We start from the raw sequence: 112,063 nt of genomic DNA on the forward strand, positions 1-112,063 counted from the left end.
GTACACGTCGTTCAGTGGCGCGACATTCCGCAGCGAATACACCACATTTGATAGGCGACGTTCAGCGGCGATTACACCTCGTTCACTGAATCGACGTTCGACGGCGAGATCATCTCGTTCGATGAGGCGACGTTTAGCAGTCGGCTTGGCACGACGTTTCGTCACGCAACCTTCAGCGCGACCAAAACCTCGTTCGAGAATCCTCGAGTATGGATAAAGGTTGAGATGGATTGGGACCGTCTCCCCGGTAGTGTGGCCGGACCACTTCCCACGCAACCAGCGTCTGTACATCCCCACGAGTGGCCGCCCGTACCGAAGCCCCTGACAGGGTAGGTGCTGCCGCGACACAGAGCGCCGTCACCATCCGTCGCTCCCGCACAATCGCCCGTCGAAGCTCAATGACCGGGAGGTGGTCACCGCCTGGTGTCGACGGGCCGGCATGCATTCCCGCCTGCTGGCGGTGCCGGCCACCCTGCGGGCGTCCACCGAATGGAGCTCCGCTGCGCTCCGCACTCAAAAGAGCGAAGGACGTTTTCTCACTCGGTTCTGGCTACCGGCGAGCATTCATCACCCGTGACCTCCGCATCAACCGCCGGCGTCCGCTGCGCTCCCGGCCCAAGGGCTCCGAAAACTTTTCAAAACGCCTCGGCTGAAAACTTTTCGGCCCGACCCTTGACACTCCGGCCCGTGCGCTGACTTCTCTCCTCACGCCAGAAACGGCGAAAAAACGGCAGGGCAAAGGGCCAGGCCACCAGTTGAGAAGGGACGTCACGACATGCACGACATCACCACTCGACCGAGGACGGTGGGACTGCGCACGGCGATCATGGTCGCGATCGGTCAGGTACCGGCGCAGGTCAAGACCCACGCACTCGGACAGCTGACCGAAGCGTACGAAGCGGCCTCACGGTACGTCGGGGCCACCGACTACGACCACGACCGGATGGAAGACCTGCACGAGCAGGTGTGCAGTTGGGAAGCCACCGCACGTCGGAGCGGTGCCACGACCAGCGAGATTCGGGCAGCCAAGACTGCGGGCGGCGTCCGCGCCGCCGCCGAGCAGTAACCACCAAGGCAGGAAACAAGAAAACCGGACAGCTTCTATCTGCCGGTGTCTCCAACCGAAGAATCTACCAGGAGAGAGACACCACCATGACCGGCAAGCATCGAAACCACCACCGCCGCAACGAAGCCCCCACGACCGGCACCACGCCGGTCGTGGGGCGGGCGAGGAGTTCGCCCGCCTGCACCCAACGCCCTCGAAGTCGGCCCAACGTCCGCGACAAGGTCGACACCGATTCGGACGAGTTCCGCGCCGTCGTCGCCTCCATCACCGACCACGGTGTGCTCTTGCCGATCCTCGCGCGCCGCGATGGCGACCGAGTCGTCGTCATCGACGGCCAGGTTCGCACCTCGCCGCTCGCGAAGCCGCGGTCGACAGTGTGCGGTGCTGATCCGTCCGACTGCGAGCAAGGCCAAGGACCGCGAAATCGAACGCCTCACTCAGCAGGTGAACACCAACGACCGACGCATCGCGCTCACGCAGGTCAGCGGGCGAAGGCAGTGACCGAGATGCTCGATCTCGGTGTCTCGGTGGACGAAGATCGCCAAAAACCTTGCAGTACGACAAGCGTGACACTGTGAAAACAGCAGGCACAGCGGGCCGCTCGGAAACTGCGCTCGGAGCCTCGATTCCGGACAGCTCGACCTCGAGCAGGCCGCAGTCGTGGCCGTCTTCGACGCGACGGCGACACCGCCGCCGTCGAGAAACTACTGAGAGTTACGCGGTACGACTTCCGGTGGGATGGCGCAGCGGCTCCTCGCAGACCGTGCCGTCCGCAAGGGCCGTACCGCAGCAGGCATCCCCTACGCGAGCGAGGGCTGACCGTCCTCGAGGAAGAACCGGCTACGGCGACCGGTACCTACGCGCAGACGACCTGGTGACCGCCGACGGTGACCCGGTGACCGAGGCCGTGATCGACGGTGCAGCTGGGCACTGGGCGGTGTGGCTGTCGAAGGAAGACCAGTTCACCCTCACCGCGACAGGCGAAGTGATCGAGGAGGACAGCATCGACTGGGACACCGAGGACGACCCCGAAGCCATACCCGACGAGGGGGTTGCACCACCACAAGGACATCACCGCCGCCGAGGTATGGGTGCCGGAAGTACTACACGCCGACCCGACGACGCCGGTGTGAAGCCGGGACCGATCTCGCGGCCGCGTTGGCCGAACCCGCAGAGAATGTCGATCCCGCCGATGCCGAGGCCGTCGCCCAGGTAGCCGAGCAGAAGCGGCTCGCGCCGAAGCGGCAGCGAAGGAAACGAACGGGCAGCGCGCCGCCGCACCAAGGCGCTCAACGTCGCATCGCTCGCCTCGACCGTGGTCCGCAAGGATTCGTGTCGAAGTTCCTCACCCGCAAGACCCTGCGAAGGGTGCTTCGAAGTGGATCACCGACACCCTCGTCGACGAGCCAGGACTGCTCACCAGAACAAAGCCTCGCAGTACTCGCTGAGCTGCTCGAAGTCGCGGGTGGCCGAGCCGACGACCACCGTCTACGGCGACTGGAAGGAGCGGGCCGCACGTGACGCGCTGGCACCGGTGATCGACAAGGCCAACGACACCGTGCTCAGGTGATTCTGCTGGCGCAGATCCTCGCCGCCTACGAAGCACGGATGAGCGGGACCGGCAAGGACTGGTGGAAGCGAGTCGGAGGCTCCAACCAGGACAACTATCTAGGACTGTTTGGCCGAGAACGGCTACGAGCTGACGCCGGTCGAGCAGGTCGCAGCCGGGACGATGACCCGAGCAGGCGTACGACGCACTCAACGAGGAAACCGTCACCGACTAGGACCGACATCGATGGCGGGTACCTGTACGGTGCCCGCCACCGATGGCTCGGCGTCCCCGGCTCGGGTCGAGGGGCCTGCGGCAGCCCCTCGAGCTCCCCCGCTCGGCGCATCACCGGTGTCCGTTGACGTCGACGCGGGCGGCTCACGCTCGTCAGTGTGCGGCGTTGTACGCCTCTTCTATATCGGCCGGGATGCGGCGCGTTCGCTGATCTTGTAGCCCTGATCGGAACGCCACTGCCGGATCGCGCGCGTCTGCTCCGGATCACGCTTGACCGATCCGCCGGCCGCTGTCGCAGTCGACGCGGCAGCGGGGGAAGTCTTACGCTTGCGGCCACCGACTCGCGTCGCATGCCCGACGTAATAGTCGAGCTTCTTGTGGAACTCGTTCGCGTTCTTCGCTTTTCAGGTCGATCGAGTACTCGACACCGGTTGATCGCGAATTCGATTGTTTCGCCGGATTCGCCGTCGATGACCGACCCGTCGATATCGTCGACCAACTGAACTGTCACTTGTTTGGCCACAGCCGCAGAACCTTTCCATTACACGTTACGAAGCGTCCTTGCATTCGTCTCCATGCAGGGTAAACCAGCGTCGATATCCGCATTCTTCATCGACACGAAAGTTTCTACTCGACCTATTCGAAACCGTAACTACCTACGACGAAAATACCGCTACGGCAAAGCAATAGCGTTCCAACGCGCTGGGTGCGAACGCATCTCATACGTGTTGCAGTGCAACAGAATCGACCGCGTGGACGCGCTCGCACGTCCCCGTTCGGGGCCGCCCATATGGGTCACCAATTTGGTCGTACGAGTCGTCCCAGCCTGACATGCCGGGGACCCCGTCCAATCAAACCGCGGTCGCACGCTCCAAGACGCGGTTTGACAGTCCACCCTCGTCATGTCGATCGGGGACGTCTCATCCGAACCTTTGGAAGGTGTCCCTGCCATGAACAACAACCTGCTCAACGATCACCAGATCATCACCGATCTCATCGGCAATGCCGCTCAGCTCCCCGCCGAAGATCCGCGCGCGGCCCGGTGGGCCACCGAAGCGCTCGCGCTCGCCAGCGCAGCAGAGCTACCCATCCTCATCGAGGAGGCCGAAGGGGTGCTCGGACGGATCGAGCACGACACCACCTGCCGGTGGTGCGCCGGGCAGCCGGGAGCAGCCATCCCGGTCGGGTCCTTCTGGTGCACCCACTAAGCCCAGGCCCTCCGGGTCCCGGTCCCACCACGGGGCCGGGACCCCCCTTTTTTGTCTCCCGCACGGTCTGGAATACCACCGACAGCACTGTCGTTGTCGAACTCGACGGCGTTCGATCCCAATGCCCCGGGTACCAACCATCAGCCGCTACGAGCGGCCACCTGCCGAGAGGCGCACTGGCGAACACCGTCACCCAGCATCGAAACAGGGGCCACGCATCACAGATGAGTGGCCCCTGTTTCGTTTGAAACGACCCGTCGACGCGGCCACTGCCGCGTCTCCGAAACTTCTCGTCCAGTCATTCGAGTAAATGACTGTTGCCGGAACCGCCGCACCACCCGTGCGTCCAACCGGACATGGACGACGACGAGCGCGCAGCCATCCGATCGGAAGGCCACGACCCCGACCACCCGGCCGTCTCTCACGCCCTCGACCAGGTCAAACACACCCTCCGCCGGTACCGGCACCTCGCCTGGACCTTCACCAAGGACGACCTCGACGGCGTCTCCATTCCTCGCCGAACGAGCTGACCAGCACATTCGACAGTCGAACACCCGTTCGATACGCTGGCGGTAGTTCCTACCGGCACGGCGAAAGGTCGATCCACATGGCCACCGTCGACGCCATCCCCGACCTCACCGGACTCGACAAAGCCACCCAACTCGACGTCCTACGCCGACGGATGGCCACCGTCCCCGGCGGCCGCCGCGACCACGCACCCACCGACCTCCCCACCATCACCGCACCCGAACCAGCGGCACCCACCGCAGGCAGCACGGACTTCGCGGGCGAGGCCGACGGCTCGGAGCCGCTCAACGCGGCTGTACGCGGCAAAACCCTTCGCACCATGCCAGTACCACCACCGCTCGCCGCGCTGCTCCCACGCCGAGCTCTGGCCCGCGGAACCGCCGTCACCGTCACCGGTGCCGGGTCCATGCTCATCGCCCTCGTCGCCGAAGCATCCGCAGCCGGCCACCACGTCGCCCTCATCGGCCAACCACGCCTGAGCCTGCTCGCCGTCCACGAACACGGCGGGGATCTCGCAAAAGTCCACCTCGTCGATCCAGGGGCAGGGGACCCGCTCGACGCTGCCTCGATCTGTCTCGACGGGCTGGATCTGGTCGTCACCACCGTGCACGGCCGAGACGTACCACCCACGCGCGCAAGGGCTTTGCTCGCAAGGAATCGTCGACATGCCAGCATCCTGGTCCTCACGGATGGACACATGCCCGGTACCGATCTCACGATCGCCTCCACCGTCACCGGCTACGGCGGAATCGAGCAGGGGAGAGGGCGCATCAAATCCATCACCCTCGACACCACCGTCCACGGCCGCGGAACACCACACCGCACCGGCCGCTACACACTCACCACCCCCAGCTTCGGCGAGACAGGGCTGCGCTGGACACCCGCACCCGCCGCCGACCTCACCGTCCACCGGCCCGTCGCCGTCGCGCAATGACCACCGACAACGAGGCCGGCATCTTCGATGCCTGGCCCACCACCTTCGAGCCACCCACCCGGCGCATCGTGGACCCGCCAAAATCGGTGAACGTGAATATCGCGCTGGCGATCGGACGATCCGGAGGCGGGCGATTCCGCGACACCACGGCGTTGAAAGTGAGGGCCGAAGGTCTCTAGCCAGTGAAGTGTTGTTGTTGCAAAGCTGTTGCTGGCCATGACGTTACTGACGGCGTCGCTCCGACTACGGACCCTTCGGAGCCAGGCCCTTGTAGGCGGCGTCGCCTACGAACGCTCGCCGAAGTGTGCCGGCATCTCCGCGGAGTTCACCTGCATCGAGCGCTTGGTCGACGGTGAGGGTACCGGCGACGAGGCCGACGACGGTATCGGCCTCGGCCGCCAGAACGGTCTCCGGTCGATGGTCGTCACCGATGCGCGCGCTCGGTCCATCCTCGTCGATACGGAGAACGATGAGCAGGCCCTCCACCTCGAAGCCAACCTCTACGGACGGCGCTGCCGTTCTCCCATTGAGGATGGCAGGCAGGGCAAGAGTCAGCCATCGTGGCCGGAACTCGTCATCGCCCCGCCCGGTAGTCAACAGAGGGATGCCCCACCGCCCCAGAGCCTCCATCGGCTCCTTGAGCTCCCTGCCCCATCGCGTCAGTCCATAGAGGACGCCTGCGTCTCCCAGCACTCGCTCCACAACGCCGGTCTCCTCCATCGTCCGCAGCCGTTCGGCCAGGAGGTTGCTCGCCACGCCCGGCAGGGAGGCTTTCAAGTCGCTGTATCGCAGGGGGCCTGGCAGCAGCTCGCGCACGATCAGGAGGTTCCAACGGTCTCCGACGATGTCGAGCGCGCGTGCCAGCCCGCAGAACTGGCCATAAGATCGACGTGACGCAAGATTGACATTTTCAACCATGATTGATTATATCAAGCGCGGATCACCGTCGCTAGGGGCTGGCCGTGCCCTGGCTATCAGGGAGGTACAGGCATGGAGATCAGCTGGATTGGTGTGCTCCTCGCGTTCGTCGCGGGGATGGTTGTCGCGATGGCCTGGTACTCAAAGGGTGCCATCGCGGACGCCTGGGAGGGGCTCACAGGCATCACGCCGGAGAAGAACAAACCTGTCAGAACGCGGAACCTGATCCTGCTCGCCGTGTCTAACGTCGCGACCACCGTCGGGCTCGCGCTCGCCGTCGGGCTCACATCGGCTGCGACCGGTAACGACTCCGTGTGGATGGCACTGGTGGTTGGGGTCGTCGCCTGGCTGGCACTGTCCGCATCGACCCTTCTTCAGCACAACTCGTTCGAGCAGAAGCCACTGAAGCTGACGACCATCAACACCGGCTATCAGCTGGCACTGTTCCTGGCGATCACGCTGGTGCTGGGACTGTTCTAGTCGTATCGATCCATGACGGGATTGTCACGTCCTAGCGCTGGGGCCGCCCTCGGTCGGAGGTCGGTCGGTTGGATGACGACTTCATCCTGAACGGTCACGCTCCAGCAACAGTGACGGACAGGCGAGAGATCTGAGGGCTTGGCCATGGACACCATTGTCGAAGGGACCTTGTTCGCGTGGGCCCGGACCAGTGTGGGGGATTGGCTTGCGAGCGTGTCGTTTTCGATACCCACGGGCAACAAGAAGGGACGGCTCGACCTCGATCGGCAGTGGGTTCCCGCCGATGCGGTCACACCGATCGCTTAACCGGTCCGGTATTGCGGTACTAGCCGTGTACCGGCATGCTGGTCGCATGACAGCCACCAACGACGTCGACGCACTCACCGAACAACGGCAACGCTCCCGCTTCTTCGTTCAGCACCTCACCTACCTCGCCGACAACTACGTCGACCAGGCGCTGGTCAAAGCCGCACTCCTGAATGGCCTCAGTCAATCCGACACCGCGAAAGCGCTCGGCATGAGCAAGAAGACCGTCAACACACACGCCCGACGCCCCTGGGTGCCGACCGCAGCCGCAAGAGGAATCGACCTACCCGACAGCACGCCGCTGTTCCGCTACATCTTCGGATCCGACGACGCCGCAGCCGCAGCCATCACCACCTGCAAACGATACGATCGCGAACGTCTCCACATCGAATCATTCTGAGGCGCAGCGCCATCCGTATCGTTGACATCCCAATAAAGGGTCAGCCGTGACATCTGCACAGCGCTTCGCCACCGAGCGGCTCGCAAATGCCCAGTTCGCTCGTGCCTCCACCGAACGGGACGAACCCTGGCCCGCCTGATCGACCGGGGAAGTCCTCGCCGTCGCCGTCATCCTCCGCGACACCGCAATCCCTCCGCCGCATCGGCTACACCAAAGTCGAAGCGCTCGACCGACTCCGGTACGACATCGACAAATCCGACCTCGACACAGCCGCGCAATGGTTCGCCGACCTTCGAGCCCGGCTCTAGCCGCACCTGCTACCCGTCCGCATCTACGACAACGCCCAGATCGCCATAGATACCACCACACGCAAACAGCTCACCAGCTGACACGATTCGCCCCGATGGCGGTCGACACCCAGCAGTATGTCGGCCCCACCTGGCAAGATGACCCCACCAACGGCACACACAACCATTGACGACGACAGGTCGATCGACACAATGCGGGGGACCACACCACATGCTCTTCACCACCGGAATAGCGACCATCGTCGCCGCAGGTGTCGCGTTCTACGCCCTGCGCACCACTCAGAAGACCATGTTGGCGAACTGGGCCTGGCTCCTGATGATCGCCGGCAACATCGTCACCATCATCGGACTCTGGACCACATTCGACGACCGAAACACCCTCACCTGGATCCTCAACATCGGAGCCACCGTCGGACTCGCGGCCGTACTGCTGGCCAGCCTGTCCATCTTCCGTAGCGTCGGCGTTTCCGCACTGCTCGGCCCTCGCCGGACCAGCACCGCAGGGGAAGAACAATGAACGTCGTCAACACCACCGCCTTCATCGTGTTCGTCGCACTCGTCACCGGGGCCTACGCCATCAGCACCCGCTACATACGCACGCCGTCACGAACCGCACTGCACAGCAACGCGCTTGCTCTCATCAGCCTCGCCGTAGTCGCTGCCACTGTCTTCGCCCTCACCTACCCAGACCTCGCTTGGGGATGGAAAGCAACCCTTATTGCAGGCTTCATCGGCTTCGGCTACCAGTGCGCACGGATGTTCAACAGCACCCGTGACGAGTACGAAGCCAGCCAGCGGCGCAGCTTCGTCCAAGCCACCGTCGAAGACGACAGGAACAACCGATGAACATCCTCAACACCAAGAACACCAACGCCGCCAGAGCCGAGATGGAACAACTCAACCTCGACCTCCTCACCAAATACACCAGAGAGGGAGCGGGTCTGTACCTCAGTGCGGCCCGCGCCTACCGCACACAACGCGCCATTCAGCTCGAACGACTATTCCACTTCAACCTCGCCCTCTCGTTCATCGTCCTCACCACCAACACCGTCAACATGATCGCCGGCAATGAATCGTCGACAATTCTGTGGATCGCCTCCTGCGCAAGTGTTCTCGGTGTCCTCTACAGCGGCTACAACCTGAAGCGCTACGCAACCCGCGACAAGTTCGTGGACACCATTGCTGCCGAAGCAACCGTCGCCAACGCACACGAACTCCACCACAACCGCCAACGCAACACCTGACCCGCCCGCGACAACCTGGGACGCCCGATGAACCTGTTCAACCTCGCGAGCACAGCAACCGCCAAAACCGAAATGCAGCAACTACGAAGCCAACTCACCACCAACTACACCCGACAAGACGCGCAGCGGCTACTCCACGCGGCCCGCAAATTCCGAACACAACGCGCCATCACCCTCAGATACGTCCTCGCACTCAGCTGCGGTATCTGCGCTCTCGCAGCCATCGTCAACGTCAACGACCTACTGACCGGACGACACCCGTCGATCCTTCTCCTACTCGCCCTGGTCGTAGCCGCCCTCGCAGTCGCCGTCAGCATCCACACAATCTTGCGCAACCACGCCGCCGGACAATACGAAAACAGCCTCACCGCAACAGACACAACCCTCGAAACAACGCAGGATCACAACGGGCGATGAACCACACCTGACCCACAAGAGCTACCGCGACACCCAGCGTCGTCACCACCCGTCGCTCCCGCACAATCACCAACCAGCCGTACCCCACTCCCGCGCCGCCGTAGAGCACCAGCTCCGGCGGCGTTCCGCGTCCCACCACCCGAGGCCGGCCACGCTCACAGGCAGGCCCTGGCGGGCCACACGCACCCCTACGGGCTGCACCGAATCGAACTCCGCTTCGCTCCGCACTCAAAAGAGCGAAAAGAATCAATTTCTGTGTGACGTAGGTGGCTTCTCCGAGCATTCATCACCCGTGACCTCCGCATCAACCGCCGGCGTCCGCTGCGCTCCCGGCCCAAGGGCTCCGAAAACTTTTCAAAACGCCTCCGGCTGAAAACTTTTCGGCCCGACCCTTGACACTCCGGCCCCGTGCGCTGACTTCTCTCCCCAGCCACCACGGCACAAAGAAATTGGCAGGGCAGCAGGTCCGGCCACCAGTCGAGAAGGAAGAGACCCGTCATGCACGACGACCACACCACAGCAAGCGACGACAACACCACCGGGCTCTACGCAGGCGCGCTCTGCGACTGCCGCGACTACAACTGCCCCGCAGGTGCCATCCCCGACCTCCCGTGCATCAACGACGACACACGCGGCGCTCTTGACAGCTCGCCATGCGAAGACGAGGACTGCCCCACCTGCTACGAGCACTTTATGGGCTAGTTCGAAGAGGCCATGACCGGCCCGCCATCCATCACCGAACGAATCCGCCGCTTCCTGCGCAACCTCACCCGCACACGCTGAGACCTCCGCACCCGCCACCGATAACAGGAAAGGACCGTCATGCGAGCGCAGCACCCCACCTCCGACGAAATCGACATCATCGTTCACCGACGCGGCAGCCGGAAAGTTCGCCGCACCGTCAAACGCGCCAGCGCACGCCGCGACCGCCGCACCGCCCGCCGCGAACTCCGGAACTGAAAACTACTCCACCCCAACCCATCCCACACACACTCTCGAAAGGCTTTCGCCATGACCCAACACCGTATGTCCCTCACCACCGCCGCCGACACCCTCGCCGCCATCCCCGCCCTGCTCGGCTACACCCCCGACAACTCCGTCATCATCATCGCCCTGGCCGACACCGGCAACGGCGCACACGCCATCGCCGCCACCGGCCGCGTCTACGCCCACCGGGCCGAGGCAGCCGCCGAGCAGACAGTGGACAGTCTCGAGCACCAGAGCGTCGACGGTACGACCGTCACCGCCGTCATCCTCGCCGCCATCGCCGACACCACCCACGCAGGCGCAGCCCTGATCGGGCTCGACGCCATCCGCGACGCTTTCGCCGCACGCGGAATCCGCACCGTCCGCGCCCTGCACACCCACAGCCTCACCGCAGGAACGACGTTCACCGACCTCGACCGGTTCACCGACGGCACCATCCCGACCCCGCCACCACCGCGCTGGCGACCGCCCGCACCGCAGCCGGAGCCGTCATCGCCGCATCACGCGGCGACCTCACAGCCCGATACACCCCACCACCGAGATTCCCGAATCCCTGGCACTCGCCGCCGCCGCCACCATGGGTGCCGACTTCCTGCCCGTCACGTTCGACGAGCTCACAGCAGTCATCCACGCCCGCGAGATCCCCAGCGTCGACCTCACCGCCCGGATCGGACTCGCCTTGGCCACCGGCCACACCGAAGTCAGAGACGCCTTCCTGGCCATGTCCATCCACGGAGACGCCGACGCCGCTGACGCGTTCACCCGCATCGCCGCACCGCTGCGCGGCACAGCCCGCACCAACGCACTCACCATCGCCGCTTACTTCCTCTACCGCACCGGCGACGGTGCAGCCGCCCAAGAAGCACTCGAGGCAGCCCAGCGCACCGCTGAACGCGCGAACGTCACCCTCCCGATCCTGGCCGCTCTGCTCTCGGGCGCACTCTCTGTCGGAATGCCGCCGCAGACGATCAAGGGATTGTGCGAGGTCATCACCCCCGACTACGTCGCCGCCCACATCGGCAGGGTGCAGAGCTACACCTGACAACCGCAGCCGAGCGTGGCCACCGATTCGAGGTGGCCACGCCCGGCAATCCAGCTCGCGTGCGCGGAGCGGGCGGCCGTCAGATCAGGGGAGGGGAGGCCACGAGCGGAACTGCGCTCAGAGGAACGTCGGATCGGCCGGCCACACGATATCGACGCCGGCGGCGGTGGGTCGGGTGTCCTGGACCCGAACACCGGCCACGATCGCCTCGAGCGCCAAATCCGACGGAGGCGGTTCAGCGTTCACCACAGCTTTGGACAAGGCATGTTCGATCCGCGAGCGCTCCATACCCCAGAACCCTACCGACCAGCACGAACACCAGCCACCACACACAAAGGGGGAGGTTCTTGTCGATCCGTCTGGCTGCGCAACGAGAATGCGTCACCCGGAAGCGAAAAGAACGCAGTAGGAGAAGGGGTAGAAAGGCGAAATATGGCGGTATTGCAATCCCCCGTACGAATAGCAGAACACCGAATGTAGATGATGAAAGATGAAGCGCAACAACGGAACTAGTCGCTATTAATATCTGAATAGCCCTGGTCAAAATGCCGATATTGACCTAGAATGACAGGTAACAGCCGAAATTCTCGGAAGGAGAGAACTATGTCCACCATCACCGTCTACACCAAGCCGCAATGCGACCCCTGCAACGCAACCAAAATCTTCCTGGACAGAAAGAAGGTGAACTACCGAATCATCGACGTCACCGAAGATCCCGACGCCTACCGATTCATCACCGACGAACTCGGCTACCGGCAGACCCCCGTCGTCTACGCCGACGAGAACCACCACTTCAGCGGGTTCCAGATCGACGCCCTGAACAAGCTCGCCGCCGCCTGAAACCCACAAATACAGAAGAGGCCCCACCATGCGACTCGTACCCGCCTACACCCCCGACGCCGACTACATCGACCGACAGATCGACGCCGAACTCACCGCAGAACACCCCACAACACGCCATGCAGACAAGGCCGACAGTGAGTACCACGACATCGACAAAGCCGCATCCTGACCACTGACTCGACGCATCACAGCCGGTAGCAACGTCCCACCGGTACGACGTCCGACCCGACACGAACACGAGGCCCACGATGAACGCACTACGCGCAGTCCCCACACCCGGCGACGACGCAGCGCAGGCACGCGCGGACCTCGCACCCGTCGAGGACCTCGACACGTCGGTCGAGCCCGGTTACGACCCGGCCACCGATCCCGAAGCGATGCTCCTGTGCGCCCTGATGGACGTCCGCAACCAAAGCGCCGCCGGAACCGACATCGAACGGATCACCAGCACACTCACCGCAGCGGACTTCGAAGATCCAGCGCACGCACGCATGTACGGCCACATCGTCGACCTCATCGCCGCCGGACAACCCCACGACTTCGCCTCCGTCACCGGCGCTCTCATCCGATCCGGAGCAGACGGAGCCAAAGACGCCCCGCTACGCAAACGGCTGATGGGCATCGTCACCGCCGGGGCGCATTCCGTCGCGGCCGTCCACTACGCCGACAACGTCCTGTCCCAGAGCTACCGCCGCAGCTTCCATGTCGCAGGCCAACGACTGACTCAGGCCGCCGAAGAAGCACCCGAAGCCGACCTGTTCGACTACATGGTCGAACTCGGCACCCGGCAGCGGGCAGCGTTCAACCGGCTCACCGCTTTTCGGCAGCCCCGCCCATGACGCTCGCTCACCCGCCGCTACGGCCCCGATTGCCGGATGGTGCTCACCCAACCCGCCACCGGTCGACGTCGACGGTTCTGTGGGTCCGCCTGCCGCGTTCGTGCCCACCGAGCCGGTGCACCCCAAACCGTTTTGTAGTACACAAAGTGATCGTTTTGTAGTACAATACTGGTATGGCGATTGAATGGACCGACAGTGCAGACAAGCACGGTATCGACCACGCCGACGCACTCCATGCGATCGAGAACGCGTACTACGTCGAGCGGGAGTTCGACGAGCCGCGAGTGCCGGGACTTGCGAAACCGTGGCTGTTCATCGGTCCACCTCGCACACTGGGGGGAGCACTGTTGGAGGTGATGGTCGAGGTGATCCCACCACGAGGAATGGTCGTCTTCCACGTCATGGAAGCCCGACCCAAACACCTCGACCGCATGACCGACTGACACCACGCAGGCGACGTTCCAGCCGTACAACCGCACAACCCCACTACAGAGGTGAACATCATGACCGAACGCACCGACCACCAGGCCCTGTCCGACTGGGCCGAGAACGAGATGACCCTGCCCAAGAACTCGACCACCGCTCTGCGCGGCGGCGACGCCGCAGCAGCGGGGCGAGCCCTGCTCGAACGAGCCGGAGGCGGCCGACCGCCGTTGGACCCGAACGCCCAACCCGGCCAAGAGTCCCCCCGCCGACAGGTCCGGCTCCCGAAACCACTGAGCGACAGTGTCGACGCCATCGCAGCACGGCAGGGCCGCAGGCCCGCCGACGTGATGCGCGAGGCCATCGCCGCCTACGCCGCCAGTCACAGCACCCCCGCGTGAGCATGACCGCCGTGGACGCCGCTGTGCTCGGTGCCGGACTGCCAGCGCACGTACGGGAGCAGATCGCTGCTGTCGTCGACGCGGCCGGCGACCTCGAGCACGTGCCGCCCGGTAGCGGTGCGTTGGCGGTGCAGGTGTGTTCGGCGTCGGAAACCTCGTACGACGCCGCGACGTGGAGCACCCTGGGCACCTACCGCGCCGCTGACGCCGCAACCCTGGCCGAACGGCTGCTCGACGCTCTCGGGGACAGTGCGAACATCGGAACCGACCTCGGCGTCCTCATCGTCACCCACACCCACACCGACATCGTCACCGACACCCTGGAGGCACCGGCCATGACCGCACCCACCGCCGACGGAACCCGCGCGCCGGCCGCGCCGCTGCTCACCCTCGACCTCGCCAAAGCCGACGTGCTCGACGACGATTTCGGGTGGCCCGAACCCGGCACCGAATCGGTCCCCGCGACGCCGCACTGGTTGCTGCAGGCGGCCATCCAGTCCGGTGCCGTCACCTACGACCGGGGACTGTGGGGCGAGCTCGCACTGTCGGCCGAGTTCACCGCCGCGAACCGGCACGAGCTCCAATTCGTGATCACCTACGAGATCGACGGCGCACCGAACATCGTCGACGGCGACACCACCGACTACCCGAGCAACTTCAACGAACTCTCCGACGACGAACAGAACGCCGTCCCGTCCACACTGGTCCCGGTGCCCGAGACCGCCACGTTGTGGCTGACGTACCTCGTCGACGCCTTCAACGCCCTGCACGCGAGCACCGACAAGCTCGTACGCGGCTGGCCCCAGCACTAGAACCCCGCCCGGACAGCGAAATGCCCCGACCGTCATGCGTGGTCGGGGCTTTCTGCTGTCTCGCGGACCGATGCAGGTGGCGTAGGTCAGTCCTGGTGGATGGTGCGCAGCAGCTGTGCGAGTGCGAGCGCGGTGATCGGATCGTCGAGTGAGGCCGCGGCCGCGACGACCAACGCGAGGTCGCCCGAGTCCTGCACCGCATCGAGCAGATCGAGCGATGCGTCGACGGCGAAGTTCGGGCCCGAGATGTCGTTGATGATCGCCAGCAGCTCGACGAACCGCGACCCGGTCGCCACCGGAACCGTGCTGTGGAGCAACTCGAACGCGGCCACTGCTTCGGGGGAACACAGTTCAGTGAGGATTGCCAGTTCCAGACTGTCGATCTCGGACAGTGCGGCGGCAGAGGATTCGGTTGAACTCATGGGGCGTGCCCTTCGGTGAGGTGAACATGTCAGAGGGGTAATCCGGGGGTGAGAGGCAGGGAGGTGACGATGGCACCGACGAGGCATCCACACGCGATCGTCGCCAGGCGTCTGTTGGTGCGATCCTCCCAATAGGCCTCGGTCACGAACACCTTGCGTAGCAATCCAGCGGCGCACGCGAGAAACGCGGCGACAACCATTAGCAAGGACAACCAGCGCAGGGCTGTCATCAACAGGTCCATCATCGGTCAGCGTCCGAGATCGTGTGCAACGCGCGGTTGCGGGGATTGCACCGGTGGTGTCGCTTCGCGTGGGTGACTCGGCCGGCGGTTGAGAACCGCTCGCAGGGAGGGAGGAGTCGACGGTGTCGAGGTCCCGCCGGCAACTGACGCGCGTGACTGACCTTGCGCCGCAGGGTCGTCCATCGGCGCGATGTCCGGTCGTGGCTCGAACGACTGCGTTCGCTTCTGCAGATCGTCCAGTTCACCACTGAGTGCGGCGACTTGGTCGCGGTCACGCACGGTGTCGAGAGTGGCGATGTTCGCCCGGAGAGAGGCGATGCGATGACGCCGCTCGACTGTCGCGCGTTCGTGCGCTGTGATCGGTGCCGCGTGGTTCACGGTCAGTTTCTGGCTCTCGGGATCCGCGGTGACGGAACCTCCGACCCGATCGGCGATCGCGGAAGCAATGCGCGTCGCATCCGCTGTCGAATACACCCCGACCACGGTCCGGGAATCAGGAATCGGGTCCGGACGGGTCGACTGCACTCGGACCTCGCTCACGTCCGGCGCGGTAGTGGGAGCGTCGATCCGCGAGGGTGCGGAGTCGGCGAATTGAGCGATCACCTCTGCTACTGCGGGCGGGGCCGGCACCTGCGCCTTGCGGACACCCGCCGCGTACCCGGGTTCGCTACTGAGCACCACCGCCAATTCGTTGGGAGTCCCGGTGAACGGGAGCTCGGTGTGTGCGCCGTCGCTCGACCGAACACTGACCGTGGCGGCGATACGGTCGACTTCCCGGCCGGCGGAGAGCATCGCGGCTTGGCTGACGGCGAAGGACGCCGCCGCTGTCCGCGACTGAAACTCGGCGCGGGCGAACACGTGTCCGGGATCGTTGTGTTGATCGAGGGTCGCGACCTCGACGGTGATCGATTCGGAATGGGTGGGACGATTTCGTGCAGAAGTCATGAGGAGTGATCCTTTGGGCGTTGTGCGCGCGTGTTCTCCCGGAGACGGCACGCGCGGAGAAGTGCGGGAAGTGCGGGAAGTGCGGTGGATCAGCCAGCGTCGACATGCCGGCTGCCGCCGAGCGCGGCGGAACTTGTCGGTGGTGTGGTGTCTACTGGCCGCCACACGGGCGACCCCCAGAACGAGAAGCGAGGTGATGATCGTGGTGATCGCGATAGTTATCGGAATCGTCGTCGTCGTTGCGGTGTTGCGCGCCGGCGTCACCGACGACGGAGGTTGGCGATTCGCACCGGTACGCGCAACGGGCATGGTGTTCGGAATGGGGTTCCGAATCGTGGCCGTGGTGGCCGGCATCCTGTTCGCGATGGCCGTCGCCGTCGTGGCCAGTGCGTTCAGCAGCCCGCTGTGACTTCTCGCCCGGCCCCGGTGTCAGAACAGTGTGGGAGTGCCGCTCTCCAGTAGAGCTGCCTGCACCGCTGCGTCGTCCCAACCCGTACGCACCGCGGCACGCAACCGGCGCGAGCGCGCAGCACGTGCGGCTCGATCCGGCCCGTACCAAAGCCCGGGTTGGCGACGTCCACCGCCGCGTCCCTTCGCGGCCATGTCGCGCAGATTCTGCGACTGATTCCCATCGACCACGTGAAGAGGCTGTTGCTGCGCCTCGTCCAGCGTCACCCGTACACAGATCGGGTTGTCGCACATATGCAATGCGTTCACCGACTCGTCGATCGACCCACCGAGCGCGATCGCCAACGCGTAACGATGCGGGCGAACCACCCGCGGTTGTCCACCGCGGGAGACCCAGAATCTGCCGTATCCATCGTCGGCGATGGCCCCGATCCAGATCGCACACGAGGACCGACGCGGCCCGTGCACGACGTAGCTGCGGAACCGAGCTTGCTCGTCGTTGTCGCCCACTGCTAACGGTTTCGGCACCGACTCCCCACCCACCTAACGCTTCCCGGATAGTCGGCTCGTTGCGAGCGTGGCCCGCTGTCGAGGACCTCATCGACCCGTCTCCCGCGCTATCCGGTGTGCGCCAGTGACTGTACGTCGGGAGCGTTGCCGGTGTGCCCGTGTTCGTTCTGCGGCTGATGTTCCGGGGGAACGGTCGTCGCCGTCTCCGTGGGGCCTTGCTCGCCGGTGGTGGTCGAGGATGCATCCTCGCTCGCGTTCAGGCTGATCCGCGGACGCTTCGTCGCGGTGCTCGTACCGCGTTTGCGTGACTCCGTCGACTTACCGCCGGCGGCAGCTGCGATGACCGACGTCGGCACGGTGAGGCCGATGTCGCGGAGCTCGGCCGCCGTCCACCCGCCAGTCAGCGCTTCCTTCATGGCGGCATGGACGGCCTTCTTGCTGACCTCGACCGACTTCGTCGCTGCGCGTTTGGTGGCCTCGGCGGCTTTGATCGCGGCGTCGGCTTCGGCACGCCGCTTGGCGGCGTTCTCCTCGGCGGTGCCGACTGCTTGCTGTGCGGTCACGATGGCTTCGGCCAAGGCGACACGTCCACGAACAGCGGCCTCGGCTGCGGCGTAGATCGCTTCTGTGTTGATGGGGGTGACACTCATGAGTTGCGGGCCTTTCAAGTCGCCCGAACCGTCGGCAACAGCAGCGCGACGAGTTCGGTGGGTACACGAATCGGCGCTTGAAGGATCGACCCGCAACGGCATCCTCAGCGCCGCCGAGTCTACCTCCTCGACTCCCCCCGGGCAGCGTCTCGTACGAGAACGTCGACCCGTGAGCGGCTGCATCGGAACAGGGCGATCGAGGCTGGCAGCCACTGCCCGGGACCGGCATCGACGAACCCGGCGTCGAGATACAACTGTCGAACCTTCGGGGCCGATCGGCGTACCGAGACATACACCGCGAGCTCGGTGTCATCAGCGAACGCCAACGCCCGTTGCGCGATCACCGCAGCGCGCCGAGACCCAGAATGTTTGTGTCCGAAGTAGCCCCAGCCTTCGAGCACCAACCACCGCGAACCGAACCGCACCCGGAGTGCTTCGCCATCGCCACCCACTTCTGCGAACCGTGCAGGCCGGTACCGGGGATCACGCAGATACCCGGTCCACGCCGCCCCCGCCAACATCACGACCACAACCGCAAGTGCAGTCCCTACGGCCGGTAGGGCCCAAGCGTCGCTGCTTCCCGCCGCCCAGCCGAGCGCAGTACCGACCACCGCGATTCCGAACAGGCCCGGTATCCACACGACCTTCCCGCCGGGCAACGACGCGACTCCGCCGCGCACGGACGCGACTCCGCCGCGCACGGACGTGCCATCGTCCGTGCGAGGGGGAGGTTTGCGGGGCAATGTCGCCGCGACCTTCACAGCGGCCGGCCACCGCAGCAACCTCACCTCGCCCGCATCGTCGGATCGAGCGACCGAGGCAATGAACCTGTTCCGCAACGCGCGCACTTGCTCGTCGCGGCTGGGCACCGGCAACCTAACGTCTCTGGGCTTCGCGGCGACGTTGCCGCGCGACCCGCATCCGGTGCGATGGGTGGGTGTGCGACGGCCAGACGGTCGAACGAGGACCGTTCGCGGCGTACACGGCCAAGCACGCCGCAACACCGTCCCTGCCGAACAGACGCGCCGCGACACCATCCGCGTAGTACTCACGCGGCCAACTCATCACCATGAGCGCGCCCACGATGGCAGCACCCACCGACGGAATGAACAAGGGGAACCACACCGACCCGGCCAACCCGCCGTTGGCATCGCGCGTCGACGACACGAACGCTGCGGCGCAGCCACCGAGCAGGATCACCACCAGAACGACGTACGCCACGTAGTAGAGCCGGCGGGCGCGACGAAGCTTGGTCAAGTCCTCACGGTGCCCCAATTCGTGGGCCAACAATGCCGACGACGGCAACGACTGCGGATCCGGCTGCGCACTGATCCATCCGTCCGTGATACCCAACGTGTCGGTGCCGTGGTGATAGCGAGCACCCATGCCCAAGGGGCCGGGGAGAAACTCGACGGACGGGGGAGGGGACTGGCCGAGCAGCGCCGCGATTTCACCGACACGAGCCACCCATGCCTCGCGTTGTTCCTCACTCGTCGTGGACTGCGGCACCGGTCGACGCGCGGCCATCACCCGCCTCCGCGTCCACTGCCATGGGCAGCTACACGCGAGACCAGGGCGCGCGCCGACTCGGCATCCAGGCCCACCATCTCCGCCGCCACATCCAGGCCACCGACATGGGCCTGCAACTCGATCAACGCCGCCACCATCGCCTGCTCGGCTGCGACGACTTGAGATTGGGCTGCCAGAAACGATGCCACCGCCGGGCGAGCCGAGCCGGCCGCGCCGGCCACCTTTGCCGCCGCCGCCGCGCGGCGCTGCGCTCGTGTGGAGATCAGATCACCTGACCTGCTCACCGCAGTACCCACCTCCACACAGACACGTCAGTCAGCACTCGTCACGACCCACAGGCCCTCGCCTACAGCCCAGTTCTCGTCGCCCCACCATTTCACCTCACGAATCCAAGATCAAGCCCTACAGACCTCTTGCATTAAGGATAACGAAACGATAACAGCAGCTATGCTCTGTGTCGTGACCGCGACGATGCACAAGCTGACGGCCGGGGACGGGTACATGTACCTGATCCGGCAGGTCGCTGCGCACGACGCCACCGCACGTGGACGCGACACTCTCGCGGATTACTACTCCTCGAAAGGCGAGTCGCCCGGCCTCTGGATGGGCTCGGGGCTGCCCACGCTGCGCACCATCGGCGCAGGCGACGAGGTCACCGAAGCGCACATGCTCGCCCTGTTCGGCGAAGGCAAACACCCCGCCGCGACCGCCATCGAGGCTCAGCACGCCACCGCCCTCGTCGCCGACGGTGCCAGCAAGAAGGACGCCGCCGCGCTCGCGCTGCGAGAGAGCAAGCTGGGCAACCCCTTTCGGATTCACTCCGGCGTCACCGAGTTCCGCAAGGCGGTCGGCGAAGCGTTCACCGAACACAACGCCGCCCTCGGTCTGCCCGCCCACGCGCCGGTCGACGACGATGTCCGTGCACAGATCCGCACCCGAATCGCCCGCGAGATGTTCGAGACCGAACTCGGCCGCGCACCGCTCGACGACCGCGAACTCAGCGGCTGGGTCGCCAAGAACTCCCGCGCCAAGACCACCGCCGTCGCCGGATACGACGTCACCTTCTCCCCGGTGAAGTCGGTCAGCGCCCTCTGGGCGCTGGCCCCGCGAGAGATGTCCGAAGCGATCGAAGCCGCCCACCACGACGCGGTCAAAGACGCGCTCGACTGGTTCGAGAACAACGCCCTGCTCACTCGGCTCGGCACCGACGGTGTGCAGCAGGTCGACACCGAAGGAATGCTCGCCGCCGCCTTCACCCACCGCGACTCCCGCGCGGGAGAGCCCGACCTGCACACCCACGTCGCGATATCGAACAAGGTGAAAGTCAAAGGGCAGAACAAGTGGCTCGCCATCGACGGCCGGCCACTGCACAAAGCGATGGTCGCGATCTCCGAGACCTACAACACCCGCCTCGAGGGATACCTCCGAGACCGTCTCGGCGTCGACTTCGCCGAACGCGTCGGCACCGACCCCGGCAAACGCCCGATCCGCGAAATCGTCGGCGTCGACGCCGATCTGGCCGCTCGCTGGTCCTCCCGCGCCGGGATGATCGACCTGCGCCGCGGAGAGCTCGCCGCCGAGTTCCAGCGCGAACTCGGCCGCGAACCCACACCCGCCGAAGCCCGCAAACTCAACCAACGCGCCAACCTCGAAACCCGCGAAGCCAAACACGAACCACGCTCACTCGCAGAACAACGCGCCGCCTGGCGTGCCGAAGCGATCGAAGTCCTCGGAAACGAACGCACTCTCTCGGAAATGATCCGCCGCACCACCCACGATCACGGGCCCGTACGCGAACCCGTCACCGTGGACGCTCAGTGGATCGCCGACAGCGCCGACCACGCCCTGTCGGTGGTCGGTCAGAGCCGCGCCCGCTGGCAGCAATGGCATGTGCGCGCCGAAGCGGCCCGCATCGTGCGCGCACACTCTGTCCCGAGCGAGCAGATGGAATACGCCATCACCGCCATCACCGATGCTGCTCTGGACCCGCAGCGATCGGTCGCGTTGGGACCGGACGACGACCTGGACGAACCGGGGGTATTACGCCGCAGCAACGGGGCGAGCGTCTACACCACCGAAGGCACGCGCCTCTACACCTGCGAGTCCATCCTCGCCGCCGAAGATCGCCTCGTGCAGGGCGCGCAACTGGACGGGGGACGCAGCGTCGATCCGCTCACTGTCGACCTCGCCTTGCTCGAACACGCCGCCAACAAATTCGACCTCAACGCCTCCCAAGCACAGATGGTCCGCGAGCTCGCCACCTCCGGGAAACGCCTCCAGCTCGCCCTCGCACCCGCCGGCACCGGCAAGACCACCGCCATGGCCGTACTGCGGAGCAGCTGGGAAGCAGAAGGGGGCCACGTCCTCGGTCTGGCACCGACCGCCGCCGCAGCCTCCGCCCTCGAACAAGACCTCGACGCAACCACCGACACCCTCGGCAAACTCGTCCACACCCTGCGCGAACTCGACGACGCCGCACCCGGCGAGGTCGTGACAGTCCCCGACTGGTTCGACAGCATCGACCACCGTTCCCTCGTCGTCATCGACGAAGCCGGCATGGCCTCGACCGCCGACCTCGACCTGGCCGTGCAGTTCGTTCTCGACCGCGGTGGCAGTGTCCGTCTGGTCGGAGACGATCAACAGCTCGCCTCCGTCGCCGCCGGCGGAGTGCTCCGCGACATCGCCACCACCACCGGGGCGATCACCCTCACCGACGTCGTCCGGTTCGAGGACAACGCCGAAGGCCTCGCCTCCCTGGACCTGCGAGCCGGAAACGCCGAAGCCATCGGCTTCTACATCGACAACAACCGAGTCCACGTCGGAGATCTCGTCGCCGCCGAAGACCAGGCCTACTCGGCATGGCAACGCGACATCGACAACGGCCTCGACGCAGTCATGCTCGCCCCCACCCGTGAGACGGTCCGCACCCTCAACGAACGCGCCCGCATCGACCGCCTCGCAGCGACGGGCAAGACGGTCATCGGCCGCGAAATCACCGTGGCCGACGGACTGCACGCCTCGGTCGGTGACGTCATCACCACCCGCCGCAACGATCGACGACTCGTCGTCGGTGCCACCGACTTCGTCCGCAACGGCAACCGGTGGACCATCGAGGAAACGAACGCCGACGGCAGCCTGAAAGTCCGCCGCATCGGAGACAGCCGCGTGGTGACCCTGCCCGCCGACTACGTCAGCGAACAGGTCACCCTCGGCTACGCCCGCACCATCCACGGCGCACAGGGCATCACCGCCGACACCTGCCACACCGTTCTGAGCGGACACGAGACCCGCCAGCTCGCCTACGTCGCCGCCACCCGTGGCCGCCACGAGAACCACCTGTACTTCGGGTCCGCCCTCGACGGCGACGAACACTCGGTCATCACCCCCGAAGCCGTCACACCTCAGACGGCGGTGGACCTGTTCACCCGCATCCTCGGCCGAGACGGCGCGCAGGAATCGGCCACCACCGCCGCCCGCCGCCTCGCAGACCCCGCCGAGCGACTCCCGATCGCCGCAGCGGCCTACGACGATGCCGTCGGCACCGCCGCAGAACAGGTCCTCGGCGACGACGAGATGGAGCGCATCGACACCGAAGCGGACACGAGCGTCCCCGGCGTCACCGACGCCGCCGCATGGCCGGTGCTGCGCAAGCACCTGGCCATCCTCGCCGTCGACGGAACCGATCCGATCGCCGTCCTCACCGCCGCCGCGAACCACCGCGAACTCGACACCGCCGTCGACGTCGCCGCCGTGCTGGACTGGAGACTCGACCCGAGCGGGGAGCACTCCGCCGGCCACGGACCCCTGCCGTGGCTGCCCGCCATCCCCACCGCCCTCCGAAAAGACCCCACGTGGGGTAGCTACCTCACCGCCCGAGCAGACCTGGTCGACACCCTCTCGACAGCAGTCGACGAACGCGCCCACGACTGGACGAGCGAGACCGCGCCGGTCTGGGCTCGCCCCTTCCTCGACCACCCCGACCTGCTCGCAGACCTCGCCGTGTGGCGCGCAGCGCGCACTGTCGACGACATCGACCTCCGGCCCACCGGCCCTTGGCAGTTCGCGGCCGCACACAAGCGGCAGCAGAACAGGCTCGACAAGAGGGCAGCAAGGGTCATCGGCTCGCCCCACGCCGCCACCAACGCCTGGAGAGCGCTCGCGCAGAAGATCGAGCCGCGGATCCTCACCGACCCGTTCTGGCCGGTGCTCGCACTCCGGCTGACCACCGCCCGCCGCGCCGGACTCGACGTCCCCGCCTTGCTGCGCTCGGTCACCGGGGACCGCCCACTTCCCGACGAGATGCCCGCCGCAGCCCTGTGGTGGCGACTCTCGCGCACCCTGAGCCCGGCAGCACTGGACTCCACGACAACGTCCAAGCACCTCGCACCGCACTGGACGCCCGCGCTCGACGTCGTGTTCGGCGAGGAGACGGCCCGCACGATCCGCAGCGATCACGCATGGCCCTCCCTCGTCGCCGCGGTCGACAACGCACCCATCGACTGGGAGCCGGAGCAGATCCTCGCCTTCACCGATGCGCTGCTCACCCAGGCCCGCGACGCCGACGACGAACTACGCCCCGACGAACTCACCCAAGCGTTGGCGTGGCGAATCACCGCCCTGAGCCATCACGAGTTCACCCACGACGACTTCCCGGCCGTCGAGCACGCACTGGTCGACCCTGTCGAGGAGGAGGCAGCAGCAACGGTCGCCGGAAAGGCCGACCCGTACCGATCGACTCCCGCCGCCGCACAGACCCACGACCCCGAGACCACCACCGCAACCGTCATCGAGACCGGTCCGGTGTTCGACGTCGGCTTCGACGACTACTACCCCGAGCCCAGCGACGCGGACCTGCCTCCCGACCCGGAGTCCGACCTGCCCCCACCGGACTTCGAGTACGACACCGGAGCCGACTGGGACATGCTCGCGGAGTCGATGGACTCCCTGCGCATGGTCCGCCCCGAACACGAAGACATCGCACCCGCCGCACGCGTGGCCGCCCTGCACGCCGAGCTCGCCGACGCACGCACCCGCAGCAACGATCTCTGGCGCGCGTACCTCGACGAACGAGGCCCCGCGATGACCGCCGCGATCTCCATGATCGTCGATATCCGCACCCGCGCAGACGCCCTGCGCCCGCTGTACTTCGCCGCACAGGACGCACACGCCCGGTGGCTCGACACCACCCACGAACTCGAAACCACCGACGCCCGATGCCGAGACCTCGCCCGAGTCGCGGCAGCCGCGACCAAGGACGGCCGCGACGACGACGCACTCCACGCCCAAGCCGACCTCGCCCTGCTCGAGATACTGCGCGAGCACGCTCACGCCACCGAACGCGACGCACACCAACTCTGGCAGCGGGCCCAGACCGACCTCGAGACCGCCGCCGGGGGACCCGGCAACATCGTCACCACCGCCGACGCCGACGTCATCCGCGACACAGCCGCCAGCATCGACCAGATGTCCGTCGACGACGCCCGCGCCACCGTCCGCGCACTCGAAGGCGAAATCATGCGCGCGGAAATGCACGAAGCCCACCACGATGCCCCCACCGTCGCCGAACACACCCCCCTGCCGCCGGCACGCTCGCCCGAGCCGGACAGTCGCGGCCAGGTCGCCGTCCTCACCAAGCCCGACGTCGACCGTGCAAGCCCCACCGCCGCACCGAAAAAGCCTGCGCAGAATCGCAGTACACCGGCTCGATCCGACCGCACCACAGCGCGCCTTGCTCTGTCGGATCCAGCGTTCGCGGCGGTCGAGCCCTCCCGAGATCCCCGTGCACTCACCACCGAGTCCGTCGATTCGGAACTCCCGGCATCCGAAGCGTCGGCGATGCCCGACTCCGAGCCGGACCTGCACGGGACATCGCTTCCCGACGAGAGCGCCCCATCGGTGTCGAGCAGTGTCAGCACTGAGGCAACTGCTACTGCCGAACCGACAGAGACCACAGTCGATCCGGACCTGATCGAGGAACGCATCGCCGAAGGAACCAAGGCCATGAAGACCGCAACACCCGAGCTCAAAGCCAAGATCAAACAGACCACGCTCAGTCAACGGCTCAATCCCAGCGAGAGCGGGGCCGCGACGTTGGCTCGCTACCGCGCAGAACTCGACCGCCGCGCCGCCCTCACGCAGGACGAACGCGCCGCCGAAGACGCGGTACGCGAACGACTACGCAAACAGCAGGCAAAGGGAAGCAAGGGACCGCACCGAGAACCCGAGAGCGGCCCACGAAAGGACCGTGGACATGAACTGTGAGCACCGAACGAAGGACGGACCACGATGGACGAGCCCGACCAGCCGAACGGACGCACCGAGCCGGTGTGCCGCACGAGTAGATTTTTCGCTTTCACCACACACCGAGCGGGGGCGCAGCGACCATGGCGCGTGACGACCAGGACCAACCGTCCCTGTTTTCGATCGGAGAGGGGACCGACGATGTCGGAACCGGAGATGACCGTGGATCTGCGGATCCGCGACGAAGTGCGCAGGATCTGGGGGGAGTGGATCGGACTCGATCCGGACCTGCCCGAGACCGCACGCGAGGAACAGATCGAACGCGAAGCGGCACGACTGACCCAACTGGTGGAGGAAACGGTGGGGGACAGCGCCCACGGCTTCCTGATGGATCGGTGGCGGGCCGAGAACCCGGGCGTGACACCGGACTACCCCACGACCGTGGCGTTGATGACCACGGCCTGGCACTCGGCACGATCGAAGATCCTCGAGGAACACCTCTACCCGCAGGTGACCGAGGAGATCTACCAACGGGTGATCTCCACGGACGCAGTGATCGAGGAGGAGCGCCGAGCGCACCTGCAGAGCGCGCAGGACAAGGGCGACGAGATGCGTTGGACGACACTGTCGGTGGACATCTCGCCGCTGGCGAGCCGGATCGTGGACCGGGTGTGGATGGACCGCCCGGGTCGATTCCTGCTGCTCGCCCAGGCGCTGATCCAGCAACGACTCGACGACAACCAGCCGACGCCGACCACAGCGAGCGATCCGATCGCCGCGGACCTCGAAACGTTGATCCTCGACGAGATGGACCGGACGCCGGGCACGACTCCCTTCTGACCCTTCGGGCGCAGTGGGTCGACGCCCACACGGCCACCGCCGACATTCTGCACCGAGGAGGCCGGCTCAGGCAGCACCTCGACAACGCCGAGCGCGCGCTCGAACGCGCACGCCAGCAAGACAACCGCGACGGCATCGAGGCACTGACACAGCGGATCTCGGACCTGTCCTACCGCCGCACCCGACTGCTCGCCGACTACGAGCGCGCCCGCGCGGCCGAAGGGCAGCTCGGCAACGCCCTGCGCGCCGCCGGGATCGATCCCGCCTCGATCAACCACAGCGCCGCCGCCCGCGCCGACGCCGCGCAACGCCGCACGCCGCCGACCTGGGCCAACGACCCCGCCACCGGACGCCAACTCGACACCCTGCGCACGCTGCTCGCCCGATCCGGACTACCCGACGACACAGTCGACGCGCGCCTGACCAAAGCCGAGGCAGACCGCTCCATCAAGGCCATCCTCGCCGGCGAGCTGCCACTGCTGCGCAGCACCGACGAGACGACGCCGCCGGCACCCCCGCCCGCGTCGGCACACGAGGTACTCACCGAGCGCATCCGCGCCGCCGTCCTCGCCGACGCGGATCTGACCGTCTCGGCTCAGGCGTCATCGAACACCTTCGCCCAGTTCCAGTCGTGGGCACTGGCACGGACGAAAACGGTCATGCTCGACACCGTCGTCGGCATCGACGACACCGACACCGCGCTCACCGGCGCCGCACAATCGCTGCTGGCCGATCCTGCCCGCCTCGACGCACTTCCCCACGAGCTGGTCGACCTGCTCTGGCAGACCCACCACCGGGCACCCGAGGCCGACCCCACCCAGCCGGACCCCACAGGGTCAGAGACCACCGACGAAGCAGCACGTCAGCACCTCGCCCAGAACGAGCTCGACAATGCCGCCACCGCTGCGATCGTCGACTTCGACGATCGAGGCCGCCGCGCCTACGACCCGCGCGCGCCCTTCGCCGCGCCCGATCCCTCCGCCGACCCCGTCGTCGCCGCAGCACTCGAATCCCTGCCCTCCGACAGCGTCGACGCCACACAGATCCGCGCCGACTTCATCCACGGCTACACCACCGCCGCCAACACCGATGCTGCCAGGCACGCCGCTGCGACCACCGAAACATCGCTTCCCGCTGACGATTCCGCCGACACCGCGACACCCCGCGAGGTACACCACGCGCCGGTCGAGGTGCCCCAGTACGAGACCGGAGAACCCCTCACCAGCCCGTTGTGGCGCAGCAACAGCCTCATCGCCGCCCAACGCCCCGACGGCTCCACCGTCTACATCAGCGCCGACACCGCCCGCCGCTATGCCGACGTCTCCGACACCGTCACGCCAGAACCCGAACCCCAGACCACGACCGAACCGGACGCGACACCCGAACCCGAAACCGCCCCCGAACTCAGCGGCGTCGACGCAGACGAACCCAGCCGGGAACCGTTAGGTAGCGGGATCGACTCCGCCGCCGACTCAGCCCGACATGCTTCTCCCGCAGTCGATTTCGTTCTCGGCACGGACGTTCTCGTCCCGTCCGGAGCCAAAGCCCGAGCCCGCGCCAACCTCGACGCCCTCGCCATCGTTCAGGGGTTGGACGCCGAGTCCCGCCCCGCCACCGCCGCCGAGCAAGACACCCTCGCTCGCTGGTCCGGATGGGGCGGCGTGCCGCAGATATTCGACACCGCCAAGACCGAATGGGAGCCCGAGCGCGAGGAACTGCGCACCCTGCTCAGCGCCCCGGACTACGCCGCAGCCCGCCTGAGCACCGTCAACGCCCACTACACCGACCCCGCCATCGCCTCTGCCCTCTGGCGCGCCGTCGAACGCGCCGGTCTGCCCGAGGGTGCCCGCGTCCTCGAACCGGGCTGCGGCAGTGGACACTTCGTCGGTCTAGCCCCCACCGGAACGAAGATGGTCGGCGTCGAGCTCGACCCGATCACCGCAGCGATCGCCCATCACCTCTATCCGAACCAGCACATCCGTAACCACGGATTCGAGGCAGCGTTCGCCGCCGACGGCACGTTCACCGCAACGATCGGCAACGTCCCGTTCGGTGACTATCCGGTCTACGACGACATCCACAACCCCAACAGTCGCTCGATCCACAACCACTTCATCATCAAATCTCTGCACCTGACCGCCCCCGGCGGGTACGTCGCGGTCATCACCAGCACGTTCACCTCCGATTCGGTGCGCCCGGCCGCGCGGCGCGAGATCGCCGCCCTGGGCGACCTCGTCGGCGGCGTCCGGCTACCGTCGGCCGCGCATCGCCGCCAGGCCGCCACCGACGTGCTCACCGACGTGCTGATCTTCCGCCGGCGAGAGCCGGGCCGCGAAGCCACCGAACAGACCACGCTGTGGACCCAAGTCACCCTTCCCACTGGGAACGGAGACAGCACCGCACCGGCCCACCTGAACCGATACTTCAACCGGCATCGGGACCGCATCCTGGGCACCGTCGAGGTCGGTTCCGGAATGTACGGCTCGACCACGATGAAAGTCATTGCCCCGCAATCGCAATCCGTACCAGTCCTGCTGACCCGGGCGCTGGAGACCATCGTCGACGACGCCCTGGACTCGGGCCTGGCGATGACCGCCGCGGCTCCGGATCGAACCCAGCATCACGAGCTCGATACCGCAGGCCTGCACACCGACTACGGGACCGATACCGGAACCATCCCCGGCACACTGCGATTCGACGCCCACAGCTCACGGTGGGAGCAGTACCAAGTCGGTGCCGGATGGGTCCTCACCCCCGCCAAGGGCCGCGAGATCAACGATCAGTGGCAACGACTGCTCGCCATGGGCGACACCGTCCTGGACATCGGTGACAGCGCGCGCACCGCCGACTCGACACCCGAACACCGACAAGATCTGCGCGAGAAGCTCGATCGGCAATACACCGACTACACCAGCCGATACGGCTTCATCAACCGGTTCAAGTGGACCAACCACGCCACCGAGAACAGCCCCGAGAAGACCGCCGAGAACTTCACCGCCCTCGAAGCGCAGTGGCGCATCGACGCCGCCCAGCAGGCTGCCGTCGATCGAGGGGTGGACCCCGACGACCTCGCAGACCTCGATCTACCCCCCTACCGGGGTGAGATGCCCACCGAGGTCACCGAAGCACTCCTGGAGAAGGCACGCACCCCGGCGCAAGGGCCCCGCAAGAGCCGCCACCACCTGCAAGGGGCCATCAGCTTCGACCCCCGCATGGCGATGGTGCGATCCCTCGAACTCTTCGACGACGAGACCGAGCAGGCATCCAAGACCTCGATCTTCGATACCGACGTCACCTTCACCACCGAACGCGCCACCAGCGCCGCCGGCATCGACGAAGCGATCGCCATCGCCTTCGACGAAAGCGGCCGCATCGACCCCGAACGGGTGGCCGAGCTCCTCGATACCGACGTCGAGGACATACTCGACCGAGCGCGAGGCAAGATCTACCCCTCACTCACCGATCCGAGTACCTACGAGGTCGCCGGCCAGTTCCTCGCGGGCGACGTCCGCAGCAAACTCGCCCGCGCCCGCGTCGCCGAAGCCGAGAACCCCGACGTTTACACCGGCGTCGTCGACGCACTCGAATCCGTCGTGCCACCCGACGCCGACCCCGCGCGCATCGGGGTGCGCCCCGGCGCGGAATGGGTCGGAGTCGACAACCACAAGCAGTTCCTGGTCCAGGAGTTCGGGATCGACCCCGACGAGCTGACCGTCTCGTACGCCGCGGTCAACGCCACCTGGCAGTTCGAGACCAGCTCGGCCCCGAACTGGGACGACCCCCAAGGCTACGAGGACCCGTGGGGCATCGCCGGCCGCTACTCCGGACTCGAGCTGTTCACCGCGATCGCCAACAACAAGCCCGTCGAAGTGCTCAAGACCGAGAGCGAGCTCGACCGCGACCCCAAACCGCGATTCCACCCCAAACACACCACCGACCTGCGCAATCGCGCAGTACGGCTGGAAGAGAAGTTCGTACAGTGGCTCTGGTCCGATCCGGCCCGCTACGAGCACCTCACCGAGGTCTACAACGGGCGGTTCAACCGGTTCGTCAAACCCCAGTTCGCCACCGAGCACAAGCAATACCCGGGCCTGAACCCCAACTACATTCCGTACTACTACCAGCGGCAAGCCGAACAACGTCTGACTCACGGGGAGACGATCCTGCTCGATCACTGCGTCGGATCGGGCAAGACCCTCACCATCACCATCAGCTGCATGGAGATGCGCCGACTCGGACACAAACGTCAGCCGTGGGTGGTCGTGCCGAACCACCTCGTCGACCAATGGGCCGCCGAGGTACGCGATGCCTACCCGGCCGCGAAAGTGCTCGTCGGCGGCGACCTGTCCGGGCCCCGCGACCGGCAACGCTTCATCGGCCAAACCGCCGTGACCGACTGGGACATGGTCATCGTGCCCGAATCGGTCATGAAGCTGATCGCCGTCAGCAAAGACACCGAACTCGCCTACATCGAGACCCGCATGATGGAACTACGTGAAGGCCTCGAACGCGCCAAGGAGACCGGCGGCGAGCACACCGTCAAACAGATCGAACGTGTCCTCAAACGCGAACAAGCCAAACAGCAGAAACTGGTGTCCTCCAAAGCATCCGACACCGGCCTGACATTCGAGCAGTCCGGCTGCGACTTCCTGTGGGTCGACGAGGCGCACTACTACAAGAACCTCGCCCGCACCTCCAACTCCGCCGACCTGTCCCTGCCCGACGGATCGCAACGCGCCTCCGACCTGGAGATGAAAGCGCGCTGGCTGCGCGATCGCGCCATCCTGCGCAACATCGAATCCGGACAACCCGACGCGCCCGCGAAAGCGATCGCCTTCGCCACCGGAACGCCGGTGAGCAACTCCCTGTCCGAGCTGTGGGTGATGAACCGCTACCTGCGCCCCGATCTGCTCGACGCCGCCGGCATCGGCCACATCGATGCCTGGGCACAGACATTTGCCAAACAACGCACCACCGTCGAAATGAACATCACCGGCACCTCACTGCGGCCGATCTCGCGGATGGCCGAGTACCAGAACCTGCGGCAACTGATCGCCATGGTCGATCAGTTCCGCGACGTGGTCACCGAGGACCAGATCCCCGTGGAGCTGCCGCGAATGCGCACCGGCAAGCCGCTGGTCGTCGAATTCGACCTCGCACCGCAGGTCCGCGACTTCATGTTCGACCTCGACGAACGCATGGCCGCGACCTCCGGACGCAGCATGGACGTCGACAACGCGTTGAAGATCTCCAACGACGGACGCAACGCCTCCCTGCACCCGACGCTGGCGAAACTGCCCGAACCCGAACCCGAACACGACCGTGTCGCCGTCGCAGCGGATCTGCTCTGGAACACCCACCTCGAGCACCGCGACCTGTTCACCCCCGCCGACCGGCACGGCCCCGACGCCCGCGGGGTGTTCCAGATGGTCTTCTGCGACCGCGGCACCCCCAAGGCCGGTGGAGCGGGGGAGAAGAGTCTCTACGCGCGACTGCGAGAAGCGTTGGTGGACAGAGGAATGGAGCGATCGGAGGTCGTGTTCATTCACGACTACCCGACACCGAAACAGAAACAGCAGCTCTTCGCCGACTGCCGAGCCGGCAAGGTTCGCGTGCTGATCGGCTCGACACCCAAGCTCGGCACCGGGGTCAACGCCCAACGCCTACTCAAACAGCTCATCTCTCTCGATCCCGCGTGGACCGCAGCCGACATGCAACAGCGGTTCGGGCGCATCATCCGGCAGGGCAACGTCCACCGCGAGGTCGACGTGGTCAACATCGTCGCCCGACGCTCCTACGACGCCACCATGTGGCAGATCATCGAACGCAAAGCCCACTCCGTCCAGCAGCTACGCGGCGGCGAGATCCCGGACACGATGGAAGACGTCGGCGGCGACATCGCCCTGTCGGCCGCGCAGACCAAGGCCGCCGCCACCGGCGACCCCGTCTACGTCCGCGCGATCGAGCAGCAGGCACACGTCGACGCGCTCGAATCCGAACAGACCATGATCGCCAACGCGAACGCCTCCCGCCGCGCGGCCATCGACCGCCTCGACCGCGCCGCCCAGCGACTCGACGCCGACATGCCGACGATCGAGGCCAATGCCGACCGCGCTGCAGCATGGCTCGACATCGACGACCGCGCCGAGAAGATGATCACCATCGATCACCGGACTGCCGCCGACGACGACACCGAATCGCTCGTCGACGCGCTGCAGAACGTCCTGCAGACCACCTACATCGACATGCGGGCGGTCAAGAGCGGACGACCGAGCGAGTTCGCGGAGATCGCCGGCGTCGCGATCGCCGGCACCTACCGCCCGGTCAATGACCAGCTCGAACTGTCCATCGATGCAGGGCCTAAGCGCTACGTCGAGCACCGCAAACTCACCGAAGCGATGTCCAGCGCCACCGCCGCGCGAGGGATCCTCCAGCAGATGCGCAACATGATCAGGGAGCTGCCCGTGCGCGCGACCGCAGCGCACGCCGACCGCGCGCACATCGCCGGGAGGCTGACCGAGCTCACCGCCCAAGAGGACCGAATCTTCACGCGCACCGACGAACTCGCCCAGGCCCGCTACGCGCTCGCCGAACTCAAAGCGGACGTCAATGCCCGCGAGAACTCACCCGAAGCGCTCACCGAACGCGGCCGCGACCTCGACCGGCGCCGATCGCACGGGCTGTACCCGAAATGGAGCCTCGACCTCAACCCCACCCCCGCACACGCCGACGCCCAGCACAGCAGCCGGGCGGCGCTCGTCGAGTCCGTCCCCGAGCGAATGCAGGCCTTCGCCGAAAAGTGGGCTGCATCCCAAGCAGAGCGAGACGCACGCCGCGCCGACGACCAATGGAAGCCGAAATCGCCTGACGGATCACGCTTCCAACGCGGAGCCGACCGCGACAGCGGCGCACCGGGAGCAGCGATCCAATGGACCGACCGCACCTGGCACTGGACCGCATGGACCGGACCCGACACCACGACCTCCGGATTCGAAGAACGTCGCGACGCCGCCCGCTACGCCGCAGACGAGGGGATACGACAGCTCGAGGCAGAGCCAGACGCGGCGACGTCACCTAACGATGGACACACTCCCAGCGCACCGTCGTTGAAGTCCATGCTGAACCGACAGGCGAACAGACGCCGCGACATCGATCGACCACCGCCCTCTGCAGCCGATCGGGACCGCGACATCGGACCCGAGCGGTAGTCCAGGTGTGGCCCTTGTTGTGCATATAGAGATAGGTATGGCAGTGCCGGAATAGTTTCTATTTGCAGCCGTTGAACAGCAGGTATAAGCTTTCTTATATCAAAGGAGGTAGTCATGACCGATCTACTGGAACTCGAAACAACCATGACGACCGCCAAGGCTCATGTCGTGCTCGCTCGTATCGAGCAGCTCCGCAAGGTGCGGCAGGCCTACGAGCGTGGGGTACATCAGACAGACCTGGCCGAAGCCAACAAGGTCAGCCAGCCGGCCATCTCACAGTGGTTGAAGATGGCACGCATCGATGCGCCGGACATTCGGCCGGGAACGGCTGGTGGAACTCCCTACGAGATCGCGGCACGCTGCGCAGCTGGACTGCTCAGTCGCGAGGCGATGATCAAGCAGCTCTCGTCTTGGGTCTACTCGCGAGCCGAGATGAGCCCGGACGGAGAGGGTGACGTGCCGCCGCTGAACCTGTCGGGATTCAATCTCCAGGTCGGCAGGGCATTGGACGATCGATTCATCGACGACGCCGAGTACGACCGCATCCTCGAGGCAGTAGCAGACTGACTTGTCCCACGAAGACGCAGAGGACCGCCGAGCGCGACTGGAAAGTCTGTCGCTGCCCGGCGGTCCACTCAACATCAACGCCCCGAATGCGACCGTCATGGTCAAAGCTCACTTCCGCACAGTGGCGGGCGAATGGGTGCCCACCGCAGCGCACAGAAGGGTGCACACTGCCCTCCTCGCTCGTTGGCGAACTGACACTCCGGCGCTGCAACAGGAGCGCAAAGCCGCGCTCTTCGCCGGCCCGCCTGCTGCAGGCAAGAGCACTCTGATGGGCGCACCGGGCTCCCATCTCGCAGAGCATCGCCGCATCGACGCCGACGACTTCAAAACGCTGCTGCTCGAAGCGGCAGTGCTCGACGGGTCGATATTGACTCTGCTCCCAGAAACATTGCGAGACAATCGAACAGGGCGGTTTCATCCCTTCGAGCTCTCCGCTCTGGTGCACCACGAGTCGACAATTCTGCACGCCCGTGCGCTGAGTGAGGCCATGTACGCCGGGGAAGCAATCGCCGTCGACGGAACTCTGGGGCACATGCCGTGGGCGAGATACTTGGCCGGCCAGCTCAGGGACTTCGGGTACAAGATCCACGTGATCGACGTCGAGGCGACGCAGGAACTCTCGCTCGCACGCGTCGTCGAACGATGGCGGGCAGGCTACGAGAACGCACTGGCCCGTCCCGGCGATCCGAAGGCGGCAATGGGCGGCCGGTGGCTACCCGCGTCGGCCGTAACTCGGCTATTCGCCACAGGTAAGGCCCGGTCGGCCTGCGAATCGAACGCGCTTCGAATCACCAGGAGCTTCTCAGAGGTTGTGAAGTACGACCTCTACAGAGCGTCCACCAACGCTGTCGCCCCGAAACACGAGCAGACCTGGTCGAGAAGCGACAGCGGGGATTGGACAAGCCCGTAAACCTAATCGGTTTATGTATTTATGCATCATGTGTTTACGCGTTGACATTCTCGGGGAAGCGTGTCAGGGTCGACGTATGACAACTTCCACACACAGCCCCTCGCGATACCTGTCGCGCGCGAATCTCGAAGACTTCTACGGCCTTTCCCGAAGTTCCGTCGACGGGTACCTTCGCAGAGGTCTCATTCCACCCCCGGATGCAGCTGGTTCGAGGGGGCATCTTTGGTCTCGCCAGGCCTTGATCGATACCCGCAGCTCGACGATTCCCACACTGGCAGCAGCAGTTCCGATGAACACTGCACTCGGAGCCGACGACTTGGACAAAGCGCACGCGTACATGTGCCCCGCCCGATCCGGACACTTCGTCGGCTGGACGAGCCCGAGCATCATCGGGATGGTCGAGGCAGGTATAGCGCAATGGCACCGAGTGCGCGCATGCGCGCGCTACAACGATGCCACCCCATACGAAACTTCGACCGCCGACCCCGTCGTGCAAGGTGAGATGGATGCCGCTCGCGCCCGGCGCGCGGAGGAGAACCTGGCCGTCTTCCTTCTCGACAAGGAGCCGTTGGGAATCGGGCAGGTCAAAGTCAGCTCGGAGTCGACGACGGCAGGCCTGCAACATGGTCGGCTGCTGCTGCGCGACCGTAACCGCGTCGGTGCTCCTGGTGCCTGGCTGGACCTTCCATCGGAACCGACCTCCACCCAGCTGCCCCCCTATTCGCTACCCCTGCTGGAATGCGCGTTCCCATCAACTCGGGTAGCGGAGCGCATCATCTCGGGAGCGTGAACTGGCCGATGTGCATTAAACGGCTGCCCGTTGGACGTTCCGCCGAGGGAACCAGCTCGGTTCCCATTCGGGAACCCGGACGGCTATGGTTGCAGAATGGAATCCGCACTTGATGCAACTACGGTACGAATGGCTGGATCTGCCAGGCAGATCTCCGACGCATACGTGGCCACGTTCGACGAACTCGTGAAGATGCTGGTCCTCAATCCCACCGTCAAACAACTGCTCGCGGCCGGCTACACACACGCGCAAGTCGCGCGAACGATGCACATCAGAAAACAGCAGGTCGGTGATATGGCCCGCACACCGTTCCATCCGGTCGGCATCGCAAGGAGGCTGCACTCGATCGACGTGTGGGCGCTTGCCCACTCGTTGTGGGAGAAATCCGAACAACGGCTGCAGCTCGCAGTCGACGCCGCATTCGAGTGGGACACCACGCGGCTGCCCGACGTCGCACGGCCCGAACAGAACCTGGAGCAGTACCGCATCGGTTCTGTGGCCGATGAACTCGACACCTACAGCTGCGCTTTCGCCCGATGCGAGGTAGCGCGGCCGTATACGCCGCGCGAGGAGGACGTGGACGCCGCCCGCGTAGGTGCTCTACGCGCAGCAGCAGCAGGAGCGACAGAGCTCGAACTACGAGCCCGTGAGGAGGAAATGCTGGAGTTTCTGCGCACTCCCGTGGTTTCCGAAGTTCCCGACTTCCTTTACCGCCACCCACACAGGCACTCTGCGATGTTCGATCACGGAAAACCCTGGGAGAAAAAGAAGTTCGAGGAACGAGCCGCGCGCGAACGAGACGAGATGAAGCGCTACGGAACGTTGCTGCCAACCTTGCCCGATGATTCGACAGATCCACGTGTGCTCGCGCGTGACCTTCTGTTGTTCAACTTCGGCGATCTACGTGTCCTGGACCACCATTTGGATGCGGATTCGCTCGATGAACGACGTGCGCGTGTTCTCGAAAAATTCGCCGGTGAGCTCGGTGTTCGTTGGGACCAATGGCAGACATTCAGCCCCGAGAACCGTCCCGCTGAAGAGGTGGAGTCCGAGATCCGTCAAGCTCTCGAAACGTATCTGGGACGCGCAATGAGCGAGTAGATACGCGAAACCGGCTCACTAAACCGTCGGGAAGGCTGCCAAGGTCACTTCGACGAGGACAGCTGCCGCAAGTCGAGCCACCTCACTGCCGTGCCCTCCGCTTGGCCAGCACACGCTCTACGAGCGTCTCACGTTGGCCGAACTCGGTGCTCACCTGCGCACCCACGGCCGCGACGACGACCACTACAGCAAGGGTGACGATATTGAAGCCCAGCATGACCGCCAGGTAAAGCGACAAAGCGAGGGTGGCGAGTCGGGTCAGCACAACGGGATCTGCCAGTTGGTCGGCCCTCGACGCGTTGTGTTTGCGTCCGAGAATAGTGGTGCGCTGCTCTGTGGTCATGGAGTCACGATCCTTCGGACGATGGGGTACTCGGAGACAGATCGATACTTCGGTGCCGCAGAAGAGCGACGATACCCGTTCGCGCGGTGGGTATCTCGGCAGCGGCGGTCATGCTGCACCAGTGAAGTCGGCGGGGGACATCGAGAACGTTGTCACTCGCACCTGCTGGCCGTCGGCGGTCACGATTGCTCGTACGGTTCGCTCGACGACGTCGAGCGGTGTGGGTTCGAGAGCGGTAGCCGTCTGCTCACACGTGAGATCCACTGCGATGCTGCGCGGTGTCTCGGGTAGTGCGGCGGTGGCGGTGCATCGAGCCTGCACCGTGAGCCGATGTTCGGCCATTCGGGCCCACAACCGGCTCTGGGCGGGCTTGCCTGCTTCGGCCGAGACGATGCGGTCGACCAGACTGTCGGCAAGGTAGCCGCGTGCACGGTCGGCGGCCGATGCCTCGTTGGCGTCACTGGAAGGGAACCAGGACAGCAGGATTTCCGCGCCGTTGCGGGCGGTGTCCATGGCACGGCTGGCGTCGACGTCGGGGTCGAGTACCGCGGTGCGGTCATTGCTGCTGGACTGAGGTGCCGCCGACGGTGGTGTGGTGGCGGCGGAGCTGCATCCCATGGTCAGTGCGGCGACCGCGGCGATGGTGCAGGTGATCGGTCGGTAGTAGGACGCGTACGAGCGGATCTGGTTCACGATGGGTGCCCTTTCCTGGCTGAATCGGTGAGAGTTGTTGTGCACGAGGGATTATGAGACTGGTCAGCGTCGGGCTGTTTCGCCGAAGCACGGTGCGCCCCAGAGGCCGGCACCGTTGGATTTCGCAGTCGCTTGCGCGGTCGCGAAGTCCGCAGCTCTCGATAGTTGCTGATTGCTCATGGAGAAGACGCGGGCCATGCCGGCTTCAGCGGCGCGGACGCTGTAGTCGCTCCCATCAGAGAGCTGGACGTAACGCAGGAGACGTCCGTAGCGGTCGTGATCGGACAGCACCAACCACGGGTCGGTGGTGAGGGTGACAGTAGCGTTGTCGAGCTGCTGGTGCGCCCAGGCACTCGCTTCCGGCCCCCAGCACTCCACAGGTGCGTCGGGTTCGACTGTTTCGGGGGTGTCGATACCGAGGACGCGGACCCGTACCGGATCACCGCCGGTCGACAGGCGCACATCGACGGTGTCGCCGTCGACGACCCAGTCGACGACCCCGCTGGAGACGGAGACGACCGCTGGCGTGAACTCGGGGTCCGGCGGCGTTGTCAGAGGATTGCATCCCGCCAGCACCGCTGCAGCGACAGGGACGGCCATACAGGCCGTGAGTACTCGGACGGGCGATCCGTGCCGTGCTCGTCGCGGGTTCGTACGTGCCCGAAGGCCACGAGGATTCCGATCGGGTACGCACCGAGCGTGATGACCGCGCACTTCGATGCCCCCGATCGGATTGACGATCGCACTGGAAATGGGACTGTCGTGGGTCCTCGTCTTCATCGGTATTGCTCCCTTTCGCGGTTCTGGCGTGCATGCGCCTGTTCGGGTGGGGGTCGAGGGCTCGATCACGGTCATAGGGGTTGCACTCCGCCGGCGGCGAGAACGCTCACGGTCCAGATGGCCCACATCACCACGACGGTGCTCGCCAGACGTACCGAGTTCTTCCATGCCGTCAGCGCCCAGCGGCGTCCGTTCATGCAGTCGAGGGCGACGGCGATGAGGCTGCCGGTCGAGAGTGCGAAGACGACGGTCATGATCGCCCACCAGCCCTGCGTCACAGCATCGTTGGCGGCGGCTCGCCGGACGGGGTCGGCCGAGCCACTCGACGAGGACAGGACCCACTGGGCGAGGGGTATCGACCAGGTGAGCCACCAGGTGACGGCCGTCAATGCGAACGATGCCAGTAGTCGGGTCCGATCGCTCGGCGCTGTCGACGGTGCGAGTGCAGGTGCGGGTGCAGGTGATGTCTTCATGGGAGAGGCCTTGTCTCGGTGACGATCGTGGTCAGGGGGTCAGATTTTTTGGGGCCTTCCAGCCCTCGGGTGGGTAGGCGATGACCAGCGAGCCGTGGCCGGGCCAGTTCCCGTCGACGTCCGCGTTGCTCATCGGCCCGGATTCGCCGTCGAGGAGCACCCTCATGTGGGGGTCGCAGTGCCGAAGCCACCAGCTCGACATCGCCGCCGGATCATCGGGTGAACTGCGCGCTTCTTCGAACGCCCACCACAGGGACTTGAGCCGCGACACGACCTCTTGGTGTTGCCACCAGCGCCGATCCCAGGACAGCCCACGGCCGGGCTTGTCGTCGATCTTGCGGTTGATGACGTGGCTGAGGTACTTCTCCACGAAGTCCTCGAGCCGCAGAAACGCCGGGGCTGGTAGCTCGTCGGCGTCCTCTCCGATCGGGATCGGGTGCTCGTGAGGAAGGTCCACGAGGTCGTCCGCGGCCCAGTCTGCGGGGACCGGATCGCACGTCAAGGGTCCGTAGCCAGTCCAGGTGCCGGCATCGTCGGCGCCGCTCATCGGCCCGGTGGCACCGTCGAGGAGCATCCGCAGGTGGGGTTCGCAGTGCTCGACCCACCATCCCGACATCGCGGCCCGGTCCTCGACCGTGCGGCGCGCGGATTCCCAGGCCCACCACAGGGCGGTCAGTCGGGCGACTGCTTCACTGTGCCGCCACCACCGGGCGTCCCAGGTCAGTCCGTGGCCGGGTCGGTCGCTGATGCGTCGCTGGATCACCCGGGCGAGGTAGTGCTGAACCCAGTCGTCGACCGATTCGTACGCGGGGTCGACCTCCGGTTCGGCGTCGAGGTCCAGTTCGGTGTCGAAGTCGAATTCATCGTCCATCGATGCTCACCGCCGATCGGTCCCAGTCGTGTTCGTGTTCGTGTTCGTCGTGGTCGGGTTCGTGGTCGATGTTGAACGGGCCGTCGAGCAGTTCCTTCGCGTGCTCGGCGGATCCGCTGTATTCGATGATCGATTGTTTGATGGTGTCGGCGTCCTCGGTGTCGGTCCACCAGATCTTCTTGATCAGAACGGGTGGATTTTCCGGAAAGACCACGATGGCGCGGCTTTTCGGGAGGGCAGCGAGTTCGTTGATCGGAAGAATGGGACGTTCCTGCCAGCTCTGCGAGGAGCTGCGGGTGCCCTGGCTGTTGCTGCGCGTGGTCGATTGCACTTCGTGCGAACCGATTTGGTCGGACAGGTCGCTGAGGTAGTGCTTGTCCTTGATGTTGCCGCCGTAGAAGTGCACGGCCCCGGCGATCATCGAATCGAACTCGTCACGGCCCCACACTCGCGCACCCTGCTGTGGTGACTGCAGAATCGCGATCGGGATGATGCCGCGGCCACCGAAGTGCGAGTACTGGTCCGGCAGTTGGCGAAGTAGCACGGTGTTGGCGGCCTCGTCGAGAACGGCCAGCAACGGAATGTCGAGCCGACCGCCCTGGGTGCGGACGGTGGGCTGCCACAGCCTGGTCGGCCACCACCGCGGCATCTGCTTGTCGTAGGCGCGTGCCGGGGTCCGTGAGGCCAACGCGGTCGCTTCGTCGAAGATCTGTCCCACCAGCGCGGTGGTCAGCGGTGCCGCCGAATCCGGTCCCTCGAGCGAGAGTGCGTAGAGAGTGTCGGTGCTGGCCACGAACGCCCGCGGGTCGAACTCGGGCAGATCGTGCAGCGGCTCCTCGTACCGCGTGGTCACACGCGGGGCGACGGTCCTGTCCCTGGCGTCTACTTCGATGATCGCGCGCGCCGGCGGGGTGACAGCGCGGGCGTACTCGTCGTCGGAGAGGATGTCGAGGAATCGGCGCGCCATGTCGAACAGGCCGTCGCGCTGACGCTCGGTCAGGCCCTGCGCTTCGAGGACTCGCGCCGACGCGCGCTTCTTGTCGAAGGCAGCGAGAATGTGTGCGGGGGTTTTGTCCTGGTCGCTTCCGAGCCAACCGATCGCGTGCAGGAGATCTCCGCCTGCCAATGCCGCCGCCAGGCAGTAGAGGGCGAGCAGTTCTTGAGCGCCGCCGTCGAAGTAGCCGTCGGTCTTGGCATCCTTCTTCGTCGACGCGGAGACGAAGAATGACGCGAGCTTGCGCGCCTGCGCGAGGGTGGCGACGTGCTTGAGGGCGTTCCACCAGAAATTGAGCTGCACCGATCCGCTGACCCCCTGCAGGTCGGACACCCACGCACGTCCGCACTGTTCGCGGCCGAGGCGAGTCGCCGCGTACAGGTCGGGCTTGTTGCTCGTCACGATTGCGGGGCCGGGCGCAGCCAGGGTCGCGCGCACCGCAAGGGCGACGGTCTTTCCCATCCGTGTGCCGGCCAGGGCGACCATGACCATTTCCCACGACAGGTACACCGGCTTGTCGCCCACCACTGTCGTGCCGAGAAGAAATCCCCACGACCGAGGATCCGACTTGTCGAGCTGAGGCATCAGGCGATGCGACTCTTTCGGGGAGACCCCACGCAGTTTGTTCGGTGCCACCATCGTGCGCGCGGCCCGGTCGACTTCGGTACGTCCCTTGGCTCGCCGAACTGCGATCGGCAGCGCGACCGCAGCGATCGCCACCACCGATGCCACGGCGATAGCCGTCGACTGCCACGGCCATGGGCGCTGCCCGGTGACGGACTCGAACACCCCCTGTATGGGGTTGCCGCTGGGGTCGCCGCCGGCAAGGAATGTTCCTGCCCACCAGGACAAGACGAGGGTGATCACGACGGCCAGGACGATGCAGAGTAGCACCGCCGGTAGAAGGTTCTCTTGCGATCGGGCACCGGTTCCGGATCTGCGTGTCTGTGCCATCAGAGCGCTTTCCCCTCGATCGCGTCCTGCGTGGTGGTGGCGGTCATCGGATCGTCCGTCGGGTCGGGTCGGGGGCGGTGGTGCACGAACACGTGCAGCAGGCCGGCCACACCGAGGGCGAACACGGGCATGAGATACGAGATCGCCGCCAGGGCGGTGTGGGGTGTGACGATCGAGTGCCCGGCGATCGCCGCACCGACGAGGACGGCGAGGGTGAGGGCCACCGCTGCCGGTTTCGCCCAGTGCCGGCGAACCGACCACAGCAGCACGATGATCGACACGAGCAGAGCTGCCACAGTATTGATCACCGTGAGCGCTGCGAGGTCGAACCCCGAGGGTGCTGGCAAGAAGGCACCGATCGGGTCCGGATTGATGATGTGTTCTCTCATGATCGACGTCCTCATTTCGGTGCCAGGTTGTATTCGGTCAGTTGCCATGTGTGGGAGTTCTTTTCGACGACTGCCCGGACTCTGTAGTCGCGGTAGGGGGTGGTGCTTCCGTCGCGGTGCAGGACGGTCTGGGTGAGTGCGACGTCGAGTACCTGCCGGGTGCCGGAGGCGCTGATTGCTTCGCCCGATTGTGCTGTGGCCGTGATGATGTCCCCGGAGTCGCGCCAGCCCGCCCACTGCGGCAGGGGCCGGACCCCGGTCGCGGCCGGTTGTGCGGCGTCGGCGGCGAGCTGCCCGCCGAGCCAGCGCTGTGCGCGTCCGACGGCGGCAGCGGGGGAGGGATCGACTGCCGGTTGCCACGAGAACATCGCCGCCAGAGCCGCTTCGGCGACGGCGTCCGGATCGGAGCCGCGGTCCTCGTCGAGGTGCACGTGGGCGTCGGTGGCCGGGCCGCGGCTGTCGTCGGTGCCGCTGAATTTGACGAGGGTGATCACGGCGGCGGCGACGGCCACGACGAACACCAACACCGCACTGATCGCGATGAGCTGCCCGCGTTTCATCCTGCGATCCGTTCGTCGACGACGAGGGTGGTCAGGTTCGTCTCTCGCCAGGACTTGTAGCCGTTCTCGCGGCACCATTCCGCCGCCGGGTTGTCCTGGTCGATTTCGATGCTCACGTGTACTCGGGCGCGCAGCGCGGTTCGCTCCAGAGCCGGGTCGTCGGCCGCGACTTCGTGGTTGAGCACGTGCAGGATCAGCCGGACTGCCTCGACGTCGAGTTCCTCGCGGGCTTGGCCGGCGACGAACACCGCGTGCTGCGCTACCGAGAGGTCGGCCGAGTCCTGGTCGCCATTGCGGTAGAGCTTGTCGTCGGGGTGAAAGGTGTTGTAGGTGACGACGGCTCCTTCGGGTCCGCAGATAGCGAACGAGGACACTTCGTCGTCGGCCGCGGTCCACATCTCGAGTACCGGCCCGTCCGCGGCGGCTGCGGCGATCTGCTCTCTGCGCTGGGCGTAGGCCTGCTCGCGCAGTGCGTCGTAGTCGATGCCCAGCTGTTTGGACAGTTCGGTCTTGAACTTCGGGAACAGGCCTGGAACGGCGAGGTCGTGCTCTTTCGCCCACGCGTAAAGCTCGCCGTGGGTCTCGAGCGCGCGCAGGTCGTCGAGGTTGTCCTTGACCGTCTTTTTCGCGGTCTCCCATTCGGCGACCGAGTTGTGGGTGCTGCGTCGTTTGGCCATGTCGGGTATCTCCTTGGTTGTCGTGTCGTGTGCTCAGGCGATCGAGGCGAATTCGGTGGCGTACTGCTGGATCAGGTCGACGTAGGGGCGGGTCTGGTTGACGTAGTCCGGTGAGCCGGTGGGGAATCCGCCGGAGGACTGGACCGCGCCGAACCCTGCGTTGTAGGCGGCGAGATACAGCTCGAGCGGGCCGTTGGGGGCGGAGATGGACCCGTTGGCGATCCCGGCGTCGACCTGGCCGGCGATCTCGCACATGTAGCGGCCTTGGGCCATCACTGCGTCTCCGATGTCGTAGGGGGAGACCGAGCCGTTGCCGTCGTCGTCGCGCCCGTAGCCGGGCCAGGTACCGGGCATGAACTGCGCCGGTCCTTCGGCTCCGTCCGGGCTGACCGAGCGGGGGTTGAAGCCCGATTCCTGCTTGAGCTGTCCGGCGATGACGGGTGGGCGGATCTGCGGGCAGGTGTTGCCGGCCCTGATCACCCACGGCTCGAACTCCGGGGGCACTTTTCCGGGTGCGAGATCGGTTTCACCGCCGCTCGCAGCGGGATTGACCCCGCACGGGGTCGGGACCGCCCCTGGGCTGCCTGCTGCGCCCGGTGCCGGGCCGTAGGTGGTCAGAGCGTCGGGCATGCCGCCACCGACGGTGGTGACGTGGACGTGGTCGAAGTGATTCTGGGTGGGGGAGCCGCGGTCCTCCATCAGGTTCGAGGAGCCTTCGGCGGGGATGTAGGTCTGACGCCAGATGAGGTACTCGATGTGCAGCTCGGTCTTGTTGGCCATCAGGTACTCGACAATCCGATCGCCGAGCTCCTTGCCGGCACCGGTGTCGTAGTCCGGGATCATGATGTCCGCGGCGCGGCCGCTGGGGTGATCGTCGTAGGCGTCGTATGGACGCCACCCACCGATCGTTTTGATCTCGGGGAACTTCTGCGCGACCGCTCGGGCCAGACGAACGGTGTCGACCTGCCAGTGCTCCTCGGAGCCGACCGATGGTGGTAGCGGGGGAAGATCGCCGCCGGGGGCCGGTGCTGTGGGGGACGGCGACGGCGCGGTCGGGCTCCCGGCGGGGGCGTCGGGCTCGGATGCTGCGGCGATCCACGGGGCTGGATCGACGGCTTCGCCGGCGTCGTGGCCGCCTTGCCAGATCTCGAAGTGCAGGTGCGCGCCTCCCGGTCCGGGTGGTGAGACTTCGCCGTTGTAGCCGACTTTCGCGATCTCCTGGCCTGCGTGGACCTGTTGGCCGGGGGTCACCTCGAGGTCGTCGGGGAACATATGTCCGTAGACGCTCGAGATGATCTGTCCGTCGATGTTGTGGTCGATGACGATCCACTCACCGAACCCCGTTGCCGGTCCGGCTTTGGACACCACACCATCGGCGGTGGCGTAGATCGGTTCGCCTGCAGCCGATCCGAAATCCTGACCCTCGTGCATGGTGCCCCAGCGCGGACCGAACCCGGACGTCAACTGGTAGGTGCCGGCCTTCATCGGCTTGACCTTGGTGCCGGCGGGGAACGTCGCGATCGGTGCGCCGCCGGGCAGGCAGTCCCCGACCTTCGGTTCGTCGTCGCCGGGGAACATCAGCAGCACCAGCGCCAAGATCAGAGACAGGAACAGGGCGACGCCGACCAACGTCCCCTTGCCGGCGGTGCTTTTCACCGGTTCAGATCCTTTCGCGGCCGAGAGCGCGTTGCAGGATGGTCACTTGGTCGCGGAGCTCGCGGACGGCCAATTCGGTGTCGGCGGGGAACTGGCTCACGCGTGCTGCACCGCGTTCGTGGCGCACCCAGTTACGCAGGGTGGTGACCGGGATCTGCAGTGCCGCAGCGACAGCGACGACGGCCTCTTCGCGTGAGGACGCAGTCTTCATCTGCTCGCCGACAAGCGCGAGGCATTTGTCGCGAAACTCGGTGGTGTAGAACCGTTTGGCCATCTCACGCGACCTCGTCGTAGTCGTCGGCGTCGTCGCCGACGAAGGTGAACCGGTAGTTGGTGTCGTGGACACCGGATTCGACCTCCGACGGCATGAGCACGGTCCGGAACGGAATACCCGGTGCGCCTTGCTCACCGAGTTTGACGATGAACTTGCCCTGCCCGGGAGGAGCGCTCAGAGCGCCGGCCTCACCGGTCAACGCCTTCGGCGACGACCAGGAGGTGATGTCGGCGATTTCGGTGTCGGTGAACGGTTTGATGTCGGACAGTCGCGCCATCTCCTTGCGTGGCAATGCGCCCACCACCAGCACTCCGGCGCGTTCGACCAGGCCTTTGGCGGTCGCGACGTCTTCGGGGTTGGGCAGGGATTCGAGGTCGCTGATGGTGTGGGTGCACATCAACAGTGCGGTACCCCAAGCCCGGTTCAGGCGGGTCAGTTCGTCGACGCGGTCGACCATGCCGACGCCCGCACGCAGCACCTGCCACATCTCGTCGAGAACGACCAGGAAGTTGCGGCGCGGTCCGCACCCGGCGTCGGCCAGGTAGTGAGCGGCGTCGGTGGCCGCGAAGCCGTGCTCCCAGCAGGCGAGCAGGACCGCGCCCTTGAGGGTCTTGTCGGCCGTGCCGATTCCCGAGACGTCGACGCAGACAGCAGCGGCGTTGATGTCGATCGGGACGGTGGTCTGACCGCAGAACACCTCACCGAACTCACCGTCGATCAGGGCGTGGAGAGTGCGCCGCAATGCCTTCGAGTCGGCGCGGTACTCGGCGTTGGTGTCGGATTTGAATGCCCGCCGTACCGGGTCGGGGCCTTCCTCGAGGACGTCCGCGAGATCGGAGAGCAGCGGCTGGACGTCGCCGGTGAAGCGTTCTTCGAGTAGGCGGATCGCGGCACCGAGGGCGGAGATCTCGAAGTCTCCGATCGGGTCGTTGCCGCGGGTGACCTGCAGCAATGTCTTGACCCGGCGTACTCGGTCGCCCGCGATGCGTTTGCGCACCAGGGCCGCGGTTTTGTCGGCGGCGTCGGTGCCGGCGGCATCGAGGGTCGCCAGGATCTGGGCGAGAGGCCCCATGTCGAGGGGGTTGATCTGCCCGCGGCCCAGGCCGAGGTCGATGATCTGGCCTCGATCACCGAGGGCCTCGACGAGTTTGCGGTAGTCGGGCCGCATGTCGCCCATGATCAGGGTGGACACTCCGGCGTAGATCAGGCCGAGGATGATCTTGCGAGCCAACGTCGATTTACCGAAGCCGGGCAGCCCGAGCAGCATCATCGAGGGCTGTTGGAGGAACCGGGCCCGGGTCATCCACGAGAGCGGGTCGAAGCACACCGGTGCTCCGGTGTAGAGGTGCACACCGAGTGGCACACCGACGATCGGTGCCCCGGCCCCGACGGGGAACGGCCACATACCGGCGGCTTGCAGTGTGGTGGCACGGAATTCGGTCAGGGGTAGTACCGGTCCGGCTTTGCCGCCGCCCCGTCCGGCCAGGCCCATGTGGTTGCCGCGCAAAGTCTCTACGTCGCGGCTGTGTCCCACGGTCTTGGACCGCGCTGCAGCGTCACGCCCGAGATGCAGGCGCGCCCGCCAAGAGACGGCGATGTTCTTAGATTCGGCGGCCCGTTCGAGCTCGCGGCGCTCGTTGTCGTCGAGTACGGCGACCGGTGCGGAATCGACGCTCTCGCAGTGTCGTTCGCGCTGACGTTGTGCGGCGGTGCGGCCGAGGTCGCGGTGGGAGGCGGTAGTGGCAGCGCGTCGCCAGGGGCGTTTGATGCTCATCTCACGCTCCCAGCTTCTTCGCCACGTTCTTGGTGTGTGAGGGCATGAGGACGCCGACGCCGAGGGTCGCCGCGAATCCGGTGTCCTGGGTGAACCACAAGCGCTGCAACCGAAGTGAGGATCGTGTGCCGAGATCCTTGGTGACCGAATCGGCCTTGGGTCGGTCCTCGCCGTCGGGTGTCGTCACCGTCACCAACAGCCCGACCATGGTCAGCCCGTGTCCGTGGCCCTGTTCTTCGAGCTGCTCCTCGACGCTCTTCAAACGCTGTTGCGCCTCGAAACTGGGGCCCTTCTTGCCCAGGTTGTTCACGCCGCTGTTGGCGTGTTTGAGGTCGCGGCCGATGATGGTCGCGGCTTCGGCCGGTGAGTGGGGTCGGTAGCAGATAGCCACGCGCTTGCGCAGTACGTCCGGGTTGGGGTCGAGCAGTGGCCGCAGCACCGTCTCGACGAACGAGTTCTTCGGGCGCTCGGCCATTTCCCATGTCGTGGAGTAGCAGCCGTCGTGGAAGAGGTTCGAGATGTTCGCCTTCTGGGCTTGGGGGCCGGCGTCCTCCCAGCCCAGATCGTGTCCGCCCTGCATTTCCGCAAGTTCGAGATCGTAGAGCGCGGCCGGGGTGTAGGCGTGCTTGACGAACGAGACGATCTCTTCCGAGGCGAGAAGTCGCGGGTTGAGCTGTGCTTCGTTGAGGACGGTCAGTACGCCGCCGATGCGCCGGGCCAGCTCCTTGATCTGCTCACCCGGATCCTTGCGTCGGCTCGCGGTCGCGGCCCGGTAGGTGATGGCCACCCGCGCCCACAAACGCGGTGTGCCGGTGGGGAGGTATTCCGCGGACTCGAGCATCATGCGTGCCGGCAGCTCGCCGCCGTAGAAGCCGTCTTCGTGGGCCATCGACCGCACTTCACGTTTGAGCCGATTGCCGGACTCGGGGCCGTTCTCGATGACGACGGTGACGCCGTCGACGTCGCCGGTCTGGGAGATGAAGTTCACCGCCGCGCCCCAGGAGAACACCGAATTGTCGACTGCGTCCTGGTCGATCGCTTCGTTGCCCTGCGGCCAGCATTCGATGACGATGGTGAACTGGTGGGTCTTGGGCATCTCGATGACCCCGAACTTCTGCCGTGACTGATGTTGGACCCAGCCGTCGTGCAGGACGCTGTCGTAGAGCACGCCGGGCAGGCGGTTGGTGCCGCCGGGAACGCGGGAGAAACGTCCGGAGAGGTACAAGTTCTCGCCTTTCGACACGTGGATCAGCCACTGCGAGTACAGGGCGACCCACTGGTAGATGGTTTTGCGTTGGAACCGCAGAATCAGCGGGAGCGCGGTGACGGCCATGACGCCGATGAAGGCGAGCGCGTAGAGCTTGTTGGCGGCGATCGAGAGCACTCCCACACCCACGAGCGCGCAGCCGAAGAGATAGATACTCGCGGCGATGTTCAGACCCAGCAGGAACGATTCCTTCGGCGCGGGGCCGATCATGTACGTCTGACGGTGACGCATGGGCGCGCTGGTGCTCACTTCATGACCTCGTTCGTTGCGAAGGGCCGGCCCGGAACATCGCCGGCGATGTCGTGAGCCATGGAGTCGAGGGACTGACTGCCGCGCGAGATCCCGGCCCGGGCGGACTGGACGCCTCCTGAGATCGAGGGGATGCGCCGCCCACCGGGACGGCTACCGAAGTTGCCCCGAGAGGGTCCGGAACCAGCGTTCGACGTGCGACTGCGCGCGCCACCGCCGCCACCACGACCTCCACCACCTCCGCCGCCACCTCCGCCGCCACCTCCGCCGCCACCGGTTCCAGGGGCGCGGCCGCCGTAGCCTCCCTGGCTGCGGGTGACTGCGCCGCCGACCGATTTGACTGCGCGGGTTGCGCCCATGACCGCGGCGCTGGTCCCGCCGCTCACGGCGGCCATGCCGAGAGCCGCTCCGCCCGCGGCCATGCCAGCCAGTGCCATCGGGCTACCGGACGACGCGCTCGAGACGTTCAGTACTCGCAGCAGGGCCGGAAGTGCCACTGCCGCAACGGTGAGCAAGATCAGGCCTTGGAGCTTGGTGACATCGGAGCTGGGGTCTGCGGCCCAGAACGCGGTGGCCATGATCGCGGCCGAGGCGGGCTTGAAGAGGATGAACGCGATCGCCCAGTTGCGCATCTTCTCGTAGGACTGCGAACCCATCTCGGTGCCCGATGCCGCTGCGGCGACGGGCAGGACGCCGACGATGACCATCAGGAACGCCATGCGGACCACCAGCAGCACGACCTGGACCAGTGCGCCGAGCATTCCGAACAGGGCGATCAGCAGTACCCAGCCCGGTCCCCAGGTCGAAGTGTCGTCGATCATCATCGCTTGGACTTTGGTGCCGAGGTCGTTGCCGCCCGATTCGCTGAGCAGCCACAAGCTGATGCCGTCCGAGACCTGGATGGCCAGGCCGATGGCAACTCCGAACAGCGACATCGAGGTGATCGTCCGGACGAACGTGCGCACGAGGTCCATCGCCGCGGCGTTCTCGTTTCCGGACTGCGCGAGGGCGACGCGGATACAGGCGACGAATATCGAAATCACCAGTACCGCACCCTGAATGGGGAGCATGTAGGTCTGGAGCACCGTGAGGTAGTTCGCGTCCGACAATGCCGGTGATGGTGTGGTGAACCACCAGTTGATCATCGTGCCCCAGCCGTCGGCGACGCCGGCGATGAGGGATTTGACGTTCTCACCGAACGCGGAGTCCCACATCTTCTGCAGCGCATCGCCCGGGTGAGAGACGACGTTGGCGAGCTTGCAGACCTGCTCGCCCGGGTTGGCGAAGATCTTGCGCAGTGCGCCCGAGACGCTGGCCCACGATCCGGTGTCCTGAGTCATCGACTCGCACTGCTCGTCGAAGCCGAACGTTCCTTCTCCCGGTGCGCCGCCGCCGATTTCGGGCAATGCAGGTGCCTGGGGTGCTTCGGTGGGTCCCCCTTCGGGGACTGCGTAGGTCACCGTGGGGCAGGACTTCGTCGATTGTCCGCCACTCAGTGGAACGGTGATGCAGGTCAGCTCGCGTTGGACCATCGTGTAGCCCGCAGGCAGCGGTTTCGGGGCCGTCCCTCCGAGACCACCGAGGGTGATCGAACCGGCGGGAAGGTTGTTCGCCTTCAGATCGTCCGCACCGACGAGCTCGTAGCCCTGCGGTGCGGCCGGGATCGCCGGGACGGCGGTGTCCTGCGCGGATGCCGGCTGAGCCAACGCACCTATGAGCGACGCGGCCGCGATCAGTACGACCAGCCCGGCGAGAACAGCGTGCACGATCCGTCCGGCGCGTAGCCGCATCGTCACCATGGGGTCCACCCGCTCAGAGAGGTGGCGGTGCCCGTGAGGTCACCGAGCTGCTCGGGGAAGGTCAGCTTCCAGTCGCCGTCGACCCAGGTGACCGTCAACCTGGTGGTCAACCACTGGGCGGTCCCGTTGTCGGCTTTCTGTGCGGGACTGGCGGTTTCGATGACGGCGAGATCCGCGGCGTAGTCGAGGATCCGGAAGGCGTCGGATTTGGTTTGGTAGCTCAGGGCGGCGTCGGTGGCACCGCGATGGAACGGGCCTTCGGCGTCGAGCTGCGCGTACAGCTCGCTGCGCTGTGCCGCGGTCATGACGGTCTGGTTGTCGTAGATCCCGCGTGCGGTCTCGTTGTTCGCCGACCCCAGGCGTAGCGCGATCTGCACAGCCGCAAGGGCAGCGCCTTGAGGGGTGCGAGCGAATCCGGTCGCGGTCAGACCTTGCACGGTGGACGGGCCGTCCGAGGTGGAGAACGGGACGATCGCTCCGTCGTTGACTTTCTGCCAGCTCACCCCAGCAGGAGCGGAAACCGGTACGGCCGGGTTGTAGGGGCCGTAGTCGATCGGCGATTGTGGCAGTGCCCACCCGCCGGGCCATTTCGGGATGTCGACCCGGCGGCCGAGGCGGTCGACGGTCGGAGTGCCGAGCCCCTGCATTGCGCCATCGGTGTTCGGGACGGCCGTGGGGCCGGTGGAGGGAAGCGCTGTCACCGTCGGTCGGGGCGTCTCGGTAGCCGGCGAGTTGTCGTCGGAGTCACCGCTCACGCGCAGGACGACTGCGACGACGGTGCAGATCACGATGATCGCCACGACGAGCAGCGCCGCGCCGGTCAACACCGGGTTGCGCTCTTTGGCGGGCTTGTCGTCTCCGTCTTTTCCGGTGCTCATGATGCCGCCGCGAAGTCGGTGAATCCGGTCGTGGCGGTGAGTGTTTCCGGGCTCGGGATGTCTTCGGGTGCAGGTAGTAGCAGCTTCCAGTCGTCTCCGGACCATACGAGGGTGTGGGTGGTGGCTACGAGCGCGCCGTCCGGGCGCTCGACGGCCAGCCGGACCGCCGCTCGGGCGTCGGTGAAGTCGGTGACCTCGAAGCCCTGAAGGCGTGCTTCGGTTCCGTCCGGCGCTGGATCGGTAATGGAGACCTGGGCGCGGTTGATGGCGTAGGTGTCGCGGCCGACGCCGGGCGCTGCCACCGCATTGACGACATCGGGCCATGAATTGTCCGGTGCCAGGCGCAGTCTGGTGATTCCCTGCGCTGCAGCCAGGACCGCGCCCTGCGGCGTCGGGGTGTAGCCGGTTGCGACGTCGCCGGCCACCTCACGCGGCCCGTCCGTGCTCGAGGTCGGCAAGGAGGCTCCCCGCCAGGTCTCCCAGTGCACGTCCGCCGGCGCGGCCGAGGTGTCGACGGCTGCGCTCGTCGAGCTCGTTGTGGTGTCGGCTGCGGGTTCGTCGGATCCGCAGCCGGCAAGGGCGAGGAGCGCGGATGCAGTTGCTACGGCGGTGAGGTGGCGTTTCATATGAAGGGTCTCCGATTCGGATTGCGTTATGAGAGAGCGAAGCCCGCGAGTGCGCCCGCCGAGCTGGCGGCGATTGCGGCGGCGAGGATCCACAGGATTTTGCGCACGGTCCGGGTAAGGGGTGTCGAGGTGGCGAAGAGCCACCACAACATGCCGCCTGCGGTGATCAGTGATGTCACCAGCACGGCTCCGACGATCCACATCCCGTAGCCGAGAAGCTGGTCGAGCGGTTCGGTGACCTCGGGTGGTAGTGGTTGCGAGGGTGGTGCCGGTTGAGCGAGCACCGTTGCTCTCATGTCATCACCCAGGTGACCCACGACGCTGAGAGCGACATGATCAGCGCGCCGATCAGAGCGCCGATGACGATCTTGATGCCTTTACCGGCCATCGCCCCGTTGCCGGCCGCGTGGTCGAACCACATCACGCCGCCGCCGACGATGACTCCCAGGACAGCGCCGCCGGTGAGGATCCAGAGGGCGACGCCGATCATGCGCCATATCCGGTCGCCTCCGGGCGGGGGTACTGGATCGGGCTGCGGGACGGCGAGGATCGTGGTGTGGACTGCGTCGAATGTGTTGATCAGCATGGCGTTTCGCTCTCTTATGGGTTGGTCTGGAGGATCGAGATGATGGTGGTGCGGATGGCGTCGGCAACGTCCGCGACCTCGCGCGGTACGGCTCGGTCGGGTGGTTCGCGTTTGCGTCCGGTGGGAGTGGGATCTCCGGGAGTCCAGAACGGGAGCTCATCGGGTGTCAGTTCGTTCCAGGTGTCGATCCACGGGATTCGCCAGTGATGGTCGTCGACGAGCCCGGCGACCACTTCGAGGCGTTGGCGCAGCTCGCTTTTGAGTCGGCTCGGTGATGCTGCGACGGTGACGAGTCCGACCAGAGTGGTTGCGCCGCCGTAGCCGGACAGATGTTGGGTGAGGAGGTCGTGAGCTCGGGTGATTCCCCATGCGGATTCACGAGCGACCACCACCACGAACGGCGATTCCTGCTCGAAGCCGGCCGGGAACGCGCCCATCGCATCGCCGGCGATCGACCACGAGGCGGTCAGCATCGACACTCCGGCTCCTCCGTGGCCACCGACGAGCCACCACGAGGGCACAGCCCGGTCGGTGGGTGCGTAGACCGGCTCGGGCCAGACGTCGATGCACCGCTCTGCAGGCGGCGGGGTGATCAACCTGTGTGAGCGTCCCGGCTCCCGGGAGTCGTCGGCGGCCGCCCATGCCATGGCGCTCACAGCGTGGGCCGCTCTGCTTGGTTCCGGTTCTGCCATCCGGCGGCGAAGTCCGTTGCAATCAGTTGCGCGAGATCGCGATACGCCGCCCGTGTCGCGGGAAGCAGTCGATTCCAGTGGATTTCCGCGCCCTCGTCCAGGTGCGGGTCGAACGGGATGGTCACCACCGCGCGGACGCGGTCACCGAAGTACTCCTGTAGCTGGTGGTCGGTCAACGGTGTCTTCGAGCTGCTCGACATCCGGGAGACGACGATCACGCACCGCTGCACCAGGTGCGAGTAGTGATGGGCGTCCAACCAATCCAACAGCGCGTTGGTTCTGGTGACCGCCGAGACGTCGAGCTTGGTGGGCGCGATCAGAGAGTCGGTCAGGTCGAGTACTCCCGCCATCGCGGGGTGGGTGATGCCGGTGCCGCAATCGGACAGCAGCACCTGGAAGTGGTCTTGGAGGATCTCGATCACGCGCCGATAGTCGTTCTCGCTCAGCGCTTCCGAGCGCTCCGGATCATCGTGTGAGGCGAGAACTTGCAGACCGGTCTCGGCTTCGAGGGTGTGTTCGCGTACGTCCGCGTAGCGATCGGTACGCGGGGCGGCGAGCAGGTCGTAGATCGTCGGTGGATGCTCGGTGCGGGGCGCGATCGCTGCGATGCGTTCGGCGAGGACACCGGCATCGGGGTTGGCGTCTATGGCCAACACCCGATCGGTGCGTACGTCCGCGAAAGCGTGGCCCAGCACGACCGAGACGGTCGACTTTCCCACCCCACCTTTGAGTCCTGCCACGGTGATCTTGTGATCGGTGCGCACCGGGGCGGCGATCTGCGCGTCGAGCTCACGTGCACGTTTGTCCGCGGGCGATTCGCCGGCGTTGATCGTGCGCAGAGACAACGCGTACAGGGCGCGTCGCCACCCCGACATCGGAGCAGCTCGGACACCGTCGATCTCCAACGCGGACGCCGACGAGGGGCGCGGCGGCTGCGTTCTGTCGCCGCGCCCCAACATCACCACCGCGGTGGTGTTGCGGTCCAGATCGATCTGCCCGAACGCCGGTCGTGGCCCGACCGGTGTGGACGTCGTGTCGACGTCGTCGATGTCGGGACTCGTCCGATCGGCCATCAGGCCGTCTTTCCAGTCGGTGCTCATCGGGTGGTCCTTACTGGGTTCGCCATCAGTTGGACGGGGTCAGCCACGAGGAGTCGTCGGGAGCGGCAGCGGGGAACTCCATCGGGAACGCATCGCCCGACGGGGCCGCCGACGTGGTCGCAGTACTCGTGCTGTCGGCGTCGGTGGCCGCCTGCGGGGTGTAGGTCGGCGTTGTCAGCGTCGACGAGGACTCGGCCCAGGGATCGAAGGCGGTGGAGGTTGTGGACGGTTGTGCGCCGACCTGGAACTGCAGACCGGGAAGGCCTTGGTAGGAGCCCTGCCCGTCGACGGGAACGGTGCGTGCGAAGGCGTCCTTGTCCGCAGTGGGGGCGGTCGATCCGCTTTCGAGATCCTTGACCAGCGCGGTGATCCAGTCCGAGGCGAAGCTCAGCCAGGTTCCGCCCGACGGTGTGACCGCATCACGTTGGTAGGACTCGTGATTGGCGCGCACCGCCCAGTACTTGACGTCGGTGGCCATCTTGATCAGGCCCTTGTTGTCGGTGAGTTCGTTCTGCACGATCTTCGACACGGCCGTGGTCGTCTTGTCGGTGATGTTCGCCGGAACCAGCTGCAGAGCAGCCTCGGCTGCTTTGGCTCCCAGTAGCGCCAGTGCGGCCGGCGGATTGGTCAGGCCGACGGTGGCCAGTTGCGCGATGTTGTCCATCGTCAGGACTTTTTTGGCGAACGTGACCGCGGTGTTGATTCCGATGCCGAGGACTTTGTCGATCGCGGCGAAAGCATCGACCTCGTGTGTCGGGTTGGAGGCATCAGCGGCACGGTTGCTCAGGGAATCTCCCGGCCGGTAGTCCAGGCCGCGGGTGGTGCCGTCGCTGCTGGTGATGTCTTCGTTGACGACGTCGACGCCCATCTTGAGCGCGGTGGTGCCCATGACCTGCGCGGCCGACCACAGCACCCCGATGGGATCTTGGGCGTCGAGGTTCATCTGGCCGCTGACGTTGGTCACCAGACGGGCCAGCGGGGCGTCGGCGGGTGTATCGCAGGCGATGTCGCCGCTCGCGCAGGCCGATGCGACTCGGCCGGTCAGGGACCCGAACGAGGCCGGGGTCTGCGCGGCGAGGGGTGCGATGCCGCCTCCGTCGGATGGCGGTGTGGGCAGCGTTTCGAGCTTGGTCACCTCCGCGCCGCGGGTACCGGGTGCAGGTGCGGGGTGTTCCTGGGAAGGTGCACCGGGGAAGATGCCGTCGCCCTGCTTACGGGTGGGATCGGAGTAGAGCATTCCCATCGCGACCCGTGCGGGCGGGATCGGACCTTGGCCTGCGCCGATCAGCCGGAGCAGCTCCGAGGCAACTGCCGCGCCCTGCGAGTACCCCAGCAGCCCGAACTTGGTGTTCGGGCAGCGAGCGGCTTCGTCGGCGATGATTTTCGCGGCGTTCTCGACTCCGCGTGCGGCCGAGTCCTTGTACGAGGTTCCGGTGAAGCCGTAGTCGGCCGGGTACGGCACGTAGGTGCGGTCGAACTTGTCCGAGGTGGTTCCACCGAACTCGGCCAGGACCGGAAGGATCGCCGCCGACAGCGTGCCCGAGTCCTGTTTCGGCATGGACCCTTCGGTGGACTCGGTGGTGCCCTGCGTGACGACGACGTGCAGCAGCGCGCACGGAGCGTTGGTGGTGGAGTCGGCTGAGGGCGCGGTGGTGTCGGGGGGCGTGGTGATCGGTTGCGCTGCAGCCTGGGTCCCTGCGCTCACTGTGATCGCGACGGACCCCAGTAAAGCCATTGCGGCGTAGGTGAATCGGGTGGCCTTCATCAGTTCTCCGTTTCGGTGATGTCGACGATCGAGGTGATGAGGGTCCGATCACCGTTGGTTCGTGTTCGTACGATCTGGGTCCACGTCTCCGGCTCTGCGCCGGGGACGGCATGGGTGAGCTCGACGGTGTATTCGTCGGGGTTTCTCGGGGTGATGCGCAGGCAGTGCGTGGTCTCGGACGGGAAGGTGTCGATTCCGGCGCTCTGCAACAGTTCTGCGCTGCCGACCGCGGCGTCGGGGGTGGTGAACGCACGCGCGGCGGCTCCGCTGCGCGTGACGTAGTAGGCGTAGTCGAATCCGAGGATCGCGTCCGGGCCCGAACCGAACCCGCCCGGTCCGGCACCGGTGACGACGCCACCGGTCCGGGACTCGACACACGGCGGCGGCGCGGCCGGGGCCGGGGTGGTGGACGTGGGCGGCTCGGTTGTGGTCGCGGGTGCCTCCGAGGTGGAGAGCATCGACGACATTCCGGCCGCGAACGACGCCTGGTCGTTGGAGTCGGGGGACAACACCCACGACACGGCACCGACGGCCACACCCAGCAGCAGACTGGCCGCTGCCAGTGCACCCCAGATCGCCAGCCGAGAGCGCCTCCCGCGCTTGTTCTGTGGGATCGGACGCGGTACCGGTTTCGGCACCGGCTTCGGTGAAAGACCTGCGACCGCAGCCTCCCGGCTGGTGTGTACCGGTGGGGCCTCGCTCACCGACCGCGGAGGCGCGGCCGGGGTACGCGGGTCAGGCGTGCTCGGTGTGTCGGTCAGTGTGGCCCGCTCCCACGGTTTGCTTCCGGGTCGGGAGGTGCCGGGACCGCGATCAGACAGCGATGCCATAGCTGCTGCTCACTCCTTCTGGTCGACGAAAAGCTGAAACACCGAGCACGCCTGCTCCCTCTAGACGGGCTGGCTGGTGGTCAGGGCCTGCCACGCCGCATCGGCCTGCTCGAGGGCCGGTCCCGCAGCGGCGACCGCGTCCGCGACAGCGGGCTGTTCGACCACGGTCGAGGCGAAGCCCTGCACTGCAGTAGCGGCTGGTGCAACCCACGTGCCTGCGTCGCTGACGGCCTTTTCGACGACCGGGGCAGCATTCTGAACGGCGGTGTTCGCCTGAGCGAGCAGGCCCGGTCCCGCCTCCGTCGCCAGTGGTGCCGGGGTCACCGGAACCGGGCTGGTGGCCGGCGGTGCGGGTGCCGCATCGACTGCGGGAGCGGGTGCAGGCTCCTCGATCGTCGCCGCTTCGCCGCCGGCGGCCGCGCCGCCGATCAGAGCACCGGCCGCAGCACCGACCGCGGTGGTCGCCGCGACGATCGGTGCCGAAACCGCCGCTCCGACACCGGCTCCAGCGAGTGCCGCTGCGCCGGGGACGAAGACGTAGCCGACCGGGCCGGCCCAGACGATCGCCGGAGTCAGGACAGGGGTTGCGGCCACGCCGAGTCCGGCACCGATGGCCGCGCCGCCCGCGGTGATCGCTGCTCCGGGCACGAGACCGACACCGAGTCCGACCAGGCCGCCCGTCACGGCACCGGCAGCGGTACCGGCGGCGATACGGTCAGCTCGCGGGGCAGTCGCGAGGCCGTTGTCGACGAGCAGGTTTCCGCCGTCTGCCTGGATGGCCTGGAAGGTGTTCGAGACCTGGCGGGCGAAGACACGGTCGACGCCGTCGGGGATTCGATGCGGGCTCGCGCCGATCAGGACGGAGTCGTCATCGACCTCGATAGGCACGATCGTTGGCCGCTTGACCGTCGGCACCGGTGCCGGTGCCGGTGCGGGTGCCGGTGCGGGAGCCGCGGTTTCGGGGCTATCGCTGATAGCCGGACCCTGGATCGGTGCCGGACTGCTCTCGTAGACGACCGGTTCGGAGTAATAGGTGGTGTCGTAGGAGGGACGCTGACGACCTGCGTTGTAGTCGTCGACGGTGCGAGTCTCGGAATAGTCGTAGATCGGGGTGTAACCGGCGATGTACTTGTCCTCGGCGGGAGCGGGCGGGGCGGGTGCCGGAGCTGGCTGGGTCACACCAGGCTGCTGGCCTGGCGCAACAGACACACCCGGCTGACCCGGTGCAGCCTGAGCAACACCGGCGCACGCGATGCACAGTGCAATGGGGATGGCGCACGCAGCAGCGATCCGCGTCGTGGTGCGTCGGTGCCGACCCCCACTACCAGTCGATCTGAACATTTCTTCACCTTTCATTGACGAACAATGCGTTTGGGTTACAGCGGGTAGATCCAAGAAGGGAGCTGGTGCTCTCGGCCCGTCCTCGATTGGTTGTCAACCAATCATGCTGAACAGCAGTGTGATTCAGGTTCTAACCTCGTAGCTCCGCCGACGTGCGATTGGGAGTGCGGGTGATGCCGAAGGTTTGCGGGTCCGATCACCCGCACCCACCAAGTGCACTTGGCTTATGTGAACAAAGACGAGAGGGAGTTCACGAAGAGAATCCACTGAAGGAAGAACGGCACCTGTCTAAATCCTTTCTCTGAGAGGGAGTTACGGGGTTCTGTCGATGTCCCGGCGGGGCCGCGTAGGTCGGCACACGATGAGGTCGAAGCGTCACCATGCGGCCCTCGCGCCGGTCCATCTGATGAGACGGAGGCGACAACCCTCGAGTCAGGCAATCGCCGGGTTCCCGTCTCACGACTTTTCAACGGTGGCGGGGAGTCCGATCTGCACGTGAGGTCCAGTTCGGGTTCCCCGCCACTCGCTGTGAACGTGATTGGCCTGCCCTGGGCGTTAGGGCGATCTTTCACGTCCTGAGACCGACATCTGTTGGGCAGGTGTCGATTTCAAGCGTTAGCGTCTTTAGGCGACGTGCTGGAGGTCGGGGCTGTTGGCCGGCTGGGAGTAGCTCGACGATGACAGCCACTCGGTGAGGACCTGGCCTGTCGAGTCGTCCATCTCTTGGTGAGGCCGATCGTTCTCGTGCCCGGCATCGAGTGAGCACGAAACGAGGCCGATGCCGACGACAGTGGTGAGGGAGGCGCACGGAGTCGAATCCGTGTAGCCGTGACGGGGCGTGGAAGCGGGTCGAAACCGTAACGGTTGAGGTTTCAGCAGCGATGTCATAGGTGCTCCAGTCGTGTGGACTGCGCTGTGCACCTAGGCTGGTAGGCCTGTGGGTGCGGTGCGTTCAGGCGCAGTTGTCATTCGCAGATACGGGACCCCGGGGCGTTCGGACGCCAATCACTTGCGCACCCGGGGTTTCTCTTACTTTGCTTCTGCTCCTCCTTCGATCAGGGGCATCGCCACCTCCACGTTCGGGACTGTGGAGAGCAACTGCCTGTGCTCGAGGTCAATAAAACGGTCCGACCTATCACGACATTTGCATCGTTTAAGGTCATGCACAGATTAGACCTTAGTGGAGGTGCGGCATGGTGTCTAGCAATGAACGGAATGCGACAGTGAGTCGACGCGTCTTGCGGGGCTTCGACCCGGCAAGGCTGACGTCGCTGCGTGAAAGTAGAGGCATGAGCCGCGCGGATCTCGCGCGAAAGTCCGGGCTCGGAGGTGCCACCGTCCAGCAATGGGAAGCCGGCACCCGGAGTCCTCAGGTCGATACCTTGGCCCTCGTTGCGAAGACCCTGGGCTTGCCCATCAGTGAGCTTGTCGACGTCCCCCGGGATCAGCGGTTCCCCGGAGATTGGCGCGTCCTTCTCGGGCTCACACAGCCGCAGCTGGGCCAGCAGGTGGGCATCAGTACGTCGATGATTGCTCGCATCGAGCGCGGCGAGGTGAAGCTGACCGATGGGAATGCTCGCCGCCTGGCGACGGCGCTTGAGATTGGTGTCGACGAGCTCGTTCGCAGTTACGAGCGTGCGCGAGACCGGCCGGCTGGCGTTCAGGCGTGACAAGGGTCGCCAGTTCCTGAATGGGCATCGTCGTTGGGTCGACGTCGTGGACCGCAGCGACGGTGGGTGTAGCGCGGCGAGCGACGGCATGAGTGCAGTATGTACCGGCGATTGAAAACAGAGCAACTTAGAAGCAAACTTTTTGCAAATAAACCTTTTGTGTAACGACATCGCTGTAGTTCTGAGCTGCTTCTATGTCCATCCGGTACATTTACTTGGGAATTGCGATTTTTTTGCTTACCGGACATAGGATGCAGTAATGCAGGAAACAGACGACCTGGCCCGTTTTGGCAAGGTGGTGGCGGCGCGGCGGGCAAGGCTTGCGTTGACTAGGTTCGAGGTCCGTGATGCTGGTGGACCGTCGGACACCACACTTGGCAACATCGAAAACGACACTCTCGGTCGGGCGCCCAGTCCGGCCGTGATCAGGAGGCTCGACCAGGGCCTGCGGTGGAGCAAAGGGAGCGCAGCTGCTGTTCTCGCCGGTGGCGATCCTGTCCCCCTGGAGAGCCTGTCGAACAGAAACTCCAGATCGAGCAGTGCCGCCGCCGAGCCGGATGCAATTGTGCTTCCCCTGGACGAAATCAACAATCTGTTCGGGCTGCACCGGCAGCTCAATGCCGCGCACGAGAGCTGTCGTGGCGCGGATCCCCCACTGGAATACTTCGACCAGGTCGTCGGGGGATTCAACGCCTTTGTTTCCCGCGTAGCCGGACGGTATGCCACCGCGGTCTTGGAAAGAAGTGGGGGCCCTGGGAGAACCCTCCCTCCGATGGCGGAGATGGCATTCGGTCCCCTCCTCGATAAACCCGCCGTCGACTACGACCCGGTCGAGCGCGAAGAACAGCTCTACCGTCGCTGGCTGGCTGGGCGGCACGACGACATCGACGACGAGCTGGACGCCAGGTTCCAGGAGCGATGGGCGGAGCGCGAGTGAAGCAGTTGAAGTTGCGCAGGAAATGGGCAAGGGTGCTTGCTCGGGACCAAGCCTCTCGTAGTACTCCGCGGGGAGAGAACGTTCGGAAGGAACAGACCACAATGGACAGCCAGCTACCGCTACACGATCGAATCAGCAGGCTATTCGGGGGCTTCCGACATCTGGGGACACTCGATGATCTGGACCCGCAGGTCGCGGCGCATGTGAGCAAGAACGTCGGTCGCCACGTCACTGCGGAAGAAGTGAAAGTGCTCCGCAGCCAGGCGGTCGACGACGCCGAACGAGACGTCCTCGAGGCAGTGGCCACCTTCTTCGAGTCGCCGGTTACCTACCTGGTCGGCACCACTGCCGAGCAGATGGACTATAACGCGCAGCTCGATTACTTCGACAATGTTCGGAACTCCCAGGCCACGGTATTTGCTCTACGAACTCGGGTACCGCAGCTGACTCCGGCGATCGCTGAGCGTCTGAGCGAGCTGGTCCGGGACACGCACGGACGTTTCGAGAAGCAGAATCGGCACGAACCGGCCGAGGCCGGCGAATCGACATAATGAGCTCGGTCCGAGACGCTGCCGCTGCAGCGAGAACTATCGACGACCCCGAGCTACGTGCCAGATCCTTCCTCGACACACTGCAACTGCAGTTCACGAGACCCTGGTCGATCGACCGATTCGTTGCCGAGGTTGGGTTCAAGATCGGCCGCGTCATTGTGATCCTCGATCTACCTGACGATCTGAGCGAAAGCGGCGAGGTCTCGGGCTTTTGGGTACGAACTGCCCCGGTCGATGTCATCTACGTCCGTGCGGACGTAGATCCGCTCTTTCGTGAACAATGCATCCTCCACGAAGTCGCACACATACTTCTCGGTCATGATGCCGATGTTGTTGTCACCGAGGACATTCTGGTCGAATCGTTCATGAGGATGGCTCCTGCCATTCCGAGGACAATGATCAGCGCGCTTGCCGAGGAACAACGGGCGAAGGTGTGCTTCACGCGAGTCCCGGATTTCCTTCAGCCCATCGAAGCAGAGGCCGAATGGCTCGGCACACTCATGCTTGCCCGCGCCGATTCCCTACGCAAGCCGTTCTACCCGGAGAACATCGACTCGAAAGACAAGGAGACCTTGCGTCGGGTGGCCACAATTTTTGGGTGGCAGATGTGAGCACGTTCTTCGAGGCGATACTGCCAATAGTGTTGTTGGTGTTCGGTCTTCAACGCCTACCGTTGTACAGGCGGAGGCCGCAAACTCGCCCCATGACGGTGCTACTGCTCACTCTCAGTGTTGCGCAGATGTTCAGAATTCATGCGCTGGCAGACGACAAGCTCGACCCTGTCTTACACGACGTAACGGGCCTGTGGAACGTGTCTGTTCTGATAGCTCAGGCCTTGGCGATTTGCGCCGCAACACAATGGGTAGGGATGGTGGCTCACTCGACCCAACGTAGTTTTCCGCGTCGCTATCGCTACGCCGTCACCACGGCGTTGGTCAGCGGTCTGGTCATCTCATTTCTGCTCTCCCCCGCGCCGTCGAGACCGACTTACTACCTCAGTCAGACCTTTGCAGCCGAAGGCTGGATGCTGGTCTACTGGGTCATCTTTCTCGGAAGCCTGTCGTTGTGCGTGGTTGTGCCGTTCTACCTGTTGGTCCGCATGGCTTTGATCGTGAAGACCGGAGAATTGGCGCGCGTTCTCACCGCTGCTGCGGTGGCGTGCGGGATGATCCTGCTCTACGCAGTTCACAAGATCGTGTACCTGGTGGCGTTCGCCCGCGGCATAGAGAACTGGTACACCGACCACACCGTTCAGATATCGCTCTTTCTCATCATGTCGCCGCTGCTCGTCGCCGGATACGTTGCGTGGGTGTATATCTGGACGACACTGCTTCCTCGCGTCCAGCGGTACCGACGCATCGTTGCGTACATGGACGAGTGGCAGGCCTTGGCGACTCGAAGCAACGCCATCCTTGCGGACACTCTGATCCCGAGCTCCAAGCGGGCTGCCTGGCGTGCCAGCAGAAACTCCGTCGCGTCCACCCGACTGATGGTCGAGATGGTCGACGGCGAAGACGGTAAGGCAACTTCCGCGGGGGCGACTAGAAGATGAACGGGATCAAGCGCTTAGAGCGCGTCATGTATTCGGCGTACCCCTCTCCTATGCCCTCGAGCATCGCGGACTCTTCCGACGGGATCCGGTGGACATATCCCCCCGCCAGAAACGACACCATGACGGGGGCAAGCCAGTTCCCGTACGCGATGGAGAATCCCAGCGCGCAGATCAATGCCCCCGTGTACGAGGGGTGCCGAATCAACCGGTACGGGCCCGTCTGCACCACCAGTTGCTCTGGATGCGTGTGGACCTTGAACGTAAAGGACTCCCCGAGCTTCCGCGCAGAAGCCAGCCGGAGGGCCTGCCCGAGTACAGCGGTGGTCAAGCCCGCGACGAAGAACGTTCGCGGGTGCCGATCAATGACGGTTGCCGGCGAGGCCACGCTCAGCACGAGGCCTCCGCCGTACGCCAGTGCAAGGCCACGGCCAACTGCTCTACCGGACCCGTTGTCCCGATTCACAGAGCCTGCTCGCGGCCTCCGCTTGCCCATCTTGTACTCCGACAACGCAAATCCCGCGAAAGCGGTAGCCAAAACCACAGCGGCCGGTCGACTGGTCACGAACAAGGGCAGCCTCTTGACGATCATGCGACACAGCTTCTCAGACTCAGTAGCCGCTCCGAGACGAGCAGGGTACCGACCAACTTCAAGGACCAACGCATGACGACGGCGACACTACCGATCAAAGGCCTGGCACTGGTCGGGGTCGGTGCGTTTCTCGCCGCATCCTCGGCAACAATGTCCCTCTACATGGCTCCACAGCTGGTGAAGACGCCTCTCGACGTCGACTCCGCAACGGTCGCAACGGGCACCGCGACCTTGCTCGACACCGAAGCGCTCATTCAGGGCGTCTCGAAAGTCGATCGCGACGTCCCCATTCGGGTCTTGCAGCAGGTCACTGTCGAAGAACCGTCCGACAGCAACAAGATCACCATGCAATCCGCTGTTCTGTTGCAACGAGACGACAGACCTGGTGAACGAGGAACGGTCAACGCAACCGTCGATAGATTCACCGCCGACCGCAGAACTGCGATGCCGATGGACGATCCGATCGGGTCGATCCAGAAGTACGACGATCAACCCGCCGATGAAGTCACGCACGACGGGCTCTCGCTCAAGTTTCCGTTCGACGTCCAAAAGAGGTCCTATCCGTACTTCGATACGACCGCGCGCCGCAGCCAGGAGATCCAGTTCGACGGCCAGACCACCATCAACGGCCTGGATGTCTACCGTTTCGTTCAGGACATCGCGCCACTCGATACCGGCGGCAAGCTCAGCCTCCCTGCGTCGTACTGGGGTATCGACGGGGACGAAGAAATTCTGATGCACCGGTTCTACAAAGCACGCCGTGAGCTGCTCGTCGAACCCACGACAGGTGCAATCGTCTTCGGGAAACAAGCGATGCACCAGTACTACGGCCGCACCGCTGACGACCCCTCGGCGGTCACCATCGTGGAAATGTTGCCAGAGCTCGACGCCGCCACTGTCGACGAGCAGGTGCAGCGGGCAGTCGAGTCCAAACGACTCATCGACTGGGCCGAGATCTACGGTCCGCTGACGGCCGGTGGTCTAGGCGTTGTATGCCTCGTTTCGGGGGCTGTAGTGATTCGTCGCCATTCACGGACTTCAGAGCTGCTAGTGGAGAAGCACCAGGCCCTGGCTGATGCCCCCCGCTGATGGCTGCCAGACAGTCAATGCGACAGAAGCCTGGCCCAGTTTCGGCGTGTCTGCGGAAGATGCCACGACACTCGAGACAGGATTGGTGGACGCGGGGATGACGGCCCCTCGTCGAGACCGGAGGAGACCACCAGTGCCTCAAAACAGCAAGGGCAAGCGCAAAGCTCTGAGAGCTCGTGCGCCCGAGGAGATCATTCCGACAATCGAGCGCATGGCGCGAGAGGCCGGCTGCAGTTCGGTCAGTCAGTACCTCTCCGACATGTTGTGCCTGGTGGCCGAACGACCCGATCTCGTTCGAGAGCTGAACCAGGAGGTGTTGCCGCTCTCCGCATGACGTGACGCACGGCCTCTCAGCTCGAATACGGAAGGGCGTTCCGTAGGGCTAGCTGGAGGAAAATACAGCGACACACGCCAGACCCGAGACACGAAAAACCCCCCGGCTCTTGTTGGGCAAGAAACGAGGGGCATTCGAGTTTGGTGAGAAGCGAGCTACCAACTCGATTCTCGGTGTTGCGCTTCCCCACGAAAGGGACTGTCTTGGTGGACAGGTCTCAGGGTACATCGCGCCCTGATGAAGATTCAAGATTTGGTGCTCGTGTCGGGTCGACGATGTCGACACCCGACAACACTTGGGGACGTCTGTCTCCGTTGATGGCCGCGCGTCGGTCCATGCGGGTCTGGAGTGCCGACAGTGGCAAGTTCGATACCTCGCGGAGTCTGACGAAGCGCCTGCCGGCCGTGCCGGCCGCAGTGCCGATCTATGTGCGCGGCCGTACGAGCCTGTTAGCGCTGGACTTCGACGCCAAACATCACAGTCCTGAGCAGGTCGACGCCGACGTCGATCGCGCACTCGGATGGCTCCATGAATGCGGCGCGCGCACAATCACCGACCGCTCGACGAGCGGTGGCCGCCACGTTCTGGTCCCCATGGCCACCGATATGCCTCTGCGCGTCGACGACATCAAAATGGTGATGCAGCTCCTCGGTGCCCGGTTGGTCACCCTGGACGCCACACCGATGCTCAACGCAGACTGGGGATGCATCACTCCCCCTGGCTCACCCTGCCGCGAGGGCGGCTACCGACTGCTCGACGGCACCCTCGACGACGCAATAGACGCCTTCACCGTCCGCTCCGACCGCGGTGTCATCGCGCGCCTGATCGCTTTGCTGGGGGGCGCGACCACTCCCCGCCACCGAACCCCAGTTGCCGCAGTTGCAGCCTCCCTCACACAGGACGAACGCCTCGTCGGCGTCGGACGCGATCGACGCCTGGACCCGCGCTTCCACCGCACCACACCTGTCCCCCATGCCGTCGAGACGTACGCGGCCACAGGCAAGTTCACCAAGGCTCACAAAGCCCTCTGGACATCTCCGTCAGAAGCACGCCAGTCCGTCATCAGCCACGCCGTCCTCCGCGGTGCCAGCACTGCGGACATCGAGAAGTCAATCGCCACCTCAGAGTGGGCCGGGCTGCGTCACGCCTACATCGACAAGTACGGGACTCATTCAGCCGCAGCCTTGCAACGGGACGTGGAGAAGGCTCTGACCTGGGCCGCAACGATTGTCCGTCCATTCCACCAACTCACGCACAAGAACAGATACACAGGGGGGGATGGTTCCTTCCTGAAAGATCGTGTTCGTCAGCAATGGCTGGCTCACGCGAAGCTGTGGATCGACTCAGAATTCCTCGGTACTCGTCAACGCCCCGTCCTACTAGCGGTGGTGCAGGCCCTCGCTTACACATCTGCGTTGGCGGGGGAATTGGTGGAGGGAGTCCCAGTGGTCGCCGTTGGTGGTCGAAGTCTGTCGCATGCAGCGGGGCTGATGTCGGAATCGACTGTGTGGAGTGGGCTGAGACTGCTTAGAGAGACCCCAGGCTCTCCCGTGCTACTGGTGTCGCGCGGGGCAGGTCGAGAGGCGGACCGCTACGCCCTGACCACTCCAGCCACGATCCAGAATCCAGGAGCAGCGCATATCGAGCGAGCGCGGGTCGAGCCCGTGCATCCGGCATGGAGCGTGCTTGGTCTACGTGGTCGTGCGGTGTACGAGCTGCTCAAGGCCGGCCTGGCCACCGACGTCGAGGACATCTTTGCCGCTGCAAAGCTCCGGCAGTCCAACGGATACGCGATCCTCGCGGACCTAACAACTGCTGGGCTCATCGAGCGAAACAATGCAACCTTGACCCTAGGACGCCGCACGCTGGACGACGTAGCGGCCGCTCACGGTGTGGAAATGGTCGTAGCCGACCGCATTGTTCGGCACCGAGCCGAACGGCTCTTGTGGCAGGTGTGGCTCGAGAACCGTTTCTCCGCTCCATCCCGTGACTCCGCTACGCGCGACCAGACGATTTTCCCGCCGGCCGAGGCCGCTCCCCTTCCTGGCGACGCAGATTCGGAGGCTCTTTGGGCAGCACTCATGAAGGCTGGTCCACCGCCAAGAGATCCGGTGTTAGAGGCAGTCGAGATACTCGGTGACCTTCTAGGGGCGGTCATTGTGGATACGTCGTAGCGGCTTCGGAAACGGGGCTTGAGGTCGGTCGCCGGCCCACTTATCTGTCAGCTGTGCTCCGTACCACCCATCGGCTATCCGCATCCGAGGACGGTCCGACGCTAGCGTGGTGCGGCGATGCTTGAGCAAACCTATAGAGAGGCGGGTTATGACCGACTGGGTTGTAGCGGCGGAAGAATTACGCGCCGAGCTGTTGGCCCCGGACGCGAATGATGTCGACTGCTCGGGGGTGATACCGGCCTCTCATTTCGACGCGCTGCGCAGCAGAGGTTTCTACGGACTTGCGTTCAAGTCGCAGGATCCGATCCGGACACTTGCGGACACCGGCGAAGTGCTGGTCAGCGGCTGCCTCGCCACAGCATTCGTATGGGCGCAACACCACGGCACGCTGCTACGTCTGGCCACGTCGAGCAACGAGGGCTTGAAAGCTAAGTATCTGACGGCACTGCAGACGGGCGACATGCGCGCAGGTGTTTCCGGCAGTGGCTATGCCAGCCCACGGAAGCCGCTGGTCAAAGCAGTTCGAGTAGCTGACGGCTACTCGATTACAGGGACCTCGCCCTTCGTAACGGGATGGAACGGTCTCACCGAGGTCATCGGTGTGACCGCGTACGACGAGGCAGCGGGACAGCAAGTTACGTTCCTTGCCCACGCCGAGGACGTCTCAGGCTTGGTAAGCGATCGCCTAGAACTGACGGCCGCGCACGCCTCACATACGGTCAGACTCACCTTCGACAGGCTTCATGTACCCGACGACGTGGTCATGAGTGTGTCATCGGCGTCAAAGAAGGACGGTTCGGAACTGAGTGACATGGATCGGGCTGTGACCCGTTTGAACGGCTCGCTCGCTCTCGGAACGGCGAAGGCATCCCTCTTGGAGTTGGCTGCAATGGGCCGGTCCAACGACATCCTCGATGCGAGACACAACGAGATCAGAGCCACGCTCACTCGCGCGATCACCGAGCGGCAGATTGACATCTTCGGAGTGCGCGCTGCCGCAAGCCGATTCAGTGTTGACGTTGCGAACCATTTGGCGAGCGAGGCTGGAAGTGGAGCGATATTGCGAGGCGCGACACCTGAACGGCTTCTCCGTGAAGCTGCTTTCAGTCTTGTATGTACAACGACGCCGGAGATGAAGGCGCACTTGCTACGTGAGGCGGCACATCGGTACGACCTCTCAGTTGCGTAAGACGGAGGCCGCAAACCCGCGTGCTGACTGTTGCCTCAACTGATCAACTGGATCTGGGACGCGCAACGGTGGCTGCCCCAGTCCCCCGGTTGGGGCAGCCGTGCCCGTCTGTGGAAGATGTTTCGACCTCCCCTAGTGGCTATGGCTGCCTATATGGGCGATCGGAATGCCGCTCCGCTTCCCTGGTGAGCTGTGGTGAACGCCGGAGTTGCAGGCTGTTGCGGGCCGTTGCGCTCGGACGCAACAGCCTCCGATGCCCATATGGGCAGGTATATAACATTATATGTACATACAGTACCTAGCCTAGATACGATAGTTACTGTAAGCTAACGTTACCCAATATCCAGTACTATTTGCTTTGCTCTTCTTTAATAATCAAAGCGTATATACGCTGCGCTTACGTACTATTCGCTAAGCACTACTAGTTCCACTTCGGTCCATATGTCCCTGTAAGTGCCCCCACCTGCTTTGTTCCTCGGCTCTCCCCTTCGACACGGGGGAGGGGGGTGGTCGCATCAACGAACGAGAGGGAGAAGAAACACCGCTATGACAATTACTGCGATCGCGAACCTGAAGGGTGGCGTCGGCAAGACCACCATCGTGAACGGCCTAGCCCACGCAGCGGCCAGCGTGCAGCAAACCTGCTTGGTCGTTGACGCTGACTCTCAGGGGAATTCGACCAAGCATCTCACCAGTCACACTGTCGAAGATCCGCCTGAAGCGAGTCTCGCGGATGTGCTCGACCGAGATGTCGACTGTTCGACCGAGCAAGCCATCATTCAGGCGCGGCGTCCAGGCATAGATGTTCTGCCGAGCGGGTTCAGTGACCTTCAAGCAGTCATGGACACGCTGGTGGGGAAGACCGGCGGCGAGATGGCCGTCGACAGGGCGCTGAAAACGGTTGCAAACAAGTACGAGCACATCCTCATCGACTGCCGTCCCGCGATCGACCTTGTGTCCCGTGGAGCACTGTTCGCCGCCGATAACGTTCTGATCGTCGTGAACCCCGAATCGGACGCAATCGACGGGTTCGACGCTATTCGCCAGTCGATCGAGGACCTTGAGCAGTACATGGGCAAGGTACTGCCTATCGCAGGCGTAGTCGTCAACAAGATCGACGGGCGCCGTGCCGATCATGCGAAGACGCTGGAGTACCTCAAGGAGTACGTGCGAGCGGCTGATATCCGAATCGTGGGGGAGCCGATACCGATGCTGACCGACATCAGCAAACTGACCAACGTCGGAATGGGCCTCGACGAACACCCTCGGCCAACGGGAAGGATCCGCAACCTTCACGAAAACTTCGTAAAGATTCTCAACGCAACAGGAGGGAAGGCATAGTGAGTAAAGAGATTCCGGCACCGCAGCTACCCGCCGCGCGTGCGCCTCGGCGCAACACGTTCGCGCAGGCGGCAGCACCGGCGCAACGCGAACCTGAGGCCGCGCCGCCTTCGGTAGCGCCACAGTCTAAGCCGCCGACACAGCCAACGAACGCCCCAGCAATCGAGGGTGGCGCGAAAGAGAGATCGAAGCGGATGGAAGGAACGAGGGACATTCTGCTCTCGATGCCCTCATCTCAGAAGGAACGAATGGAGGCAACGATCGCTCACACGCAGGCATTCACCGGCGTCAAGCATCAGCAGGTATTCATCCGGACGGCGGTTGAGCGGTTGTGTGAGCAGCTGGAACAGCAGTACAACCACGGTCAGCGGTACGCGCTACCGCCAGCTGCGCCCTCTCTATAGCGCCCATATGGGCGCTATAGAGAGTGTGGGCGTCTTGGTGTCAGTGCCGCTTCGCCCGTTTTCTGGAGTGCCCTGGGCGTCGCGTTCGTATTAATTCCAAACCGACCCCGAAGGCCCCGGTAGTGCGCTCACACCACCGGGGCCGGTAGATCACAGAATGGACCTGCGATCAATGAACAACGCTAGTACTCCCAACGAAACTGTCGAAGACCACCTCGACCACGCCAACACTGTCTTCATCCACCCACGAGTGCTGATCGGTGCACTGGCCACGGCAATCGTCCTGACGGTCGGTATCGCCGCCGCATCATTCTGGCTGTCCTTCGCAGCCCTGCGGGACCTCGCGACGATGGCGGGTACCGAGCCTGGTCGAGCCTGGGTGATACCCGTCGTCCTCGACGGCGCGATCGTCGCCACCACGGTCACCGCAATAGCGCTGTCGCACCATACGGACCCACGAACGATGCGCGGCCGGCGATTCGTCCTCTGCGTTCTTGCTGTTGCAGCCGGCGCGTCAATAGCTGGAAACGCTTACCACGCAACACTGACGTCGACCGTGATGCCAGCGTTCGTCGCAGCTGGCATCGCCACGATTGCCCCTGTCTTTCTCCTCGCGATGACCGAAGTCCTCGCCGTCATCCTGCGAGCGCCACGCGCCAGCCGTGTGGAAACGTCGTTGCCAGAGAACGTGATCGAGAGTCTGCCGAGCCGTGAAGGCGCTCCACAGCCGCCGGCTGAACCTACGAGCGAAGCCAGTACCCAGCAGCTCAGTGACCTATTTGACGCACACGGAGCCCTCCATGACGACGTCTGGACAACGGCGTTCCTTTATCACAAGCATCCCGAAGTGCGGGGGAATTTTGCAGCAGTCGCTCGGATGCTGAAAGTCAAAACCTCAACAGTTACCCGGCGCTACGACAAGCTGGTCCAACTTGTCGTGGACGTCGCGGAATCGAAAGTGCCGAATCATGTACTCGCTCTACATGAAGACCCGAGACAGGAACCAGCAGCAGCAGGCTCGGACACCGCATACGAGGAGCCGCACCAGGCGGTCACCGGTGAGTACGCGGAGGCAACACGATGACACAGCAACGAGCCATCGAGACCTGGGCCGCAGTCCTTACCGCGGCCGCGCACGAGTTCGCCGACCGCGGGTCAAGCCCGGTGACGATCGAGTCGTCATCATCGACATCGACGGCGTCCTGGCCGACCTCGCCTAGGCCATCGACGGTCTCGGCTACACCATCGTCTACTCCACCACCCGACCCCGCTACACCCGGAACGCCTCGGGGCTCTGGCTCACCACCAAAGACTTCCCAACCGGAAAAGCCATGTTCACCAGGCCCGAAACCCCGGCCGGACGGCACCCACAACCGGCCTGGAAGACCAAGATTTCCCACGCCCGAGCCGTCACACACCAACACCGCGCATGGCTACGGGCTTTCATCGACGACGAATCGGCCATGCTCGCCAAACTCACCGCCGCCGAAATCCCCGCCGTCGACGCGCACACACTCGCGGGCCTGACAACAACAGAACTGCGCACAGCACTGGAAGCGCCGACGGCACCCACGACTGGTCGACCGGCCTGACAGAACTAACATCAACGACCCATCGCGACGACGAGAGAGAGCACGAGTGCGAAACCCGTTCAGCCGCCGCGGGACTACCCCGACAGAACCAGCACCCGACCCGACCACGACGCAGGCCGAAACCGGTCCGCTGCCTCCGGCCGACAGGGAACGCGTGCAGCGGTTCATCGCTCATTTCGACAACAGCAAACCGTTCACGGTGCCGGACATCACCGACTGGCAGCACTGGCACGACGGCAAACTAGTGCCCTGGTACATCACCCTCATGCTCGACCACGGCAGGAACAGCGGCCCCGCAGTCGACATCGCCTGCAAAGCCAAAGAACCAGCAGTGGACCGATGGGAAGCCGGCGTGCTCTACCCGACCTGGGAACAGGCCGTCGCCCTCGCCGAACTCGTCGGGGTACGTGTCCGCGACCTTGCAAACCCCGAGGCGGCGCCACAACACCACGACAACCGCCCCCTCACCCGAAAAGAAGGAATGGCGATCCTGTCCTTCGAGCCCGACGCTGTACGTGAGGCCACGGCCACGCAACCCGCACCGCCGGCCGACCTCATTTGAAACATCGGTCGAGGCGCGTCGACTGGCCCATGACCCGGCCACAACGTCGGTACGATCTGCGTTCATGGCAGACGATCAAGGCACCAGCGCACAAGCACAGCGACATGTCGTAGAGGGCCCACGGTGGGTGACCGACGTCGAACTCGTCAGTGAGTGGGGCTTCAAACCCGAAGCCCTCGAAACCCTGTTCGGAGAGCCGACCCCCGGGCCCGACGGCCAACCGTCGTGGCTGGTCAATCACGTCCTGCACGTCGACCAAACCGTCATCAAACCCGCCGCAGACCTACTCGAGTCGAGCCTCCAACCGGTCGACCTCGCAGACCACTTCGACAACCTCGACCTTCGCTCCGGATTCAAAGCTCGACCTAACGTAGCGCAGGCACGTCAGATGCTCGATGCTCTCGCGAAATCTGAAAACTGATCGCGCGGCGTCTGACCGTGCTGGTCCTGGCCGCGTCAGCAATCATCTGTGGCGTCTTGGCATCTCCTACATCCCAGGACCAAGGAGGAGCGAATGCTGAATCGTGGTCCGAAAACTTTCTGAAGTGGCATCAGGGTCCCCTGCTCACCCTCGTCGCAGTGGCCGTGGCTATCGCGATACTCGTTCCACTTCGAGCTCGCGGCGGGCGAATCGTCGCGAGATGGTGTGCAGTAGTTGTCCTTGGGTGCGGGTTCGTGAAGGCACCGTGGATTCTGGGTGCGCTCATGTACATGGCGTTCAACAGCGGAGCGGGTCTTGCCGCGTTATGCGCTGTTTTGTTGTGGGCGACTTCTATAGCGATCCTGGTCTGTGTAGCGAAGCGGAGTCCTATCAGCCAGTCTTGATCCGACCACGACAGACCCCCGCAGCGTCACAGACACGGGATTCAGCCTGCTACACGCACGTCAGCGGGTCTGATCGATTCACGAGTGTCGGTCTTGCCGGCTCCGCTGTCCGGGCGTGTGTGAACACCGACTTTCTGCCGCCCACAAAATTCGTCCATCCGGGCGCCAGGTCGATGATGCCAGCCAAGGAGATGAGCAAGCCCCCTCGGATAACGACTACGCAAAGCGCACTGTTGGCCGAGCAGCTTGGGGCGCACAGCTACTTCCATCGGGTCATCCTGCCTCAGCGGCTTCCTGTGGGTTCAACCGTGCGTTTTGACCATCGACATAACGGATGTCCTGCTCAGTCTGCTCGATGCTGGGTCGCGGGCCTTGCTTCGGACGGCACCGGCCCCGGGTCTCTACACCTGGGCGGCCAGAACCACTATCTGGTCTTCTTCATCGACGAGGTGGCCAGCGGTTCGGTTGAGACCCAATGATCAGACGTCGTCTGGACTGTGGTCAGTGCTGGTCAAGTGCCGTAAATAGCGTTCGGGATTGCTGAGGAAACTCCTGGTCAGCCGAACTGGCTGCGCGTCATCGTAGTCAGTGAGCGCGATAGCGCCGTCGTCGGAGATCTCGTAGATCGTGGCACCTGGTAGTGCAAGCAGGATCGGTGAGTGGGTGGCGATCACGACCTGGCATCGGAGCGCGACAAGGTCGGCCAGTCGCGTGAGCACAGCCAGGCATGCTCTTCGTCGAAGGCATGAGCCGCGCGGTCCGAGTGCGGCGCGCCTAGACACCGGCTCGCTCAAGCCGTCTCGGGCGCAGGTTCATCTTGACATGATGAACCTGTGCCCATCACACACGCTGAGTTTGTTGACCGTTTCGGATCGGCCATCCTCGCCGGCAACGCAGCTATTTTCGTTGGAGCCGGGCTGTCGCGTGCGGCCGGTTTCCCCGACTGGGGCGGCTTGCTCGCGCCGCTTCAGGAACGATGCGGGATACCTCCGCATAGCGACCTTCCCTTGGTCGCGGAATACATCGAACAGGATGTCGCAAATGGTGGGAGGGGTGCGCTGGAAGATCACATCCTGAAGATCATCACCGCTACCGCACCGACGCCGACGCGAGCTCATTTGGATATGCAAAAACTGCCTGTGAAGGAAATCTGGACGACCAATTACGACACTCTCCTAGAGCATTCCATACCGGATGCAGTAGTGATTGCGGGCGAGGACGAAATTCATAGCATCGCGTCGCGGCGCAAAGCCATCATCAAGATGCACGGAAGTATCGGGTTGGACAACACCTGGCAGCAGCCCCCTGTGGTCACGCGCTCCGACTACGAGCGGTACGAAGTCGATCATCCGCGCACCTGGACCGTGCTCCGGTCGTCGTACATGAGTCGTAGTCTGTTGTTCCTCGGGTTCAGCTTCACTGACCCCAACATCGAGATCCTTCTGCGGCTGGCGAGGACTCTCGGAACAGCAACCGGTGACCGCCACGTGGCCATCATGAAGCCTCCGACCGACCCGAGCGACTTGCGGCTTTACGAACTTCGTGCCGCAGATCTCGAAGCGAGCGGTGTGACGATTTGCCAGATCGATGACCATAACGAGATTCCCACCTTGCTTGCCGCCCTGGTACTCCGCACTCGGCCGCCCCAGGTCTTCGTCGCGGGGAGCGCCAACCTGCCGAATCCGACGCCCGAAGAGGAAGATGAGGTCGTCGGCTCCTGGTGCGCCGCAGTCGCAACGCAGCTCGCAGACGAGACTGCATGGACAATAGCCAGCCTTGGTGGACGCGCAGGCTGGTGTGTTTCCCGCGATACAGCTCGATTGCGACGAGACGAAGAGACCTATGAGCCAGATTCGTTGGTCATCCACTTCCGCGGAAAGAATCAACCGCCGGTCACCCTTGAGGAGAGGGTTGGAACGTCGATCTACTCCGACCTTGAGCGTGAGCAACTTGTCGCCGCCGTCCTCGACCAGAGTAGGGCTTTGCTTGCGATATGCGGTGGAAGTAAAACCGCCGAAGAAATCGAATGGGCCGCTCATCGACGGGTCGCCGTCATACCTATCGCAGGATCGGGGGGTGCGGCTGAACGGTACTGGAACGACCACAGGTCGGATCCTCCCGATATCGGCAGCCGGCCGACCGACCCGCGCACGTGGGAGTTGCTCGCTTCACCCGACCCGACTACAGCAGCGCGCGCCGCCAAGCGGCTGCTGTTGCAAGCCATGTACGAGGGTGACGGCACTAAACTTAAGAGGAATGTCGGAGCGGGTTCGTAGAGTAGTGAGCATGACCTCGGACCCACGTATACGCCACACGGCAGTCGTTATGGCGGCGATGGAAATTTTGCCAGCCCAACCCAGCGACCTCACCGGCATCTTGCGGGATCCTGACCAGTTCCGATCGCTTGTGGACCGAGAAAGTCACGCCGACAACTCGGACCTCTTGAAATATTTGCTTGAAGGTATCGATCAAGCACGCGTGGAACATTGGCATAAATGCCTTGATCAGTTGGTCGCAGACGGCGTCGCAACGCCGGTACTCGCGGCGGACCTGTCGGGCGAGTCCGCGTACCCTTACCGATTGCTCCAGTGCTGGGACGCCCCGCCTGTATTGTTCGCAACGGCAACTCCCATAGAACGCGACCGCTCGCACCGTACCGTTGCAATCATTGGAAGCCGTAAGACCAGCGACGAGACGCTCACGGCTGCGCACCAGCTTGGTGCGGATCTGGCGAGGGCAGGCGTCAGCGTTGTCTCGGGCTTAGCGCTGGGGGTCGATGCTGCCGCGCATGAAGGTGCCTTGGCGGCTAACGGTCACACGATCGCAGTCCTTGGAACGGGTATTAGGCAGGTCTATCCAGCGCAGAACGAACAGCTCGCTGAACGAATACGGCACACCGGTAGCCTCGTGTCGCAGTTCGCGCCGAGTGCCCCGCGAACACGGTCTTCGTTCCTTCAACGTAACAACGTGATTGCCGGTCTCAGCGACGTAAGTGTCGTGATGGCAGGCGAGGAGCGTAGCGGCAGCAACCATGAGATCAGACAGGCAATGGGATACGGCCGAACTGTTCTGATGTGGAAGCCGAGCCTCGACAAACAACCGTGGGCTCGACAATTGTCGGAAAGCGGCCGCGCCAGCTTCATTCAGAGCGCGAACGACGTGTTCTCCGTGCTCGACGCTGCGAGCAACGAATGATCAAGGACCTCGATAGTCGGCTCTTGGAATTATCGGATGCGGCCACGACGGACCTCGTTGCGCCACCGGTTGACGACCAGGATTACACGTGTGGCCGCTGCAGAACCTACACCGACCGACTGTCCAGCGACTGCTGGAACTGTGTGCAGAACCGGCAGAGGCTCGGATCTCCGTCATTGCGCTTGGACATGATCTCGCTCTACAAAAAACCCTCTCATCTACGAGATCTACTGACGCAGTACAAAGGCAGAACAGATGGAAGTGAACCGTACATCGAAGAATATGTGCCTGTCGTACAGGCGTTGATCGCGCGCTTTCTTCATGAGCACGGTGCGCGCATCCAGAGCCGCGAGCCAATCGACGTAATTTCGTTCGTACCTTCGACCAGTCGGCCCAGACCGCACCCGCTGCAGGCAGTGCTGGGCGAACTTCAACTAGAGGTTCCGGTGGAAGCCCTCCTCGAACGTGGGACCGGTCAGCTTGATTACAACAAGCCATCCACCGATGCATTCGTAGCATCGAAAAGTCAACACAGCAGGGTGTACTTGATTGATGATGTGTACACCACGGGTGCACGTATTAATAGTGCCGCTGCCGCTCTGAGATCTGCGGGATTCACCGTTGCGGGGGCTTTCGTGATAGCTCGGAGAGTTAACATCGGATACAAGAAAAGTCCGGAGTTCTGGTCTACTCAAGAAGGCAAAGAATTTTCTTGGAAAACAAGTCCGATAGTAAGCGGCATGTGAGATAGTCTCAAAAATTGAATAGATTGCCCTCCCGCACTGCGGTTATGTGACAATTTGCTTTGTCGACGACTAGAATTTCGGTCTCAACAGCTGATGGCGAAGCGCGCTATTTCAGATATCGGTACAGCGTCGACCGCGAGACACCCACGACGTCTCGGATATCGGCCAGTGACATACCGCCGTCACGCATTCGCTTGGCTTGCTTGATCTTCGCGTCTGACATCGAGCGCGGCCGTCCACCCAACCTGCCCTGCGCACGGGCGGACGCCAACCCGAGCTGAGTGCGCTCCCGAATCAAGTTGCGCTCGAACTCAGCCAGCGCCCCGAAAATCGAGTAGATCAACTTCCCACCAGAGGTTGTCGTGTCGATCGACTCCGTCAACGACCGAAAACCCACACCATCGGATTCGAGATCCTCGACCGTCTGCAGCAGGTGGGGCAGTGATCGTCCAAGTCGATCGAGTCGCCACACCACGAGAGTGTCCCCGGACCGCAGATGCGAGACCAGATTCGACAACTCAGGCCGCGACGTCGTCGCACCGCTCGCCGTCTCCACCCATACTCGCGAACACCCAGCGGCGCTCAGAGCGTTCCTCTGCGCGTCGACGCTCTGCTCGGCCGTCGACACCCTCGCGTACCCCTGTCAGTTTCAGAAGTGGGCGTCATAAATTCCTGGGGTTTCACCTCTGATTGCAGTCGTCTTCTGACATTCTGAGTGCAGGAGTGGGCTTCACAATCGGTCACCTGGGTTAGGTGTTCGGAGGCTGCGATGGATGCGGACAAGTTCGACGTCGTAGAGGCGGGTGTGCTGACCGCGTCGGCCGAGCAGTGGGAGCAGGCACGGTCGCGGTTTGCGGTGCTCAGCGGGCTGTTGGATCGAGGCTCGGTCGGTGCCGCAGCGGTCGAGGATGCAGCAGAACAGTTGGGGGTCTCGGCCCGGCGTGTGTACGTGCTGTTGTCCCGGCTCCGGAATGGGGAAGGGGTGGTTACCGATCTGCTGGTCTCCGTGCCCGCAGGCGGACGTGGACGCTCCCGTGTGCCGGTCGAGGTGGAAGACGTGATCACCGAGCACATCAACCGTGAATTCCTGGCTCGCCAAAAGCTCAGTGTCGCTGCACTGCATCGGCGTATCGCGCTGGCCTGTCACCGCGCCGGACTCCCGATCCCAGCCCGCAACACAGTCAATGCCCGGATCGCAGCAATGCACCCAGGCCGTGTCGCACGCTCACGTGGCGGACCGGACGCCGCCAGGTCGCGGCAATCCGCGGGCGATGTCCCGCCGCCGGTGGCGGCCGTTCTCCAGCAAGTCCAGATCGATCACACCGTGGTTGATCTGATGATCGTCGACGAATACGACCGGGCACCGATCGGACGTCCTTACCTCACGATTGCCATCGATGTCTTCAGCCGCTGCGTGCCAGGCTTCGTGGTGACACTCGATCCTCCGTCCGCAGTGTCGGTCGGGCTATGTCTGGGCCGGGTGTGCTCGGACAAAAGCGTATGGATCGACTCTCTGGGCCTCGGTGCGGATGTGCGATGGCCGATGGCCGGAAAGCCGCACCGCCTGTACGTCGACAACGCCTCCGAATTCAAAAGCGAAGCGTTACAACGCGGTTGCGAGCAACACGGAATCGACCTCGGCTACCGCCCACCCGGCAGGCCGCATTACGGCGGGATCGTCGAACGCATCATCGGCACCGTCATGACTCAGGTTCACGAACTCCCCGGAACCACATTCTCGAACCCAACCCAGCGGGGCAGCTACGACTCGGATAGTAAGGCGGCGTTGACGTTACGAGAACTGGAACGCTGGCTGATCCTGGCGGTCGCGGCGTATCACGCAGAGGTGCACGCCAGCCTGCGGCAGAGTCCGGCTGCACAGTGGACCAGCAGCACCGGCACCGCTTTGTCGACGTCGACGGTGGTTGACGAGACCACATTCCTGGTGGACTTCCTTCCCGTCATCCGCCGTCGCCTGACCCGGACGGGGTTCGTCATCGACCACATCCAGTACTTCTCGAACGCTCTGAAACCGTGGATCGCCCGACGAGAGACCTTGGGCCAGTTTGCGATCCGGCGGGACCCACGAGATTTGAGCAGGGTGTGGGTCCTGGACCCCGACAGCGGCGGCGGATACATCGAGGTGCCGTACCGGACGATGTCACATCCAGCGGTGACCTTGTGGGAGCATCGCGCAGCAGTGACACGACTGCGCGAACACGGCCGAGCACATATCGACGAACACGCCTTGTTCTCGATGATCGACAAGATGCGAGAGATCGCTACATCGGCGCAGAAGGACACCAGACGGGCTCGACGTAACCGCAGTCGTCGTGCGCACCTGAGCAGCGTCGTGACATCACCGAACGCGATGGGCCCGCCCGAGCTCGGCCCAGGCACCGACGACGTGTCGGTTCCGATCTTCGACGACATCGAAGAATGGTGAAACGGTGAACAACGACCCCCGAATCACTCCCGCAGGAGACGGCGACGACCGCAGCTGCCAGGACATCGACCCCGGTAGTGCGGATCTGACCCACCTGCGAAGTTCGGTCAGATCGATAGCGGGTCTTCCTGCAGCGCAACGCATCAGGCACATTCGTACGGAACGGTGGATCGGGTATCCGCGTGCACGGTCGGTGATCGAGCACCTCGAGACGTTGCTGGTATGGCCGGATCGGCAACGAATGCCGAACCTGCTACTGATCGGACAGACGAACAACGGCAAGTCGATGATCATCGAGAAGTTCCGGCGTGCGCACCCCGCTGTCAGCTTGCCCGACCGTGAGCACATACCGGTGTTGTGTATGCAGATGCCCCCTGACCCGGCACCCACACGGTTCTACCTCGCGATGCTCGCTGCCCTCGGAACGCCGACCCGGCCACGGAGCCGCGTTCACGAACTCGAACAGCAAGCAGTCACGCTGCTGCGAGCAATCGGGGTTCGTATGCTGATCATCGACGAGCTCCACAATGTTCTCGCCGGCCGCGACAACGTGCGCCGAGAATTTCTGAACCTGTTGAGGTTTCTGGGCAACGAACTACGGATCCCTCTCGTCGGAGTCGGTACCCGAGAGGCGTACCTCGCGATCCGCAGTGATGCACAGTTGGAAAACCGTTTTCACCCCATGACGCTGCCGATCTGGACCAACGACACCGACACCCGCTCCCTGCTGGCGAGCTTCACCGCCAGCTTCCCGTTGCGTGCGCCCTCTCACCTGACATCGACGGAGATGACCGATTACCTCCTCACCCGGTGTGAGGGCACCATCGGCGAACTGGCCACGCTGTTGACCGCGGCCGCAGTGACCGCAATAGAAGCCGGAGAGGAATCGATCACCTCACAGGTGTTGACCCAAACCGCCTACTCCGGGCCCACCGAACGCCGCCGCCACTTCGAACGGCACCTGGCATGACACCAGCCGATGCCCCTGCAGCGCACACGGCGCTCGACCACAGCGCGCATCCGCGGTGGCCACTGCACCCGCAACCACTACTTGGTGAGACTCTGACGTCGTGGCTGGCCCGGACCAGCGAACAGTATTCGTCGATCACCGCCGCGGACCTCCTCGACGGGCTCGGCCTCGAGACTTCGGGCGTGAACCTGGACCGCTACACACCCGAGCCGATATTGAACGCGCTCGCCCAGAGGAGCACCTCTACTGCGGAACGGCTGCGTGAGATGACGTTGGCGGGCTGCACGCCCTGGCTCCTCGACAGCATCGACCTCACCGAATGCGACTTCGACACCTACGTCCACCAGTTCTCTGTCCTACTACCGGCGGGTCTGGCGATGGCAGATCGACGTCGACGCACACCGCCTGCCGGCACATGGCTTCCCTGGGTGAGCACGCTGACTACGCGGGCATGCCCCCTGTGTATCGACGACCTCGACACAGACACCGATATCGCGGTCATGATGGCTCACCAATACCCGATACTGACCAGTTGCACGAAGCACCTCTGCCGGTTGGAATTCTGCGCTGTGGTGCCCGGCAGACTGGTTTTCTGGGACAGGACACCGCCCGGCGCGGACGAACACGCATCACCGATACCGGTCGTGGCGGCCGTCGCAGAAATCGACAGACGCAGCGTCACCGCGTTGACGAGCGGGTCGGTCGAGCTCGGCGGAGGCCGTGTTCATGCAGCAGTGTGGTTCAGGCTGCTGCGCACCGTCGTCGACGAAGTGTCCACACCGCTGGTCCGCACTGGATGGTGGGCGAAGCCACTGAGCGCGATCTGGAAGTCCACCGGCTGTTCTCGACCTCTCCGGACCGCGTGGGTTCCGTTCGAGGACCTGAGGTGGAACGAGCAGTCGACAGTCATGCTCGCTGCCGCAACCGCGATGATCGCGGTCGAGAACGACGAGATATTCGCAGGTGGTGCTGATGCGGCTCTACTGCGCCCACGTTCGCACGAGCCGGTCGATCCGGGGACCGCTCCGACGAGGTCTCGCAGTCCGGTACCGGCCCGCAGCGCTTGGGACGGTGTGATTGCGGCGATCGATGCCGCTGTCGCCGCCGCCCGCGTCGACAGCGACGCCGCCCGATCTCTGTTCGGATTCGCTCGAACGGGGTGCCGCACCGAAGACGACGTCGATGAATTGGCCTCTGCCTTCGTCGAACTCGGCATCCGGCTGGACTGGGACTGAAAGCGCGCGTGATCTCCACACGTTTCTTTACGGTGGCTTTCAGGCGGAAATCGATCGCCCCTGTAGTCACCCACGATTTGTGTGCGGTAACCGACGAGAATTTTCCTTCCCGCACCATCTCGTGCGAAACGCCTGCTCACCGTGTTCTCGATTTAAAAAGTGTGTCCGAGGTGCCCGCTACAGTCCTGCCCATGTCAGAACACCAGCTCGCGGACGGCTCGAACACGGTTCCGGCTGTCGTGTCGGGGGTGGTGCGGCGGTGTTTCCTGATCTACCGCCGGATGTTGCCGCTCGGATCGAGCGCTCGATGGCAGCGTCTCGCTCCGCCGGCACCCGGCGGGCCTACACCTCGGCGTGGCGACGCTTCGAAACCTGGTGCACCGCCACCGGGTATATCTCGTTGCCGGCGCATCCCGCGACGGTGGCGGCCTACCTCGTCGCCGCGGCGGACACACTCACTACGGACGGGACGCGAGCCTACGCACCGTCGACACTGGGCAAATGGGTCGCGGCGATCGCCGACCGACATCGCGGGGCCGGCCACGACAACCCATGCGGCCACGAGATGGTGCGCGCCACCCTCTCAGGTATCCGGCGGGACTACGCGTCTGCGGGGGAGCGGCCCCGCAACCCGCGCGCGCCGCTGCTGACCTCCGACATCACCACGATCGTCGACCACGCACGTCGCAGTTCTGTCGGGTGGGCGGCGGAAGTGCTCGAACGCCGCGACACCGCGCTGCTCCTGATGGGCTACACCGGCGCATTTCGTCGTAGCGAACTCGTCGCGTTGGAATGTCGCGATGTCCGCCGCGACCGCCTCGACGGCGCACACGTACGGATCCGCAAGTCCAAGACCGACCAAGACGGCACCGGAGCAGTGAAAGCACTACCGTTCACCGACCGGCACGAATCCTGCCCGGTCTGCGCGTGGGTGCGATGGCTGCAGATCGTCGCCGCGTTCGACACCGGCGGCAGAGTCGCCATCATTCGGTTACTCACCCGCGCAGCACAATTCGATTCCCATATCTGCCGCGGCACCCTGCCCACCGCCGACAAACCTTCGCCGCTGTTCCGGTCCATCCGCAAGAACGGCAACCTCTCCGACACAGCCCTATCCGGGGCGGCGGTACATGCCGCGATCCGCCGCCGCGCCGCTCACGCCGGCTACGACCCCGACACTGTCGCCCAGCTCGGCGGGCATTCCCTGCGGGCAGGATTCGTCACCCAAGCCTTCCGCAACGGCGCGGACGCGCATGCGATCATGCGGCAAACCGGGCACGCCACACCCGGCATGGTCGAAATCTACGCCCGCGAGAACGCACCGCTGGTCGGCAACGGCGTCACTGACCTCGGATTGTGAGCACACGCGAAGATCGGGGGTCACGTGCGCCGGCGAGCCGACCGGAGTCGGGGGCGACATCTGCAGCCGTCGTCGCCAATCCTGATTCGGTGCATGCGGCACGTAGCGTGAAAGCGTCTGTGGCGGAGCGGGATCGGCACACCTGGTCAATTTTCGAGGACTGGTGCGCCGCTCTCGACCAGCCGGTTTTGCCGACTTCGCCGGAATCGCTTGCTTGGTTCCTACGAGCGCATCCTGCAGCGCCAGGGACGCAACGCCGCCGGATCGCGGTCATCGACGCTGCCCACTACCGCCACGACCTACCCCCACCGGGACGCGCAGAGACCGTCCGGGCTGCCCTCGACGTGGCCCGCGCAGAACGACTGCACGATCTCACTACCCTCATCGGCGGCATCATCGGGCGTCTCCCGGAATCGGGTTGGCCGACAGCGTTGTTCGCGCGACGAGACACCCTGATGCTTGTGTTGGCTTCGACGGGTCTGCCGTCTACGCAGATCGCGGCGGTGCGGATGTGCGATGTCACTGTAGATCTGCAGGCAGATGCTCTACACGTCGAGACAGCCAACGGCGCTCACGCCGTCACCTCGCCCAGATTGGTGAGATCGGGTGTATCCCCGGAGAGTGTGTATCGACGTTGGTGCGAGGTACTCGGGCACTACGAGCGGTACCCGAGCAACGGCATGCTCGCTGATGCCATCGAGGAGGTAGGCGTTACCGAACTCACCGGATGCGACCGGCATTTCAATCCGGCCAGCGAACAGCTACTGCTCACTCCGATCGACCGGTGGGGCCACACCCCGCTGATTGAAGCCCCGCTCACCCCGCGTGCGGTGGCCGACATCGTGCGTATGCACCTGAACGGGCGAGCGCCTACCCACCCACGCCATCGAACTCGGGCTCAGCGCCCCGAACCGGGTCTAGCACCGGAACCCGCATCGACGACGACCTCGTTCGACTCTGGCTACTACGAACGCGGAACACTCGCACGCAGACAAGCCCACGACTTGCTCTGCGACATCGAGTCCGTCTTCGCCGACGTCGAAAGCCGCGCTGAGAAAATGCTGAACGATCTTCTCGAGTTCCTCGACCCGGACGCGGCGGGAGAGTTGACCGATGTCGTCGAGTAGCGAACAACTCTCTGCTGGAACCCAGCTGAGTGAGAGGGTAGAGGCACGCTGGTCGGTCGTTGCACAAGATCCCGCACAGCCTCGTGCGATTGCTGTCGGGGTTGTGGTGTGTCGGTTCCGTCGTACCGCCGCGACGACGGAACCGACACGCCGCATACTGAACCTACCGGGAGCGCACAGACCTCTCGTCGTCCGTATCCGCCACCCATTGGTACCGAAACAGTGGTGACGCTTGCTTTTTCTTCACTATTCGCCGACGCGGCGCGCGCTCATCCCGGCGTCGCGAATACTCGACCAACCGATCCCGTAACGCCGGGTCGAGGCAATCTCGATCATGTGCGTCCAGTCAGTTCCCTCAACCGGGCAGCGATACTCACCCACCCCGAGTCCGAACTCGACGAATACATCCGATGCCGACGCTCCCCCGAACGGCTCCCACAACACGGCAAACGCAACCAACGATCACATTGCTGCTCGGGCGCCACCGCTCACCGTTTCTTTCCGTCGATCTCGGTCAGCAAATCACCGTCGTCGACGAAGGCGAGTTCTCCCGAGTTCAACGCGACAGCCCATCGATGCGGGTGCGCCCAGTCGCGACCCAACGCGGGACCGGAGACAAGTTGATCGGAGTAGTCCTCGACGACGATCCCCGACACCACTTCCCCGCCCCTCCGGAGCTGGACCTCATCACCAATAGCGGGTCCAGAATTTGTGTTACTTCCTGCAGCAACCATGGATGAATTCAAACAAAGTTCGTCACGTATCGGGCACGCAGAGAACCAGACACACCCGCTGGATGGCGAGAGCGAGAGCAGCGCAAGAACTCGACAACGATCGTGTTCCCGATGGGTGCGGATTAGCCCGCAGCCCTTCGTGTGCGGCGAAGAAACCGTAGTCTCGCTCCGCCGTAGGACGACCTGTGCCTGAGCGACATCCGGAGCGAACCGAAGTCGTTGACCGACACATCCTCGCTGAAAACCGGCTCCACGCAACCAGGTGATGTGATGAATCATGAACTGTGCGACTTCCACGCGCTCAATTCAGTGACATAACACATTTGAGCCGCCGTTAACAGACTGAAAGGATGTTTTGAAGCATTCCTCCGGTCCGTAGGCTTGTTTGTTGCACAATAGCTGTGTTAGCTGTTCCACACCGACTACTCGCTCGACATGCCCCAGAAGGGTTATCGGGCACCACCCCCTCAGGAGCCTCATCGATGACGATTCCCATACTTTCGAGCTCGCACTCGGCCGATGCCATCGAGTCCGCAGCCGATCGGCACGCTACGCGCAACTCGTCGGCCAGCCGACAGAGCACACAGACAGACAGGCTCGTCCGTCCCGTCGGTCACGGGCTCGACGTCGGTTCCCGGTCGACGCGCTGCGCCGGTGGAACCATGACATTGACGGCCGCGACACCATCGGGATCCCCGGAACTGTGGTCCCGCTATGTCGAAGGAGCGTGGGAATCGTACTCACGCCATGGTGTCACCGCTGCGCTCGATCTGGACGAAGTCGCCTCCGGCGCCACGACAACCCTGTTCTACGTGGTGCTCGACAGGGCAGGACAGATGCTCGGCGGAGTCAGGGCACAAGGCCCCTACACGATGATCGAGCAGTCCCACGTGTTCACCGAATGGCAGGACTCGCCTGGACTGCCTCTGGTCACCGAACTGTTGCACGCCCGGATCCCCCACGGGATCGTAGAAATGAAAAGCGCGTGGGTCGATGCGGGTGCCGCAGGGCGGACGGTGTCGAATGTGCTGGCTCGGACAGCATTGCCGACGCTCGAACTGACCGGCAGCCGGTACCTGTTCGCCAGCGCGGCCGATCACGTCCTGCGCCTGTGGGAAAGCTCCGGCGGGCGGATCGACCACGCCATCCCGGCCGCGGCGTACCCGAGCGAGCAATACCGGACCGTCATGATGTGGTGGGACATGCACACGCTGGCCCGCAGCGCGAGACCCGAGGTGTGGGAGTCGATGGTCCGCGAGGCCCGCTCATTGTGTGGAAACGCTCAGCGCGTCCCGTCGGCGGCGTGACGGCTGGTCGAGAGTTCGGGGCGGCTCGTTCTCATCTGACCGGACCTGGGGCTGCCCGACCATGTGATCGTGAGTGTGCCCGCGTGGTACGCGCGATCTCGTCCGTCGGCTTTGGCGCGGTAGAGCGCGGCGTCGGCGGCGCGGACGGCGGCGTCGAGCACGTGATCGAGACCGCCCGATTCGCTCGAAGCAACGTCTGCGGAGGGTAACGCCGGGTCACCGGGTGCGATGGGCCGGACGTCGAGCGTCAACGTTCCGATGCTCACGGTCACCCTGCAGTCGGACCGGACTCGATCGAGTATCCGCTCAGTGAGTTCGCGGCCGTCTCGGTGCGGGGCGAGAATCAGGAACTCCTCGCCACCGGTTCGAGCGACGATCGCATCGTTTTCGCCGACCGCTGCGTGCACAGCGCACGCCAGAGTGTCTGCGACTGCAGCGAGCGTTCGATCCCCGGCTGTATGACCGTCGGTGTCGTTGACGGTCTTGAAATGGTCGACATCGACGACGAAAGCAGCCAGTAGTTCTTTCCGCTCGCACGCCTGGTGCACGAGAACCTGTGCACTCGAAAGCAATCCACGGCGATTGAGAAGACCGGTCAACGGGTCCGTGTCGGCCAACCGTTGCAGTTTTTCGTTCACCAACGTCAGGGTTCGGCGCAGGCCGCCGATGAGCGCAACCGGCACCAGCACCGTGGTCGCGGCGGCACCGATCGCAACGGCGGTCACCGCCCAACCGGAGGAACCCACACTGACCACCGACAATGCCGTGACCATGACCACCGAGGCCGCAGACAGGCGCGCGGTGACCCGCGGCGGTGAACTCGACGCAGCGATAGCCGGAACGATCGCCAGCATCGAGGTGACCGCGCGCGTCCCGGACGGATCCGCGACCAGGTAGGCGCTGATAGCGACTCCGGTCATACCCCCGAAACCCAGGACCGCGAACTGACGTTCGCTCAACCGCCCCACCTTGGCAGCGAAGAGCACGGTTACCGCGGTGAACGTCAGCACCACGATGAGAACCGGAAGCGCATTCGGCCGCAAAAACGTCGGAGACAACAGGGCAATGGCCAACAGCGGTACAGCGCCGGTAGCGCTGACAATGACCGCGGTAGTACGGGTATCGAGCCGTGACCGCCACGGGTTTGGATGCCGACGAGACGACTTGTCGATCACGTTCATCCGATGATTCCTCGAATCAGTGTTGGGCGCGATCCCGGCACAGAATGTTTGGCGGCCCTTGTTGTCGTGGCGTGCCCGTTCATCCCCCTGCCGGTCCAACCGTCGGATCGACTCCGGTGCGCACCAACGAATCCAGGTCGATTCGCCGTCGACCGGACGGGAGCGGTTCACCGCGGCCGAATGCCCTCACAGCGGCGGTCACAGCGGCACCACCGAGCGCGACGTCTCCGCCGAGCTGCGGCCAGGTCGAGAGCGTGCGCCCGATTTCCGGCACCGACGCAATCATTCTCGGGGTCAGTTTGGTCGGCTCGAGCAACGTCGCTGCGATCGTGCTCTTCTGCTCGACGGTCATGTCGGCCACATCCGCGGTTTCCATCTCGCCGAGCAGTCCGTGGAACACCGGTCTGTCGGGTTCGAGATCGAAGCGTTCGACATCGAGGACGCCGCCATCGCTGGTCTCCATCACCACGGGGATGCCTCGGGCGCGGGCGTGTTGGCGGACCAGCAGCTTGGTGTCGATCGAGTCGCATTCCTCCACCACGAGATCGAGCCCGTCCAGAAAGCCATCGAGCGTCGCAGCATTCACACCGTCCGGGAACACCTGCACCCTCAGGTACGGGTCGAGCTCGGCGATCCGTCGGGCCGCGACGACCGCCTTGTTCACGCCCAAGTCGAACACCGAGGACGGGACTCGGTTGAGGTTCGAGAGATCGAGCTCGTCGAAGTCGGCCAGACGCAACTCGCCGCACAGTCCTTCCAGCGCAAGGGTGTGAGCGACGGCGTGGCCGACGCTCAACCCGACCACTCCCACCCGTAGGTCTCTGAAGCGAGCTTGTTCCTCGGAGGTGATCTTGTTTCTGTTGCGGTCCAGCCGTAGCTGATCGAAGCCGCGTGGACCGAGGACGCGAACCACTGTGCGCCGCCACGGGTAATGCACCCACCGCATCTCCTCGGAATCACCGGCCGTCGTTGGAAGCAACCGACGAAGCGAGGCCAGCTGTTCGTCTGTCGTGTCGACGACATCGACGTGGGGATCATCGAGCAGAGCACGGACAACCGAGTCCTGTTCACGCTCGGAGGGGTCGAACACGCTGTGCTCTGACATTGCTGATGCTCCGCATCTTTCGGGTGACTGTCGACGACAAAGCAACGCCGATCATGTCCGACGGCCGGGAGGGATATCAGACTGCTTCACGTTACTGAAGACTAGTCGACACGCCTCGCGGGACGGAGGGCAAGTTGACACAGTTGCGCTGCCATGGAACCGCGCTGGCTCTCTCGATGACCACCGGTGAAACAGTGCCGCTCCAGGCTTGCGCCTGGTGTTGCCTGGCCTCCTCGTGATCGGCCCGTCGGGGATCGTCAACGTGGTGCGGGTGTCGAGGCGGTCGGGCCCGACGGCTCGGCGGGGCGCGATCGTCTCGTGCGTTGGCGGACTACGGGAGCTTGGACGCGAGGACGTCGGCCGCCAGGATCTCGGGTGCTGCGCCGAGGAGGTGCTGGTTGGCCATCAGGGCTGCGACGATGGCGCCGTTGGCGTGGGCGTCGCGAGCGGCCTCGTCGGGGAATGCATCGAAGATCCAGAAGGTGTCGGCGTGGGTCCTAGCCGCGAACCAGACAATCGTTCCTACTTCTTCGTTGGCGAGTGCGACAGCGCCGGCGAGCAGATCGGCGAGCGCGTCGTGCTGTCCATCGGCCGCGACGATCTTGGCGACGAAGGCATACGGAAGTGATGCGGGTGTGGACATGAGGGGTTCTCCTTGAAGTCGGGGTTCTTCGTGGGGCGAGTTCAGCGTACGACGAGCGAGGGCCGGTGGGGAGTGGCGTATACGACAGTATTGCTATTGTTCGCGCCATGCGTATCGGACTGATCGCGATCGACGGCTGCTTCGGTTCGGCTGTCGCGTCGGTCATCGACATCGTGCGGGTGGCCGACGGAGCCCGCGGCGATGTCGACCCGCGGATCGACCCGATCGAACTCGCCATCCTCGGACCGAAACGGCGAGTGACCACGACGGCATCGATGACCCTGTCGGTAGACCACCCGCTGTCGGAGTCCGGAGAGTTCGACGTGGTCGTCGTCCCTGCGCTTGGAACCCTCACGGCCGCCGCTACCAACGACGCCCTCCAGAGCCGAGATGCACGTTCGGTCATCGCCTCACTCGGGCGCCTCGACGACGCGACCACCCGGATCGCCGCGGCGTGCACCGGCGTGTTCGCCGTCGCCGAGACTGGACGGATGCATCATCGGCGGGCGACGACCAGCTGGTTCCTGGGGCCGGAGTTCCTGAAGCGCTATCCGACCGTCGCCCTCGATCTCGACACCATGGTCGTGGTCGACGGGAACCTCGTCACCGCCGGCGCCGCGTTCGCCCACATCGACCTCGCGCTCTCACTCGTGCGATCGATCAGCCCCGACCTGGCCCAACATGTCGCCAAGCTCCTCATCATCGACGAGCGTCCGTCGCAGGCGGCCTTCGTCGCCTACGAACATCTCCGGCACGAGGACCCGATCGTCGTCGAGTTCGAACGCTTCGTGCGCGCCCGCCTGGACGAACCGTTCAACGTCGCCTTCGTCGCGCAGTCGCTCGGCATCAGCCGGCGCACCCTCGAACGACGAGTCCGTGCGGCGCTCAACCTCACTCCGCTCGGCTTCGTCCAACGGCTTCGCATCGAACGAGCGCGGCACCTCTCAGCAACCACGGACCTCACCTCCGCCGAGATCGCGCTACGGGTCGGCTACGCGAACGCCGAGACTCTGCGCTCCCTCCTGCGCAGGGAGCGACGCCGTTCCTGACCTATCGCCATGCCTGTAGCCGGTGTCCTAGCGCTCGGTTGGAACCACCTCTCAGCACGTCGCGTCGACGCTCCTGCGTCGCCCCTGGACGACCCACTCGACACGCCCGCAGCACAGGCCATGTGACGTGCCCCGGCTTCCCGGGCGGTCGGGGTTGGGTGGCTGTGATGTCGCTGCGTTCTCGTCGAGGGGGTCAGCAGACCCGATCAGGGTCGATTGGGATGAGCCGCGAAGGCGGTCAGGTCAGGGCGGCCGAAGCCGGCCGGCGGGGTAGCGTCGGACACGTCGAGGTCTTTCGGATGGATGGCGTAGGAACCTCCATCGTCGGGAGACCTCGACGTCTATCTGCGGACCGACGCGCCCGGCCGACCTACACCCTCATCTGGGAAGAGCCGGCAAAGTCCGTAAGCAGACAACGCCCTGCGTGCCTCGACACAGGCAACGACAGTTTCTGTGCACGTGCAGTACGGGGATCGAGAACATGGGGTGAAAGTTGGGCGTCGACGGTGACTTCGATGAGCGTTTCGGCTCACTGAGCTCAGTTTTTCAGCCGATCGTCGACTCGAGGACCGGGCTGGTGGTTGCCCACGAGGCACTGACCAGGTGGCCGGCCTTCCCCGACACGTCGCCGGAACAGATCTTCGACATCGCCCGCACGATGGGAATGGCCGAGGAGTTGGACCGTAGATGCATAGCCTCAGCAGTTGCTGCAGCGGCACAGTTCACCCCCGCCGACCACCCGCCGCGCACGTTGTTCGTCAACATAGAAGCCGACGCAATGTCCTCCGAGAACTCGTCGACTTCGGCCCGCCGCCTCAGCGAACTGTTGCGATCAGGCGGCTCGCAGATTCGGCCCGTCGCGGAATTCGCTGAACGCTCCCTGCTCACCGACCCGGCGCGATTGCTCCGGTCCGCTGACCGACTCCGGCGCGACGGCATCATCATCGCTCTCGACGACGTCGGTGCCGACCCCGATTCGATGGTGGTACTGCCCCTTCTCGCACCCGAGGTGATCAAACTCGACAGATCGCTGCTCGACGACGACCTCCCCGGCGACAAGCTCGCCACCTTGCTTGCCGTCCTTGCCTACGCGAGCCGGTTCGATGTCGCCCTGATCGCCGAAGGAATCGAAACCGAGAGACAGAAGGACAAGGCGATCGCGTGGGGTGCCGCGTACGGACAAGGATTTCACCTCGGGCGGCCCGCCCCCTCGATGCATCCCCGACGTCGTCCTTTCCTATGCTGCCACGCCCTCCTGCGACGAGACCGTTGACAGAGATACTCGACGATCGCGCCACCGACACGACGTCGATCTCGCTGCTCACGTTCATCTCCGATCACCTGCTCGACTTCGCAATGACCACCACCGAAACTCTGACGATCGTGATCGCATTCCGAGAACCCGACTTGTGCACCGCCGACATGGCGCGAACGCTGCAGCATCTGGCACGCAAGCACCCGTATGTGAAGGCACTCGGCGCACCTCGTGCACTGTTCACCGCCACCGACGGGGTACGTCACGCTGACCTGGTTCAACCTTCGAAAGAATCGGTGCCATCGCCGTTATCGGCCAACGGTTCTACTGCGCCCTGGTCGCTCGCCCCCTCGACCCCGACGCTCCAGCGTCGTCGTCGAATCAATGGAGCTACTTCTTCACCGTCGATTCAGCCCAGGTCTGCACTGCTGCACACAGGCTGATCGTGGACAGTACGAGTCCCACCGAACCTGCATCCGAACCGCATAAGTCCAGCGGGCTGGGCTGAGACTCGAAGTTCAACCGTGCTCAACGCCGATGTCTCGGCGAGACATGCACTCAACTGGTAGTACTCGGGCCGACGTCCGTAACACCCTCACAACCGGCGCTGCACAAGTCGAGAACGGTGTATTTCGAGCTCGTGGCGATCGGTCCGTTCGCGGGTGGGAGGGTCGAGCATCTGCCGGAGCGTTCGATCGTCGACCGGACACTGCACCGCGCCGACCCGGCAGCCCGCAGATCGGCGTGCCGTCGGTGACTTGTCGTCGATGTGGCAGGTTGACCGCATGACGTGAAACGGCGCGCGTGGCGGCGGGGTCTCGGTGCGTGGATGTCTACCCACGCACCGAGGTGCATGCCGGTCGATCAGTAGCGGTGCTGTGCTTCGTTCTTGGCGTGCTGGGCCTGCTGCTTTACAGAGGGCGCGTTGGCGGCCTGTTCCTTGATCCGGGGCATTTCGTCCTCGGCCTTGGTCAAGTAGCCCTCCCAGCGCTTGGCCATCGGCTGGACGAGTCCGCCGCCGACACCGACGACGAGAATCCCGCCGAGTGTGGCCAGGACGGCGATCAGGATCGGCGTGGTGACCGTGGTGGCGACACCGATCTGGTTGAGAGCTGCGATGACACCGAAACCGAGGATGAACACCGACGCGATGTTGGCGAGGGTCTTGCCGTAGGACAGTCCGCCGAGGGAGTTCGAGATCAGCTCACGTACTGCGGCTGCGATGGCCGAGGCAACCACGATGATGATGATGGCCACGATCAGGCGCGGGAGGAACGCGATGATCTGGCTCAGGAGCACGCTGATCGGATTAGCGGGGAACACCCCGAATGCCAACTGCAACACAAACAGCACCAAGGCGTAGTAGATGATCTTCGAGACGACGTCACTGGCATCGTATTTGCTGTTCTCGAGTGCTTTCTTCACTCCGCCGCGTTCGACCGCACGGTCGAATCCGACGCGTTCGAGGATGGCCGAGAGAGCTTTTCCGATGGCCTTGGCGAGGACGATTCCGATCACCAGGATCACCAGGAACAGCAGCAGTTTGGGCACGAACTCTGCGATGGTCGACAGAGCGTTGTTGAGTGCTTCGGACATAGTTTCCAGTACTTTCTGATCGTGTGAACGGTGACGAACCGCAAGGGGTCACGCGTCGAGCCTGCGTAACCGCAGAACCGAGGATGAACTCGGACGCGACACGTGCAGGTGATGACTTTGCGACTTGTCACCGAAGGGCGGTGTGCGCTGGGCGGTCGGTGCGCGCCGCACACAGGCGAAGCGGCCCCCAGTGGGGAGTATGCTTCGCGGTCGACCCCGGGCACCCCCGAATCTGGAGGTGCGCGACGCCATCGCGTTCGAAGCCGACCTGTTGTGTGACGACGAGAGCGACCCACACCGTACGCAATAGTGATACAGATCACATTATGTGGTCGCTTGCTGGGATGCGAGCGACGGCTGTAGCTCGACGAGGTCGAGAGCATTGCAGGGTCGGGGTGTCGCCGCCGAAGACAATGCCGCAGCTCGTACCTGCCGATGAGCGGTTGGATACTGCTCTGGAGCCGACACCGGCGGACATGCCGGGGCATGGCACTGACACTGACACTGACATCGGGGTCGGGCGCGGCGGATCTCGGGTGCGAAGCAACTATCCCGGTGCAGTGGTGGTCAGTGTGTCGATGATGTCGTGGGCGATGTCGCGGAGTTTGCGGTGCGAAGTCTGCGATTGGGAACGCATGAGCGCGAACGCGGCGTCGGCATCGATGCGGTGCAATGCCATGAGCATGCCTTTGGCCTGTTCGATGGGCGCACGATGTTCGATTGCTTCGCGCAGAGCGATCGATACTTCGGATGCGGACTTGAAGCGTGCGTAGTCACCGATCGCGCGTGCGGTGGCGGTGGTGAGCACATCGAGGACGTCGGCGTCGAGTGCGTCGAATGCTGCGGGCGCGCGGCCGTAGAGGTTGAGCGCACCGAGAGTGATGTCCGCGGTACGCAGCGGCGCTGCGAGAAACGAGTGGATGCCTTCGCGCGCGGCGTCGGCGGCGAACCCCGGCCAGCGCTGCTCGCAGTGATCGACATCGACCAAGACGATCTCGCCGCTGCGGGCAGCGTGCAGGCAGGGCCCGTCACCTGCGGCGTATTGACGAGCATCGACCTCGAGGGTGCGATCGTCGGTGTGGACTGCGGTGTAGATGCTGCCGCCGAGTTCGATGGTGACTCCGGCACTGTCCGCGCCGTCGATGGCGTCGGCGGCGACCTCGACGATGCGCTGCAGGAGCACGACCAGATCGTCTTCGTCGGATATCGATCCACCGAGCGCGATGAGCATCGCTCCGAGCTGCGCCGGGTCCAGGCCCTCTCTGGCGGCAGCCGTGGCGATATCGGAGGCGTCGTCGGTGGCACCGATCGGTGTGGCGGCCAGGATGGAAGCGCTGGTGGCATCGGTGTTGTCCATGGCCCCTGATGAAAGCACACGCGTGGAGGTGAAGCGACGCCAGATGGCACGGGAGTGATGGTCGGTCTGGAAGTACATCGTAGAAAGTGAAAATAGGCGGCGGCTGACCGCCGGTCACGACGTCAGCGGATTGCCGTCCACGATGTCGGTGACTGCGACATCGACCGCAGGACCGCCGCGGGTAGAGCTACTTCCGTCTCCGGAGCCGACCGGAGTTGTACCCATGATGTCGTCGACGACATCGAGTACGGTGCGGCGGATTCGGTCGGCGAGGATGTCGAGTTCGCTGCCGTATCGGGCGGTGAGTTCGACCCTTATCGTGCGCAGGTGAGCATTGTCGGTGAGCACCTCTATGACACGCGGGACGCAGATCTCGTCGAGACGCACTGCACGTGCGATCGCGCCGCGAAGAACGAGATCGCTGACCGCGAGTGTTCCGAGGGCCGAGGTGTCATCGCTGACCCCGGTCTCGCTCATGTCGATCGGCCAGCCTCCGCGCGGGGCGGCGCGAACGGCGTCGACCACCGCGCCGGCGATTCGGTCCCACCCAGGTTCGGGTAGCTCTCGCAGGACGGTGCAGGCTCTTGTCCAGAATGCAGCGACAGGATCGTCGTTCATCGCCACCTCATCAGTCGTTGACTCAACATCGCGCGGGCGCGACGATGCTGGCCCCGCACAGCATCGGGACTCAATCCCAGAGCGGCTCCGATTTCCGGAAAAGTGTGCCCCTCGATTTCCCGTAACACCCATGATGCACGCTGACGCAGAGGAAGCTCGGCGAGTGCGGCTTCGAGTGCCTCGACGAACTGCGCGTTGGAGGCGAATTCGAACGGGTCGACCGCCCGGGGATCGGCGAGGGGCTGGAGCAGTTTGTCGTCGACAGGTTGGGCATGTTTGACGCGGGTGGAATCGATCACCTTGCGCGAGCAGATGGCGAACAACCAGGTCCGCACCGCGGAGTCGCCTCGGAAGCTGGACAGTTGTCGCCATGCCGCGACGAACGTGTCCTGTACGACCTCGTGGACCGCGCCCTCGTCGCGCAGCATGCGCCGCGCATATCGATGCAGCACAGGGCCGTGCCGCAGAACCAGGGTCTCGAACGCGGTGCGGTCGCCGGCCACCGCTGCGTCGACCAACACACGGTCACTGACCTTGGAGGAGAGAGATAGCGACGGCAGAGAAGAGCGTGGTGTCATCGCGGCACTCCTGTCCCATCGACGCCGTCGTGGGTATGAGGCAAGTGCGGCGCGCCGAGGTCGGCTGGCCCGTCCACAGAGATCTACACCCGCGACCCCGACCTCAAACGTGATATAGATCACATCAAGGCGGTGTCCGGTCCGGCAGGTTCGATCCGTCCTCCCTGATGTACGCCCACTTGCCTCCCCTCGGAAGGACCATTTTCGATGACCAGCACCACGCCCACCGCACCCGCAGTCACCACGGACGAAGCAGGCTCATCGCGTAGTTCGGCTCTGGTGAGCAGTCAGGGCAAGACATCGATTGCCGACACGGTGGTGTCCAAGATCGCCGGGCTTGCCACCCGCGAGGTACACGGGGTCTACGACCTCGGCGGGGGCGCATCCCGCGTCGTCGGTGTCCTGCGTGACCGCATTCCAGGTGCGTCGGTCAACCACTCGCAGGGTGTCTCGGTCGAGGTCGGAGAAAAGCAGGCCGCCGTCGACATCGACATCGTCGCCGAGTACGGAGTAGCCATTGCCGACCTCGCCGCCGGTATTCGTCGTAACGTCATCGCAGCACTCGAGCGGATGACCGGCCTCGAGGTCACCGAAGTCAACATCGCTGTCCACGACGTACACCTCGACAACGAGTCGGATGACAAGGACAGTGACGAGTCCACGATCACCCGGGTGCAGTGACTTCGGCGAAGCAACCCGCGGGCGCTGACGAGGTCGACCTGCTCGCTGCAGCGGTGCGCGCGGTCCCTGGCGTCGCAGCCCTGCATCCCGGAATGTTCGGGGAGGTCGGAACCTACCTACCCGGTCGCCGAGTGCCGGGGATCCGCACCGTCGGTGATGTCACCGAAGTGCACGTGAGCATCGTCTTCGACGCCTCGGTCCGCGACACCGCCGTCCGTGTCCGCAGCGTCGTGTCCGCTCTGACCGGCGGCACGGTCGACGTCACGGTCGAGGACGTCGTACCGGGGTCGACAGCCGAACCCGTCGACAGCGGACCTGCACGCGAGCGGCCGTGACGGAGCCGGCGTGCTCCCTACCGTCCCCGGACAGTGACGCCGGTGATATGGGGAGATGGCTGACCCACGGCGACCGATGCACCGCCCGACGTAGTGCAGCGCAGGCACTGCACCCCGACGTCGGGGGATCGGCGACGGCGCTCGCTCGCGCGTTCGCCGAGATCGATGCCGCGTACGGAGGTGGTGTCTACTGCGCCGGTGTCGTCACCACCACCGCGGTGCACCGCACCAGTTGCGGCCCGATCCGCGCCATCGTCAGGGTGCGACAACTACGTATACGCCGCATCGACAGCCCCTGACACCAGCCCTTGACAAGGCGCTTGCTGCAGGCCTCCGGCTCGAATCATCACCTGCCCATCAGGCCCGAATGTCCATCCACGCTGCTTCACTCGACGAAGGATCACCATCATGACTACTTCCACAGTCGGCCTGCTCGCCGGCCTGCTTCTGGCGATCGCCGCTGCGGCCGGCGGATTCGTCGGGTTCGTCCTCGCCCTACTGCTCGGCGCAGCCGGTTATGCACTCGGTGCCCACCGCGACGGTGAACTGGACCTCGGTGCACTCCTACGAGGCCGCGGCCGTGGCTGACGTGGCCCATCCCTCGAGCCCTCTCGCGTCGGAGGGGTCGCGAGAGGGACAGGGGCGTCAGATGGCAGCGCCATCGAACCGCGGCACGTTGACCGTCAAGGACAAGGTCGCGCAGCATCTCGCCGTCCGCGCCGCCCTCGACACCGCAGGAGTGCGCACTCACGCCGGCGGACTCGACAAGCTCACCGGCCGCGAACTGCCGCGGGTCGACGTGAGCGTGTCCGGTGACCACGTGCGTGCCACCGTCGACATCGCGGTGCAGTGGCCGCAGCCGCTCACTACTGTGACCGCGGCAGTACGCGCGAACGTCACCCACGCGCTGTCGACCTGGGCAGGTCTGACCGTCGACGGCGTCGATGTCAGCGTCGCCGTCGTGGTCACCGAACCAACGGTGAACGGCGATATCAGAGTGGAAAGAGTGACATGAGCCCCCGGCACAACCTCATCGACCCTGACCCTGACCCCGACCCCGGCGCCGGCGCCGCGCGGCGCACCGCTGCTCTCCCCGCGTCGACCGACAGATCCGATAGCGAAGCCGACCCCCAAGCGGGCACGCACCTCGACAACGTCGCGGTGTTCGATCCGGCGCCGGGGCGCACCCCCCGCGCCGTACCCACTGCCGCCTACACCGGCGCCCTGATCGCAGTACTGCTGATCGGCGTCGGTGCCGTGGGAATCCATGACGGCGTAGTCGCCGCCGGCTGGATCTCCGGCCGGTCCTGGACCGGCGCGGCCATCGACTCGATCGATGGTCTGAGCCCCGCAGGCGCGATGATTCCCGCCGGCATCGTGGCCGCGCTGATCGGATTGTGGCTGGTGCTGACCTCACTGTCTCCCAGGCGCAAGAAGGCAGTCGACATCGATTCGGCCACAGCACTGTTCATCGAACCGTCCGATATTGCCCGGATTTCCTCGATCACCGCCGAATCGGTCTCCGGGGTGTTGTCCGCGCGCACGAGTGCAACCCGCACGAAAGTCACCATCCAGGTCGAGACCACCGGCGACGCAGCGACACCCGGCGCTGTCGCCGATGCGGTACGCACCGCACTGACATCGCTGACGCCGGTACCGAAAGTATCTGTCCGCACCCGCACCGGAGGAACCCGATGACGCGCACATCGATCGCACTGGACCGCCTCGCGACCTTTCTGCTCGGGCTGGTCTTGATCGCGGTGGGTGCCGGAGCAGCAGTGTGGGCAGCAGCGTCGGTATGGAACATCGAAACGCTGCGCGGGTTGCCGGAGCTGGTCACCGCGCCGCAGATGGTGAATGCATCGCAGGCCCCCTGGTGGCCCTGGGCGGCAACAGCGATCGGGGCTGTTCTGGTTCTGTCGGGTCTGCGTTGGCTCACCCTGCATACTGCCGCGCCGAAGGCGAAGACACTTCAGTTGGAGGGAAGCGGACCGGAGGGTCGACTCTGCGCCGACCTCGGTCAGGTTGCAGCCGGTGCGGCGCGTGTGCTCGCGCAACGCGCCGACATCCACTCTGCACAAGGTACAGCGATCATCGACCGCGGAGTCCGGACATTCGACTTCGAGGTCACCGCAGACTCTCCCGACGACTTGGCAGCCGTCGCGGCTGCAGTCGATGCGGTGTGCCGCGACGCAGTGTCGATGGTCGGGGACCCTTCGCTCGCCACGTGCACCCGTATACGTATAGCCAAGACCGCACACAATGGTCGCCGCGTCAGCTGAGCGACGCGCGGCGCGCCCGCGATCGGGAGCAGCTCAGGAATGATGTGCTGGACCTGACCCACGTCTGCTGCGCAGATGACCGCGGCAGTAGCGGTCCCTGTCGGCAGGCAGACGTCGTGGTGGACGTCCATGGCCGCATGCGCGGCTTCAGGGTCCGTCGCAGACTGTTCTGTTTCCTCCCGACTTCTTGGCCCGGTACATCGCCTGGTCGGCGCGCGTGATCAAGTCGTCGATGTCGGACGCGCCCGGCACGGTCCTGCTGGGTGCGGCCGAGGCCAGCCCGACGCTGGCGGTGACCGTGCCCGACCGATCGATGCTCTGCCGTATCCGTTCGGCCAGATCGGTGGCCGTGGCTACCGGCAGGCTGGTGGCCACCACGAATTCTTCACCCCCCATCCTGGCGACCAGCTCCGAGTCCGAACATGCCTCGGTGACGATGCGAGCGATCCGGCGTAGCACTCGATCACCGTGATCGTGCCCGTGGGTGTCGTTGACAGATTTGAATCGATCGAGATCGATCATGAGCACCGCCTGAATACCTACTCTCGCTGCGGTCGGACAAGCCGGCCGCATGCGGTCGCCGACGGCTGCGCGGAAGCCGCGACGATTGAGCAATCCCGTCAATGGATCGTGATGGGAATTGTGCGCACCTCGGCGCAGCGCACCCTCCGCGATCTGGGTGAAGATCGGAGCTGCGCCGATCACACTGAGTTGCACCACCAGCCGGGAGATGTAGAACCAGAGGTCGATGTCGGTGGTCCACAGCGACAACGCGAACAGCACCACCGTGACAGCCGCAGCCCAGCACAGGTGCACGATCAACAACCGCGCGCCGTGAAAGAACGCGACGTAGACACCGATGAAGGCGAACCATCCCGTGCCCGGCGACGCTGCGGCAGGTTCGGTGAAAGTGAACAGTGATGCAGCGATGATCAGAACCGCCCCGGCGACGAAAACGATCGATACCCGCTCCGACGGCCATGGCCGGGCGATCCAGGATCCCGCCGCAACGAAAGTGCTCGACGCTGCCGCCGCGAGGACGAACACGGCGACCGGTGAGACCGGGCCCAGGGAGCTGGCCATCATGAACACAGCCCACACGCCGAACGCGATGCAGCCACTTGCTGCGCCGAGCTGCGCCGGTCGTTGCAGTGATCGGGATCGCAGAAACAGTACGATCCAGGAATAATCCGAGGCCCTGAAGGGACGCGCGGAAGGCGGCGACCCGGTCACCGCCGGATCCCTGCCATGGGGTTATCGCACGAACGAGCGCTCATCGCCCAAGGTTCTTGCAGGTGATCCGGTCGTAGACAGCGCGAACGACGTCCCGACCCGGCACGGGAACTAGGAAAACGACACATCCGGGGCTGACTCGAGCCACACGGGGCGAGAAGCTGCGGGCGGTGTGGGTGCCTCAAGTCAGGGTGAGCGCAGAGGCAACGGCTTCCGGGTCGGCGACCACAGCGACGGATTCGGACATACTGGACAGGGCGACCTCGGGGTCCTTGAGCCCGTTACCGGTGACCGAGCACACGACCAGCGATCCCGGTTCGATCCACCCGTTCTGCACTGCTTGCACAAGCCCTGCGATCGACGCGGCCGAGGAAGGCTCGACGAAAATGCCCTCGGCTCGGGCGACCAGACGATACGCGTCGAGAATCTCGGCATCGGTGGCAGCGCAGAACATTCCGTTCGATTCGCTCTGCACGCGAAGCGCTGCCTGCCACGACGCCGGCGAACCGATCCGGATGGCGGTGGCAATGGTGTCCGGGTTCTCGACCACCGATCCGGTGACCAGGGGCGCGGCACCTGCGGCTTGGACCCCGAGCATGCGTGGCCGTGAGTCGATGATCCCTGCGCCGAGATAGTCGCTGTATCCGAGCCAGTGGGCGTGGATGTTGCCGGCGTTGCCGACAGGCAGAATGTGGACCTGCGGCGATTGCGAGAGGGTGTCGCAAATTTCGTAGGCGGCGCTTTTCTGGCCGGCGATACGGTCCGGGTTGATCGAGTTGACCAGACCCACGGTCGGAAATGTCTCCGCCAGCGACCGAGCAACGGTGAGGCAGTCGTCGAAGTTGCCGTCGATCTGCACGATGCGGGCACCGAGGATGTGCGCTTGGGCAAGCTTTCCCGATGCGATACGCCCTTGGGGGATCAGTACCGCGCAGTCCAAGCCGGCCTGTGCGGCATACGCTGCCGCCGAGGCCGCCGTATTACCGGTCGAAGCGCACAGTAGCAGCCGGTCGCCGCGCGATCTGGCCGCGGTGACCGCTGTGGTCATCCCCCGATCCTTGAACGATCCGGTTGGATTGGCCCCTTCGACCTTGAGGTACACCGTGCATCCGGTGATATCCGACAGATACCGTGCATGCAGCAGCGGGGTCGACCCTTCGCCGAGGCTGACCACCTCCCCTGCATCGGCACGGGAGACCAGATCACCGAACCGAGCGATCACCCCGCACGGCCGGACAGGATGCGGCGGCGAACCCGGAGACGATACGGCTGCGGCAGACTCACGACGATTGTTGGTCACGTCGATACCGACGAGCGGACCCGCCGAAACCGAACGGAGAACCACGAACTTTCCACGACGCCGAGCACCGACCCGTAACGAACCGACAAAACCTCGGACATCGCGCAGGAAGCAGCCCGGCCAGGGCGCATCGGCGGACATCGTTCGCGGGCAAGCGGGCCCCACCACGAAGAACTGTGTCCTAGATCACTGCCTCGGGAGGTTCGGTCCTCGAAGCCGAGGGCGTCCTACCGTGTACAGAAGAATTTCGAGGAAAGAGGACCCCCCGATGCCGGATCGAGAACGCGATGACGACCACGTCGCCCAGCGGGCAGCCGAGCAGTCGGCGGGACCGGCAACCGGCGACGGAGCACGCGCAGCGAGCGGTGTCCGGCGTCCCCGACCAGGGGAAGGCAGGCATGCACTTGTCGACCCCACCGAACCTATCGAACCCACAGCTGATGGCCGCCGGACGATCAGCGGCACCGCCGGTGAGGCCGGATACGGAGTCGGTTCGACTGCACACCACGCGGCCCGGACCGGTGACGTTGTCGGTGATGCGCAGTCCACTGCCGAAGCGCAGCTCGACGATGTCAGCACCGATGACACCTCCGACGCCGCGCGGTCACAGCAGGTGAGGCTACTGATCGGGATCGTCGCCGCGGGCATGATCACCGGACTGGCACTACTGCACCGGAGTCGCCGACACCCACGTACACGTGTAGATGCACGCAGTCGGACGTTGTCAGGGTCATTCCTCATCGGACGATGACCAACTGTCGTCGGACGCGGCGACGCCCGTCCAGGGAAGAAAATTCGAACAGGCGAAGTAGTCGAGGAAGGGCCTCATAATCTGATGTATCCGGTATTGATCGGCATTGTTGCGGTGTCCCTGATCATGCTCTTCGGCGCGCTGTTCGTTCTCGTTGTCGGAGAAGCAATTCAGGTGACCCGGTCGGTACGGGCGTCCAGACGACAGGCCCGAGCGAGAACAGAAGCGAACCCATGACCAGCGCCGGAGCGTGGTGTGGGGTGCCCGATAAAAACGGGTGTCGGAGAGCGCGGCTGCACATCACACCACGGACCCGCAGCGCACCGACCCAGTCATCCGGGTCAGGAAACCCGGGCGTTGAATTGCTCTCGAGCACTGCACACACTTGCGCGCACCGGTTCCGGTGCGAATCCCACTGCGCCGCGGTCGTGCGGCTAATCCGCAGCTCACAGATCGGGTCCATGGATAGGATGTGCCCGGGTGCAGCTACTTCGGGGTGAGCCGGGTCGAAAGGTGTTGAGTGTGTCATGAAGAACGACGCGGTCGGTTCCGGCCCTCTCGACATCGCAGTCGAACGAGTCGGAACTGCAACCGTCCTGTCCGTACGCGGTGACCTGGACCTGCGCACCACCCCAGACCTGATCGTGTCGATCGATGCCGCAGTCGCCGAGGCAACACCATCGGCCCTGATCATCGACCTCACCAAGGTGGCCTTCCTCGCCGCGGTCTCCATGACAGTTCTCATCGACGCGCACCGGCGAGTCCAGGGGGTCTCGAAGTTCGCCGTGGTGGCCAACGGTCCCACTACGAGTCGGCCGCTGATACTGATGGGGCTGAACGAAACCTTCCCTCTGCACGCCGACCTCGCGGACGCCCTGACGTCGCTGACGCCATGACGAAAAGCGCCAGGTCACTGGACGAAGCATGGGCCATGACCGCAGGACCATATCGGTGGTCATGATTCACTCACACAACAGGTCCGACCTCGTGCGGCGAGACGGCCCTGCCCGGTGACCGACGCGAACTCCGGTTGCAGCACAGACCGCACGCCCTCGCTACGAGAGTTGAGCGCGCTGCGCGGTTCTCACCGACGATCCCAAATACTGGATGTCGGGCTCGTCCTCGGGGACATGGTGCCGGACCGGTTGCTCGGCGAGCACAATCCACTGTCGATCGCGGCATACGAATGTCCGAGCACCACCGCAACGCATCCGTCAGCTGTGATCGGTCGCGGCGAGGCTGCCCGACTACTGCTGGATCTGTTCGAGGACGTCCCGGATTATCTGCTCCAGCATGTCGACCACCGCGGCCGCGAACACCGACCCGTCCGCGGTGACGATCGACTGCACTGTGACCTGTTCCTCATCGCTGCGGACCGCACCCTGTTCGGGGACAACCTCACCGTGCGGTGCATCCTGACCGACGACATCGGCGCAATGGTCTCGACCACCGAAGAACGATTCGTCGGCCGACCGAATCATCGCGGTACGGCGACAAGCGCTCACGAGAAACCAGAACAGCCCCACCGCTGACCTTGCATGATGCGGTAGGGCTGTCTGTGTGCCCGGCAACCTCTTCCAGGCACCGGGCACAACGACTGCCGGGCCACCTCTCGGACCGGCAATCCACACGTGCTGCAGAACCTGCGAACAGTCGCAGGCAACAACGCACGTGTCCTGTACATCGCAGGGCAGGCCGGGCCGTGTTACTCCACTTCACCGCCTTTCCGTATCGGAACGAGCCCATCCCCGCTATTTGGAATCAATGGCTTCCACTCCTGGTTTGCGCACGCTTGCTCACTTGTCGATGTCTCGGGCCACGTTGGTTCGAAACCGAGAACTACGGGGCTTTGCCAACGCGGTGCCGGGTGCGCGGCCCCGTGGATCGCCGGGATCTACCTACCGCCGGGGTGGGCTGTCAGCGTCGGAAGCCGCGATCGGGCCTGCGGGACTCGATGTCGACGAACGGGGTGAACCATTCCGCGGGAACGAGATTGACTGCACCGGGAAACGGTTCGAGATCGTTGTCGAACAACGTCAGCACATCGTGGTCCTGGAACAGATAGTCCAGCGGACCTTCCCAGTCGTTGTCGTTGTCGTGCGCGGCGATGTCGCCGACCAAATCCATACGGCGATCGGACTCGTCGGTGGCCATTGCCCGTGCTCGACCGAGAATCAAGTGCAGCGCCATCTCCTCCCCGGTGCAGACCGGATCCGGGTCGATACCGGCCTGAGCCTCGAGTGCGAGATCGTCGAAGCAGCGGGCCTGCTCACGCCACCATGCCGCCGGCCGCGTCCACGTCACCGGTGGGAAGTCGCTCAGAATCGACGAGCTGTGCGATGCCGACCCGGGGCGTCGGTGTAGCTCCTCGATCGCATCGTAGACATCATCGGCCAACGTCCACGCTGCTACTTCGACGAACCGGCGTTGTCGCGCAGTCAGTTCGATCACCGAATCCTCGAACACCACGTCGTCGACAGATGACGACAGATCCGGTTCCACACTGGGGAAGCGGTCACCGCCGCGCCCGGAACTCCCGGCTCCGAAGTCCGCCGGAATGACCACACCGTCACCGCGGTCGTCGCCGCCGAAAGGAGCCTCTCCTGTAGCACCGCTGATGTTGTCAGGCTCGCTTGCGCGCTGCTGTTCGTCACCTGTATTCCGCGAGTCCATGGTCGAACTGTAAGGCGCTCGCCGGTGCCCTGCGGGGGCAGCCACGCCGGATCGATACACCGGGACAACACAGGGTGACGCACCGACGCGTTGAATCGTCCTTCGGCCGCTCAGCCGGTCTTGATAAAACTGATACCTGCTGCGTCGGCATCCGGGGTGAACCTCATTTCGCGTGTCGAGGTCGAACCGATCGCGGTGGGCGCGTGCGCGCAGACTCGCCCGCCTCCATGCCCGGGCGGGTTGTTCGCTCATCCTGTTCTGCTGATGACGGCTACGAGTGCCAGGAATACGGCGGTCCCGGTGGCACCGAGAATCGCGGCGCTGAGGAACCCGCGTTCGGGGTCGAGTGCCCACGCCGCGCAGGTGATCAGCACGAGCGCTACGCCGCTCCAGAACAGATAGGTGCGGCGGGGGACAGATCGAGGGTGTTTCGTCACGGCGTGCCGGCGGTGCTGTCAGCTGCGGGACTGTTGGCTGCGGTGTTGGTGGGTGGGGGAGCAGGTAGTGCGGTGACGTCCTGGTCGTCGGCGAAGACGAGGGTCCTGGAGTCCAGGGCGATCGCCCAGCGGTGTGGGGGCGTCCAGGTGCGACCGAGGGTGTCTGCGGGCAGGAGGTAGTCCCCGAAGTCCTCGACGAGTGTCCCTGCAGAGGTGGTCCCGTCGGGGCGGTGCACTTCGATGATGTCACCAACCGAGAGGGCTCCGGTGGTGGTTTGTTTGGGATCGGTCATAGTTCAGCATTGAAGCAGGCCGGTCAGCCGCTGATTCGCGGTGGTCTCGACGCCTCGCCTGCGGACAACGCCGATAACGTCGTGGGTATGGGGCCGTGTACAACAACGGAAGAGTGATGGTGATCTGTCACCGCCACCGGGCGAAAACCGTCCCCGTTCTATTTCCGATGAAACCCTGTTCGGTTGACGGGTTGTTCACTCATCGAGAGACAGACCGCGCCGGTGGTAGCGGTGCTCTGCGTACCAAGCTCGGTCCATTTTGCGGCGCAAGACCAGACTGTTACTGCGTTTTCTGTGCCGACGATTCATCTGCTGCTGACTCTCGGGCAATGTTTTCGTCGGTGTGCTGCGGGTACTAGCGTCAGGTGAGTGAGAACGATGATGTCCCGTCCGCACCGGTGGATGCCGACCCGGATGATCCGCGCAAGGCCGACTCGCCGACGGAGTTGACGAAAACGTCGTGGCTGTTCGTGCTTCGCAAGACTGCGCGTGAGTTCTCGCGTGATCAGTGCACCGATCTCGCGGCAGCGTTGACGTACTACGCAGTGTTGTCGCTGTTTCCCGCTGTGTTGGCGATCGTGTCGCTGCTCGGTGTGTTCGGGCAAGGACAAGCCACCGTCGATGGTGTGTTGCAGATCGTGTCCGATCTGGGACCCTCCTCGGCGGTGGAGACGCTGCGGGAGCCGATCACGCAGTTGGTGTCCGCTCCGGCCGCAGGGTTCGCTCTGGTTACTGGTGTTGCGGGTGCGTTGTGGTCGGCGTCGGGGTATGTGGGGGCGTTCGGGCGGGCGATGAACCGAATGTACGAGGTCGAGGAAGGGCGTCCGGTCTGGAAATTGCGGCCGGTGCTGTTGCTGGTGACGGTGGCGGCGCTGGTGCTGATTGCTCTCGCGGCGGTGATGCTCGCGGTCAGCGGACCGGTAGCAGCCGCGGTGGGGGATGCGGTCGGTCTCGGCGCTACCGCGTTGACGGTGTGGAACATCGCACGGTGGCCGGTCGTGCTGGTCATCGTCGTTCTCGCGGTCGCGTTGTTGTATTACGCGACTCCGAATATTCAGCAGCCGAAGTTTCGGTGGATCAGCAGCGGAGCAGTGGTGGCGATCGTGGTGTGGGTCGCCGCGACGATCCTGTTCGGGTTCTACGTCGCCAATTTCGGCAGCTACAACAAGACCTACGGATCGTTGGCCGGGGCGATCGTGTTCCTGCTGTGGTTGTGGATCACCAACCTTGCGTTGCTGTTCGGTGCCGAACTCGATTCCGAACTCGAACGTGGCCGACAACTGCAGGCAGGGATGGTCGCCGAGGAACGTTTGCAGCTCCCACCCCGAGATACTCGGGTGTCGGAGAAGAACGAGGAGAAAGATGCCGCCGCCGTCGACGACGGACGACGGCTTCGGCTTCGGCACCAACATGCCACGGCACATTCCAGCGGTGCTGGGCAGCGCGATGACAGACACAATCGCACGACACACGGCGACGAAAAGCCGTTGCCTGTACCTGTTTCCGGCTCCAGCACTGGCGGAGACATCACTTCGAATCAACATATGCAGGGAGAAACAATGAACGCTCATTCCGGGCCACCGTCGGAGGAAGCCCGCACTTCGGCTGCGGATCTGTCGACAGTGCAGCTCGTCGAACGTTTGACCGATCAGGTGTCGACGCTGGTGCGCAGCGAGATCCGCTCAGGCCTCGAGGAAGTGAAAAGCAAAGGCACCCGGCTCGGCATCGGTATCGGTATCACCGGTGCGGGCGCACTGCTGCTGTTCTTCGGTCTCGCCACTCTGATAGCAACTGCAGTGCTGGGGTTGGCGACAGTGCTGTCGGCGTGGCTGGCAGCGCTGATCGTCGCCGCCGCAGTCCTGGTGGTGGGAGGGGTTTTGGCTGCGGTGGGGACCTCACGCGCGAAGAATGCGGTACCTCCGGTACCGGCAGAGACCGTCGCCAGTGTCAACGACGACATCACCGCCATCAAGAAGGGAATCCGATGACCGAGAACAAGCACGTTGCACGCGGTAACGAGACAGGCGAGGAGGCGCACGTGACAGACCCGCCAGTAGCGCCGGTGCCGGATATCGAACAGCAGCGCGCCGAACTCGCCGAGACGGTGGCGGCGCTCGCCGACAAAGTCGATGTGCCTGCGCGGGTGCGCAGTGAAGCAACCGTTCAGGCGGAGAAGGCCAAGACGTTGGCTCAGGACAATCCGCAGGTCGCCGCGGCCGCTGTCGGGACCCTGGTCGCGGCGGTAGTGCTGGTTGTGTTCTCGCGTCGTCGCCGTGCGCGGCGGTTGCTGCGATGAGTGCGGTGTCGAAAGCGGTGTACAAACCGCTGTCGCTGGCTACCAGCGTGCTCGGCGGGGTACTTGCCGGGGTGGTGTTCAAGCAGGTGTGGAAACGTATCGGCGACAACGACACCTCGACTCCCGACCCGAAAGACCTGAGCCGCACCGTCCAAGAGGTGCTGATCGCGGCCGCCATTCATGGCGCGGTGTTCGGGGTCGTCAAAGCCGCCGTCGACCGTGCCGGAGCGAAAGGCTACCGCGCTCTCGCCCACGAAGACCCCAGCTGATCACGAGAGCCTTACACAGGCGTCCGCACTCGATCGGCGGTCTGGTGCGGCTTCCCGTTCGACGATGCCGAAACGTCGATAGAAAACGACTACGAGTTGTCGGAACGGCGATGCACTCAGGGATGGGGCCAGGTCGGCCCGCTCGGCTCCGGTGTGATTCGGTAGCCACGGGAGAGGTTGACCGGCAAACGTGAATCGCTGCGTCGGTCGTTACAGTCTCCATAGAACGAAGAACCCCCGCGGCCTAGCTGCCGCGGGGGAGACTCCATGTGTTTACGAGGGACCTTGTCCTCGTATCTACAGTCAACGATAGCGGAAGGGGTTAACAGATGCCAAAGCACGCGACGATCCTCGCGGTCAATAAGCATCTACATCCCGTCCGCCTCGCTACCTACTCTTCGCGGTGTGGCAACGATCCGTACCTCACGCTGGAGCTCTACAAATGGAACCTGCAGGTTCGGATCTACCATCCACGCAAACGCGCCGGCATCAGCTCGTGCCCGCAGATCGAAGCCGATGCACCGAAAGTGGTGTGGGCTATGGACTTTCAGTTCGATTCGACCGTCGACGGGAAGGCGATCAAGATCGCGTCGATGATCGACGAACACACCCGGCAGTCCCTGTTGAACATTGTGGAGCGTTCGATCACCGCACAGCGGCTGACCGACGAGCTCGACAAGACGTTTGCACTGTGGGGTGGGCCGCCGTTGGTGCTGCGAATGGACAACGGTCCGGAGTTCATTTCGCATGTGCTGCAACAGTTCTGCCGAGATCGTGTCGGTATCTCCTACATCCCACCGGGGACGCCGTGGAACAACGGACACATCGAATCGTTCAACAACCGGCTACGGAAGGAGTGCCTGAACCGCAATCACTGGACGAGTCTGCTCGAAGCGAGGGTGGTGATCGAGGACTTCAAAGACGACCACAATCATCGACACCGGCACTCATCACTGGGCTACCTCACGCCTGCTGAGTACGCTGCCCAATGCACCCACAACCACCAACCGGTCGAGGGCTGCGAGATCGACTGAATCAATCACACCGTGGCTCTAGAACGCGGTGGTCCGACTATCGGGGACCTGCCAGGCGCACCAGTCAACCATGACGACATTCTCGCGCAGATTACCTTCGGTGTTTGGCCGAAACTGCTTCCCACTAAAGACACCTCCGACGCCGGCTTCCGCGGTCGAAAAATCCTTTGGCAGCAAGCACTGCGCCACGCATTCCCTCACAACACCAATGACCCCAACCGGTACATCGTCGCCGACCGCGCCGCGCGTCTACACGGTCTACGTAACCGCGTCTCGCACATGGAACTACTGCTTGAGGTGAACATAGTCGCCCGACACAACGATGCGCTACGCCTCCTGGCTGCAATCAGCCCGCAGGTTCGCGATTGGTGCGCCGGGATGAGCACCGTGATCGAGACCCGCAAAAAATGCCCGATAGAACTCGGAGCGCCGCGCAACTGACCAAACCGCCCGACATATCTAGACTCCGAGCAAGTAGGGCGTGACCTACCCGCGCGGAGGGCTCCGCGTAGTTGCAAGTCGATCTGTAGGGGAAGGGGTAAGCGATGGCCAGCGACCTCACATCGATTCTCGTCGGCGAAGATCAGCGTTCCGTCTTCCGACGCGATGGCCCATCGATGGGGCATGGCCCAGTCTCGGCCGGCGGCGGGGACGGTCAGCAAGTAGTCGGCGAAGTCCTCGACTACGGTCCCGGTAGCGGTGCCGCCCTCTAGGCGTCGCACTTGGAGTGTGTCACCAATGGTGGGTGGTGTCGTTGTGATCTCTACCGGTTCGGTCATGACGGAATTGAAGCAGACGAATTCTCGTGGCTGATCATGCGTCCATCGATTTTCAAAGTCGTCGATGTGCCCGAGACCCCCACGGTGGCAGCTTCGGAAGTTGACTCGCATCGGCCCGGCGGGCCATGTGCGAGAAACGGCGATTGGCGGTGGGCTATTTCAAGTGCCGGTACAGCGTCGACCGCGACACTCCGAGCACTTCTCGGATGTCGGTGAGTGACATTCCGCCGGTGCGCATTCGCTTCGCTTGTTTGATTTGCGTCCCGGACATCGCCGGTGGTCGGCCACCGAGTCGCCCTTGGGCGCGTGCCACTGCCAGTCCGAGGTTGGTGCGTTCGCGGATGAGGTTGCGTTCGAATTCCGCCAATGCTCCGAAGATGGAGTAGATCAGCTTTCCGCCGGAGGTGGTGGTGTCGATCGCTTCGGTCAGCGAGCGGAATCCGACGCCATCGACGTCGAGCTGCTCGACCGTTTCGAGGAGATGGGGGAGTGATCGCCCGAGACGGTCGAGTCGCCACACGACCAACGTGTCGCCGCGCCGCAGATGCGAGAACAGATCCGACAGCTGCGGCCGAGACGTCGTCGCACCCGACGCTGTCTCCGTCCACACTCTCGAACACCCGGCAGCGCTCAAGGCCTCGCTCTGCGCGTCGGCGCTCTGATCGGTCGTCGACACCCTCGCGTAGCCCAGAAGTTCTCCCACAGGGTCGAGTGTGTCACAACTCGTCGTAGGGACACATTTCGGCGTGTCGGTTTTGAACATGAGTTCTGACACACACGCTCATCGTCCTTGCCGTGTCAAATCCAGGGCGTGTCTAAAACGATCGTTTGTGACACACGCCGGGTGGAGGACGCCATTTTTGCCGGAATCTGTTCGACCGGGGCCAAATCGAACTGGTCCGCAATGGCCGATTGCTCCCTTACGCTGAATCCGGCGGCGGGTAGTCGATGTGCCACGTCTGATCTCGTCGACGCAGAGGCAGCAGCAAGCGGTGCTCGTGGTCTCGGACGACGATCTCGCCGAGTTCCCCAAGGATGTACTCGGCCGAGAACAGGGCATTGAACGGAACGAGTTCGACGAGCAATATGCCGTGTCCGTTACGCGACCAACCCATTCCGGCCACGACGGACGTCGTGTACGAAGACAACGGGGGTGCGCTGTAGTCGTGAGGATGACGGCGCGCTGAATCGGCGAAGAAGGTGTCATGGCTGCCCGGATTGTTGCCGAGCCCCCGCCAGAGCAACATGTGACGTCCACGCATCGGAAGTTGCGCGAGTTCATGGCGAATGTGCGCCGGTAGTGCGCGGGCGAGCGCATGTGCGATACGCCGGTCAAGGGGGTTGCCTTCGATCGTGTGCTCGTTGTAGGCGCTGCGTGGGTCGACCGCGCGGTGCAGTAACCGAGGCCAGGTGTTTTTAGTGTTGCCGTCCCATTCGAGGGATAAGCGGCAAATGCGTGGGCCCACAACATCTCCGAAGATGTTTCGGCACAGAGAGGCGTTGGCCCAGCGCTCGA

At 64.5% G+C, this 112,063-nt stretch carries 123 protein-coding genes and 2 pseudogenes; 74 read left to right on the top strand and 51 right to left on the bottom strand.

Features of this window, described 5'->3' with window-relative positions; genetic code table 11:
- Positions 1 to 775: 775 nt before the first annotated feature.
- The 4 genes from AYK61_RS25805 (at position 776) to AYK61_RS27125 (ending at position 2,636) form a co-directional block, all read left to right on the top strand.
- Positions 776 to 1,066, top strand: a complete 291-nt coding sequence (locus AYK61_RS25805) for a hypothetical protein (RefSeq protein ID WP_121873724.1) — start codon at positions 776 to 778, stop codon at positions 1,064 to 1,066.
- A gap of 86 nt (positions 1,067 to 1,152) precedes the next feature.
- A complete protein-coding gene (locus AYK61_RS25810) occupies positions 1,153 to 1,644 on the top strand; it encodes a ParB/Srx family N-terminal domain-containing protein (RefSeq protein ID WP_121873725.1) in 492 nt (163 codons plus the stop codon).
- Between the two features lie 155 nt (positions 1,645 to 1,799).
- On the top strand, positions 1,800 to 2,282 hold the full coding sequence (locus tag AYK61_RS25815; protein WP_147458407.1) for a hypothetical protein: 483 nt from the start codon (positions 1,800 to 1,802) through the stop codon (positions 2,280 to 2,282).
- A 162-nt stretch (positions 2,283 to 2,444) separates the two neighbouring features.
- Positions 2,445 to 2,636 carry a hypothetical protein gene (locus AYK61_RS27125; RefSeq protein ID WP_147458408.1) on the top strand — a complete coding sequence of 64 codons (192 nt, stop codon included), beginning with the start codon at positions 2,445 to 2,447 and terminating at the stop codon, positions 2,634 to 2,636.
- A 366-nt stretch (positions 2,637 to 3,002) separates the two neighbouring features.
- Here the strand turns inward: AYK61_RS27125 and AYK61_RS25820 are convergent.
- A pseudogene (locus AYK61_RS25820) lies at positions 3,003 to 3,372 on the bottom strand (Lsr2 family protein).
- A gap of 427 nt (positions 3,373 to 3,799) precedes the next feature.
- Between AYK61_RS25820 and AYK61_RS25825 the strand changes: the two are divergent.
- The 4 genes from AYK61_RS25825 to AYK61_RS25835 all read left to right on the top strand — a co-directional run bounded on the left by AYK61_RS25825 (position 3,800) and on the right by AYK61_RS25835 (position 5,698).
- Positions 3,800 to 4,057 (top strand): hypothetical protein, encoded by a 258-nt coding sequence (locus AYK61_RS25825; RefSeq protein ID WP_121873727.1) that lies wholly within the window; start codon positions 3,800 to 3,802, stop codon positions 4,055 to 4,057.
- Positions 4,058 to 4,413: 356 nt separating this feature from the next.
- On the top strand, positions 4,414 to 4,587 hold the full coding sequence (locus AYK61_RS27505) for a hypothetical protein (protein WP_183130564.1): 174 nt from the start codon (positions 4,414 to 4,416) through the stop codon (positions 4,585 to 4,587).
- A 77-nt stretch (positions 4,588 to 4,664) separates the two neighbouring features.
- Positions 4,665 to 5,519 carry a hypothetical protein gene (locus AYK61_RS25830; protein ID WP_121873728.1) on the top strand — a complete coding sequence of 285 codons (855 nt, stop codon included), beginning with the start codon at positions 4,665 to 4,667 and terminating at the stop codon, positions 5,517 to 5,519.
- Complete coding sequence (locus tag AYK61_RS25835; RefSeq protein WP_121873729.1) at positions 5,516 to 5,698, top strand: hypothetical protein; 183 nt, start codon at positions 5,516 to 5,518, stop codon at positions 5,696 to 5,698. The genes AYK61_RS25830 and AYK61_RS25835 overlap by 4 nt, the downstream gene beginning before the upstream one ends.
- A gap of 64 nt (positions 5,699 to 5,762) precedes the next feature.
- Here AYK61_RS25835 and AYK61_RS25840 read toward each other — a convergent pair whose 3' ends face one another.
- Positions 5,763 to 6,437 carry a helix-turn-helix domain-containing protein gene (locus AYK61_RS25840; protein WP_121873730.1) on the bottom strand — a complete coding sequence of 225 codons (675 nt, stop codon included), beginning with the start codon at positions 6,435 to 6,437 and terminating at the stop codon, positions 5,763 to 5,765.
- Between the two features lie 72 nt (positions 6,438 to 6,509).
- Between AYK61_RS25840 and AYK61_RS25845 the strand changes: the two genes are divergently transcribed.
- From AYK61_RS25845 to AYK61_RS25885, 10 genes and pseudogenes are all read left to right on the top strand, one after another.
- Positions 6,510 to 6,917 carry a DUF1761 domain-containing protein gene (locus AYK61_RS25845; protein WP_121873731.1) on the top strand — a complete coding sequence of 136 codons (408 nt, stop codon included), beginning with the start codon at positions 6,510 to 6,512 and terminating at the stop codon, positions 6,915 to 6,917.
- A 144-nt stretch (positions 6,918 to 7,061) separates the two neighbouring features.
- A complete protein-coding gene (locus AYK61_RS27510; protein ID WP_183130565.1) occupies positions 7,062 to 7,223 on the top strand; it encodes a hypothetical protein in 162 nt (53 codons plus the stop codon).
- 46 nt (positions 7,224 to 7,269) lie between these two features.
- On the top strand, positions 7,270 to 7,623 hold the full coding sequence (locus AYK61_RS25850; RefSeq protein WP_121873824.1) for a hypothetical protein: 354 nt from the start codon (positions 7,270 to 7,272) through the stop codon (positions 7,621 to 7,623).
- A gap of 519 nt (positions 7,624 to 8,142) precedes the next feature.
- On the top strand, positions 8,143 to 8,448 hold the full coding sequence (locus AYK61_RS25860; protein ID WP_121873733.1) for a hypothetical protein: 306 nt from the start codon (positions 8,143 to 8,145) through the stop codon (positions 8,446 to 8,448).
- A complete protein-coding gene (locus tag AYK61_RS25865; RefSeq protein WP_121873734.1) occupies positions 8,445 to 8,777 on the top strand; it encodes a hypothetical protein in 333 nt (110 codons plus the stop codon). The genes AYK61_RS25860 and AYK61_RS25865 overlap by 4 nt, the downstream gene beginning before the upstream one ends.
- Positions 8,774 to 9,175 carry a hypothetical protein gene (locus tag AYK61_RS25870; RefSeq protein WP_121873735.1) on the top strand — a complete coding sequence of 134 codons (402 nt, stop codon included), beginning with the start codon at positions 8,774 to 8,776 and terminating at the stop codon, positions 9,173 to 9,175. Before AYK61_RS25865 ends, AYK61_RS25870 begins: the two co-directional genes overlap by 4 nt.
- A 27-nt stretch (positions 9,176 to 9,202) precedes the next feature.
- Entirely contained in the window at positions 9,203 to 9,592 is a 390-nt protein-coding gene (locus AYK61_RS25875) for a hypothetical protein (protein WP_121873736.1), read from the top strand.
- A gap of 498 nt (positions 9,593 to 10,090) precedes the next feature.
- The gene (locus tag AYK61_RS25880; RefSeq protein ID WP_121873737.1) at positions 10,091 to 10,294 is read left to right on the top strand and encodes a hypothetical protein; all 204 of its coding nucleotides are present in this window, start codon (positions 10,091 to 10,093) and stop codon (positions 10,292 to 10,294) included.
- 120 nt (positions 10,295 to 10,414) lie between these two features.
- Positions 10,415 to 10,552 (top strand): hypothetical protein, encoded by a 138-nt coding sequence (locus tag AYK61_RS27515; protein ID WP_183130566.1) that lies wholly within the window; start codon positions 10,415 to 10,417, stop codon positions 10,550 to 10,552.
- A 66-nt stretch (positions 10,553 to 10,618) separates the two neighbouring features.
- Positions 10,619 to 11,621 (top strand): annotated as a pseudogene (locus AYK61_RS25885) (DUF4192 family protein).
- A gap of 117 nt (positions 11,622 to 11,738) precedes the next feature.
- Here AYK61_RS25885 and AYK61_RS27520 read toward each other — a convergent pair.
- On the bottom strand, positions 11,739 to 11,909 hold the full coding sequence (locus tag AYK61_RS27520; RefSeq protein ID WP_183130567.1) for a hypothetical protein: 171 nt from the start codon (positions 11,907 to 11,909) through the stop codon (positions 11,739 to 11,741).
- A 315-nt stretch (positions 11,910 to 12,224) separates the two neighbouring features.
- Here AYK61_RS27520 and AYK61_RS25895 point away from each other — a divergent pair, with 315 nt between their 5' ends.
- From AYK61_RS25895 to AYK61_RS25915, 6 genes are all read left to right on the top strand, one after another.
- Complete coding sequence (locus AYK61_RS25895; RefSeq protein WP_121873740.1) at positions 12,225 to 12,461, top strand: glutaredoxin domain-containing protein; 237 nt, start codon at positions 12,225 to 12,227, stop codon at positions 12,459 to 12,461.
- A 28-nt stretch (positions 12,462 to 12,489) separates the two neighbouring features.
- Entirely contained in the window at positions 12,490 to 12,633 is a 144-nt protein-coding gene (locus tag AYK61_RS27525; RefSeq protein WP_183130568.1) for a hypothetical protein, read from the top strand.
- Between the two features lie 79 nt (positions 12,634 to 12,712).
- The gene (locus AYK61_RS25900) at positions 12,713 to 13,303 is read left to right on the top strand and encodes a DnaB-like helicase N-terminal domain-containing protein (protein ID WP_121873741.1); all 591 of its coding nucleotides are present in this window, start codon (positions 12,713 to 12,715) and stop codon (positions 13,301 to 13,303) included.
- 173 nt (positions 13,304 to 13,476) lie between these two features.
- Positions 13,477 to 13,746 (top strand): hypothetical protein, encoded by a 270-nt coding sequence (locus tag AYK61_RS25905; RefSeq protein WP_121873742.1) that lies wholly within the window; start codon positions 13,477 to 13,479, stop codon positions 13,744 to 13,746.
- Between the two features lie 60 nt (positions 13,747 to 13,806).
- Positions 13,807 to 14,127, top strand: a complete 321-nt coding sequence (locus AYK61_RS25910) for a ribbon-helix-helix domain-containing protein (protein ID WP_259468300.1) — start codon at positions 13,807 to 13,809, stop codon at positions 14,125 to 14,127.
- Between the two features lie 2 nt (positions 14,128 to 14,129).
- Positions 14,130 to 14,939, top strand: a complete 810-nt coding sequence (locus AYK61_RS25915; protein ID WP_121873825.1) for a hypothetical protein — start codon at positions 14,130 to 14,132, stop codon at positions 14,937 to 14,939.
- Positions 14,940 to 15,025: 86 nt separating this feature from the next.
- On the opposite strand, the gene AYK61_RS25920 is transcribed toward AYK61_RS25915, so the two are convergent.
- The 3 genes from AYK61_RS25920 to AYK61_RS25930 are packed head-to-tail and all read right to left on the bottom strand — an operon-like array spanning position 15,026 to position 16,548.
- On the bottom strand, positions 15,026 to 15,361 hold the full coding sequence (locus tag AYK61_RS25920; protein ID WP_121873744.1) for a hypothetical protein: 336 nt from the start codon (positions 15,359 to 15,361) through the stop codon (positions 15,026 to 15,028).
- 29 nt (positions 15,362 to 15,390) lie between these two features.
- On the bottom strand, positions 15,391 to 15,591 hold the full coding sequence (locus tag AYK61_RS25925) for a hypothetical protein (RefSeq protein WP_147458409.1): 201 nt from the start codon (positions 15,589 to 15,591) through the stop codon (positions 15,391 to 15,393).
- A gap of 18 nt (positions 15,592 to 15,609) precedes the next feature.
- Positions 15,610 to 16,548: a methyltransferase gene (locus AYK61_RS25930; protein WP_121873746.1), complete on the bottom strand. Its 939-nt coding sequence runs from the start codon at positions 16,546 to 16,548 to the stop codon at positions 15,610 to 15,612.
- 193 nt (positions 16,549 to 16,741) lie between these two features.
- Here AYK61_RS25930 and AYK61_RS25935 point away from each other — a divergent pair, with 193 nt between their 5' ends.
- Positions 16,742 to 16,957, top strand: coding sequence for a hypothetical protein (locus AYK61_RS25935; RefSeq protein ID WP_147458410.1), 216 nt, complete (start codon positions 16,742 to 16,744; stop codon positions 16,955 to 16,957).
- Between the two features lie 20 nt (positions 16,958 to 16,977).
- Here AYK61_RS25935 and AYK61_RS25940 read toward each other — a convergent pair whose 3' ends face one another.
- The 5 genes from AYK61_RS25940 to AYK61_RS25960 form a co-directional block, all read right to left on the bottom strand.
- Positions 16,978 to 17,484, bottom strand: coding sequence for a hypothetical protein (locus AYK61_RS25940; RefSeq protein WP_259468301.1), 507 nt, complete (start codon positions 17,482 to 17,484; stop codon positions 16,978 to 16,980).
- Positions 17,485 to 17,573: 89 nt separating this feature from the next.
- Complete coding sequence (locus tag AYK61_RS25945; protein ID WP_147458411.1) at positions 17,574 to 18,116, bottom strand: hypothetical protein; 543 nt, start codon at positions 18,114 to 18,116, stop codon at positions 17,574 to 17,576.
- Between the two features lie 119 nt (positions 18,117 to 18,235).
- Positions 18,236 to 18,985 (bottom strand): hypothetical protein, encoded by a 750-nt coding sequence (locus AYK61_RS25950; protein ID WP_147458412.1) that lies wholly within the window; start codon positions 18,983 to 18,985, stop codon positions 18,236 to 18,238.
- 7 nt (positions 18,986 to 18,992) lie between these two features.
- A complete protein-coding gene (locus tag AYK61_RS25955) occupies positions 18,993 to 19,643 on the bottom strand; it encodes a M48 family metalloprotease (protein ID WP_121873751.1) in 651 nt (216 codons plus the stop codon).
- A complete protein-coding gene (locus tag AYK61_RS25960; RefSeq protein WP_147458413.1) occupies positions 19,643 to 19,930 on the bottom strand; it encodes a hypothetical protein in 288 nt (95 codons plus the stop codon). Before AYK61_RS25960 ends, AYK61_RS25955 begins: the two co-directional genes overlap by 1 nt.
- A gap of 175 nt (positions 19,931 to 20,105) precedes the next feature.
- Here AYK61_RS25960 and mobF point away from each other — a divergent pair, with 175 nt between their 5' ends.
- From mobF to AYK61_RS25990, 7 genes are all read left to right on the top strand, one after another.
- A complete protein-coding gene (mobF, locus tag AYK61_RS25965) occupies positions 20,106 to 25,907 on the top strand; it encodes a MobF family relaxase (RefSeq protein ID WP_183130569.1) in 5,802 nt (1,933 codons plus the stop codon).
- A 180-nt stretch (positions 25,908 to 26,087) separates the two neighbouring features.
- Positions 26,088 to 26,726, top strand: coding sequence for a hypothetical protein (locus AYK61_RS28130; RefSeq protein WP_259468302.1), 639 nt, complete (start codon positions 26,088 to 26,090; stop codon positions 26,724 to 26,726).
- Between the two features lie 3,218 nt (positions 26,727 to 29,944).
- A complete protein-coding gene (locus tag AYK61_RS28135; protein WP_259468313.1) occupies positions 29,945 to 33,934 on the top strand; it encodes a helicase-related protein in 3,990 nt (1,329 codons plus the stop codon).
- Positions 33,935 to 34,048: 114 nt separating this feature from the next.
- A complete protein-coding gene (locus AYK61_RS25975; protein WP_121873755.1) occupies positions 34,049 to 34,501 on the top strand; it encodes a hypothetical protein in 453 nt (150 codons plus the stop codon).
- Between the two features lies 1 nt (position 34,502).
- Positions 34,503 to 35,411 (top strand): zeta toxin family protein, encoded by a 909-nt coding sequence (locus AYK61_RS25980; RefSeq protein ID WP_121873756.1) that lies wholly within the window; start codon positions 34,503 to 34,505, stop codon positions 35,409 to 35,411.
- A gap of 289 nt (positions 35,412 to 35,700) precedes the next feature.
- Positions 35,701 to 36,201 (top strand): hypothetical protein, encoded by a 501-nt coding sequence (locus AYK61_RS25985; RefSeq protein ID WP_147458414.1) that lies wholly within the window; start codon positions 35,701 to 35,703, stop codon positions 36,199 to 36,201.
- Between the two features lie 129 nt (positions 36,202 to 36,330).
- Positions 36,331 to 37,302, top strand: a complete 972-nt coding sequence (locus tag AYK61_RS25990; protein ID WP_121873758.1) for a hypothetical protein — start codon at positions 36,331 to 36,333, stop codon at positions 37,300 to 37,302.
- 82 nt (positions 37,303 to 37,384) lie between these two features.
- Here AYK61_RS25990 and AYK61_RS25995 read toward each other — a convergent pair whose 3' ends face one another.
- The 23 genes from AYK61_RS25995 to AYK61_RS27535 all read right to left on the bottom strand — a co-directional run bounded on the left by AYK61_RS25995 (position 37,385) and on the right by AYK61_RS27535 (position 58,711).
- The gene (locus AYK61_RS25995) at positions 37,385 to 37,645 is read right to left on the bottom strand and encodes a hypothetical protein (protein WP_121873759.1); all 261 of its coding nucleotides are present in this window, start codon (positions 37,643 to 37,645) and stop codon (positions 37,385 to 37,387) included.
- 108 nt (positions 37,646 to 37,753) lie between these two features.
- Positions 37,754 to 38,338: a hypothetical protein gene (locus AYK61_RS26000; protein WP_121873760.1), complete on the bottom strand. Its 585-nt coding sequence runs from the start codon at positions 38,336 to 38,338 to the stop codon at positions 37,754 to 37,756.
- A 63-nt stretch (positions 38,339 to 38,401) separates the two neighbouring features.
- On the bottom strand, positions 38,402 to 38,938 hold the full coding sequence (locus AYK61_RS26005; RefSeq protein ID WP_121873761.1) for a thermonuclease family protein: 537 nt from the start codon (positions 38,936 to 38,938) through the stop codon (positions 38,402 to 38,404).
- 251 nt (positions 38,939 to 39,189) lie between these two features.
- Entirely contained in the window at positions 39,190 to 39,591 is a 402-nt protein-coding gene (locus tag AYK61_RS26010) for a hypothetical protein (protein ID WP_121873762.1), read from the bottom strand.
- Positions 39,592 to 39,622: 31 nt separating this feature from the next.
- On the bottom strand, positions 39,623 to 40,462 hold the full coding sequence (locus AYK61_RS27530) for a DUF4913 domain-containing protein (RefSeq protein WP_183130570.1): 840 nt from the start codon (positions 40,460 to 40,462) through the stop codon (positions 39,623 to 39,625).
- On the bottom strand, positions 40,452 to 42,410 hold the full coding sequence (locus AYK61_RS26020; protein ID WP_121873763.1) for a type IV secretory system conjugative DNA transfer family protein: 1,959 nt from the start codon (positions 42,408 to 42,410) through the stop codon (positions 40,452 to 40,454). Before AYK61_RS26020 ends, AYK61_RS27530 begins: the two co-directional genes overlap by 11 nt.
- Positions 42,410 to 42,799 (bottom strand): hypothetical protein, encoded by a 390-nt coding sequence (locus tag AYK61_RS26025; protein ID WP_147458415.1) that lies wholly within the window; start codon positions 42,797 to 42,799, stop codon positions 42,410 to 42,412. Before AYK61_RS26025 ends, AYK61_RS26020 begins: the two co-directional genes overlap by 1 nt.
- A gap of 11 nt (positions 42,800 to 42,810) precedes the next feature.
- Entirely contained in the window at positions 42,811 to 43,359 is a 549-nt protein-coding gene (locus tag AYK61_RS26030) for a hypothetical protein (RefSeq protein ID WP_121873765.1), read from the bottom strand.
- Positions 43,356 to 44,036 carry a hypothetical protein gene (locus AYK61_RS26035; protein WP_121873766.1) on the bottom strand — a complete coding sequence of 227 codons (681 nt, stop codon included), beginning with the start codon at positions 44,034 to 44,036 and terminating at the stop codon, positions 43,356 to 43,358. The genes AYK61_RS26030 and AYK61_RS26035 overlap by 4 nt, the downstream gene beginning before the upstream one ends.
- 33 nt (positions 44,037 to 44,069) lie before the next feature.
- Positions 44,070 to 45,692, bottom strand: a complete 1,623-nt coding sequence (locus tag AYK61_RS26040; protein WP_259468303.1) for a M23 family metallopeptidase — start codon at positions 45,690 to 45,692, stop codon at positions 44,070 to 44,072.
- Positions 45,693 to 45,696: 4 nt separating this feature from the next.
- Positions 45,697 to 45,966 carry a hypothetical protein gene (locus tag AYK61_RS26045; RefSeq protein WP_121873767.1) on the bottom strand — a complete coding sequence of 90 codons (270 nt, stop codon included), beginning with the start codon at positions 45,964 to 45,966 and terminating at the stop codon, positions 45,697 to 45,699.
- A gap of 1 nt (position 45,967) precedes the next feature.
- Complete coding sequence (locus AYK61_RS26050) at positions 45,968 to 47,740, bottom strand: hypothetical protein (RefSeq protein WP_121873768.1); 1,773 nt, start codon at positions 47,738 to 47,740, stop codon at positions 45,968 to 45,970.
- 1 nt (position 47,741) lies between these two features.
- A complete protein-coding gene (locus AYK61_RS26055; protein ID WP_121873769.1) occupies positions 47,742 to 49,256 on the bottom strand; it encodes an SCO6880 family protein in 1,515 nt (504 codons plus the stop codon).
- On the bottom strand, positions 49,253 to 51,055 hold the full coding sequence (locus tag AYK61_RS26060) for a hypothetical protein (RefSeq protein WP_147458416.1): 1,803 nt from the start codon (positions 51,053 to 51,055) through the stop codon (positions 49,253 to 49,255). The genes AYK61_RS26055 and AYK61_RS26060 overlap by 4 nt, the downstream gene beginning before the upstream one ends.
- Positions 51,049 to 51,933, bottom strand: a complete 885-nt coding sequence (locus tag AYK61_RS26065) for a hypothetical protein (protein WP_121873771.1) — start codon at positions 51,931 to 51,933, stop codon at positions 51,049 to 51,051. Before AYK61_RS26065 ends, AYK61_RS26060 begins: the two co-directional genes overlap by 7 nt.
- Entirely contained in the window at positions 51,930 to 52,559 is a 630-nt protein-coding gene (locus AYK61_RS26070; protein ID WP_121873772.1) for a hypothetical protein, read from the bottom strand. Before AYK61_RS26070 ends, AYK61_RS26065 begins: the two co-directional genes overlap by 4 nt.
- Positions 52,560 to 52,585: 26 nt before the next feature.
- Positions 52,586 to 52,855 carry a hypothetical protein gene (locus tag AYK61_RS26075; RefSeq protein ID WP_121873773.1) on the bottom strand — a complete coding sequence of 90 codons (270 nt, stop codon included), beginning with the start codon at positions 52,853 to 52,855 and terminating at the stop codon, positions 52,586 to 52,588.
- Positions 52,852 to 53,145 carry a hypothetical protein gene (locus AYK61_RS26080; protein WP_121873774.1) on the bottom strand — a complete coding sequence of 98 codons (294 nt, stop codon included), beginning with the start codon at positions 53,143 to 53,145 and terminating at the stop codon, positions 52,852 to 52,854. The genes AYK61_RS26075 and AYK61_RS26080 overlap by 4 nt, the downstream gene beginning before the upstream one ends.
- Positions 53,146 to 53,159: 14 nt before the next feature.
- Positions 53,160 to 53,801, bottom strand: a complete 642-nt coding sequence (locus tag AYK61_RS26085) for a hypothetical protein (protein WP_147458417.1) — start codon at positions 53,799 to 53,801, stop codon at positions 53,160 to 53,162.
- Positions 53,798 to 54,937 (bottom strand): MinD/ParA family protein, encoded by a 1,140-nt coding sequence (locus AYK61_RS26090; protein WP_121873776.1) that lies wholly within the window; start codon positions 54,935 to 54,937, stop codon positions 53,798 to 53,800. The genes AYK61_RS26085 and AYK61_RS26090 overlap by 4 nt, the downstream gene beginning before the upstream one ends.
- A gap of 25 nt (positions 54,938 to 54,962) precedes the next feature.
- Positions 54,963 to 56,702 (bottom strand): cutinase family protein, encoded by a 1,740-nt coding sequence (locus AYK61_RS26095; protein WP_121873777.1) that lies wholly within the window; start codon positions 56,700 to 56,702, stop codon positions 54,963 to 54,965.
- Positions 56,702 to 57,532, bottom strand: coding sequence for a hypothetical protein (locus AYK61_RS26100; protein ID WP_121873778.1), 831 nt, complete (start codon positions 57,530 to 57,532; stop codon positions 56,702 to 56,704). Before AYK61_RS26100 ends, AYK61_RS26095 begins: the two co-directional genes overlap by 1 nt.
- A 60-nt stretch (positions 57,533 to 57,592) precedes the next feature.
- On the bottom strand, positions 57,593 to 58,711 hold the full coding sequence (locus AYK61_RS27535) for a hypothetical protein (protein ID WP_220709185.1): 1,119 nt from the start codon (positions 58,709 to 58,711) through the stop codon (positions 57,593 to 57,595).
- 1,355 nt (positions 58,712 to 60,066) lie between these two features.
- On the opposite strand from AYK61_RS27535, the gene AYK61_RS26120 reads away from it, so the two are divergent.
- The 5 genes from AYK61_RS26120 (at position 60,067) to AYK61_RS26140 (ending at position 63,583) form a co-directional block, all read left to right on the top strand.
- Complete coding sequence (locus AYK61_RS26120; protein WP_121873781.1) at positions 60,067 to 60,543, top strand: helix-turn-helix domain-containing protein; 477 nt, start codon at positions 60,067 to 60,069, stop codon at positions 60,541 to 60,543.
- 259 nt (positions 60,544 to 60,802) lie between these two features.
- On the top strand, positions 60,803 to 61,480 hold the full coding sequence (locus AYK61_RS26125; protein WP_121873782.1) for a helix-turn-helix domain-containing protein: 678 nt from the start codon (positions 60,803 to 60,805) through the stop codon (positions 61,478 to 61,480).
- Positions 61,481 to 61,581: 101 nt separating this feature from the next.
- Positions 61,582 to 62,031 (top strand): hypothetical protein, encoded by a 450-nt coding sequence (locus AYK61_RS26130; protein ID WP_121873783.1) that lies wholly within the window; start codon positions 61,582 to 61,584, stop codon positions 62,029 to 62,031.
- Positions 62,031 to 62,642 (top strand): hypothetical protein, encoded by a 612-nt coding sequence (locus AYK61_RS26135; RefSeq protein ID WP_027494121.1) that lies wholly within the window; start codon positions 62,031 to 62,033, stop codon positions 62,640 to 62,642. The genes AYK61_RS26130 and AYK61_RS26135 overlap by 1 nt, the downstream gene beginning before the upstream one ends.
- 92 nt (positions 62,643 to 62,734) lie before the next feature.
- A complete protein-coding gene (locus AYK61_RS26140) occupies positions 62,735 to 63,583 on the top strand; it encodes a hypothetical protein (protein WP_147458418.1) in 849 nt (282 codons plus the stop codon).
- On the opposite strand, the gene AYK61_RS26145 is transcribed toward AYK61_RS26140, so the two are convergent.
- Positions 63,573 to 64,172 carry an isoprenylcysteine carboxylmethyltransferase family protein gene (locus AYK61_RS26145; RefSeq protein ID WP_121873785.1) on the bottom strand — a complete coding sequence of 200 codons (600 nt, stop codon included), beginning with the start codon at positions 64,170 to 64,172 and terminating at the stop codon, positions 63,573 to 63,575. The two genes, AYK61_RS26140 and AYK61_RS26145, sit on opposite strands and share 11 nt — an antisense overlap.
- A 72-nt stretch (positions 64,173 to 64,244) precedes the next feature.
- Between AYK61_RS26145 and AYK61_RS26150 the strand changes: the two genes are divergently transcribed.
- The 12 genes from AYK61_RS26150 to AYK61_RS26215 all read left to right on the top strand — a co-directional run bounded on the left by AYK61_RS26150 (position 64,245) and on the right by AYK61_RS26215 (position 77,623).
- Positions 64,245 to 65,261 (top strand): DUF3068 domain-containing protein, encoded by a 1,017-nt coding sequence (locus AYK61_RS26150; protein WP_121873786.1) that lies wholly within the window; start codon positions 64,245 to 64,247, stop codon positions 65,259 to 65,261.
- 133 nt (positions 65,262 to 65,394) lie between these two features.
- Positions 65,395 to 65,595 carry a hypothetical protein gene (locus AYK61_RS26155; RefSeq protein WP_037149368.1) on the top strand — a complete coding sequence of 67 codons (201 nt, stop codon included), beginning with the start codon at positions 65,395 to 65,397 and terminating at the stop codon, positions 65,593 to 65,595.
- Positions 65,596 to 65,870: 275 nt separating this feature from the next.
- Entirely contained in the window at positions 65,871 to 67,769 is a 1,899-nt protein-coding gene (locus AYK61_RS26160; RefSeq protein WP_121873787.1) for a hypothetical protein, read from the top strand.
- A gap of 148 nt (positions 67,770 to 67,917) precedes the next feature.
- Positions 67,918 to 68,958 carry an acyl-CoA/acyl-ACP dehydrogenase gene (locus AYK61_RS26165; RefSeq protein ID WP_121873788.1) on the top strand — a complete coding sequence of 347 codons (1,041 nt, stop codon included), beginning with the start codon at positions 67,918 to 67,920 and terminating at the stop codon, positions 68,956 to 68,958.
- 546 nt (positions 68,959 to 69,504) lie between these two features.
- Positions 69,505 to 70,299: a ParA family protein gene (locus AYK61_RS26170; RefSeq protein WP_121873789.1), complete on the top strand. Its 795-nt coding sequence runs from the start codon at positions 69,505 to 69,507 to the stop codon at positions 70,297 to 70,299.
- Positions 70,300 to 70,953: 654 nt separating this feature from the next.
- Positions 70,954 to 71,787, top strand: coding sequence for a DUF2637 domain-containing protein (locus AYK61_RS26180; protein WP_259468304.1), 834 nt, complete (start codon positions 70,954 to 70,956; stop codon positions 71,785 to 71,787).
- Positions 71,788 to 72,034: 247 nt separating this feature from the next.
- Positions 72,035 to 72,295 carry a hypothetical protein gene (locus tag AYK61_RS27130; RefSeq protein WP_147458419.1) on the top strand — a complete coding sequence of 87 codons (261 nt, stop codon included), beginning with the start codon at positions 72,035 to 72,037 and terminating at the stop codon, positions 72,293 to 72,295.
- Positions 72,296 to 72,341: 46 nt separating this feature from the next.
- Complete coding sequence (locus tag AYK61_RS26185; protein WP_121873791.1) at positions 72,342 to 72,857, top strand: hypothetical protein; 516 nt, start codon at positions 72,342 to 72,344, stop codon at positions 72,855 to 72,857.
- Positions 72,858 to 72,921: 64 nt separating this feature from the next.
- Positions 72,922 to 73,278 (top strand): hypothetical protein, encoded by a 357-nt coding sequence (locus AYK61_RS26190; RefSeq protein WP_147458420.1) that lies wholly within the window; start codon positions 72,922 to 72,924, stop codon positions 73,276 to 73,278.
- A gap of 1,237 nt (positions 73,279 to 74,515) precedes the next feature.
- Positions 74,516 to 75,958: an SIR2 family protein gene (locus tag AYK61_RS26205; protein WP_121873794.1), complete on the top strand. Its 1,443-nt coding sequence runs from the start codon at positions 74,516 to 74,518 to the stop codon at positions 75,956 to 75,958.
- A 10-nt stretch (positions 75,959 to 75,968) separates the two neighbouring features.
- Positions 75,969 to 76,877 carry a DNA-processing protein DprA gene (locus tag AYK61_RS26210; RefSeq protein ID WP_121873829.1) on the top strand — a complete coding sequence of 303 codons (909 nt, stop codon included), beginning with the start codon at positions 75,969 to 75,971 and terminating at the stop codon, positions 76,875 to 76,877.
- Positions 76,878 to 77,065: 188 nt separating this feature from the next.
- The gene (locus AYK61_RS26215) at positions 77,066 to 77,623 is read left to right on the top strand and encodes a ComF family protein (protein ID WP_147458421.1); all 558 of its coding nucleotides are present in this window, start codon (positions 77,066 to 77,068) and stop codon (positions 77,621 to 77,623) included.
- Between the two features lie 106 nt (positions 77,624 to 77,729).
- Here AYK61_RS26215 and AYK61_RS26220 read toward each other — a convergent pair whose 3' ends face one another.
- Entirely contained in the window at positions 77,730 to 78,251 is a 522-nt protein-coding gene (locus tag AYK61_RS26220; RefSeq protein ID WP_121873796.1) for a recombinase family protein, read from the bottom strand.
- A 141-nt stretch (positions 78,252 to 78,392) separates the two neighbouring features.
- Between AYK61_RS26220 and AYK61_RS26225 the strand changes: the two genes are divergently transcribed.
- The 5 genes from AYK61_RS26225 to AYK61_RS26245 all read left to right on the top strand — a co-directional run bounded on the left by AYK61_RS26225 (position 78,393) and on the right by AYK61_RS26245 (position 84,761).
- Positions 78,393 to 80,069 carry a Mu transposase C-terminal domain-containing protein gene (locus AYK61_RS26225; RefSeq protein ID WP_037106687.1) on the top strand — a complete coding sequence of 559 codons (1,677 nt, stop codon included), beginning with the start codon at positions 78,393 to 78,395 and terminating at the stop codon, positions 80,067 to 80,069.
- Positions 80,070 to 80,133: 64 nt separating this feature from the next.
- Positions 80,134 to 81,039 (top strand): TniB family NTP-binding protein, encoded by a 906-nt coding sequence (locus tag AYK61_RS26230; RefSeq protein WP_121873830.1) that lies wholly within the window; start codon positions 80,134 to 80,136, stop codon positions 81,037 to 81,039.
- Positions 81,036 to 82,274 (top strand): TniQ family protein, encoded by a 1,239-nt coding sequence (locus AYK61_RS26235; protein WP_259468306.1) that lies wholly within the window; start codon positions 81,036 to 81,038, stop codon positions 82,272 to 82,274. Before AYK61_RS26230 ends, AYK61_RS26235 begins: the two co-directional genes overlap by 4 nt.
- Before the next feature lie 307 nt (positions 82,275 to 82,581).
- Positions 82,582 to 83,634, top strand: a complete 1,053-nt coding sequence (locus AYK61_RS26240) for a site-specific integrase (protein ID WP_121873797.1) — start codon at positions 82,582 to 82,584, stop codon at positions 83,632 to 83,634.
- A 119-nt stretch (positions 83,635 to 83,753) separates the two neighbouring features.
- Positions 83,754 to 84,761 carry a recombinase gene (locus AYK61_RS26245; protein WP_259468308.1) on the top strand — a complete coding sequence of 336 codons (1,008 nt, stop codon included), beginning with the start codon at positions 83,754 to 83,756 and terminating at the stop codon, positions 84,759 to 84,761.
- Between the two features lie 488 nt (positions 84,762 to 85,249).
- Here the strand turns inward: AYK61_RS26245 and AYK61_RS26255 are convergent, their stop codons facing one another.
- On the bottom strand, positions 85,250 to 85,420 hold the full coding sequence (locus AYK61_RS26255) for a hypothetical protein (protein WP_232433770.1): 171 nt from the start codon (positions 85,418 to 85,420) through the stop codon (positions 85,250 to 85,252).
- A gap of 557 nt (positions 85,421 to 85,977) precedes the next feature.
- On the opposite strand from AYK61_RS26255, the gene AYK61_RS26260 reads away from it, so the two are divergent.
- Positions 85,978 to 86,802, top strand: coding sequence for a hypothetical protein (locus AYK61_RS26260; RefSeq protein ID WP_008720742.1), 825 nt, complete (start codon positions 85,978 to 85,980; stop codon positions 86,800 to 86,802).
- Here AYK61_RS26260 and AYK61_RS26265 read toward each other — a convergent pair.
- The 3 genes from AYK61_RS26265 to AYK61_RS26275 form a co-directional block, all read right to left on the bottom strand.
- Positions 86,778 to 87,983 carry a diguanylate cyclase gene (locus AYK61_RS26265; protein WP_121873799.1) on the bottom strand — a complete coding sequence of 402 codons (1,206 nt, stop codon included), beginning with the start codon at positions 87,981 to 87,983 and terminating at the stop codon, positions 86,778 to 86,780. The genes AYK61_RS26260 and AYK61_RS26265 overlap by 25 nt on opposite strands.
- A gap of 79 nt (positions 87,984 to 88,062) precedes the next feature.
- Positions 88,063 to 89,088 (bottom strand): Rv1355c family protein, encoded by a 1,026-nt coding sequence (locus AYK61_RS26270; protein ID WP_008720739.1) that lies wholly within the window; start codon positions 89,086 to 89,088, stop codon positions 88,063 to 88,065.
- Between the two features lie 331 nt (positions 89,089 to 89,419).
- The gene (locus tag AYK61_RS26275; protein WP_006247389.1) at positions 89,420 to 89,731 is read right to left on the bottom strand and encodes a putative quinol monooxygenase; all 312 of its coding nucleotides are present in this window, start codon (positions 89,729 to 89,731) and stop codon (positions 89,420 to 89,422) included.
- A 107-nt stretch (positions 89,732 to 89,838) separates the two neighbouring features.
- Here AYK61_RS26275 and AYK61_RS26280 point away from each other — a divergent pair, with 107 nt between their 5' ends.
- The 3 genes from AYK61_RS26280 to AYK61_RS26295 all read left to right on the top strand — a co-directional run bounded on the left by AYK61_RS26280 (position 89,839) and on the right by AYK61_RS26295 (position 92,478).
- Positions 89,839 to 90,780 (top strand): GlxA family transcriptional regulator, encoded by a 942-nt coding sequence (locus AYK61_RS26280; protein WP_121873800.1) that lies wholly within the window; start codon positions 89,839 to 89,841, stop codon positions 90,778 to 90,780.
- A 493-nt stretch (positions 90,781 to 91,273) separates the two neighbouring features.
- Positions 91,274 to 92,053, top strand: coding sequence for an EAL domain-containing protein (locus AYK61_RS26290; protein ID WP_121873802.1), 780 nt, complete (start codon positions 91,274 to 91,276; stop codon positions 92,051 to 92,053).
- A complete protein-coding gene (locus AYK61_RS26295) occupies positions 92,050 to 92,478 on the top strand; it encodes a hypothetical protein (protein ID WP_147458422.1) in 429 nt (142 codons plus the stop codon). The genes AYK61_RS26290 and AYK61_RS26295 overlap by 4 nt, the downstream gene beginning before the upstream one ends.
- A 421-nt stretch (positions 92,479 to 92,899) precedes the next feature.
- On the opposite strand, the gene AYK61_RS26300 is transcribed toward AYK61_RS26295, so the two are convergent.
- The 4 genes from AYK61_RS26300 to AYK61_RS26315 form a co-directional block, all read right to left on the bottom strand.
- On the bottom strand, positions 92,900 to 93,631 hold the full coding sequence (locus AYK61_RS26300) for a mechanosensitive ion channel family protein (RefSeq protein WP_008720716.1): 732 nt from the start codon (positions 93,629 to 93,631) through the stop codon (positions 92,900 to 92,902).
- 547 nt (positions 93,632 to 94,178) lie between these two features.
- A complete protein-coding gene (locus AYK61_RS26305; RefSeq protein WP_032375669.1) occupies positions 94,179 to 94,988 on the bottom strand; it encodes a GAF and ANTAR domain-containing protein in 810 nt (269 codons plus the stop codon).
- A 114-nt stretch (positions 94,989 to 95,102) separates the two neighbouring features.
- Positions 95,103 to 95,606, bottom strand: coding sequence for a hypothetical protein (locus tag AYK61_RS26310; RefSeq protein WP_080733455.1), 504 nt, complete (start codon positions 95,604 to 95,606; stop codon positions 95,103 to 95,105).
- Entirely contained in the window at positions 95,603 to 96,184 is a 582-nt protein-coding gene (locus AYK61_RS26315) for an RNA polymerase sigma factor (protein WP_052063197.1), read from the bottom strand. The genes AYK61_RS26310 and AYK61_RS26315 overlap by 4 nt, the downstream gene beginning before the upstream one ends.
- Positions 96,185 to 96,391: 207 nt before the next feature.
- On the opposite strand from AYK61_RS26315, the gene AYK61_RS26320 reads away from it, so the two are divergent.
- The 7 genes from AYK61_RS26320 to AYK61_RS26350 all read left to right on the top strand — a co-directional run bounded on the left by AYK61_RS26320 (position 96,392) and on the right by AYK61_RS26350 (position 99,482).
- Entirely contained in the window at positions 96,392 to 96,865 is a 474-nt protein-coding gene (locus AYK61_RS26320) for an Asp23/Gls24 family envelope stress response protein (protein WP_008720708.1), read from the top strand.
- On the top strand, positions 96,862 to 97,200 hold the full coding sequence (locus AYK61_RS26325; RefSeq protein ID WP_008720706.1) for a hypothetical protein: 339 nt from the start codon (positions 96,862 to 96,864) through the stop codon (positions 97,198 to 97,200). Before AYK61_RS26320 ends, AYK61_RS26325 begins: the two co-directional genes overlap by 4 nt.
- Positions 97,201 to 97,247: 47 nt before the next feature.
- Positions 97,248 to 97,499, top strand: coding sequence for a hypothetical protein (locus AYK61_RS26330; RefSeq protein WP_121873804.1), 252 nt, complete (start codon positions 97,248 to 97,250; stop codon positions 97,497 to 97,499).
- A gap of 109 nt (positions 97,500 to 97,608) precedes the next feature.
- On the top strand, positions 97,609 to 97,788 hold the full coding sequence (locus AYK61_RS26335) for a hypothetical protein (protein ID WP_032375671.1): 180 nt from the start codon (positions 97,609 to 97,611) through the stop codon (positions 97,786 to 97,788).
- A gap of 61 nt (positions 97,789 to 97,849) precedes the next feature.
- Positions 97,850 to 98,215, top strand: a complete 366-nt coding sequence (locus AYK61_RS26340; protein ID WP_052063198.1) for an Asp23/Gls24 family envelope stress response protein — start codon at positions 97,850 to 97,852, stop codon at positions 98,213 to 98,215.
- Entirely contained in the window at positions 98,212 to 98,898 is a 687-nt protein-coding gene (locus AYK61_RS26345; protein WP_121873805.1) for a DUF6286 domain-containing protein, read from the top strand. Before AYK61_RS26340 ends, AYK61_RS26345 begins: the two co-directional genes overlap by 4 nt.
- Positions 98,895 to 99,482 carry a hypothetical protein gene (locus tag AYK61_RS26350; protein ID WP_052063200.1) on the top strand — a complete coding sequence of 196 codons (588 nt, stop codon included), beginning with the start codon at positions 98,895 to 98,897 and terminating at the stop codon, positions 99,480 to 99,482. Before AYK61_RS26345 ends, AYK61_RS26350 begins: the two co-directional genes overlap by 4 nt.
- 147 nt (positions 99,483 to 99,629) lie before the next feature.
- Here AYK61_RS26350 and AYK61_RS26355 read toward each other — a convergent pair whose 3' ends face one another.
- Positions 99,630 to 100,568 carry a GGDEF domain-containing protein gene (locus AYK61_RS26355; protein ID WP_147458423.1) on the bottom strand — a complete coding sequence of 313 codons (939 nt, stop codon included), beginning with the start codon at positions 100,566 to 100,568 and terminating at the stop codon, positions 99,630 to 99,632.
- 328 nt (positions 100,569 to 100,896) lie between these two features.
- Entirely contained in the window at positions 100,897 to 101,937 is a 1,041-nt protein-coding gene (gene thrC, locus AYK61_RS26360) for a threonine synthase (RefSeq protein ID WP_121873833.1), read from the bottom strand.
- 346 nt (positions 101,938 to 102,283) lie between these two features.
- Here thrC and AYK61_RS26365 point away from each other — a divergent pair, with 346 nt between their 5' ends.
- The 3 genes from AYK61_RS26365 (at position 102,284) to AYK61_RS26375 (ending at position 104,298) form a co-directional block, all read left to right on the top strand.
- Complete coding sequence (locus AYK61_RS26365; protein ID WP_121873807.1) at positions 102,284 to 102,766, top strand: hypothetical protein; 483 nt, start codon at positions 102,284 to 102,286, stop codon at positions 102,764 to 102,766.
- 527 nt (positions 102,767 to 103,293) lie between these two features.
- A complete protein-coding gene (locus AYK61_RS26370) occupies positions 103,294 to 103,662 on the top strand; it encodes an STAS domain-containing protein (RefSeq protein ID WP_121873808.1) in 369 nt (122 codons plus the stop codon).
- Between the two features lie 114 nt (positions 103,663 to 103,776).
- Positions 103,777 to 104,298 (top strand): hypothetical protein, encoded by a 522-nt coding sequence (locus AYK61_RS26375; protein ID WP_121873809.1) that lies wholly within the window; start codon positions 103,777 to 103,779, stop codon positions 104,296 to 104,298.
- A gap of 385 nt (positions 104,299 to 104,683) precedes the next feature.
- On the opposite strand, the gene AYK61_RS26380 is transcribed toward AYK61_RS26375, so the two are convergent.
- The 3 genes from AYK61_RS26380 to AYK61_RS26390 form a co-directional block, all read right to left on the bottom strand.
- Positions 104,684 to 105,439: a hypothetical protein gene (locus AYK61_RS26380; protein WP_052063202.1), complete on the bottom strand. Its 756-nt coding sequence runs from the start codon at positions 105,437 to 105,439 to the stop codon at positions 104,684 to 104,686.
- A gap of 248 nt (positions 105,440 to 105,687) precedes the next feature.
- The gene (locus AYK61_RS26385; RefSeq protein WP_032375675.1) at positions 105,688 to 105,876 is read right to left on the bottom strand and encodes a hypothetical protein; all 189 of its coding nucleotides are present in this window, start codon (positions 105,874 to 105,876) and stop codon (positions 105,688 to 105,690) included.
- Entirely contained in the window at positions 105,873 to 106,169 is a 297-nt protein-coding gene (locus tag AYK61_RS26390; RefSeq protein ID WP_052063203.1) for a hypothetical protein, read from the bottom strand. The genes AYK61_RS26385 and AYK61_RS26390 overlap by 4 nt, the downstream gene beginning before the upstream one ends.
- 365 nt (positions 106,170 to 106,534) lie before the next feature.
- Here AYK61_RS26390 and AYK61_RS26395 point away from each other — a divergent pair, with 365 nt between their 5' ends.
- From AYK61_RS26395 to AYK61_RS27540, 6 genes are all read left to right on the top strand, one after another.
- Positions 106,535 to 108,157, top strand: coding sequence for a YhjD/YihY/BrkB family envelope integrity protein (locus AYK61_RS26395; protein WP_259468309.1), 1,623 nt, complete (start codon positions 106,535 to 106,537; stop codon positions 108,155 to 108,157).
- The gene (locus tag AYK61_RS26400) at positions 108,154 to 108,465 is read left to right on the top strand and encodes a DUF3618 domain-containing protein (protein ID WP_094642615.1); all 312 of its coding nucleotides are present in this window, start codon (positions 108,154 to 108,156) and stop codon (positions 108,463 to 108,465) included. Before AYK61_RS26395 ends, AYK61_RS26400 begins: the two co-directional genes overlap by 4 nt.
- A complete protein-coding gene (locus AYK61_RS26405; RefSeq protein WP_032375676.1) occupies positions 108,462 to 108,734 on the top strand; it encodes a DUF4235 domain-containing protein in 273 nt (90 codons plus the stop codon). Before AYK61_RS26400 ends, AYK61_RS26405 begins: the two co-directional genes overlap by 4 nt.
- Positions 108,735 to 109,063: 329 nt before the next feature.
- Positions 109,064 to 109,768, top strand: a complete 705-nt coding sequence (locus AYK61_RS26415) for an integrase core domain-containing protein (RefSeq protein WP_121873811.1) — start codon at positions 109,064 to 109,066, stop codon at positions 109,766 to 109,768.
- 12 nt (positions 109,769 to 109,780) lie between these two features.
- Positions 109,781 to 110,209, top strand: a complete 429-nt coding sequence (locus AYK61_RS28140) for a hypothetical protein (protein WP_259468310.1) — start codon at positions 109,781 to 109,783, stop codon at positions 110,207 to 110,209.
- 104 nt (positions 110,210 to 110,313) lie between these two features.
- Positions 110,314 to 110,481, top strand: coding sequence for a hypothetical protein (locus AYK61_RS27540; protein ID WP_155289659.1), 168 nt, complete (start codon positions 110,314 to 110,316; stop codon positions 110,479 to 110,481).
- A gap of 220 nt (positions 110,482 to 110,701) precedes the next feature.
- Here the strand turns inward: AYK61_RS27540 and AYK61_RS26425 are convergent, their stop codons facing one another.
- Both AYK61_RS26425 and AYK61_RS27135 read right to left on the bottom strand, forming a co-directional pair.
- Positions 110,702 to 111,250, bottom strand: a complete 549-nt coding sequence (locus AYK61_RS26425; RefSeq protein WP_032375677.1) for a recombinase family protein — start codon at positions 111,248 to 111,250, stop codon at positions 110,702 to 110,704.
- Between the two features lie 217 nt (positions 111,251 to 111,467).
- A complete protein-coding gene (locus AYK61_RS27135; protein WP_147458424.1) occupies positions 111,468 to 111,794 on the bottom strand; it encodes a hypothetical protein in 327 nt (108 codons plus the stop codon).
- Positions 111,795 to 112,063: the final 269 nt, after the last annotated feature.

The organism is Rhodococcus sp. SBT000017, from assembly GCF_003688915.1.
Taxonomy (GTDB): Bacteria; Actinomycetota; Actinomycetes; order Mycobacteriales; family Mycobacteriaceae; genus Rhodococcoides.

What these genes read in the sequence shown, in the direction of transcription:
- AYK61_RS25805 (WP_121873724.1), top strand. Translation starts at nt 776, where the DNA reads ATGCACGACATCACCACTCGACCGAGGACGGTGGGACTGCGCACGGCG.
- AYK61_RS25810 (WP_121873725.1), top strand. Translation starts at nt 1,153, where the DNA reads ATGACCGGCAAGCATCGAAACCACCACCGCCGCAACGAAGCCCCCACG.
- AYK61_RS25825 (WP_121873727.1), top strand. Translation starts at nt 3,800, where the DNA reads ATGAACAACAACCTGCTCAACGATCACCAGATCATCACCGATCTCATC.
- AYK61_RS27505 (WP_183130564.1), top strand. Translation starts at nt 4,414, where the DNA reads ATGGACGACGACGAGCGCGCAGCCATCCGATCGGAAGGCCACGACCCC.
- AYK61_RS25830 (WP_121873728.1), top strand. Translation starts at nt 4,665, where the DNA reads ATGGCCACCGTCGACGCCATCCCCGACCTCACCGGACTCGACAAAGCC.
- AYK61_RS25835 (WP_121873729.1), top strand. Translation starts at nt 5,516, where the DNA reads ATGACCACCGACAACGAGGCCGGCATCTTCGATGCCTGGCCCACCACC.
- AYK61_RS25840 (WP_121873730.1), bottom strand. Translation starts at nt 6,437, where the DNA reads ATGGTTGAAAATGTCAATCTTGCGTCACGTCGATCTTATGGCCAGTTC.
- AYK61_RS25845 (WP_121873731.1), top strand. Translation starts at nt 6,510, where the DNA reads ATGGAGATCAGCTGGATTGGTGTGCTCCTCGCGTTCGTCGCGGGGATG.
- AYK61_RS27510 (WP_183130565.1), top strand. Translation starts at nt 7,062, where the DNA reads ATGGACACCATTGTCGAAGGGACCTTGTTCGCGTGGGCCCGGACCAGT.
- AYK61_RS25850 (WP_121873824.1), top strand. Translation starts at nt 7,270, where the DNA reads ATGACAGCCACCAACGACGTCGACGCACTCACCGAACAACGGCAACGC.
- AYK61_RS25860 (WP_121873733.1), top strand. Translation starts at nt 8,143, where the DNA reads ATGCTCTTCACCACCGGAATAGCGACCATCGTCGCCGCAGGTGTCGCG.
- AYK61_RS25865 (WP_121873734.1), top strand. Translation starts at nt 8,445, where the DNA reads ATGAACGTCGTCAACACCACCGCCTTCATCGTGTTCGTCGCACTCGTC.
- AYK61_RS25870 (WP_121873735.1), top strand. Translation starts at nt 8,774, where the DNA reads ATGAACATCCTCAACACCAAGAACACCAACGCCGCCAGAGCCGAGATG.
- AYK61_RS25875 (WP_121873736.1), top strand. Translation starts at nt 9,203, where the DNA reads ATGAACCTGTTCAACCTCGCGAGCACAGCAACCGCCAAAACCGAAATG.
- AYK61_RS25880 (WP_121873737.1), top strand. Translation starts at nt 10,091, where the DNA reads ATGCACGACGACCACACCACAGCAAGCGACGACAACACCACCGGGCTC.
- AYK61_RS27515 (WP_183130566.1), top strand. Translation starts at nt 10,415, where the DNA reads ATGCGAGCGCAGCACCCCACCTCCGACGAAATCGACATCATCGTTCAC.
- AYK61_RS27520 (WP_183130567.1), bottom strand. Translation starts at nt 11,909, where the DNA reads ATGGAGCGCTCGCGGATCGAACATGCCTTGTCCAAAGCTGTGGTGAAC.
- AYK61_RS25895 (WP_121873740.1), top strand. Translation starts at nt 12,225, where the DNA reads ATGTCCACCATCACCGTCTACACCAAGCCGCAATGCGACCCCTGCAAC.
- AYK61_RS27525 (WP_183130568.1), top strand. Translation starts at nt 12,490, where the DNA reads ATGCGACTCGTACCCGCCTACACCCCCGACGCCGACTACATCGACCGA.
- AYK61_RS25900 (WP_121873741.1), top strand. Translation starts at nt 12,713, where the DNA reads ATGAACGCACTACGCGCAGTCCCCACACCCGGCGACGACGCAGCGCAG.
- AYK61_RS25905 (WP_121873742.1), top strand. Translation starts at nt 13,477, where the DNA reads ATGGCGATTGAATGGACCGACAGTGCAGACAAGCACGGTATCGACCAC.
- AYK61_RS25910 (WP_259468300.1), top strand. Translation starts at nt 13,807, where the DNA reads ATGACCGAACGCACCGACCACCAGGCCCTGTCCGACTGGGCCGAGAAC.
- AYK61_RS25915 (WP_121873825.1), top strand. Translation starts at nt 14,130, where the DNA reads ATGACCGCCGTGGACGCCGCTGTGCTCGGTGCCGGACTGCCAGCGCAC.
- AYK61_RS25920 (WP_121873744.1), bottom strand. Translation starts at nt 15,361, where the DNA reads ATGAGTTCAACCGAATCCTCTGCCGCCGCACTGTCCGAGATCGACAGT.
- AYK61_RS25925 (WP_147458409.1), bottom strand. Translation starts at nt 15,591, where the DNA reads ATGACAGCCCTGCGCTGGTTGTCCTTGCTAATGGTTGTCGCCGCGTTT.
- AYK61_RS25930 (WP_121873746.1), bottom strand. Translation starts at nt 16,548, where the DNA reads ATGACTTCTGCACGAAATCGTCCCACCCATTCCGAATCGATCACCGTC.
- AYK61_RS25945 (WP_147458411.1), bottom strand. Translation starts at nt 18,116, where the DNA reads ATGAGTGTCACCCCCATCAACACAGAAGCGATCTACGCCGCAGCCGAG.
- AYK61_RS25955 (WP_121873751.1), bottom strand. Translation starts at nt 19,643, where the DNA reads ATGGCCGCGCGTCGACCGGTGCCGCAGTCCACGACGAGTGAGGAACAA.
- AYK61_RS28130 (WP_259468302.1), top strand. Translation starts at nt 26,088, where the DNA reads ATGTCGGAACCGGAGATGACCGTGGATCTGCGGATCCGCGACGAAGTG.
- AYK61_RS28135 (WP_259468313.1), top strand. Translation starts at nt 29,945, where the DNA reads ATGGTGCGATCCCTCGAACTCTTCGACGACGAGACCGAGCAGGCATCC.
- AYK61_RS25975 (WP_121873755.1), top strand. Translation starts at nt 34,049, where the DNA reads ATGACCGATCTACTGGAACTCGAAACAACCATGACGACCGCCAAGGCT.
- AYK61_RS25985 (WP_147458414.1), top strand. Translation starts at nt 35,701, where the DNA reads ATGAACACTGCACTCGGAGCCGACGACTTGGACAAAGCGCACGCGTAC.
- AYK61_RS25990 (WP_121873758.1), top strand. Translation starts at nt 36,331, where the DNA reads ATGGCTGGATCTGCCAGGCAGATCTCCGACGCATACGTGGCCACGTTC.
- AYK61_RS25995 (WP_121873759.1), bottom strand. Translation starts at nt 37,645, where the DNA reads ATGACCACAGAGCAGCGCACCACTATTCTCGGACGCAAACACAACGCG.
- AYK61_RS26005 (WP_121873761.1), bottom strand. Translation starts at nt 38,938, where the DNA reads ATGGCCGTCCCTGTCGCTGCAGCGGTGCTGGCGGGATGCAATCCTCTG.
- AYK61_RS26010 (WP_121873762.1), bottom strand. Translation starts at nt 39,591, where the DNA reads ATGAAGACATCACCTGCACCCGCACCTGCACTCGCACCGTCGACAGCG.
- AYK61_RS27530 (WP_183130570.1), bottom strand. Translation starts at nt 40,462, where the DNA reads ATGGACGATGAATTCGACTTCGACACCGAACTGGACCTCGACGCCGAA.
- AYK61_RS26020 (WP_121873763.1), bottom strand. Translation starts at nt 42,410, where the DNA reads ATGGCACAGACACGCAGATCCGGAACCGGTGCCCGATCGCAAGAGAAC.
- AYK61_RS26025 (WP_147458415.1), bottom strand. Translation starts at nt 42,799, where the DNA reads ATGAGAGAACACATCATCAATCCGGACCCGATCGGTGCCTTCTTGCCA.
- AYK61_RS26030 (WP_121873765.1), bottom strand. Translation starts at nt 43,359, where the DNA reads ATGAAACGCGGGCAGCTCATCGCGATCAGTGCGGTGTTGGTGTTCGTC.
- AYK61_RS26035 (WP_121873766.1), bottom strand. Translation starts at nt 44,036, where the DNA reads ATGGCCAAACGACGCAGCACCCACAACTCGGTCGCCGAATGGGAGACC.
- AYK61_RS26045 (WP_121873767.1), bottom strand. Translation starts at nt 45,966, where the DNA reads ATGGCCAAACGGTTCTACACCACCGAGTTTCGCGACAAATGCCTCGCG.
- AYK61_RS26050 (WP_121873768.1), bottom strand. Translation starts at nt 47,740, where the DNA reads ATGAGCATCAAACGCCCCTGGCGACGCGCTGCCACTACCGCCTCCCAC.
- AYK61_RS26060 (WP_147458416.1), bottom strand. Translation starts at nt 51,055, where the DNA reads ATGGTGACGATGCGGCTACGCGCCGGACGGATCGTGCACGCTGTTCTC.
- AYK61_RS26065 (WP_121873771.1), bottom strand. Translation starts at nt 51,933, where the DNA reads ATGAGCACCGGAAAAGACGGAGACGACAAGCCCGCCAAAGAGCGCAAC.
- AYK61_RS26070 (WP_121873772.1), bottom strand. Translation starts at nt 52,559, where the DNA reads ATGAAACGCCACCTCACCGCCGTAGCAACTGCATCCGCGCTCCTCGCC.
- AYK61_RS26075 (WP_121873773.1), bottom strand. Translation starts at nt 52,855, where the DNA reads ATGAGAGCAACGGTGCTCGCTCAACCGGCACCACCCTCGCAACCACTA.
- AYK61_RS26080 (WP_121873774.1), bottom strand. Translation starts at nt 53,145, where the DNA reads ATGCTGATCAACACATTCGACGCAGTCCACACCACGATCCTCGCCGTC.
- AYK61_RS26090 (WP_121873776.1), bottom strand. Translation starts at nt 54,937, where the DNA reads ATGAGCACCGACTGGAAAGACGGCCTGATGGCCGATCGGACGAGTCCC.
- AYK61_RS26095 (WP_121873777.1), bottom strand. Translation starts at nt 56,702, where the DNA reads ATGAAGGCCACCCGATTCACCTACGCCGCAATGGCTTTACTGGGGTCC.
- AYK61_RS26100 (WP_121873778.1), bottom strand. Translation starts at nt 57,532, where the DNA reads ATGGCATCGCTGTCTGATCGCGGTCCCGGCACCTCCCGACCCGGAAGC.
- AYK61_RS26120 (WP_121873781.1), top strand. Translation starts at nt 60,067, where the DNA reads ATGGTGTCTAGCAATGAACGGAATGCGACAGTGAGTCGACGCGTCTTG.
- AYK61_RS26125 (WP_121873782.1), top strand. Translation starts at nt 60,803, where the DNA reads ATGCAGGAAACAGACGACCTGGCCCGTTTTGGCAAGGTGGTGGCGGCG.
- AYK61_RS26130 (WP_121873783.1), top strand. Translation starts at nt 61,582, where the DNA reads ATGGACAGCCAGCTACCGCTACACGATCGAATCAGCAGGCTATTCGGG.
- AYK61_RS26135 (WP_027494121.1), top strand. Translation starts at nt 62,031, where the DNA reads ATGAGCTCGGTCCGAGACGCTGCCGCTGCAGCGAGAACTATCGACGAC.
- AYK61_RS26140 (WP_147458418.1), top strand. Translation starts at nt 62,735, where the DNA reads ATGACGGTGCTACTGCTCACTCTCAGTGTTGCGCAGATGTTCAGAATT.
- AYK61_RS26145 (WP_121873785.1), bottom strand. Translation starts at nt 64,172, where the DNA reads ATGATCGTCAAGAGGCTGCCCTTGTTCGTGACCAGTCGACCGGCCGCT.
- AYK61_RS26150 (WP_121873786.1), top strand. Translation starts at nt 64,245, where the DNA reads ATGACGACGGCGACACTACCGATCAAAGGCCTGGCACTGGTCGGGGTC.
- AYK61_RS26160 (WP_121873787.1), top strand. Translation starts at nt 65,871, where the DNA reads ATGTCGACACCCGACAACACTTGGGGACGTCTGTCTCCGTTGATGGCC.
- AYK61_RS26165 (WP_121873788.1), top strand. Translation starts at nt 67,918, where the DNA reads ATGACCGACTGGGTTGTAGCGGCGGAAGAATTACGCGCCGAGCTGTTG.
- AYK61_RS26170 (WP_121873789.1), top strand. Translation starts at nt 69,505, where the DNA reads ATGACAATTACTGCGATCGCGAACCTGAAGGGTGGCGTCGGCAAGACC.
- AYK61_RS27130 (WP_147458419.1), top strand. Translation starts at nt 72,035, where the DNA reads ATGTTCACCAGGCCCGAAACCCCGGCCGGACGGCACCCACAACCGGCC.
- AYK61_RS26190 (WP_147458420.1), top strand. Translation starts at nt 72,922, where the DNA reads ATGGCAGACGATCAAGGCACCAGCGCACAAGCACAGCGACATGTCGTA.
- AYK61_RS26210 (WP_121873829.1), top strand. Translation starts at nt 75,969, where the DNA reads ATGACCTCGGACCCACGTATACGCCACACGGCAGTCGTTATGGCGGCG.
- AYK61_RS26215 (WP_147458421.1), top strand. Translation starts at nt 77,066, where the DNA reads ATGATCTCGCTCTACAAAAAACCCTCTCATCTACGAGATCTACTGACG.
- AYK61_RS26225 (WP_037106687.1), top strand. Translation starts at nt 78,393, where the DNA reads ATGGATGCGGACAAGTTCGACGTCGTAGAGGCGGGTGTGCTGACCGCG.
- AYK61_RS26235 (WP_259468306.1), top strand. Translation starts at nt 81,036, where the DNA reads ATGACACCAGCCGATGCCCCTGCAGCGCACACGGCGCTCGACCACAGC.
- AYK61_RS26240 (WP_121873797.1), top strand. Translation starts at nt 82,582, where the DNA reads ATGGCAGCGTCTCGCTCCGCCGGCACCCGGCGGGCCTACACCTCGGCG.
- AYK61_RS26260 (WP_008720742.1), top strand. Translation starts at nt 85,978, where the DNA reads ATGACGATTCCCATACTTTCGAGCTCGCACTCGGCCGATGCCATCGAG.
- AYK61_RS26265 (WP_121873799.1), bottom strand. Translation starts at nt 87,983, where the DNA reads ATGAACGTGATCGACAAGTCGTCTCGTCGGCATCCAAACCCGTGGCGG.
- AYK61_RS26270 (WP_008720739.1), bottom strand. Translation starts at nt 89,088, where the DNA reads ATGTCAGAGCACAGCGTGTTCGACCCCTCCGAGCGTGAACAGGACTCG.
- AYK61_RS26275 (WP_006247389.1), bottom strand. Translation starts at nt 89,731, where the DNA reads ATGTCCACACCCGCATCACTTCCGTATGCCTTCGTCGCCAAGATCGTC.
- AYK61_RS26280 (WP_121873800.1), top strand. Translation starts at nt 89,839, where the DNA reads ATGCGTATCGGACTGATCGCGATCGACGGCTGCTTCGGTTCGGCTGTC.
- AYK61_RS26300 (WP_008720716.1), bottom strand. Translation starts at nt 93,631, where the DNA reads ATGTCCGAAGCACTCAACAACGCTCTGTCGACCATCGCAGAGTTCGTG.
- AYK61_RS26305 (WP_032375669.1), bottom strand. Translation starts at nt 94,988, where the DNA reads ATGGACAACACCGATGCCACCAGCGCTTCCATCCTGGCCGCCACACCG.
- AYK61_RS26310 (WP_080733455.1), bottom strand. Translation starts at nt 95,606, where the DNA reads ATGAACGACGATCCTGTCGCTGCATTCTGGACAAGAGCCTGCACCGTC.
- AYK61_RS26315 (WP_052063197.1), bottom strand. Translation starts at nt 96,184, where the DNA reads ATGACACCACGCTCTTCTCTGCCGTCGCTATCTCTCTCCTCCAAGGTC.
- AYK61_RS26320 (WP_008720708.1), top strand. Translation starts at nt 96,392, where the DNA reads ATGACCAGCACCACGCCCACCGCACCCGCAGTCACCACGGACGAAGCA.
- AYK61_RS26330 (WP_121873804.1), top strand. Translation starts at nt 97,248, where the DNA reads ATGGGGAGATGGCTGACCCACGGCGACCGATGCACCGCCCGACGTAGT.
- AYK61_RS26335 (WP_032375671.1), top strand. Translation starts at nt 97,609, where the DNA reads ATGACTACTTCCACAGTCGGCCTGCTCGCCGGCCTGCTTCTGGCGATC.
- AYK61_RS26340 (WP_052063198.1), top strand. Translation starts at nt 97,850, where the DNA reads ATGGCAGCGCCATCGAACCGCGGCACGTTGACCGTCAAGGACAAGGTC.
- AYK61_RS26345 (WP_121873805.1), top strand. Translation starts at nt 98,212, where the DNA reads ATGAGCCCCCGGCACAACCTCATCGACCCTGACCCTGACCCCGACCCC.
- AYK61_RS26350 (WP_052063200.1), top strand. Translation starts at nt 98,895, where the DNA reads ATGACGCGCACATCGATCGCACTGGACCGCCTCGCGACCTTTCTGCTC.
- AYK61_RS26355 (WP_147458423.1), bottom strand. Translation starts at nt 100,568, where the DNA reads ATGATGGCCAGCTCCCTGGGCCCGGTCTCACCGGTCGCCGTGTTCGTC.
- AYK61_RS26365 (WP_121873807.1), top strand. Translation starts at nt 102,284, where the DNA reads ATGCCGGATCGAGAACGCGATGACGACCACGTCGCCCAGCGGGCAGCC.
- AYK61_RS26370 (WP_121873808.1), top strand. Translation starts at nt 103,294, where the DNA reads ATGAAGAACGACGCGGTCGGTTCCGGCCCTCTCGACATCGCAGTCGAA.
- AYK61_RS26380 (WP_052063202.1), bottom strand. Translation starts at nt 105,439, where the DNA reads ATGGACTCGCGGAATACAGGTGACGAACAGCAGCGCGCAAGCGAGCCT.
- AYK61_RS26390 (WP_052063203.1), bottom strand. Translation starts at nt 106,169, where the DNA reads ATGACCGATCCCAAACAAACCACCACCGGAGCCCTCTCGGTTGGTGAC.
- AYK61_RS26400 (WP_094642615.1), top strand. Translation starts at nt 108,154, where the DNA reads ATGACCGAGAACAAGCACGTTGCACGCGGTAACGAGACAGGCGAGGAG.
- AYK61_RS26405 (WP_032375676.1), top strand. Translation starts at nt 108,462, where the DNA reads ATGAGTGCGGTGTCGAAAGCGGTGTACAAACCGCTGTCGCTGGCTACC.
- AYK61_RS26415 (WP_121873811.1), top strand. Translation starts at nt 109,064, where the DNA reads ATGCCAAAGCACGCGACGATCCTCGCGGTCAATAAGCATCTACATCCC.
- AYK61_RS27540 (WP_155289659.1), top strand. Translation starts at nt 110,314, where the DNA reads ATGGCCAGCGACCTCACATCGATTCTCGTCGGCGAAGATCAGCGTTCC.
- AYK61_RS27135 (WP_147458424.1), bottom strand. Translation starts at nt 111,794, where the DNA reads ATGTTGCTCTGGCGGGGGCTCGGCAACAATCCGGGCAGCCATGACACC.